General features: G+C 35.4%; 100 protein-coding genes, 3 rRNA genes, 1 CRISPR repeat array and 1 other annotated feature (2 of these 105 running past the window's edge). Of the genes, 82 read left to right on the forward strand and 21 right to left on the reverse strand.

Annotated features, from left to right (window positions below; translation table 11 throughout):
- Positions 1-181: a CRISPR direct-repeat array (repeat unit 36 nt; unit sequence GTTTCCTTATACCAAAAGATGTGAGGGTATCAAAAT); it begins 2690 nt to the left of the window's first position.
- Positions 182-191: 10 nt separating this feature from the next.
- The 4 genes from BLT48_RS11810 to cas9 form a co-directional block, all read right to left on the reverse strand.
- Positions 192-1154 carry a hypothetical protein gene (locus BLT48_RS11810; RefSeq protein WP_089978178.1) on the reverse strand — a complete coding sequence of 321 codons (963 nt, stop codon included), beginning with the start codon at positions 1152-1154 and terminating at the stop codon, positions 192-194.
- Positions 1151-1480, reverse strand: a complete 330-nt coding sequence (gene cas2 / locus BLT48_RS11815; RefSeq protein WP_218123374.1) for a CRISPR-associated endonuclease Cas2 — start codon at positions 1478-1480, stop codon at positions 1151-1153. The genes BLT48_RS11810 and cas2 overlap by 4 nt, the downstream gene beginning before the upstream one ends.
- Positions 1464-2366 (reverse strand): type II CRISPR-associated endonuclease Cas1, encoded by a 903-nt coding sequence (gene cas1 / locus BLT48_RS11820; protein WP_176944125.1) that lies wholly within the window; start codon positions 2364-2366, stop codon positions 1464-1466. Before cas1 ends, cas2 begins: the two co-directional genes overlap by 17 nt.
- A 145-nt stretch (positions 2367-2511) precedes the next feature.
- Entirely contained in the window at positions 2512-5802 is a 3291-nt protein-coding gene (cas9, locus tag BLT48_RS11825; RefSeq protein WP_089978185.1) for a type II CRISPR RNA-guided endonuclease Cas9, read from the reverse strand.
- Positions 5803-6176: 374 nt separating this feature from the next.
- On the opposite strand from cas9, the gene BLT48_RS11830 reads away from it, so the two are divergent.
- The 3 genes from BLT48_RS11830 to BLT48_RS11840 all read left to right on the forward strand — a co-directional run bounded on the left by BLT48_RS11830 (position 6177) and on the right by BLT48_RS11840 (position 9066).
- A complete protein-coding gene (locus tag BLT48_RS11830) occupies positions 6177-7508 on the forward strand; it encodes a murein hydrolase activator EnvC family protein (protein WP_226776711.1) in 1332 nt (443 codons plus the stop codon).
- Between the two features lie 129 nt (positions 7509-7637).
- Complete coding sequence (locus BLT48_RS11835) at positions 7638-8405, forward strand: TrmH family RNA methyltransferase (protein ID WP_035021713.1); 768 nt, start codon at positions 7638-7640, stop codon at positions 8403-8405.
- Between the two features lie 145 nt (positions 8406-8550).
- A complete protein-coding gene (locus BLT48_RS11840) occupies positions 8551-9066 on the forward strand; it encodes an HD domain-containing protein (protein WP_035021719.1) in 516 nt (171 codons plus the stop codon).
- A 71-nt stretch (positions 9067-9137) separates the two neighbouring features.
- On the opposite strand, the gene BLT48_RS11845 is transcribed toward BLT48_RS11840, so the two are convergent.
- On the reverse strand, positions 9138-10130 hold the full coding sequence (locus tag BLT48_RS11845; RefSeq protein ID WP_089978188.1) for a hypothetical protein: 993 nt from the start codon (positions 10128-10130) through the stop codon (positions 9138-9140).
- A 325-nt stretch (positions 10131-10455) separates the two neighbouring features.
- Here BLT48_RS11845 and BLT48_RS11850 point away from each other — a divergent pair, with 325 nt between their 5' ends.
- From BLT48_RS11850 to rrf, 4 genes are all read left to right on the forward strand, one after another.
- Positions 10456-10980 (forward strand): GNAT family N-acetyltransferase, encoded by a 525-nt coding sequence (locus BLT48_RS11850; protein ID WP_089978192.1) that lies wholly within the window; start codon positions 10456-10458, stop codon positions 10978-10980.
- A 527-nt stretch (positions 10981-11507) separates the two neighbouring features.
- A 16S ribosomal RNA gene (locus BLT48_RS11855) occupies positions 11508-13069 on the forward strand.
- A gap of 235 nt (positions 13070-13304) precedes the next feature.
- A 23S ribosomal RNA gene (locus BLT48_RS11860) occupies positions 13305-16225 on the forward strand.
- Between the two features lie 90 nt (positions 16226-16315).
- Positions 16316-16431 (forward strand): 5S ribosomal RNA (gene rrf, locus BLT48_RS11865).
- Together the 16S, 23S and 5S rRNA genes form the textbook arrangement of a ribosomal RNA operon.
- Positions 16432-16803: 372 nt before the next feature.
- Here rrf and BLT48_RS11870 read toward each other — a convergent pair.
- Positions 16804-17976 (reverse strand): alpha-hydroxy-acid oxidizing protein, encoded by a 1173-nt coding sequence (locus BLT48_RS11870; protein WP_244885824.1) that lies wholly within the window; start codon positions 17974-17976, stop codon positions 16804-16806.
- A gap of 320 nt (positions 17977-18296) precedes the next feature.
- Here BLT48_RS11870 and BLT48_RS11875 point away from each other — a divergent pair, with 320 nt between their 5' ends.
- From BLT48_RS11875 to BLT48_RS11890, 4 genes are all read left to right on the forward strand, one after another.
- Complete coding sequence (locus BLT48_RS11875) at positions 18297-18656, forward strand: winged helix-turn-helix transcriptional regulator (protein ID WP_035021722.1); 360 nt, start codon at positions 18297-18299, stop codon at positions 18654-18656.
- Positions 18657-18733: 77 nt separating this feature from the next.
- Positions 18734-18980, forward strand: a binding site (T-box leader).
- A gap of 89 nt (positions 18981-19069) precedes the next feature.
- Positions 19070-20116: a phenylalanine--tRNA ligase subunit alpha gene (gene pheS, locus BLT48_RS11880; protein ID WP_089978195.1), complete on the forward strand. Its 1047-nt coding sequence runs from the start codon at positions 19070-19072 to the stop codon at positions 20114-20116.
- A 4-nt stretch (positions 20117-20120) separates the two neighbouring features.
- Positions 20121-22538 carry a phenylalanine--tRNA ligase subunit beta gene (pheT, locus tag BLT48_RS11885; protein ID WP_089978198.1) on the forward strand — a complete coding sequence of 806 codons (2418 nt, stop codon included), beginning with the start codon at positions 20121-20123 and terminating at the stop codon, positions 22536-22538.
- Between the two features lie 188 nt (positions 22539-22726).
- Positions 22727-24058, forward strand: coding sequence for an APC family permease (locus BLT48_RS11890; RefSeq protein ID WP_089978202.1), 1332 nt, complete (start codon positions 22727-22729; stop codon positions 24056-24058).
- 61 nt (positions 24059-24119) lie between these two features.
- Here BLT48_RS11890 and rnhC read toward each other — a convergent pair whose 3' ends face one another.
- Entirely contained in the window at positions 24120-25058 is a 939-nt protein-coding gene (gene rnhC / locus BLT48_RS11895; protein WP_089978205.1) for a ribonuclease HIII, read from the reverse strand.
- A 158-nt stretch (positions 25059-25216) separates the two neighbouring features.
- Here rnhC and BLT48_RS11900 point away from each other — a divergent pair, with 158 nt between their 5' ends.
- From BLT48_RS11900 to trxA, 4 genes are all read left to right on the forward strand, one after another.
- Positions 25217-25513, forward strand: a complete 297-nt coding sequence (locus tag BLT48_RS11900) for a cell division protein ZapA (RefSeq protein WP_035021728.1) — start codon at positions 25217-25219, stop codon at positions 25511-25513.
- Between the two features lie 29 nt (positions 25514-25542).
- Positions 25543-26088 carry a CvpA family protein gene (locus BLT48_RS11905; protein ID WP_226776709.1) on the forward strand — a complete coding sequence of 182 codons (546 nt, stop codon included), beginning with the start codon at positions 25543-25545 and terminating at the stop codon, positions 26086-26088.
- A 317-nt stretch (positions 26089-26405) separates the two neighbouring features.
- Positions 26406-28772, forward strand: a complete 2367-nt coding sequence (locus BLT48_RS11915) for an endonuclease MutS2 (protein WP_089978213.1) — start codon at positions 26406-26408, stop codon at positions 28770-28772.
- 97 nt (positions 28773-28869) lie between these two features.
- A complete protein-coding gene (trxA, locus tag BLT48_RS11920; protein WP_089978218.1) occupies positions 28870-29181 on the forward strand; it encodes a thioredoxin in 312 nt (103 codons plus the stop codon).
- A gap of 327 nt (positions 29182-29508) precedes the next feature.
- Here the strand turns inward: trxA and BLT48_RS11925 are convergent, their stop codons facing one another.
- A complete protein-coding gene (locus tag BLT48_RS11925; protein WP_089978222.1) occupies positions 29509-30417 on the reverse strand; it encodes a helix-turn-helix domain-containing protein in 909 nt (302 codons plus the stop codon).
- A gap of 312 nt (positions 30418-30729) precedes the next feature.
- On the opposite strand from BLT48_RS11925, the gene BLT48_RS11930 reads away from it, so the two are divergent.
- The 8 genes from BLT48_RS11930 (at position 30730) to BLT48_RS11965 (ending at position 37704) form a co-directional block, all read left to right on the forward strand.
- Complete coding sequence (locus BLT48_RS11930) at positions 30730-30996, forward strand: hypothetical protein (RefSeq protein WP_035021736.1); 267 nt, start codon at positions 30730-30732, stop codon at positions 30994-30996.
- A gap of 100 nt (positions 30997-31096) precedes the next feature.
- Positions 31097-31870: an alpha/beta fold hydrolase gene (locus tag BLT48_RS11935; RefSeq protein WP_244885825.1), complete on the forward strand. Its 774-nt coding sequence runs from the start codon at positions 31097-31099 to the stop codon at positions 31868-31870.
- Between the two features lie 286 nt (positions 31871-32156).
- Entirely contained in the window at positions 32157-32804 is a 648-nt protein-coding gene (trhA, locus tag BLT48_RS11940; protein WP_035021738.1) for a PAQR family membrane homeostasis protein TrhA, read from the forward strand.
- A gap of 112 nt (positions 32805-32916) precedes the next feature.
- Positions 32917-34176 (forward strand): UV DNA damage repair endonuclease UvsE, encoded by a 1260-nt coding sequence (uvsE, locus tag BLT48_RS11945; RefSeq protein ID WP_089978226.1) that lies wholly within the window; start codon positions 32917-32919, stop codon positions 34174-34176.
- 106 nt (positions 34177-34282) lie between these two features.
- Entirely contained in the window at positions 34283-34444 is a 162-nt protein-coding gene (locus BLT48_RS11950) for a UV damage endonuclease UvsE (RefSeq protein WP_035021740.1), read from the forward strand.
- A 343-nt stretch (positions 34445-34787) separates the two neighbouring features.
- A complete protein-coding gene (locus tag BLT48_RS11955) occupies positions 34788-35372 on the forward strand; it encodes a general stress protein (protein ID WP_176944126.1) in 585 nt (194 codons plus the stop codon).
- Between the two features lie 174 nt (positions 35373-35546).
- On the forward strand, positions 35547-36446 hold the full coding sequence (locus BLT48_RS11960) for an ABC transporter ATP-binding protein (protein ID WP_089978233.1): 900 nt from the start codon (positions 35547-35549) through the stop codon (positions 36444-36446).
- Positions 36439-37704, forward strand: coding sequence for an ABC transporter permease (locus tag BLT48_RS11965; RefSeq protein WP_089978236.1), 1266 nt, complete (start codon positions 36439-36441; stop codon positions 37702-37704). The genes BLT48_RS11960 and BLT48_RS11965 overlap by 8 nt, the downstream gene beginning before the upstream one ends.
- A 58-nt stretch (positions 37705-37762) precedes the next feature.
- Here the strand turns inward: BLT48_RS11965 and BLT48_RS11970 are convergent, their stop codons facing one another.
- Positions 37763-38341 (reverse strand): YslB family protein, encoded by a 579-nt coding sequence (locus BLT48_RS11970; protein WP_226776706.1) that lies wholly within the window; start codon positions 38339-38341, stop codon positions 37763-37765.
- A gap of 219 nt (positions 38342-38560) precedes the next feature.
- Between BLT48_RS11970 and racE the strand changes: the two genes are divergently transcribed.
- The 6 genes from racE to BLT48_RS12000 all read left to right on the forward strand — a co-directional run bounded on the left by racE (position 38561) and on the right by BLT48_RS12000 (position 43905).
- On the forward strand, positions 38561-39379 hold the full coding sequence (gene racE / locus BLT48_RS11975; protein ID WP_035021745.1) for a glutamate racemase: 819 nt from the start codon (positions 38561-38563) through the stop codon (positions 39377-39379).
- A gap of 41 nt (positions 39380-39420) precedes the next feature.
- Positions 39421-40785, forward strand: a complete 1365-nt coding sequence (gene rph / locus BLT48_RS11980; RefSeq protein WP_035021747.1) for a ribonuclease PH — start codon at positions 39421-39423, stop codon at positions 40783-40785.
- A gap of 29 nt (positions 40786-40814) precedes the next feature.
- Positions 40815-41339 (forward strand): metallophosphoesterase, encoded by a 525-nt coding sequence (locus BLT48_RS11985; protein WP_035021749.1) that lies wholly within the window; start codon positions 40815-40817, stop codon positions 41337-41339.
- Positions 41340-41469: 130 nt separating this feature from the next.
- Positions 41470-41949, forward strand: coding sequence for a cyclic-di-AMP-binding protein CbpB (cbpB, locus tag BLT48_RS11990; protein ID WP_035021751.1), 480 nt, complete (start codon positions 41470-41472; stop codon positions 41947-41949).
- Between the two features lie 28 nt (positions 41950-41977).
- Complete coding sequence (gene dapD, locus BLT48_RS11995) at positions 41978-42679, forward strand: 2,3,4,5-tetrahydropyridine-2,6-dicarboxylate N-acetyltransferase (RefSeq protein ID WP_035021756.1); 702 nt, start codon at positions 41978-41980, stop codon at positions 42677-42679.
- Positions 42680-42765: 86 nt separating this feature from the next.
- Positions 42766-43905, forward strand: a complete 1140-nt coding sequence (locus BLT48_RS12000) for an N-acetyldiaminopimelate deacetylase (RefSeq protein WP_089978242.1) — start codon at positions 42766-42768, stop codon at positions 43903-43905.
- 48 nt (positions 43906-43953) lie between these two features.
- Here BLT48_RS12000 and BLT48_RS12005 read toward each other — a convergent pair whose 3' ends face one another.
- Genes BLT48_RS12005 through BLT48_RS12015 form a run of 3 tightly spaced genes read right to left on the reverse strand, consistent with a single transcriptional unit; the run spans position 43954 to position 47185 of the window.
- A complete protein-coding gene (locus BLT48_RS12005) occupies positions 43954-45102 on the reverse strand; it encodes an MFS transporter (protein WP_244885826.1) in 1149 nt (382 codons plus the stop codon).
- Complete coding sequence (locus tag BLT48_RS12010) at positions 45077-46237, reverse strand: MGDG synthase family glycosyltransferase (RefSeq protein WP_089978245.1); 1161 nt, start codon at positions 46235-46237, stop codon at positions 45077-45079. Before BLT48_RS12010 ends, BLT48_RS12005 begins: the two co-directional genes overlap by 26 nt.
- Before the next feature lie 30 nt (positions 46238-46267).
- Positions 46268-47185, reverse strand: a complete 918-nt coding sequence (locus BLT48_RS12015; protein WP_226776705.1) for a mechanosensitive ion channel family protein — start codon at positions 47183-47185, stop codon at positions 46268-46270.
- 364 nt (positions 47186-47549) lie between these two features.
- Here BLT48_RS12015 and BLT48_RS12020 point away from each other — a divergent pair, with 364 nt between their 5' ends.
- The gene (locus tag BLT48_RS12020; RefSeq protein WP_035021761.1) at positions 47550-47981 is read left to right on the forward strand and encodes a DUF948 domain-containing protein; all 432 of its coding nucleotides are present in this window, start codon (positions 47550-47552) and stop codon (positions 47979-47981) included.
- A gap of 57 nt (positions 47982-48038) precedes the next feature.
- A complete protein-coding gene (locus BLT48_RS12025; RefSeq protein WP_089978248.1) occupies positions 48039-48710 on the forward strand; it encodes a YtxH domain-containing protein in 672 nt (223 codons plus the stop codon).
- Between the two features lie 90 nt (positions 48711-48800).
- Here the strand turns inward: BLT48_RS12025 and BLT48_RS12030 are convergent, their stop codons facing one another.
- Positions 48801-49895: a M24 family metallopeptidase gene (locus BLT48_RS12030; protein ID WP_035021766.1), complete on the reverse strand. Its 1095-nt coding sequence runs from the start codon at positions 49893-49895 to the stop codon at positions 48801-48803.
- 228 nt (positions 49896-50123) lie between these two features.
- On the opposite strand from BLT48_RS12030, the gene ccpA reads away from it, so the two are divergent.
- The gene (gene ccpA / locus BLT48_RS12035) at positions 50124-51134 is read left to right on the forward strand and encodes a catabolite control protein A (RefSeq protein WP_035021769.1); all 1011 of its coding nucleotides are present in this window, start codon (positions 50124-50126) and stop codon (positions 51132-51134) included.
- Here ccpA and BLT48_RS12040 read toward each other — a convergent pair.
- On the reverse strand, positions 51090-54041 hold the full coding sequence (locus BLT48_RS12040; RefSeq protein ID WP_244885827.1) for a transglycosylase domain-containing protein: 2952 nt from the start codon (positions 54039-54041) through the stop codon (positions 51090-51092). The genes ccpA and BLT48_RS12040 overlap by 45 nt on opposite strands.
- A 576-nt stretch (positions 54042-54617) precedes the next feature.
- On the opposite strand from BLT48_RS12040, the gene BLT48_RS12045 reads away from it, so the two are divergent.
- The 3 genes from BLT48_RS12045 to BLT48_RS12055 are packed head-to-tail and all read left to right on the forward strand — an operon-like array spanning position 54618 to position 57324.
- Positions 54618-55598: an ABC transporter substrate-binding protein gene (locus BLT48_RS12045; RefSeq protein ID WP_089978251.1), complete on the forward strand. Its 981-nt coding sequence runs from the start codon at positions 54618-54620 to the stop codon at positions 55596-55598.
- A gap of 26 nt (positions 55599-55624) precedes the next feature.
- Positions 55625-56524 (forward strand): ABC transporter permease, encoded by a 900-nt coding sequence (locus BLT48_RS12050; protein WP_089978253.1) that lies wholly within the window; start codon positions 55625-55627, stop codon positions 56522-56524.
- Complete coding sequence (locus tag BLT48_RS12055; RefSeq protein WP_035021778.1) at positions 56521-57324, forward strand: ABC transporter ATP-binding protein; 804 nt, start codon at positions 56521-56523, stop codon at positions 57322-57324. The genes BLT48_RS12050 and BLT48_RS12055 overlap by 4 nt, the downstream gene beginning before the upstream one ends.
- A 45-nt stretch (positions 57325-57369) precedes the next feature.
- On the opposite strand, the gene trhO is transcribed toward BLT48_RS12055, so the two are convergent.
- Entirely contained in the window at positions 57370-58335 is a 966-nt protein-coding gene (gene trhO, locus BLT48_RS12060; RefSeq protein ID WP_035021780.1) for an oxygen-dependent tRNA uridine(34) hydroxylase TrhO, read from the reverse strand.
- Positions 58336-58959: 624 nt separating this feature from the next.
- On the opposite strand from trhO, the gene BLT48_RS12065 reads away from it, so the two are divergent.
- From BLT48_RS12065 to BLT48_RS12080, 4 genes are all read left to right on the forward strand, one after another.
- Positions 58960-59505, forward strand: a complete 546-nt coding sequence (locus BLT48_RS12065; protein ID WP_035021783.1) for a DNA-3-methyladenine glycosylase I — start codon at positions 58960-58962, stop codon at positions 59503-59505.
- Between the two features lie 135 nt (positions 59506-59640).
- Positions 59641-61083, forward strand: coding sequence for a C40 family peptidase (locus BLT48_RS12070; protein WP_089978256.1), 1443 nt, complete (start codon positions 59641-59643; stop codon positions 61081-61083).
- A gap of 208 nt (positions 61084-61291) precedes the next feature.
- A complete protein-coding gene (locus BLT48_RS12075) occupies positions 61292-62170 on the forward strand; it encodes a glucose 1-dehydrogenase (RefSeq protein ID WP_089978259.1) in 879 nt (292 codons plus the stop codon).
- A 222-nt stretch (positions 62171-62392) separates the two neighbouring features.
- Positions 62393-63301: a diacylglycerol/lipid kinase family protein gene (locus BLT48_RS12080; protein ID WP_035021790.1), complete on the forward strand. Its 909-nt coding sequence runs from the start codon at positions 62393-62395 to the stop codon at positions 63299-63301.
- A gap of 46 nt (positions 63302-63347) precedes the next feature.
- On the opposite strand, the gene BLT48_RS12085 is transcribed toward BLT48_RS12080, so the two are convergent.
- Complete coding sequence (locus BLT48_RS12085) at positions 63348-65159, reverse strand: M3 family oligoendopeptidase (RefSeq protein WP_089978262.1); 1812 nt, start codon at positions 65157-65159, stop codon at positions 63348-63350.
- Between the two features lie 203 nt (positions 65160-65362).
- On the opposite strand from BLT48_RS12085, the gene BLT48_RS12090 reads away from it, so the two are divergent.
- The 20 genes from BLT48_RS12090 to recN all read left to right on the forward strand — a co-directional run bounded on the left by BLT48_RS12090 (position 65363) and on the right by recN (position 80527).
- Positions 65363-65893 carry a VanZ family protein gene (locus tag BLT48_RS12090; protein WP_035021794.1) on the forward strand — a complete coding sequence of 177 codons (531 nt, stop codon included), beginning with the start codon at positions 65363-65365 and terminating at the stop codon, positions 65891-65893.
- A gap of 103 nt (positions 65894-65996) precedes the next feature.
- Positions 65997-66722, forward strand: coding sequence for a YebC/PmpR family DNA-binding transcriptional regulator (locus BLT48_RS12095; protein ID WP_035021796.1), 726 nt, complete (start codon positions 65997-65999; stop codon positions 66720-66722).
- Positions 66723-66938: 216 nt separating this feature from the next.
- The gene (comGA, locus tag BLT48_RS12100) at positions 66939-68006 is read left to right on the forward strand and encodes a competence type IV pilus ATPase ComGA (RefSeq protein WP_035021834.1); all 1068 of its coding nucleotides are present in this window, start codon (positions 66939-66941) and stop codon (positions 68004-68006) included.
- Positions 67960-69018: a competence type IV pilus assembly protein ComGB gene (gene comGB, locus BLT48_RS12105; protein WP_176944127.1), complete on the forward strand. Its 1059-nt coding sequence runs from the start codon at positions 67960-67962 to the stop codon at positions 69016-69018. The genes comGA and comGB overlap by 47 nt, the downstream gene beginning before the upstream one ends.
- Positions 69015-69338 (forward strand): competence type IV pilus major pilin ComGC, encoded by a 324-nt coding sequence (gene comGC / locus BLT48_RS12110; RefSeq protein WP_035021840.1) that lies wholly within the window; start codon positions 69015-69017, stop codon positions 69336-69338. Before comGB ends, comGC begins: the two co-directional genes overlap by 4 nt.
- Positions 69335-69772 carry a competence type IV pilus minor pilin ComGD gene (comGD, locus tag BLT48_RS12115; protein ID WP_035021843.1) on the forward strand — a complete coding sequence of 146 codons (438 nt, stop codon included), beginning with the start codon at positions 69335-69337 and terminating at the stop codon, positions 69770-69772. Before comGC ends, comGD begins: the two co-directional genes overlap by 4 nt.
- Positions 69750-70100: a hypothetical protein gene (locus BLT48_RS12120; RefSeq protein WP_035021845.1), complete on the forward strand. Its 351-nt coding sequence runs from the start codon at positions 69750-69752 to the stop codon at positions 70098-70100. Before comGD ends, BLT48_RS12120 begins: the two co-directional genes overlap by 23 nt.
- On the forward strand, positions 70045-70551 hold the full coding sequence (comGF, locus tag BLT48_RS12125; RefSeq protein ID WP_176944128.1) for a competence type IV pilus minor pilin ComGF: 507 nt from the start codon (positions 70045-70047) through the stop codon (positions 70549-70551). The genes BLT48_RS12120 and comGF overlap by 56 nt, the downstream gene beginning before the upstream one ends.
- Positions 70544-70936: a hypothetical protein gene (locus BLT48_RS12130; RefSeq protein ID WP_089978264.1), complete on the forward strand. Its 393-nt coding sequence runs from the start codon at positions 70544-70546 to the stop codon at positions 70934-70936. Before comGF ends, BLT48_RS12130 begins: the two co-directional genes overlap by 8 nt.
- A 139-nt stretch (positions 70937-71075) precedes the next feature.
- Complete coding sequence (locus tag BLT48_RS12135; RefSeq protein ID WP_035021851.1) at positions 71076-72137, forward strand: M24 family metallopeptidase; 1062 nt, start codon at positions 71076-71078, stop codon at positions 72135-72137.
- Positions 72138-72229: 92 nt separating this feature from the next.
- Positions 72230-72787 (forward strand): elongation factor P, encoded by a 558-nt coding sequence (gene efp / locus BLT48_RS12140; RefSeq protein ID WP_035021853.1) that lies wholly within the window; start codon positions 72230-72232, stop codon positions 72785-72787.
- Positions 72788-72833: 46 nt separating this feature from the next.
- Complete coding sequence (locus tag BLT48_RS12145) at positions 72834-73259, forward strand: Asp23/Gls24 family envelope stress response protein (RefSeq protein ID WP_035021856.1); 426 nt, start codon at positions 72834-72836, stop codon at positions 73257-73259.
- Positions 73259-73702 carry a transcription antitermination factor NusB gene (gene nusB / locus BLT48_RS12150; protein WP_089978267.1) on the forward strand — a complete coding sequence of 148 codons (444 nt, stop codon included), beginning with the start codon at positions 73259-73261 and terminating at the stop codon, positions 73700-73702. The genes BLT48_RS12145 and nusB overlap by 1 nt, the downstream gene beginning before the upstream one ends.
- A 140-nt stretch (positions 73703-73842) precedes the next feature.
- Positions 73843-74709: a bifunctional methylenetetrahydrofolate dehydrogenase/methenyltetrahydrofolate cyclohydrolase FolD gene (gene folD / locus BLT48_RS12155; RefSeq protein ID WP_035021862.1), complete on the forward strand. Its 867-nt coding sequence runs from the start codon at positions 73843-73845 to the stop codon at positions 74707-74709.
- A gap of 118 nt (positions 74710-74827) precedes the next feature.
- The gene (xseA, locus tag BLT48_RS12160; protein WP_089978270.1) at positions 74828-76168 is read left to right on the forward strand and encodes an exodeoxyribonuclease VII large subunit; all 1341 of its coding nucleotides are present in this window, start codon (positions 74828-74830) and stop codon (positions 76166-76168) included.
- Entirely contained in the window at positions 76165-76401 is a 237-nt protein-coding gene (locus BLT48_RS12165) for an exodeoxyribonuclease VII small subunit (protein WP_035021867.1), read from the forward strand. Before xseA ends, BLT48_RS12165 begins: the two co-directional genes overlap by 4 nt.
- 15 nt (positions 76402-76416) lie before the next feature.
- Positions 76417-77316: a polyprenyl synthetase family protein gene (locus BLT48_RS12170; RefSeq protein ID WP_035021870.1), complete on the forward strand. Its 900-nt coding sequence runs from the start codon at positions 76417-76419 to the stop codon at positions 77314-77316.
- 18 nt (positions 77317-77334) lie between these two features.
- The gene (locus BLT48_RS12175; protein WP_035021872.1) at positions 77335-78162 is read left to right on the forward strand and encodes a TlyA family RNA methyltransferase; all 828 of its coding nucleotides are present in this window, start codon (positions 77335-77337) and stop codon (positions 78160-78162) included.
- 162 nt (positions 78163-78324) lie between these two features.
- Positions 78325-78774, forward strand: a complete 450-nt coding sequence (gene argR / locus BLT48_RS12180; protein WP_035021874.1) for an arginine repressor — start codon at positions 78325-78327, stop codon at positions 78772-78774.
- Positions 78775-78808: 34 nt separating this feature from the next.
- The gene (recN, locus tag BLT48_RS12185) at positions 78809-80527 is read left to right on the forward strand and encodes a DNA repair protein RecN (RefSeq protein WP_089978273.1); all 1719 of its coding nucleotides are present in this window, start codon (positions 78809-78811) and stop codon (positions 80525-80527) included.
- 316 nt (positions 80528-80843) lie between these two features.
- On the opposite strand, the gene msrA is transcribed toward recN, so the two are convergent.
- The 3 genes from msrA to BLT48_RS12200 all read right to left on the reverse strand — a co-directional run bounded on the left by msrA (position 80844) and on the right by BLT48_RS12200 (position 82729).
- Complete coding sequence (gene msrA, locus BLT48_RS12190) at positions 80844-81494, reverse strand: peptide-methionine (S)-S-oxide reductase MsrA (RefSeq protein ID WP_035021878.1); 651 nt, start codon at positions 81492-81494, stop codon at positions 80844-80846.
- Positions 81495-81567: 73 nt separating this feature from the next.
- Complete coding sequence (locus BLT48_RS12195; RefSeq protein WP_081896484.1) at positions 81568-81699, reverse strand: DUF4044 domain-containing protein; 132 nt, start codon at positions 81697-81699, stop codon at positions 81568-81570.
- Positions 81700-81772: 73 nt separating this feature from the next.
- Positions 81773-82729: a magnesium transporter CorA family protein gene (locus tag BLT48_RS12200; RefSeq protein ID WP_035021880.1), complete on the reverse strand. Its 957-nt coding sequence runs from the start codon at positions 82727-82729 to the stop codon at positions 81773-81775.
- Between the two features lie 336 nt (positions 82730-83065).
- Here BLT48_RS12200 and gnd point away from each other — a divergent pair, with 336 nt between their 5' ends.
- The 3 genes from gnd to BLT48_RS12215 all read left to right on the forward strand — a co-directional run bounded on the left by gnd (position 83066) and on the right by BLT48_RS12215 (position 87019).
- The gene (gnd, locus tag BLT48_RS12205) at positions 83066-84499 is read left to right on the forward strand and encodes an NADP-dependent phosphogluconate dehydrogenase (protein ID WP_035021882.1); all 1434 of its coding nucleotides are present in this window, start codon (positions 83066-83068) and stop codon (positions 84497-84499) included.
- A gap of 283 nt (positions 84500-84782) precedes the next feature.
- A complete protein-coding gene (locus BLT48_RS12210) occupies positions 84783-85475 on the forward strand; it encodes a response regulator transcription factor (RefSeq protein ID WP_089978276.1) in 693 nt (230 codons plus the stop codon).
- Positions 85476-85621: 146 nt separating this feature from the next.
- A complete protein-coding gene (locus tag BLT48_RS12215) occupies positions 85622-87019 on the forward strand; it encodes a sensor histidine kinase (RefSeq protein ID WP_051923428.1) in 1398 nt (465 codons plus the stop codon).
- A gap of 36 nt (positions 87020-87055) precedes the next feature.
- On the opposite strand, the gene yidC is transcribed toward BLT48_RS12215, so the two are convergent.
- Together yidC and BLT48_RS12225 are read right to left on the reverse strand one after the other, a co-directional pair.
- Positions 87056-87979, reverse strand: a complete 924-nt coding sequence (yidC, locus tag BLT48_RS12220; RefSeq protein ID WP_089978279.1) for a membrane protein insertase YidC — start codon at positions 87977-87979, stop codon at positions 87056-87058.
- Positions 87980-88044: 65 nt separating this feature from the next.
- Positions 88045-88320 (reverse strand): acylphosphatase, encoded by a 276-nt coding sequence (locus BLT48_RS12225; RefSeq protein ID WP_089978802.1) that lies wholly within the window; start codon positions 88318-88320, stop codon positions 88045-88047.
- A gap of 302 nt (positions 88321-88622) precedes the next feature.
- Between BLT48_RS12225 and BLT48_RS12230 the strand changes: the two genes are divergently transcribed.
- The 20 genes from BLT48_RS12230 to ruvB form a co-directional block, all read left to right on the forward strand.
- Positions 88623-90701 (forward strand): DNA topoisomerase 3, encoded by a 2079-nt coding sequence (locus BLT48_RS12230; RefSeq protein ID WP_089978284.1) that lies wholly within the window; start codon positions 88623-88625, stop codon positions 90699-90701.
- Positions 90702-90822: 121 nt separating this feature from the next.
- Positions 90823-93153 (forward strand): DNA translocase FtsK, encoded by a 2331-nt coding sequence (locus BLT48_RS12235; protein ID WP_089978287.1) that lies wholly within the window; start codon positions 90823-90825, stop codon positions 93151-93153.
- A 261-nt stretch (positions 93154-93414) separates the two neighbouring features.
- On the forward strand, positions 93415-94464 hold the full coding sequence (locus tag BLT48_RS12240; protein ID WP_089978290.1) for a BMP family lipoprotein: 1050 nt from the start codon (positions 93415-93417) through the stop codon (positions 94462-94464).
- Positions 94465-94705: 241 nt separating this feature from the next.
- Complete coding sequence (locus BLT48_RS12245) at positions 94706-96256, forward strand: ABC transporter ATP-binding protein (RefSeq protein ID WP_411155659.1); 1551 nt, start codon at positions 94706-94708, stop codon at positions 96254-96256.
- A complete protein-coding gene (locus BLT48_RS12250) occupies positions 96246-97313 on the forward strand; it encodes an ABC transporter permease (protein WP_176944129.1) in 1068 nt (355 codons plus the stop codon). The genes BLT48_RS12245 and BLT48_RS12250 overlap by 11 nt, the downstream gene beginning before the upstream one ends.
- A gap of 1 nt (position 97314) precedes the next feature.
- Positions 97315-98274 carry an ABC transporter permease gene (locus BLT48_RS12255; RefSeq protein WP_089978296.1) on the forward strand — a complete coding sequence of 320 codons (960 nt, stop codon included), beginning with the start codon at positions 97315-97317 and terminating at the stop codon, positions 98272-98274.
- A gap of 108 nt (positions 98275-98382) precedes the next feature.
- On the forward strand, positions 98383-99645 hold the full coding sequence (yfmF, locus tag BLT48_RS12260) for an EF-P 5-aminopentanol modification-associated protein YfmF (RefSeq protein WP_035021901.1): 1263 nt from the start codon (positions 98383-98385) through the stop codon (positions 99643-99645).
- On the forward strand, positions 99645-100946 hold the full coding sequence (yfmH, locus tag BLT48_RS12265) for an EF-P 5-aminopentanol modification-associated protein YfmH (RefSeq protein ID WP_089978299.1): 1302 nt from the start codon (positions 99645-99647) through the stop codon (positions 100944-100946). Before yfmF ends, yfmH begins: the two co-directional genes overlap by 1 nt.
- Complete coding sequence (gene ymfI, locus BLT48_RS12270; RefSeq protein ID WP_089978302.1) at positions 100943-101668, forward strand: elongation factor P 5-aminopentanone reductase; 726 nt, start codon at positions 100943-100945, stop codon at positions 101666-101668. The genes yfmH and ymfI overlap by 4 nt, the downstream gene beginning before the upstream one ends.
- 115 nt (positions 101669-101783) lie before the next feature.
- Entirely contained in the window at positions 101784-102647 is an 864-nt protein-coding gene (locus BLT48_RS12275) for a helix-turn-helix domain-containing protein (protein ID WP_411155651.1), read from the forward strand.
- A gap of 85 nt (positions 102648-102732) precedes the next feature.
- Positions 102733-103314: a CDP-diacylglycerol--glycerol-3-phosphate 3-phosphatidyltransferase gene (gene pgsA / locus BLT48_RS12280; protein ID WP_089978308.1), complete on the forward strand. Its 582-nt coding sequence runs from the start codon at positions 102733-102735 to the stop codon at positions 103312-103314.
- A gap of 184 nt (positions 103315-103498) precedes the next feature.
- Positions 103499-104761 (forward strand): competence/damage-inducible protein A, encoded by a 1263-nt coding sequence (locus tag BLT48_RS12285; protein ID WP_089978311.1) that lies wholly within the window; start codon positions 103499-103501, stop codon positions 104759-104761.
- A gap of 161 nt (positions 104762-104922) precedes the next feature.
- Positions 104923-105960 (forward strand): recombinase RecA, encoded by a 1038-nt coding sequence (recA, locus tag BLT48_RS12290; RefSeq protein WP_035021910.1) that lies wholly within the window; start codon positions 104923-104925, stop codon positions 105958-105960.
- Positions 105961-106266: 306 nt separating this feature from the next.
- Complete coding sequence (gene rny, locus BLT48_RS12295; RefSeq protein ID WP_089978313.1) at positions 106267-107826, forward strand: ribonuclease Y; 1560 nt, start codon at positions 106267-106269, stop codon at positions 107824-107826.
- A 183-nt stretch (positions 107827-108009) separates the two neighbouring features.
- Positions 108010-108816 carry a TIGR00282 family metallophosphoesterase gene (locus tag BLT48_RS12300; RefSeq protein ID WP_013710323.1) on the forward strand — a complete coding sequence of 269 codons (807 nt, stop codon included), beginning with the start codon at positions 108010-108012 and terminating at the stop codon, positions 108814-108816.
- 25 nt (positions 108817-108841) lie between these two features.
- The gene (gene mutS / locus BLT48_RS12305) at positions 108842-111466 is read left to right on the forward strand and encodes a DNA mismatch repair protein MutS (RefSeq protein WP_089978316.1); all 2625 of its coding nucleotides are present in this window, start codon (positions 108842-108844) and stop codon (positions 111464-111466) included.
- A 28-nt stretch (positions 111467-111494) separates the two neighbouring features.
- On the forward strand, positions 111495-113468 hold the full coding sequence (mutL, locus tag BLT48_RS12310) for a DNA mismatch repair endonuclease MutL (RefSeq protein ID WP_089978320.1): 1974 nt from the start codon (positions 111495-111497) through the stop codon (positions 113466-113468).
- A gap of 81 nt (positions 113469-113549) precedes the next feature.
- Positions 113550-113987: a peptide-methionine (R)-S-oxide reductase MsrB gene (msrB, locus tag BLT48_RS12315; RefSeq protein ID WP_035021923.1), complete on the forward strand. Its 438-nt coding sequence runs from the start codon at positions 113550-113552 to the stop codon at positions 113985-113987.
- A 188-nt stretch (positions 113988-114175) separates the two neighbouring features.
- Positions 114176-114790: a Holliday junction branch migration protein RuvA gene (ruvA, locus tag BLT48_RS12320; RefSeq protein ID WP_089978323.1), complete on the forward strand. Its 615-nt coding sequence runs from the start codon at positions 114176-114178 to the stop codon at positions 114788-114790.
- A 34-nt stretch (positions 114791-114824) separates the two neighbouring features.
- Positions 114825-115343 carry the 5' portion of a Holliday junction branch migration DNA helicase RuvB gene (gene ruvB / locus BLT48_RS12325; RefSeq protein ID WP_035021929.1) on the forward strand. 495 nt of this gene lie beyond the right edge of the window, so 519 of the gene's 1014 nt are visible here — the first part of the coding sequence; its start codon is at positions 114825-114827; the stop codon falls past the right edge of the window.

Raw genomic sequence — 115343 nt, forward strand, 5'->3', positions numbered from 1 at the left:
TAAAGTATCTATCGTTTCCTTATACCAAAAGATGTGAGGGTATCAAAATCTCCTTAAAAGTGTTATCTGATTACTTAATGTTTCCTTATACCAAAAGATGTGAGGGTATCAAAATCGACCAACAAGAAGATTATACAGAATTATTGTTTCCTTATACCAAAAGATGTGAGGGTATCAAAATGTCATTTTCATTATACCTTACTTTGAATGATATTATCAAAATAAGATGCTAAGTTTAGTGGAATACCTGTTAAATCAACGATCAAAGTAGTATCTGTTAAGATAAAAAGAGAATAAAGATAAGTAAACGCTTCTAAGTTATCCACAGTTTTCAAGTTTAAAAGAACCGTTTTAGTTTGATAGTTATCCACAAGCTTCATATACCAATTGCAAGCAGCCAAAAACTGTTCATCAGACCATGAAAAAGGTAAACCAGAAGCTAATTTTTCTTTAACTTTGTAACAATCCAATACATTTCGAATAGTTCCTTTGTATAGAACATTTATAGAACCATTAAAATGTTGTTCAGTTATAACAAGGTATTTTATTCCATTCTTTATCTCACTAAGATAGGAATCCAATTTTTCTAATTCATAACTCAATAAAAAATTTTCAGGAGAGATAATACAGATAATACGTTGTTTACTAGCAAGATCTGATTCTAAAAGATTTAATTGAAAAATTAGCTTATCAAAGTTAGAAAGTTTTAAATAGTTATTTTTTGAAAAGGTTAACTCATTACTGATCCATTTTTTATCAAAAGGCTCCAATTTAAAACTAATGATTTTAGATGAATTCTGTTGGTTTAAAAAATCAACTTCATCCACTAACTCATCCCAACTGTCAACTAACCCTTTATAAAATGGGGAAAATTCAAGTTGATTCAAGAAAGTTTTTTTAAGCTGAGCTACGACCTTATCTAAAGCTGCAGAATCAAAATGTTTATTTGGAGAAAAAATAATAAACTCAAAATCATTACGAGGTAAAAGTGTTTGATCTTGATATATTTTAAGTGCAGTACCTTTATGGCTAAAATAATTTTGAAAAGAATCAATCAATTGCTGCCAAAGTAACTGATTTCCCTTTAAAATGGTTACATCATCTATTAAAATAGTAGAAGTTTGAGTGGTTTCTTGAATATGCCATTCTTTCATAGAATCACCATTGGATCATCAGTTAATGCTTGTTCAGTTATCGTCTTGTCACCTACAAGCATAAACATATTGGTGTATTGTTTTTCAGTTACCGCCATGGCACGAATGGAGCCATTTTTTGGAAGATTATTTCTTAGACCCATCATATAGGTATCCAGACTTGAACGATTTGGAAATATCTTTGCATAAACGGAGAATTGGACCATTGTAAAGCCATTATTAATCAAGTATTTTCTAAATCTAGAATAAGTCTTACGTTCACTTTTTGTGTTCATTGGCAAATCAAAAAATAAAATCAACCGCATAAATCTATAAGGAGATGCCATTGGCAGGGTAGACCAATAGATCTGGGTTATTTTCGTTCATCCCTTTAATGAATGATTGAATAAGTATTTCTATTGCATTTAGAATAGTTTGTTTTTGATTGCCAATCAATATTTTGTTATTGCTAATTAAATGAACGATTTTTTGTTTTGTTTTTAGATCCAGATAAGTATCCTCGTTGCACATAACACTCACCCATAGATCAATAATTGGACGGAAAGGTTCAATCAAATCATCGGCTAAATTAAAAGCATTGTATTGATTATGATGACCGATTCCAAATGAAGGCTGAAGGCCATAAGCAACGATCGTTCTGGCAACTGTTGAACGCAAAACGATATAGCCGTAGTTTAAACCAGAATTGATTCCATCAAAACTATCTCGGTCACGAATAAATGAACTGCCAAATAATGTTTTAAAATAAAGCTTAGCTGCATGACCCTCACGATTTGTTTCATCTGAGAAGCCAACTTCTTGTGATAGGTACTGGAGCATTTGAATAGAATCAGGTTCCTTCTTTAAATGTTCAAGAACAGAGGCTTGATTATTGATTTTTATCTGGATAATTTTTTGCCACATAGTTCCTTTTGTTTGTTCATTCCACTGAACTTGTCTTTCTAAAACTCTTGATGATTGGTGATGGCTATGAGGAGAGAGGGCATAGATATTTGGTAAATGTTTTTCATCACAAAAAATTAATAAAATATGATATTCGGCTAATTTATTCAACAATCTTGCCGTTACAACTGTTTGTTGATTATCAACAATAATAGTATGTATATCAGAAAGCGGTATTAAAATTTCAGTTTCTTCTCGAACGACTTTTAAATTATCTAAATACAATTTTAAATAGTCGGATTTTTCAATGTAAACAACACGCCAACTCATTTGTTCACCCCATATGATTAGATTTAGATACAAAAAAAGCCCCATAAATGGGGCGATTTCGGCATAAAGCCTTATTTTGATAGGTCCTCACGACCCTTTAGTATAAGGAAGTCTTCCGTCGAAGACACTATCATTATAACAAGACTTATATATTTTGTAAACCCTTTATTGAGGAGTTTTTGGTAATAGATTGTTCATTAAGAAAAGGAGTGAAAACTTCTTTTTTAACTGGATACTGATTGCCAAGAACATCCACATGTACCTTAGTTAAGTTAGCTAGAGGTCCAAGAGTTGGTAGCTGTCTTTTTATAGTTTTAAGTTCAAGATCTTCAACTTCAATCATATTTTGTCTAGGATTATTATCTCCTCTAAACAATTTATCATATTTTACTAATTTATTATTACTTTTTTCAGTAACAGAATCTTTAATCTTTTCAACTTTATCATAAGAAATCATATCATTCTTGTACAAACTAAACTGAAACTCATAGCTCTCATCAATTTGCTTATAGGGAGCGTTTCTTCCATCTTTTCCATTATACAGACTCATGTCCAATGTATAAACTCCATCAACTTTTCTAAACCAATTATATGGAACACCAAGATACTTATATTTACCTCCATCATTCATATAAATATCTACACGAATACTTTTTCTGCTCAATAGAACGACATTATTTTTCTTGCTATTGTACTTGTCTGTAATATCTACATGAATCCCTAGTTTGCTATCTAAAAATTTCAAACTCTTTACTGGAACTTTACCATCTTTAAGAATGTATCCGTGCTCTTTATAAAAATCTTGGAAAGGATTGTCTGCATGGCTATGAGCATTCATAACATTCAACAGCAGACTCCATGTTTTGGGATCATGCTGAGCCATTAAGAAATTGTCAGGATTGGCATCAATTTTTTTCTTTAATCCGTCGAATCCCTTTTTATCCAATTGATAAATGTTTTTGACTTTCCCCACTACATACTTCTCGTTATCTTTCTCACGGGTAGAGTAGAGTGTCTGATTTGACATCGTCCGGTTTGGTTTACGGTCGACTTTATGTGAGTACTTGATTCTGTCTTCGTAGTTTCTTAATTGGCTGATAAACTTCAATGATTTATTATCAAATAATTGACCTTCTTCTAAAATTTCACCTGTATCTGTGTCGACTGCAAGACCCTCTGTGCTAAAAGAAGTGTTTTTCAATTGCTTAAACAATGGCATCCGACCAATAGCAGCAACAATCAAAGCATCGATAGCATGATGATGGTGTCCGTCATCTCTAACTTTTCTTAGTTTTGTGCGTCTGCGCAATGCTGCTGTAAAACTGCCACGAATAGACAATACTTGTGTAGGAATAGCATTGTTTTGGTAAAAAGTACGAAGCGAACTGGAGAAGCTTCTCATTGCATACTGTGTATCAACCAAGTTTCGGTTAATAAAGTCTTTTTGAATCTCTTCATCATGTTGGACATCCCGTTGTTCTAGAAGGTAACCCAATTTTTTATTACTGATTCTACGAGATTTAAATAAATTCAGACAATCCAATTTGTATTCTTCAAACGAGCGGCTTGCTTTCCCACTTTGGAAATATTGCCATGGAGTCAATTGTCCTTTAAGTTGATTTTCTTTATGGTAAACCAGTACTTTGTTTTGTTGGCTGTCATCAAAAGAATAGGAAAGAGGAATAATATGATCAATTTCGAATTTTGTAAAATCATAAACAATATCAGATATTGCGATGTGTTTTCCAGAATAAGCACATTTTCCATCTTGGGCATCCCATAATTTAAGAGCCATGTGTTTGTTCCCATTCAAACGTAGATCCTTTAAGTTTTTAACTTCTAACAAATCACATATTTTCTTTTCAAATTTCCCTTGATTTCTTTGAGCATCATTATATTTTGTTCTTTCATCTTCACTGTTCTTTTCCCGTGCCATTTCAACTACAACATAATCCAGTTCACCATATTGTTTACGGACAGCATTTGTTACTTTTATCGCTTCACGATGGGCACGTTTAGCAACAGTGCTTAAAATCGCTTCATCGTCAAATTGGATTTTAGTTCCAGACTGCAATTTTTCCATGCGGCTTTTACCTAAGCCGTGTTCAGTAAATAATTGCATTTGATTTTTGCTCGTTTCCCATAGTTCTGGCAAAATCAATTGAATCGCTTTTTTGGATAAAGCGTGGTATTCCTTGAAAGCAGTATCATTTAATAATGCCTCTGTAATTTCTTTTAGGTCATCTTGATAAGCAGTGTTGAAAACGTCGGTGAGCTGTTCTTTACGGCGAATTAAGCTTTTTTCTGCTGTCAATATTTCAGCGATGTCATCCAGTACATCAGTGTTGTCAAAGAATCCTTCAGGAACGGAAACAGATTCTAGTAATTTTAATAATTTTTTAAATCCAATAAAATCAGTAAAAATGGGTTTGTTTGTTTTTAAATCAATTCGAGCACCTTTAATGTCATCTGGGTTAGACACGTCAAGATACTTAGCAATAATATTTAAAGTGACTCTTTTTCCTTTTTTAATAAAATTATTGATTAGGTACTGTTTATCTTTCATTGAAAGGTGATCCATTTTTCCGGTCTCTGAACTTGGGTATTGGATATTGTTTAAATCATTTAATACATTATATAAATCGGCAGTATAAGACATCTTAGCAATTCTTGGTTCATCTGGAAGATACGTGCAACGGCCACGCATTTTATTGATCATGGTTTCGTGTTTTAATGTCCCGTCGGCTCCTATAAAATATTGTCCAAATGGAGTAGGGGATTTTTTAGATCCTGGTCCATCATAATACATCCGGCGACTAGTGATTAAACTTAAATAGCATTCTTTAAATTTTTCAGTGATCTCAGGATAGACTTCTTGTTGTTTCTCTAGGATAACAGTAGCTTCTTTTACATAGTCGGATGTTTTAAAACGATTGGTGTGATCACGAATGACTTCACCATTATGTAATTTTTCTAATTGAATTTCACAAATAAATTTATCTTTTAATTTTTCACCATTTCTCTTCAATTGTTCTTTGGTAGATAATTCATTGCCGCTTGTCTTTTCCTCTTCCAAAGGTGTATCTAAAGTTGTCCCTCTGCGTTTCACCAAGTGATATAAAGCTGCAGCCAATTCTTCTTTAGAAACAGACTCATAAATTGCATTATAACGAGCTTCATACGGATTAATAGGTTGGATATCGATAGTTGAAAATCCACTTTCTTCCAATAAATCCTTTGTTCGATCCAAACGATGCTTGCGTCTTCTTTTTAATCGTCGTGAACTTCTAAATGAGCGTCTGTCCTCATTAGCGTTTCTAGTGGCTTCTTCAAATAAACGGACACCAGCATCTTTAATATCACCAGTTTCTTCATCAATGATTCCCCAACCGACACTAGAAATACCAATATCCAAACCTAAAATTAACTTTGTCATAAAAATCCTCCTTCTACTATTTATTTATGATGTTATTATACCATCGAAAGATCAAACTAAACCATTTTTTTTGAACCGGTTACAATTTTTAAAAATGAGTCAGCTTTACATGCTTGCCAATATATTTAAATAGAAAATTAAAGACATATACGTAGAACTAGTTAAATATCCTACTAAATATGAACAAAATATGGCTAAATATGCAAAACGCGCGTTTCTTAAATGAAAAACAATATGTAATCGATTGCAGAAATGAAAATGTAATAATACCGATGAGTTTGTTAAAGAATTAACATCATATTTTTGTGATTACTATGCTATACTAATCTGCGTGAGAGAAATAAAAGGGTATAAAAAACCACGGAGGGTATGCTTTGAATAAGAAATTGATAACTGGGATGATTGCAGCATTGTTATTTGCAACTCCAATTATAATGCCGACCGCGACAGAAGCAGCGAGCATTTCAGAACTTGAAAATCAAAAAGCAGAATTAGAAAACAAATCAGCTGACTTAAACTCAAAAATCCAATCTCAAGAAGAAACCTTAAATAACCTAGAATCTGAAAAAGCAAATCTTGAATCAGAAGTTGAAAAATTACAAACGAATATCGATACTGTGGTACTAGAACTGAAAGTACAAGAGCAAAAATTAGCTGACTCAAAAGCTAAGATTGAAAAATTAAAAGCAGAGATTGAAAAATTAAAAGATCTTATCGCTAGACGTGAAGAGAAATTAGAACATCAAGCTAGAAATGTACAAACAGATGGCAGTACTTCTAATATGGTTGATTTAGTATTATCTGCAGAAAGTTTGTCAGATTTAATCGGGCGTGTAGGTGTAGTAAACCAATTAGTTTCTGCAAACAAAGATATTGTTACTCAACAAGAGAATGATAAAAAAGAAGTAGAAAAGAATGAAAAAGCAGCACAAGATGAAAAAGTTGCAATTGAATCATTAAAAGCTGAAATTGAAGTAAATAAAAATAACTTGGTTGCTCAAAAAGCAGAATTAGATGACAAGATTGTTCAAGTAGCAACTAAATACGATATGACAGAATCTGAAAAAAATGAATTTGTTAAAGAACAAGCGGTTATTGCGACTCAGACAAGTGTCTTGTCTAGCGAATTACAAGAAGAACGTCAACGCATTATAGCTGAAGAAGAAAAAGCACAAGCAGCTGCTAAAAAAGCAGAAGCTGAGGCAGAAGCTAAAGCAGCACAAGCAGAGGCTAAAGCAGCGGAAACTAAACAAACAACAAGTTCTTCAAGTCAAGCTCAATCAAGCAATAAAACACAAGCAAGCACTCAATCATCTTCAAACAGTTCAGGGTTTATTAATCCAAGTGGAGGTTATACTACTTCTTCTTATGGCTACCGTATTCACCCGATTACTGGCGTAAATAAATTACATGGTGGTATTGACTTTGGTGGCGGCGGTCCAATCGTAGCAGCACAAAGCGGTACAGTTGTTTTTGCTGGGTACCATAGTGACTGGGGTTATTATGTGAAAATTGATCATGGAAATGGCGTACAAACATTATACGCTCACATGGTATCCGGAAGTTTATTGGTAACAGCCGGACAACAAGTATCACAAGGACAACAAATTGGAACAATGGGTACGACTGGTTCTTCTACAGGAGTTCACTTACACTTTGAAGTCTATGTAAATGGTTCTCGTGTTGACCCAGCAGGTTATCTATAAAAAGGTAGTTTTCAAAATAATGGCGTATAAATTAAATACTTAAATCAGATAGCTTTAGTCCTCTCTTTCAAAGAGAGGACTTTTTTAGTAGAATGAATAAATAATAGATGAAATGGGCGGGGATTACAAATGGAACTAATTTTATCCACAAAAAACGAACGCGTAAAAAATTGGAAAAAACTTCAATCAAGAAGAGGGCGTCAAAAATCTGGTGCCTATTTAATTGAAGGTTTCCATTTAATAGAAGAAGCTTTAAAAAACCATGCAATAATTTTAGAAATAATGATAAGTGAAGAAGTAGCTGTGGGAGATATTCCTGAATTTAATGAAGCAAAACAAGTTGAAATTTCTGCAGAAATCGCAAAAATCTTAAGTGAGACTGAAACTTCTCAAGGTATTTTTGCGGTTGTAAAAAAAGTAGATCAATTAGATAAGCCTATTCTTACGAAGCCTTTTTTATTTTTAGACAATGTTCAAGACCCGGGAAATGTTGGAACAATGGTTCGCACAGCAGATGCTGCTGGTTTTGGGGGAGTCGTATTAGGAAAGGGGTCCGTTGATCTTTACAATAGTAAAGTGTTGCGCTCTATGCAAGGAAGTCATTTTCATTTGCCGGTATACCAAGGAGATTTAAATGAATGGTTTGATTTATTTTTTGAACATGAGTTTCCAGTTTTTGGTACTGAGTTAAATGAAGAGGCTGTTTCCTATCGAGAAATTACCCCTCAAGTTGTGTATGGGTTAGTTATGGGAAATGAAGGCAATGGAATGTCGGATGAATTATTAAAACGTACTACAAAGAATCTCTATATTCCAATTGTAGGACAAGCTGAGTCTCTAAATGTTGCAGTAGCTGCTGGGATAGTCATGTTTTCATTAACAAAGATTGAAAGTTGAGTGTTGCGAAACTATGTCAAAAAAATGAACATTCCTAATATTTCTTTAAAATTTAAGTGTTCTGCTTTAAAAGTCGAAGTATACATTGTATGATGGGAACCAGTTAGCAAATCATTATAGATTATTACGAAAAGGAAGTTGTTTAATGACCGAACCAAAATGGAAGCAAGATTTAGAATACGTTGCACTTATCGAGGATTTATTGGAATGTGAAGAAGTAAAGAAACTTAATGACTATACTCAACATCATTTTACTACAAGACTAGATCATTCAATTAGCGTATCTTATATCAGTTATTGTATTGCTAAAAAACATAATTTGGATGCTAGAGCTACAGCTCGTGCAGGTTTGCTTCATGATTTGTTTTATTATGATTGGAGAACAACGAAATTTGATGAGGGAACTCATGCATATGTACACCCTCGCATGGCTTGCGAAAACGCAAAAAAATTAACAGAACTAAGTGATTTAGAGTGCGACATTATTATTAAACACATGTGGCTAGCTACTGTAGCTCTTCCAAAGTATAAAGAAAGTTACATTGTAACGTTTGTTGATAAATATTGTGCAGTAAAAGAAGTCGCTGTTCCATTGACTGGAAAAATGAGAAGCTCTGTAAAGAACGCTTGGGCTCGTTTGAAACCAGCTGCAGTACAATAAAAATATAAATATAAATAAGTTGTAATAGACGTTTTTAACTGAATCTTAAAAGACTAAACCTTAAATAAGGCTTAGTCTTTTTTTGCTTCAGTTAGAAGGTTTTTTAGAATTTCAGTTCGTGTTTCAACCAATTCTGGGAATTGATAAAAAAAGTTTTGTTTTTTTTGAGCAACGGTATCATTGCTTTGTTTAGGAGAGAGAATAAAAAATGTCCATGATTCAGCAATATCTTCTTCAGGATGGGTAACAGCATAGCTTGTCAAAAAGTCATCAGCATGTTCAAGATAAAATGCTTGTTGAGCTTTTGAATCTGACTGAACATTGAGATGTTGCCACTCTTTATAATAATAAATCCAAAATTCTTGGTAATATACATTCATATACGAATCAGGAGTGCTTTCTCCATAGAAAGAAGAGTAAGTAGTTTCTTTTTGATCAAAAGTTTTCCAATCGTAATTGCTGACCAATTGTTTGTTGTTTAAAGTCAAAAGGTGACCGTATTCATGAATTAAAGTGTAATAAAAATTTTTTTTATCAATACTATCGATAAAATCCACTCCAAGTTGCCAAGTATCTCCATTGTAGTCTAAGGGTTCAACGTAACCTAAAAGATTGCTAATACCATCTGAAAAAACAGAGAAAGAATAAACGTTTGTCCGTAAGTCTGCTGGTATAATTGTTTTAAAAGTGTCCCATAATCGATGATGGTCATTTGTATCTCTAGCATACTCAGTCTGATTAGTATTAGCTGTATTGATAATTCCATTGGAAAGCACATCATTAGTAACTTGATAGGTTACAATAGTTGATTTTTGGATTAAGGCACTTTGACTTTGTTCTATATTAGTACCAGCTTTTGTAGGAGCTCCAGATTTGAAGTCTAAAGGATCACCAATAAGTTCTTTTATCTCATCAAGATAACCGTCCCCCTCTTCAATGGTGCCCTCACTACTAGATTTTTCAACAGTATCGTCAATGAATCCCGGCATTGTGATAATCTCATAAGAAAAATAGCTTAGAAACAATAATGAGCTAGTGAAAATCAAAAATAAGATTCGCTGCATCTTTCTTTCACCTCCAAAAATCCCATTAGTTAGATACTGTAAGTTTAGTGAACGCAAATAAAATTGTAAAGCAAAGATACCTTTTTACCCGTAAAGAAACGCATTCGTTAAAGGGATAGAAAGATTTCTTTTAAGACACAAAAATAATACATGAAATTTTCAAAAAAAAGATTGTCGAAGTATAACTCAGAGTATATAATAATGCTTGCCGTATAAAATTAAAAAGACAAAATGGGTCTTCTTAATCCAGTGAAATAGGGAATGCAAGCGGTTCAATGAATGCTACAATAAAATGAATTTTCAGATAGGATTGGAGGAAGCTTAAATGATAGAGGTAACGTTTACCAAACAAAAAGCACTTATTAGAAAAGCTAGTTCAGAAGATTTGCCAGAAATGGTAGATATCTATAATAAGGCCATACTTACAGGAGGCATCACCTGTGATCTTGATCCATTTACAGTAGAAGAAAGAAAATCATGGTTTGAGTCTCATCAAATAGAAAAATACCCACTGTTCGTTTATGAAGTTGATGGAAAGGTTGCCGGATATAGTCATTTAAGTGGATACCGAGTAGGAAGAAGAGCGGTAGAACAGGTAGCTGAAATTAGTTATTATGTAAATAGTGATTATCGAAAGCGTGGAATTGGATCAAAGTTAGTTGATTATGCGCTACAACAAGCTAAAGAGATTGGTTACTTAAATGTTATTGCGATGATCGTAGAAGGTAATGGAGCAAGTGAATACATTCTTGGGAAATTTGGTTTTCAACAATGGGGAAGAATGCCAAAGATAGCTGATTTTAACGGAGCGTTACATGATCATTTGTATTATGGATTGAAAATCAATTAAAAAACTAAAAAAAGTAGAATTGGATAGCCTTAAAAAGGGATTTGATGCTACTTTTTTTAAAATTCGACTTTAAACGATGAATAGATTTTTATTTAGTTGAATAAATATTCTTTTGACCTGACGGATAATTCAGTGGGAAAACATCTAATAAGTTCGTGTTTATTTAAAAAAAGAGCTGATAGTTTAATAATAATGAAAAAAAGTTTGTGGTTATTGAAAATGTAGTTTTTTTTATAAAAAAACATTGACGATACTCTAAATTCCTGTTATGTTAATACATGTCGCTGAGACAGGTTGAAACAAACCGACACAGCAAAAAAAGAAAAATCAAAAAGTTGTTGACAGACGATCCGCTAGATGTTAGTATTAGTGAGTTGTCACAAACGAAACAACATGCTTTAGACCTTTGAAAACTAAACAAAGTAAGACGAACCAAATGTGAGGGTGACTTAGCAGTGCTAAGTCAACAGTAACAAAAATAGTGAATAATTATTCGCTAGCAATCAATATGAGCTTCAAGCATCATTTTATATGAGAGTTTGATCCTGGCTCAGGACGAACGCTGGCGGCATGCCTAATACATGCAAGTCGAACGCTTTGATTTCACCGGGTGCTTGCACCCACCGAAGTCAAAGAGTGGCGGACGGGTGAGTAACACGTGGGTAACCTGCCCATAAGAGGGGGATAACATTCGGAAACGGATGCTAATACCGCATACTTCTAATCGCCTCCTGGCGAATGGAAAAAAGGTGGCTTCGGCTACCGCTTATGGATGGACCCGCGGCGTATTAGCTAGTTGGTGAGGTAATGGCTCACCAAGGCGATGATACGTAGCCGACCTGAGAGGGTGATCGGCCACACTGGGACTGAGACACGGCCCAGACTCCTACGGGAGGCAGCAGTAGGGAATCTTCCGCAATGGACGAAAGTCTGACGGAGCAATGCCGCGTGAGTGAAGAAGGTTTTCGGATCGTAAAACTCTGTTGTTAGAGAAGAACAAGGATGAGAGTAACTGCTCATCCCCTGACGGTATCTAACCAGAAAGCCACGGCTAACTACGTGCCAGCAGCCGCGGTAATACGTAGGTGGCAAGCGTTGTCCGGATTTATTGGGCGTAAAGCGAGCGCAGGCGGTTCTTTAAGTCTGATGTGAAAGCCCCCGGCTCAACCGGGGAGGGTCATTGGAAACTGGAGAACTTGAGTGCAGAAGAGGAGAGTGGAATTCCACGTGTAGCGGTGAAATGCGTAGATATGTGGAGGAACACCAGTGGCGAAGGCGACTCTCTGGTCTGTAACTGACGCTGAGGCTCGAAAGCGTGGGGAGCAAACAGGATTAGATACCCTGGTAGTCCACGCCGTAAACGATGAGTGCTAAGTGTTGGAGGGTTTCCGCCCTTCAGTGCTGCAGCTAACGCATTAAGCACTCCGCCTGGGGAGTACGACCGCAAGGTTGAAACTCAAAGGAATTGACGGGGACCCGCACAAGCGGTGGAGCATGTGGTTTAATTCGAAGCAACGCGAAGAACCTTACCAGGTCTTGACATCCTTTGACCACTCTAGAGATAGAGCTTTCCCTTCGGGGACAAAGTGACAGGTGGTGCATGGTTGTCGTCAGCTCGTGTCGTGAGATGTTGGGTTAAGTCCCGCAACGAGCGCAACCCCTATTATTAGTTGCCAGCATTCAGTTGGGCACTCTAGTGAGACTGCCGGTGATAAACCGGAGGAAGGTGGGGATGACGTCAAATCATCATGCCCCTTATGACCTGGGCTACACACGTGCTACAATGGATGGTACAACGAGTCGCAAGGTCGCGAGGCCAAGCTAATCTCTTAAAGCCATTCTCAGTTCGGATTGTAGGCTGCAACTCGCCTACATGAAGCCGGAATCGCTAGTAATCGCGGATCAGCACGCCGCGGTGAATACGTTCCCGGGTCTTGTACACACCGCCCGTCACACCACGAGAGTTTGTAACACCCGAAGTCGGTGAGGTAACCCTTTTGGGAGCCAGCCGCCTAAGGTGGGACAGATAATTGGGGTGAAGTCGTAACAAGGTAGCCGTATCGGAAGGTGCGGCTGGATCACCTCCTTTCTAAGGAATATAACGGAAACCCACACATTCGTCTTTACTTTGTTTAGTTTTGAGAGGTCTAATCTTCTCAAAAACGCAACTTTGGTTGCGGCAAGACGTTGTTCTTTGAAAACTGGATAAAGTTAAAAAGTGTAATTCAAGTAACAAACCAGAAACACACCGAAAAGTTTTAAAAAATGAGTTTTTTTAAGGTTCTCATCGAAAGATGAGGTTTAAAAATTAACTGTTAACCATAGGTTAAGTTAATAAGGGCGCACGGTGAATGCCTTGGCACTAGGAGCCGATGAAGGACGGGACTAACGCCGATATGCTTTGGGGAGCTGTAAGTGAGCTTTGATCCAAAGATTTCCGAATGGGGGAACCCAGCATCTTTGATAGGATGTTACTGCTGACTGAATACATAGGTCAGTAGAGGTAGACGCAGAGAACTGAAACATCTAAGTACCTGCAGGAAGAGAAAGAAAAATCGATTCCCTGAGTAGCGGCGAGCGAAACGGGAATAGCCCAAACCAGAAAGCTTGCTTTCTGGGGTTGTAGGACTGAACACATAGAGTCATAAATGAAGTAGGTAGAAGAAGCGACCTGGAAAGGTCTGCCGAAGAAGGTAAAAGCCCTGTAATCGAAACCTATTTCACTCTGATCAGTATCCTGAGTACGGCGGAACACGAGAAATTCCGTCGGAATCCGGGAGGACCATCTCCCAAGGCTAAATACTCCCTAGTGACCGATAGTGAACCAGTACCGTGAGGGAAAGGTGAAAAGAACCTCGGAAGAGGAGTGAAATAGCCCCTGAAACCGTGTGCCTACAAATAGTTAAAGCCCGTTAATGGGTGATAGCGTGCCTTTTGTAGAATGAACCGGCGAGTTACGATCCCATGCGAGGTTAAGTTGATGAGACGGAGCCGCAGCGAAAGCGAGTCTGAATAGGGCGAATGAGTATGTGGTCGTAGACCCGAAACCAAGTGATCTACCCATGTCCAGGTTGAAGGTGCGGTAATACGCACTGGAGGACCGAACCCACGTATGTTGAAAAATGCGGGGATGAGGTGTGGGTAGCGGAGAAATTCCAATCGAACTTGGAGATAGCTGGTTCTCTCCGAAATAGCTTTAGGGCTAGCCTCGGAATTAGAATCATGGAGGTAGAGCAACTGTTTGGACTAGGGGCCCTTCTCGGGTTACCGAATTCAGATAAACTCCGAATGCCATTGATTTATATCCGGGAGTCAGACTGCGAGTGATAAGATCCGTAGTCGAAAGGGAAACAGCCCAGACCACCAGCTAAGGTCCCAAAGTTTATGTTAAGTGGAAAAGGATGTGGAGTTGCTTAGACAACTAGGATGTTGGCTCAGAAGCAGCCATCATTTAAAGAGTGCGTAATAGCTCACTAGTCGAGTGACCCTGCGCCGAAAATTTACCGGGGCTAAACATAACACCGAAGCTGTGGATAGAACCATTGGTTCTATGGTAGGAGAGCGTTCTAAGGGCGTTGAAGCTAGATCGTGAGGACTAGTGGAGCGCTTAGAAGTGAGAATGCCGGTATGAGTAGCGAAAGACGGGTGAGAATCCCGTCCACCGAATGACTAAGGTTTCCTGGGGAAGGCTCGTCCTCCCAGGGTTAGTCGGGACCTAAGTCGAGGCCGAATGGCGTAGACGATGGACAACAGGTTGAGATTCCTGTACCAGTTGGTTTTGTTTGAACAATGGAGGGACACAGTAGGCTAAGGAATACGCGCTGTTGGATATGCGCGTCCAAGCAACAAGTTTTGAAGTGAGTCAAATGCTTGCTTCTTTAAGAACAAGTTGTGATGGGGAGGGAAATTAAGTACCGAAGTTCCCGATGTCACACTGTCAAGAAAAGCTTCTAGTTAGAAACCAACTGCCCGTACCGCAAACCGACACAGGTAGTCGAGGAGAGAATCCTAAGGTGTGCGAGAGAACTCTCGTTAAGGAACTCGGCAAAATGACCCCGTAACTTCGGGAGAAGGGGTGCTGACCAATTGGTCAGCCGCAGTGAATAGGCCCAGGCGACTGTTTATCAAAAACACAGGTCTCTGCAAAATCGTAAGATGACGTATAGGGGCTGACGCCTGCCCGGTGCTGGAAGGTTAAGAGGATGGGTTAGCTCTCGGGCGAAGCTCAGAATTGAAGCCCCAGTAAACGGCGGCCGTAACTATAACGGTCCTAAGGTAGCGAAATTCCTTGTCGGGTAAGTTCCGACCCGCACGAAAGGCGTAACGATCTGGGCACTGTCTCAACGAGAGACTCGGTGAAATTATAGTACCTGTGAAGATGCAGGTTACCCGCGACAGGACGGAAAGACCCCATGGAGCTTTACTGCAGTTTGATATTGAGTGTTTGTACAGCTTGTACAGGATAGGTAGGAGCCATTGAAGCCAGGACGCCAGTCTTGGTGGAGGCGTTGGTGGGATACTACCCTTGCTGTATGACCACTCTAACCCACAGCCCTTATCGGGCTGGGAGACAGTGTCTGACGGGCAGTTTGACTGGGGCGGTCGCCTCCTAAAGTGTAACGGAGGCGCCCAAAGGTTCCCTCAGAATGGTTGGAAATCATTCGCAGAGTGTAAAGGCATAAGGGAGCTTGACTGCGAGACCTACAAGTCGAGCAGGGACGAAAGTCGGGCTTAGTGATCCGGTGGTTCCGCATGGAAGGGCCATCGCTCAACGGATAAAAGCTACCCTGGGGATAACAGGCTTATCTCCCCCAAGAGTCCACATCGACGGGGAGGTTTGGCACCTCGATGTCGGCTCATCGCATCCTGGGGCTGTAGTCGGTCCCAAGGGTTGGGCTGTTCGCCCATTAAAGCGGTACGCGAGCTGGGTTCAGAACGTCGTGAGACAGTTCGGTCCCTATCCGTCGCGGGCGTAGGAAATTTGAGAGGAGCTGTCCTTAGTACGAGAGGACCGGGATGGACACACCTCTGGTGTACCAGTTGTTCTGCCAAGGGCATTGCTGGGTAGCTATGTGTGGACGGGATAAACGCTGAAAGCATCTAAGCGTGAAGCCCCCCTCAAGATGAGATTTCCCATCACGTAAGTGAGTAAGACCCCTGAGAGATGATCAGGTAGATAGGTTGGAAGTGGAAGTATAGCGATATACGGAGCGGACCAATACTAATCGGTCGAGGACTTAACCAAAGCAAGACCCGGTGTACGAAGGTAAGCAAACGAAACACACTTTAGACTTTATCCAGTTTTGAGAGTCCAACGGACTTTCGATTGACATTGTGTGGTGATGAAGGCAAGAAGGTCACACCTGTTCCCATGCCGAACACAGAAGTTAAGCTTCTTAGCGCCGATGGTAGTGAAGGGATTCCCTTTGTGAGAGTAGGACGTTGCCACACAAATTAGAAAAAAGACATCATCCTCGGATGGTGTCTTTTTTTAGTTGGAATTTTTCTAATGCTTTACGGTTGTATGATAAATGGTATGGCTGCTTCAAAAAAATTTCCTTCTGGAATGGACGGGTTTCTTTGTGGAGGATGGACCGCTTGAAAATCTAGATTTTTACAGGATTCAGGATTCAAAGAAATCGTAATCGCTGAAACGTTAATAATTTCAAATTCTCATTGAAATCTATACAGGACTACAAATAACTCTATTCTTTTTAGAAATTAGAAATTTTAAGCACAGACAATTTTATTCAACCAAAAGACACCCTTGGGTATTGAATAGTTCATTGTCCAAGGATATCTTTGTACGTTATGTTTAAATTTTTATGAGCGAGGATTGTCTAGTAAAACAGTGTTCTTAATATCTTCAACTGTCTTGGTCCCAGCAAGCTGCATAACAATCTCAAGTTCATGTTTAAAATGATCAAAAACTGATTTTACACCTTGAGAACCACCTAAAGCTAAGCCATAAATGGCTGGACGACCAATTGCAACTAAATCAGCACCACTAGCTAAAGCTTTAAAGACATGTTGGCCTCTACGTACGCCACTATCAAAAACAACAGGTACTTTTTTATCAACAGCTTCAGCAACACTTTGTAATGAGTCAAATGCAGCAGGACCGCCATCTAACTGACGTCCACCATGATTAGTTACCCAAATACCACCGGCACCAGAGGCAAGAGAAATTAAAGCGTCTTCAGCTGATTGTACGCCCTTAACAAAGACAGGCAAGCCAGAGTAAGATGCAATAAATTCAACATCTTTAGGGCTAAGCACTTGTTTAGAAGAGCCATAAACAGAATCCATGGAGTGTCCAACACCTGATTGATAAGCTTGAACGATTGGCATACCTAGAGGAAAAACAAAACCATTTCGTTTGTCAGCTTCACGATTTCCTCCAACAGTTGCATCTGCTGTTAATACGATCGCTTTTACCCCATTAGCTTTGGTTTCATCCAAAATATCTCGGTTAATGCCATCGTCTTTACTCATATAAAATTGGAACCATTGTGGAGCACCAGCACCAGCTTCTGAAATTTCTTTGAATGGTTTATTGGCGTATGAGCTGATAGTCATGATGGATCCAGATTCAGCCACAGCTTTTGCAGTAGCAGGTTCAGCTGCTGCGTTAGCAAGACCATGTGCAGCGACCGGAGCCATAATGATAGGTGTAGCTAAATCGCACCCAAAAATAGATGTATGTTGATTAGGGTGCTCAATATTTTTTAATACACGAGGAACAATTAGTTTATGATTAAAAGAGTCAATATTTTGTTTGATTGTCCACAAGTCTCCAGCCCCACTTGAAATGTAACCATAACCGCCTTTTGGAATGACTTTTTCAGCTTCTAACTCGAGATCAAAAACATTTATGATATCTAATGGTTTTTCTGCTTCACTCGCTTTATAAGGAACTTGGTTGGCGTAGGCTGATTCTTCTTTTATATTATCTGAGGAATGAGTTATTTGTACATCTTTTTCAACTTCTGTCATGGTATTCCCTCCAAAAAGTTATAGTTGATGTTAGGGCTAAGTTTACCACTCTAGAAGAAAAATTCAATTTTTAAGAGTAAATTATGATTAGTTTAATGAGAATTTGTTTATTGTATTGAACTAATGATTTGCTGAAGCTAAAATTAAAATGATTAAAAGTGTTGTAAATAATTCAGTAGTTTCAAAGAACTATTATTCTACTTTTGACAAAAGTTTGTCTCATTAGGACGATGGATAAAAAAAAGGTTGACAAATGGTGATAGATTACTTACTATTTATAACCAATAATGTTATAATATTATGAAAGAGGTGAAGAAGATATGATAACCATTAAAGATGAAGAAAAGAGTGTCTATTGTGAATCTAAGCAAAAAAAGATTTGCCCTAAATTTGAACATACATTTGCCATTTTAGGTAAAAAATGGATGGGACTTATCATTGAAGTGTTATTAGAAGGTCCTCAACGCTTTAAAGATATAGCAGCTACTATTCCAAACGTAAGCGATCGTGTGTTGGTCGAACGTCTAAAAGAGCTTGAACAAGAAGGTCTTGTAGCTCGTACGGTTGATCCAGATGCGACGATGAGAGTGGCGTATAGTTTAACTGAAAAAGGCCAGGCTTTAAAAGTAGTGATGGCTGATGTTCAAACTTGGGCTGACGAATGGATTTGTGAGAAATAAACACAATCTTATTGGAAAGTACTTGACCTTTAAGTCAAGACTACGTTAAACTAAACCAGTATGTAAAAAATGAATAATTAAAAACTGTGATGGAAAAGAGTAATTTGGATAATCTGAATCAGAGAGCAAGTGTCATTGGCTGAAAACACTTGAATAGAAAACCAAATGAACGTTCACTTCCTGAGTTGACTTTGGGAATTACACTAAGCTAGCTAAATGTAATGAATAAAGTTCCGGTATACGCCGTTATGTAAATGAAGTGTGGATGTTGCGTATGCATCATTCAAACAAGGGTGGTACCGCGAACGTAGCCTCGTCCCTTTTTAGGGATGAGGCTTTTTGTGTGCTTTAAAATAACTTAGTGTACATGCAGTGAGAGTTGTAACGATAAACTTATTTAAAGGGGAATTAGAATGGACTTAAAAGACAATTTACAATTGTTAAGTAAAGAAGCTGTAGAAAAAATTGAAGCAGCTTCAGATTTAAAAGAACTTGGTCAAGTACGTGTAGCTTACTTAGGGAAAAAAGGACCAATTACTGAAATATCTAAAGGAATGAAGACTGTTTCTTCTGAAGAACGTCCTATCTTAGGTGCACTTGTAAATGAAGTCAGAAATGAAATTACTTCAAATTTAGAAACAAAAAAAGCACGATTAGAGATGGAAAAAATTAACCGTGATTTAGAAAGTGAAGCCATTGACGTAACCTTGCCTGGCAGCTCGGTAGCGGTTGGTCAATCACATGTATTGACTCAGATCATGGAAGAGATTGAAGATCTATTTATTGGAATGGGCTATCAAATTATAGAAGGGCCAGAAGTTGAAGAAGATAGTTACAACTTCGAACGAATGAATTTGCCTAAAGATCATCCTGCTCGGGATATGCAAGATACGTTTTATATTACAAATGAGATTCTATTGCGTACGCATACTTCACCTGTTCAAGCTCGTACTATGGATAAACATGATTTTTCAAAAGGTCCACTAAAAATGATCAGTCCTGGGAAGGTTTATCGCCGAGATAGCGATGACGCAACTCATTCTCATCAGTTCCATCAAATGGAAGGTCTGGTGATTGCTAAAGATATTACAATGGGAGATCTAAAAGGAACGTTAGAAGTGTTTGCTAAAAAATTATTTGGTGCGGAGCGTGAAATACGTTTGCGTCCTAGTTACTTCCCGTTTACTGAACCTTCTGTAGAAGTAGATGTTAGTTGTTTCAAATGCAGTGGAAAAGGTTGTAATGTATGTAAACATACTGGTTGGATTGAAATTCTGGGTGCGGGTATGGTTCATCCAAACGTACTTGAAATGTCTGGAATCGATGCAACGATTTATAGTGGTTATGCATTTGGCTTAGGTCCGGATCGTGTAGCCATGTTAAAATACGGAATTGATGATATTCGTCATTTTTATCAAAATGATGTTCGTTTCTTAAATCAATTCAAGGTAAAGGAGTAAGACTATGAATGTATCTTATCAATGGTTAAAAGAATATTTAGATTTATCAAAAGTAACACCTGATGCACTAGCAGATAAAATGTCACGTACTGGAATTGAGATTGAAGATGTCGCTATTCCAGAAACAGGATTGAAAAAAATAGTTGTTGGTCATGCGGTAGTAGTAGTGGACCATCCAGATTCTGATCATCTACACGTTTGCCAAGTAGATATCGGAGAAGAAGAATTGTCTCAAATCGTTTGTGGTGCACCTAATATTGCTGCTGGTCAAAAAATTATTGTGGCATTACCTGGATCTCGAATTACAGGAAATGCAAAAATCAAAAAAGGGAAGATGCGTGGTCAAGTATCGAATGGAATGGTCTGCTCATTAGCTGAATTAGGTTTCTCTGAAAAAGTGATTCCAAAAAAATATGCAGATGGTATTTATATCTTGCCAGAAGATGCAGTAGCAGGAAAGCCTGTGTTTCCTTATCTTGCAATGGATGATGCGATTCTAGAATTATCAATTACACCTAACCGTGCAGATGCACTAAGCATGCGTGGAGTTGCTCATGAAGTTGGAGCAATTTACGATCAACAACCTAAATTTCCATCTTTTGAATTAACAGAAGATGAATCAGATTCAGTTGAAAACTATCTTAAAGTGGTTGTAGAAAATAGTCAAGATACGCCAAGCTATACTATTCGCATTGTCAAAGATGTTAAAGTTGCTGAAAGTCCAATGTGGCTGCAAACAAAATTAATGAATGCAGGTATTCGTCCGTTGAATAATGTAGTAGACATTACCAATTATATTCTATTAGAATATGGACAACCATTGCATGCATTTGATTACGATCAATTGCAATCAAAAGAAATCGTCGTTCGCAAAGCTGATGATGGAGAAGCTTTAACAACTTTAGATGGAGAAGAACATTCCTTAACTTCTGAAGATATTGTAATCACAAACGGCTCTGTTCCAGTAGCGTTGGCAGGAATAATGGGTGGGCTGGATTCAGAAATTGAAGACACCACTGTAACAGTCGCTATTGAAGCAGCTGTCTTTAACCCAATTTCCGTTCGTAAAACAGCAAAACGATACAATTTAAGAAGTGAATCAAGTTCGCGTTTTGAAAAAGGGATCAATCTTTCTACGATTACAACTGCTGGAGATCATGCTGCAGCGTTAATAGCTGAATTAGCTGGTGGAACAGTAGTAGCTGGAACGTCTTCTCAATCTGTTTTGGAGATCCAGGACAAAGTTGTCTCTATTACATTAAATAGAATCAACCGTTCATTAGGAACGACTATTACCATTGAAGAAGTGAAAGCTATTTTCGACCGTCTAGGATTTAGCGTTGTAGAAAAAGAGGGTTTGTTTGAAGTAGCTATTCCACCACGTCGTTGGGATATTGAAATTGAAGCAGATTTAGTGGAAGAAGTGGCTCGTATTTTTGGTTACGATAATTTACCTTCGACTTTACCAATAAGTCCAGCTCAGCCTGCAGCTTTAGATAATAAACAACGTCTTGTGCGTCATACGCGCCGTTTCTTAGAAGGAGCAGGATTATCACAAGCCATCAGTTACGTATTAACAACTCCAGAAAAAGCAACACAATATATGATGCGTGAGAGTAAAACAACACAATTAGAAATGCCTATGAGTGAAGATCGCAGTACATTACGAATGAATTTATTAAGTGGTCTATTAGATAATGTTAGTTACAATAAAGCACGTAAAAATAAAAATGTCGCTCTATATGAAATTGGCCGTGTGTTCTATAAAGAAGAAAGCCAAGTATTGCCAATTGAAGAAGAACATTTGGCAGGTGTATTGACTGGATCTTTACTAGAAAAAGATTGGAAAGGTCAACCAAAAAAAGTTGATTTCTTTGTTCTGAAAGGTATTTTAGAAGGGTTAACAGCTTCATATGGCTTAACTGAGAAGATTACTTTTGTTGTAGACAAACAGCGTGACGGCATGCACCCAGGACGTACTGCTGCTGTTTACCTAGGAGAAAAGGAAATCGGGTTTGTTGGTCAAATTCATCCTTTGGCAGCAAAAGCGTATGAATTAGATGAAACGTACGGTTTTGAATTGAATCTACAGGCTATTGTAGAAGCTGAAAAAGAATCGACTGTTTATGAAGCTATTCCGAAATTCCCAGGAATGACGAGGGATATTGCTTTATTAGTAGATAAAACTATTACAAATCAACAATTAGTAGATTTAATTTATAAAAAAGGCGGCAAATATTTAGCTAACGTACGGTTGTTTGATATTTATCAAGGCGAGAATATTGAAGAGGGCAAGAAATCAATGGCTTATACACTGTCCTACTTAAATCCTACTGCAACAATGGTGGAAGAAGAAGTGTCAAAAGCTTACGATAAAGTAACAAGTGCGTTAATAGAAGAATACCAAGTCGTTGTACGTTAAGTTTCATTAGAATGATAAAATCATTCCAATGAGCTGAGTGTATCAATGTTAAACAATTTTTTTGAAAAATAACGAAAAGAGTCTTGCTAACAGCAAGGCTTTTTTGTTATGCTAACAAGCACGAAACAAAAAGATTAGTTTATTTTTTGTGAGCTATCTAGAAATATAGGCAATTCAGGAGGAACTGTATGAAAAAGAACGAATTGAAAAAAGAAGTAAGTGGAATCACAGCGTTGACCGTTTTAGTAGGAACAGTTATAGGGGCTGGTATATTTTTTAAACCAACAGCTGTTTACGGCGCATCTGGTGCTCCTGGATTAGGCTTATTGGCTTGGTTTGTAGCTGGTATCATCACAATGGCTGGCGGACTAACAGTTGCCGAAATTGGAACGATTTATCCTCAAACAGGTGGAATGATGATTTATTTAGAAAAAGTATATGGAAGATGGCTGGGATTTCTAGTTGGGTGGGCTCAAATGATCATCTATTATCCAGCGAACGTAGCCGCACTAACTATTATTTTTGCTACTCAATTTGTTAATTTATTTGCATTATCCGATAATATAATTGTACCGATAGCTATTATAACTGCTATTCTTTTAATGGGTATAAATTTTTTAGGAACCAAATATAGTGGGCGGATCCAAACAGCCGCAACTATTTTGAAGTTGATTCCCATTTTAGTTATTATTGTAGCAGGGCTGCTTTATCCTGGCGGAGGTGTAGTAAGACTAATCCCACTTTCAGTAGAAAGTCATCCAGTTTTGACTAGTTTTGGTTCTGCTCTTGTTGCAACTTTATTCGCCTATGATGGATGGATCAATGTAGGGACGCTTGCTGGAGAAATGAAGAGTCCTGGTAAAATGCTGCCAAAAGTGATTATTGGTGGATTATTAATTGTTATGACTGTTTACGTATTGATAAATATTGCCTATTTATTTGTCTTGGATAGTACTCAGCTAGCTGGAACGGATACACCTGCAGCTCTAGTGGCTTCATATCTTTTTGATGGAATCGGCAGCAAATTAGTAACGATAGGAATATTGATCTCTGTATTCGGAGGAATAAATGGGTATATCATTTCTGGACTACGAGTTCCTTATGCTTTAGCAACTCAAAAAATGCTGCCATTTAGTAATTGGTTTGCTAAAGTCAACGCTAAAACCAATTTACCAATTAATGGAGGACTAGTTATCTTAGGAATTGCCATCTTAATGATTTTAACAGGGCAGTTCAATCAACTAACAGATTTAATTGTTTTTGTCATTTGGATTTTTATAACGTTAACGTTCATTGCGGTTATCATCTTAAGAAAAACTCAGCCAAACATTGAACGACCATACAAGGTTCCTTTATACCCAATCATTCCATTAGTTGCTATAATTGGAGGATTATATATTGTTATTAATACTTTAATCGTACAGCCAGAAAATGCCTTTATTGGGATTTTTCTAACACTTATTGGGATACCTGTTTATCTCTATTGCAAAAAGAAATATGGAATACCTGAAAAAGAATAAATGACCTAAAAAACCTCTACTCACTGAAGAACAGTGAATAGAGGTTTTTTAGGATGTGTGATCAGCGCAAGCCACTGATTTTTTTTGCTTTTTCTGTATTCGCAAAATGTAACTTAGCATACTTTCTAAGCAGCGGGATTCCGCCTTGTTTTAAAAGTTTTGCAGCAACTAAATCGCTATTGCTGCCAGCACCAGATGGAATTTTGAAACCTGCTTTTGCGCTCAATTCATCAAGACCTTTTAAAAAGGCATAACGAGCAATAATAGAAGCCGCCGCTACAGCTAAATGATGGCCTTCACCTTTAGTTTGAAAGTAAACAGACTCTTTTATTTGATTTGGCTGATCGCTGATGTGTTTAAAATAAGTTGCAGGGTGCTCAAATTGATCGATTAAAATGCCATTTGGTTTTTGAGGGTTGATTTTTTTGAGGACATTTCCTAATGCCTGATTATGTAAAACAGCCTTCATTTTACCTTGTGTCATCGTGGGCTGAATAGTATTGTATTTTTCAGGCATAACATTTAATAAGCTGTGTGGTAAGAAAGTAACCAAGTCTTTTGCTACACGAATAATTTCAGTATCCTTCATATCCTTCGAATCGCGTACGCCTAATTCCTTTAACAAAGCAAGTTGAGCATGGTCGGCATAAGCTGCAACAACCGTTAATGGTCCAAAATAACTTCCGGTTCCGACTTCATCACTCCCAATAACTGACCAACGACTAAAATCTTTTGGTAAAGGGGTATTCAAAGATGAAGCGGACGATTCTTTTTTTTTTGGTGGGACGATTGATGCTTTAGATTTCCAAATAGCAGCTTCTTTTTCAAAACCTGCTCCTTGAAATAAGACTTTACCCGAGTTATATCCCGTTACATTTACAGCTCCTTTTTTAGCAGCAAAAAAAGCACCAGGAGGAGTAGAGGATTTCAAGCAAGTAGTGTAATACTGTTTCATATCTGTTAAGGTTTCTTTGGAAACCAAGAGTACTTCATTAGACATTCTGTCACTCATTTCTTCATTAATTAATCATCTAACTTGTAGTTTACCATATAATTTCATTTGAAATGGGCAAGATATTAAAATGAAATGAAAAAATGTGCAACTATTAGGTGATTCATGGTAAAATAAGGGAAATGTAATTTTTAGGAGGGACTGCCATGTTAAAAGGGAAAATTCGATATAAAACTACAATAGCAGGAAGACCCTATACGATTATCGGAGCTAGACCCGAAGAACACATGCGGTCAGTATCTAAAATGGTAAATGAGCAAATGCAACAAATTGAATCATTATCAAAAGGTTTAGACCCCGAACGTAGAGCAGTTTTAGTAGCGGTTAATGCTGTATCGGATCAAATTGAACTACAAATAAAACTAGATGCTATGCAAAAAGAACTAGCGGAATTAGAAAAGAAATTACAGAAAGATCAGGAATCTAAAATAAACGAAGAATAAATTCCTGAATAAAGGTGATCAGTATGTTAATGACAGTCCTTATAGTGTTAATTTTGGCCATGGGAGCTTACAGTGGTGCTAGGAGAGGGTTAGTCCTTCAATTCGTTTTTACAATCGGTTACTTTGTTTCATACTTATTGGCAAGAAATTATTATCAACTGTTAGGATCGCATTTAGAATTAATCGTTCCTTATCCATCAGCTACCGAAAGTAGTCAATTTGTTTTTTATGACCAAGCCCTAGGATTTAATCTAGATGGTGCTTTTTATAACGGTGTCGCATTTATCACCATCTTATTTGTAGGTTGGTTGATTACTCGATTTGTAGGTGGCCTATTGAATGCTGTGACGCTTATTCCTGTTATCAAGCAACTAAATACTCTAGGTGGAGCATTATTAAATGTTATTGTTTCTTACATCGCTATCTTTATCGTTTTGTTTTTATTAACAATGGTTCCGGTAGATGCTATTCAAGAATCATTTAATAATAGCTGGTTAGCGCGTACAATAGTAGAAGATACACCAGTCATCTCAGCACAACTGTATAATTGGTGGATAGAATCGTCATTGAAGTAAGAAATATAGATAAATAGGTAAACGAAAGACTTCTCGTCAAATGGTGTGGATAGGAGAAAATAACATTTCTTCTGGAATAGAGGGATTTGCTTGTGGAGAGCCACGGGTTCCAATGCAAGCTACAAGCAAACCCTATACCTCCAGAATTTTCGTGCCATTAATTTAACTAAGCTAGCAACACTAAAAAGTATAGAGCCAAAAAAAATCGTTTCTCTTAAACTAGGGGGACGATTTCTTAATGTGAACGATATGAGAGCTTTACTTTGCAATGAATTAAAACTTGTAATAAAAGTATAATGAAGTGAGAGGTGAAATGCATGAACAAAAAAATTCTTCAAACATTAGAATTCAGTAAAATTATCCAAGCAGTTGCTAATCTTGCTGCTTCTGATTTAGGGAAAGAACAAGTTTTAACGTTAGCCCCCTCAATTGATAAAGAAGAAGTTGAATTATGGCAAGATGAAACCGAAGATGGCACAAAAATTATAAAATTAAGAGGCAGTATGCCTATTCCAAAGTTACAAAACGTTCGTCCACATTTAAAACGGTTGGATATCGGTGCTAGCTTAAATGGATTAGAAATTGCTCAAATCGGAAAAATCTTGCGTACGACTACTGAATTAAACCGCTTTTTTGAGAATTTAAAAGAATCAGGTATTGAGATGAATCGTTTATATGATTTGGCTGATAACTTTGTTACAACGCCAACTTTGAATCAGTTGATTCGTGAAACGGTAGATGAAGATGGCCATATTTTAGATGATGCAAGTCCTGCTTTAAAAGGGATTCGCACTGGCATCAAAAGAGGAGAAAATAATGTTCGTGAAAAGCTAGATGGAATTGTTCGCGGAAAAAGTGCTCAATATTTGAGCGATGCCATTATTACTATTCGTAATGATCGTTATGTTATCCCCGTTAAACAAGAATACCGTAGTCATTTTGGTGGTGTAGTCCACGATCAAAGTTCAACGGGCCAAACATTATTTGTTGAACCACAAAGCGTAGTTGAGTTGAATAATCGCTTGCGCCAACTTCAAATTGAGGAACGACGTGAAGTGGATCGTATCTTAGCTGAAATTTCGAATGAAATCGCTCCGTATAGCAAAGATATTTTAAATAACATGTTTTTATTAGGTAAGCTGGATTTTATTGGTGCAAAAGCAAGTTATGCAAAAAACGTGGCCGCGAATAGACCACTAATCCATGAAGATAACGAAGTGAAGCTATTAAGTGCAAGGCATCCTTTATTGGATCCAGAGACTGTAGTTGCAAACGATATTTTAATTGGCGGAGAAAATCAAGCCGTTATTATTACAGGACCAAATACCGGTGGGAAAACGATTATTTTGAAAACATTAGGGTTGCTTCAATTAATGGGACAAGCTGGGTTACAAATACCCGCTTCTTCGGAGAGTCAAATTGGATTGTTTACTGAAATATTTGCTGATATTGGAGATGAACAATCTATTGAACAGAGTTTAAGTACCTTTTCTTCTCACATGACAAATATCGTTTCTATACTAGACCGCATGGATAACAAAAGTTTGATTATCTTTGATGAATTGGGAGCAGGGACAGACCCTCAAGAAGGTGCTGCACTTGCTATAGCTATTCTAGACAAGGTCGGTGCTGTGGGTAGTTATGTCATGGTGACGTCTCATTATCCTGAATTAAAAGCATATGGCTATAACCGTCCACAAACAATTAATGCGAGTATGGAATTCGATGTTAACACTTTGAGCCCAACTTATCGACTATTGATAGGTGTTCCAGGTCGAAGTAATGCTTTTGAGATCTCTAAGCGATTAGGTTTGAGTGAAGAGGTTATTGATACTGCTCGCCAACTGATTGATGGAGAAAGTCAAAATTTAAATGAAATGATCTCTGATCTAGAAAATAGACGCAAAATGGCAGAAACAGAGTATCTTGAAGTGCGTCATTATGTTGATGAAGCAGAGCAATTGCATATGGATCTGCAAACAGCAGTACAGCAGTTTTATGCTGAACGTGAAGAATTGATGAAAAAAGCACGCGAAAAAGCCAATAGTCTCGTAGAAGAAACAGAAGAGACAGCTGATCAGATTATTAAAGATTTACGCAAAAAACAAATTCAAGGGCATGTTGAAAATGTGAAAGAGCATGAACTAATTGATGCAAAAACACAGCTATCTGGATTAAGACAAGAAGAAGCATTAGCGAAAAATAAGGTGTTAAAAAAAGCTAAAGCGAAACAAGTGATGAAACCTGGTGATGATGTGATGGTTCAATCATTTGGCCAAAAAGGTGTATTAATGGAACGAGCAGATAAAAACCATTGGGTCGTTCAAATGGGAATGTTGAAAATGAAACTTAAAGAAAGTGATCTAATATTAACGGAACCAGAAAAAGAACCGAATCGTAAAATGATTGCATCTGTACGCTCAGAGTCAAACAGTCATGTTTCGCCTCAGCTAGATTTAAGAGGTGAGAGGTATGAAAATGCCTTAGCTGAGCTGGATCGTTATCTTGACGCCGCTCTTTTAGCCAACTACCCTCTAGTTACTATTGTACATGGAAAGGGAACTGGAGCTATCCGACAAGGTGTAACAGATGCGTTGAAAAGACATCCTTCGATAAAAGAATTCCATTATGCTCCACCTAACCAAGGAGGAAATGGTGCTACAATCGTAGAATTTAAATCTTAAGCATTTGGGTAGATATAAAAAGTTATTTTTGATATAATAATCAAACAATATAACTTACTATTAATAAGTTGTAAAAATGTAATTAGGAGGAATAGTAATGGTACAAGCAGTAACTGACGCAACTTTTGAAACAGAAACTAAAGATGGTTTAACGATTACAGATTTTTGGGCAACATGGTGTGGACCTTGTCGCATGCAGTCGCCAGTATTAGAAGAACTTGATGAAGAAATTGGGGATCAAGTAAAAATTGTCAAAATGGATGTTGATGCTAATCCAGAAGTTCCCAGTTCATTTGGAATTATGAGCATTCCTACTCTATTAGTAAAAAAAGATGGAGAAGTTGTTGAAAAATTAATTGGTTACCACAATAAAGAACAAATAGAAGATGTCATCGCTAAATACAAATAAGCAACGAAAAAAGGGATTGAAACAAAATGTTTCAATCCCTTTTTTGGCTCTATATTTTTTAGTGTTGATAGCTTAGTTAAATTGGTTACAAGATATTTCTGGAGGAATAGGGTTTGCTTGTAGCCATGCACTGGATTCAATGCGAATTATAAAGCGTTAGAGCTTCAGCGATTACGCTTTATTTGAGGCTTGAAAGCTCTGAAGACTACAGGCTTCAGACGTTCCCATGGCTCTCCACAAGCAAACCCGTCTATTCCAGAAGAAATTTTGATTTGTTCTATCAGCACCATTTAATGAAGAGTCCTTCTTTGTTGCTTCTGTTAAAAGTTAGGTACTTTTAATGATTAAATCTTTTGTATGAGCATTCATATAATAAAGAACTTCTTTTTTTAGCTCTTCTATTAATGAAAGATCTTCGATTGCTTCTAATAAATTAAAGCCTTTTTGTATCCATCCTTCTGTTTCAGTAGTAGACTTTTTCAATTTAGTTAGTATAATCCCTTTTCGTACGTATACAACGCCGAGTATCCGGTACCTTCCTTTTTCCTTGCTTAATCTGATCAAAGAATCTGATTTTTCCAGCGCTTGTTGGTAATTATGATTTTCCATTAGTAAATAAATGAGGTTCATAGAGTAAGCTAATTTTAATTCTATTGCCTCATGAAAATGTTTGTAATGCTCTAATTCAATCAATGCGCGTTTTGAAATGAAATGGGAAGTATCAAAATTAAAGAAAAAAAGAATATTGTTCAACAAACGTAATTCAATTAAGTACCATTTATCAAGCTGAGCAATACGATGCCAAACTTTTTCGGCATAGGGTGCTGCTTGTGATAAATCATTGGTTTTTGAAAGGGTGATAAGTGCATCACAAATATAAAAAATATCTTGTACAACGTTATCTTCATGTTCATTTAAATAATTCTTTGTTGTTTCTCTAATGTTCATTAAGGTATTTAAATCGTTATTTACAGCCATTGTTTTAAATTGATATAAAATAGCATCCTTTCCTTTTAATTGATAGTGGTTATGAATGTAATTAAATTCTTCATGAGTCATATCTAAATTATTCAAAATTTGAAAATATTTAGTAATAGTTGGAACAATACTATCCGATTCAAATTTTGTATATGTTGAACGTGCCATAGCTTCTTTCGCCACATATTGTTGAGTGTAACCTTTATTTTCTCTTATTTTTTTAAATTCTTTGCCAAAACTTTGACGAATATGTGTCATAAATTAAATCATCTCCTAATAAAAAAATGTGATTATATGAACATTATATAAGATAGTATAAATCATTTGCTATAATTAAGTCAAAGTTAGGAGGGATTGCATGAAAAAGATATTAAAAAAATTAGTATTATTTTTGCCGGTAATCTGGTTCATGGGCGGTGGGGGCTAGTAGCAGTTTAAACTAGTTACTCTGGCATTTCCTTAATTCTTAGTCAGTTTGTAGAATTAGTAAGGGTCAGTTTATTTAACGTACTCTTACTAATTCATTGGATAACAAATGGATCTTTCAGTATTAAGTTAAGGAGGTACGCTATGGAAGCAAATAAAGTAAAAGTAAGAAATAGTTATGCTTATATTCTTGAAGGAAAAAATAGTTGCGATACTTTACTGGTAGACGAGGAAGACTTGATTGAAAATGCTGATGGAATCCTTGATTGCCCTCTTGATAGTGTGCTAAGAAAAAACAAATTATCTTTAAGTGATTTAAATGATATGAAAACTACAAGGTTGTTATTTGTAAAATTAGATGAGAATAAAACTATCATACTGAATACTATCAGTCTCAATATAAATATTTAAAAGAGGTAAAATTAAATAAGTGGTTTTTAAAGCGTTGATACAAATTTAACGCTTTTTTGCTGTTTAAAAAAAGCTATTCTTGCTACACTTATGTAGACTAGTGGATATTGAGATTAATAATAAAAATAGTAAGGATGATGATTTATTGAAAGGTATATCGATTAAGACAGAGGATGGCAATCTTTATTGCAAGGTAAGCGGGATGGGCGACCCTTTGCTTTTACTGCACGGCAATAGAGAAAATCACCAAATATTTGAACACCAATTCTCTTATTTCAGTAAACATTTTCAAGTTATTGCATTAGATACAAGAGGACATGGACGTTCAGATCATGGAAAAGGACTATTAACGTTTCAAAAAATTGCTCAAGATATTTTAGCTGTATTACGATACTTTAATCTATCGACAGTGAATATCATAGGTTTTAGTGATGGTGGAAATATAGCATTGTATTTTGGTAGCCACTATCCTGAAAACGTGACTAAACTTATTGTGATCGGTGCTAACTATAAAGTGAATGGCTTGAAAAAAAATTCTTTAGCTGAAGTAAAAAGAGATTATGTGTTGTTCACCGTTTTAGGCCGCTTTTATATGAAAGCGGCAAGAAAGAGACAAATCATTGATCTCATGTGGCATCAATTAGATTTAAATTCTGCTGTTTTAACGGCTATAGAAGCTCCTACACTAATAGTAGCAGGTGAGAATGATGTTATTAAAGAAAGTCATACTAGGAAAATCCATGAACTGATTGCCAATAGTGAATTAGTGATTGTGCCAAAAGCAAGCCATTTTCTAATGGTTGAAAGGTATGAAGAGTTTAATCAATTTGCAACGGCATTTTTGCTGAATGAAAAACGTTTCAATAAAAATTAAAGCTAGAAAAATAGATAATCTAGTTTCGAGATAATTTCTTGGAAAATTTTAGCTTTTTAAATTATACTAATGAAGAAAAGTTAGGTTAAAAGAGTGAAGCAAAAGAATAATTCAAGTGATTTATTTTTATTATTTCATCTAGTTTAGATAACTAGGTTGAATAGTAATCGGAACTGTGTTATCCTGTTGTTAAATATAGATTAACTTACGATCAAAAAGAAAAAATAACTGACAAAGTTCTTTTGGGACCCTACTAATTGCTAGATTTTTTCAAGGAGGAAATAGAATGAACGAAGAAGCAGTGTATACAAAAAAATATTTAATCACCAACGAGGTACTCAATGCAGTAACTCATGGTATAGGAGCTCTCTTGAGTATTGTTGGAATGATTCTATTAATCATGAAGGCAGTCAATACAGGGACTACTTTAGAATTAGTTTCTTATTGTATTTACGGAACATCACAATTTCTCCTTTATTTATGTTCAACTCTTTATCATAGTTTGATTTTTACTCGTGCAAGAAAACTGTTCAAGATTTTCGATCATTGTAGTATTTTCTTACTAATTGCTGGTTCTTATACTCCTATTTCACTTATCACAATTGGTGGGAAAACGGGTTGGGCATTGTTTGGAGTTGTATGGGCAATTGCTATATTTGGAATTGTTTACAAATGTCTTTGGATTGAGAAATTCAAAAAAATGTCGACACTGCTATATATTGGTATGGGATGGCTAAGCATGTTTGCAATCAAGCCTATGTATATTGGACTAGGATTTAATGGCTTCGCTCTACTATTAGCTGGTGGACTTTCATTTACCATAGGAACTATTTTTTACAGTATGAGAAATGTTAAGTACATGCATGTCTTGTGGCATTTATTTGTTTTAGCAGGTACTGCGTTCATTTACTTTTCCATCTTACTCTATGCTTAAAAAAGAAACTTAAAGAAAATAGACTATTTTCTTTAAGTTTCTTTTTTTATGTTTATTTACAAAAGAGTTGTATAATAAGACAGCTGAATAAAAATATACAAGGAGGAATGACATGAGTATCGGTTATGCTTGTTTAACTGTAGGCGTTCCAAATACAGGCTTTAAAACTTGTCGTAAAGCAAATGCCACTGAAGAAAAGCTAAAAGAATTAATAGATTTTAACTTAACTTCACTAGAAAGATTGATTGATTACAATATAAAAAGTAATATCAAATTATTTCGTATTAGTTCAGATATCATTCCTTTTGGATCTAGTCCAGTAAATACACTAGCTTGGTGGGAACTGTTTAAACCACAATTTGAAAAAATCGGGAGTAAAATCAAATCTAGCGGTATGCGAGTTTCTATGCATCCTGGTCAGTATACAGTACTGAATTCACCGGATAAAGATGTTGTATCACGAGCGGTTGAAGATTTGAACTACCATACAAGATTTTTAGACAGTCTTGGAGTAGGATCTGCGCATAAAATCATTTTGCATATTGGTGGGGTTTATCAAGAAAAAGAAAAAGCTATGGAACGATTTGTTGAAAATTATCAGACGTTATTGTCAGATGCAGTAAAGAAACGCTTAGTTATTGAGAATGATGATCGGTCCTATACGGTTTCTGAAGTCTTGACGATTAGTCAAGTTACAGGTGCTCCTGTTATTTATGATAATCTTCATAATGCGATTAATACAAGCGATGTTACAAAAGATGATGCTTATTGGATTGAACTAACTCGAAAAACATGGAAATCTGAAGACGGACGTCAAAAAATTCATTATTCTCAGCAAAGTCCAATGAATCGAATAGGGGCGCATACTCAGACAATTGCAATTGAGCCATTTTTAAATTTTTACTATCAAGTATCAAGAGAAGATTTGGATATTATGTTAGAAGTAAAAGATAAAAATCTTTCTGCTGTAAAATGTATTACTGCGACAACAGAGCAACCACATATTAACTTGCTTGAAAAAGAATGGAGCTTGTATAAATACAGTGTTTTAGAAAGATCACCGAAATTATATGATGACATCAGACAGTTGTTAAAAGATAAAAGTAGTTTTCCTGTACTTGATTTTTATCAGTTACTAGACCAAGCAATAGCCACGGAAGTCACGACAGGAACAGCTGTAAATGCTGCCAGCCATGTGTATGGCTATTTTAAAAAAGAAGCAACAGAAAAAGAAAAAGCAGCTTTTTTAAAGCAGCTTGAAAAAGTTGAACAATCAAAGGGCTCTATAAAAGCACTAAAAAAAATATTGTGGAACTTAGCTGTACTTTACAATCAGCCTTACTTACTTCAGTCCTACTATTTTGTATTTTAAAAATGAAAATTGGTGTGAAGGCTTGATGATGGAAATGAAATGCAGTATACTAATTTATTGTATCGAGCATTGGCTTGAATAGTTCACATATGAAAGAGGAAAAAATATGAATATACAAAAAATTATTGCCTTAGTTATTTTACTTTCTGGAATTATTTTACTTTTTTATGGGTTTATAGAAAGCAATCAAATTTCGTTAATTACCGGAATTGCTTTAATCGTAATTACAATCTTAGATTATATGAAATTAAAAAACAGGAAAAAATAGCTCCTAAACTATCTACTTCTAAATGATCTTTTGTAATAAAAAGAAAGTATAAAATAGTTAGTGTGTTTCAGAATTAAGTGTGGTATACTAATAGATGTAGATGTACGTGGTGTTTCACTTTTTAGAGGTCAAACGATTGTTTTTTCTTGTGTTTAAATAAGGTATAGGTTCGAATCCTATCTTCTACATTTTCAACTACCTTTGTGTAAAGGTAGTTTTTTTTTGTTTTAAAAAGCCGTTTAAGATTGGGTTCACTAAATTGCTAAACGGATTGTTTGGGTACCCCTTCTTTATTTGGTATGATTATAGTGTGCAATTAACTATGATAGGAGGACGAATACGTATGGTAAAAAATTTCAAAGGTGCTTACCAATCTGTTGAGGAAGCAGCTGCTCAAGTTGAACATTTAATTACAGAAGGCTATCAACCTGAGGATATTACTGTGGTCACTCATAAAGAAAATAAAGGTACGATTGAAAGTTTAACTATTGCCGAAGTGGATCCTATTCTTAATAAACAAAATAAATCAGTATGGGATCGAGTTAGAGATACCTTTAATGAGGCAGAGGATACTAATCCCCTTAAAAAATATAAGTTAGACCCTGCTATTACTCAAAGGTACAATACAGCAATAAGAAATGGCGGTTATGTTATTATCACTGAAGAATCAGAGACGAACAAAACCAATCAAAATCTGACACGTAATCCAGTCAAGGAAAAAAAAGATCCTACTATATCAACAATTGGTGAAGTTTCAGTATCAGTAAAAGGTAAGATTCCAGAGGGGGGCACTAAAATTCCTACAGTAGATGGGATTCCCTTGAAGGAAACAGATGGAACATTTGGTGGAAATCATCCAACTGATAATCCAAGTATGCCTTCTACTCCTGGAACAGATCAACAAAGAGATAGTCGAGTAGATCAATAAATTAGAAAAAAAAGCAAATTGAGACAACAGTCTCAAATTGCTTTTTTTAGTTTGACTTAAAAGTTAAGCAAGAATACACAGAAATTTTATAGGTAATAATGGTTTAACTATAAAAATTCTGTTAGACTTACTATCTAATTACATAGTTCAGATTATGAGAGTGGAGGAAAATATATGTTAGAAGTAAAAGAACTAAAAAAGACTTTCGGAACGTTAACTGCAGTAGATAACGTTAGTTTTACGATTCCTGATGGTCAGATTTTAGGAATGATCGGACAGAATGGCGCAGGGAAAACAACAACTTTTCGCTTGATATTAAATTTCTTAACAGCTGATTCTGGAGAAGTATTATGGAATGGCAAACCGTTGAAAAAAACGGATTATGATATCATTGGTTATTTACCAGAAGAACGTGGGTTGTATCCTAAGGTTTCAATTGAAGATCAAATTATTTATTTTGCACAGTTACGAGGAAAATCAAAAAAGGAGATCAAACCTCAAATTGATAAATGGATGGAGAAATTCCAAGTTAAAGGAAAAAAGACAGATAAAATTAAATCCTTATCTAAAGGAAATCAACAAAAAGTGCAATTAATTGCTACATTGATTCATCAACCTAAGTTGGTTATTTTAGATGAACCGTTTAGTGGTCTGGATCCAGTTAATGCTGGATTATTAGAAATTGGAATCAAAGAACTGAAAAAACAGGGGGCTTCAGTCATCTTTTCAAGTCATAACATGAATAATGTTGAGGACATCTGTGACAAGTTGATTATGTTGAGAAATGGTCAAATGGTTTTAGATGGAACAGTCCGTGAAATTAGAGAACAATTTGGTCGAAAAAAATTATTTTTAGAAACCCCCATTTCTATTGAGGAATTGAAATTAATGCATGGCGTTGTAAAAGCAGTAGAAACTAATGACGGAGTGAAAGTTCTAGATTTAGAACAACCTGAAGATGGAAGAGCTATTTTTGAAAAAGTAACACAAGGCGGATACATTACTACTTTTAGCCAGCAGCCGCCTACGATAGAGGAAATATTTAAAATGAAAGCAGGTGAGTTCCATGAATAAATTTTGGGTAATTGTGACGGATGTCTACAAAAAAAATATTAAATCATTTGGTTTTTTAACAATGGTGCTATCACCTATCGTAATGTTGCTAATTATTGGTGGAATTATTTATTTTATTAGTCAATCGGAAAATGATATTCCTGAAATTGCTGTTTTAACATCTGATCAAGAGATCCAAACAATTTTAGCAACTCAAGAAAAGCAATTTACGATTAATTCTGAAATTACGACGAAAGAGACAGCGGAGAAAGCTATGGAGCAAGAAGAGCTAGACGGTTATCTTGAAGTTAACTCTGATAACCAACTTGTTTCGGCAAACTATGTGGATACTTCAGGGAGCGATACTTTAGATACGACTGTTTTAACAGGCTTATTGACCAGCATCCAATTAAATCGAAAAGCAACGCAATATGGATTAACACAACAAGAAGCAATGGAATTGATGAGTTCTGCAAACCTAACTACAGAAACGGTTCGTTTTGAAGATGGTGGAATCACTAACCAAGATAGTACAGCAGAGACCATTAAAATGTGGAGTTCTTATGTTGTCGGTATTGCTATTTTCATTTTTATTATGAACTATGCGAGTATTATTGGGACTGAGATTGCATCTGAAAAAGGAACAAGAATTATGGAAATTATTTTATCAAGTGTTTCTTCTACAATCCATTTCTTCGGGAAATTAGTTGGGATATTATTGGTTTGTCTGACACAAATCATTATCTATGTTGTATTAGCCTTGGTAACGTACCCTTTTATAAAAAATATGGCGTTTGTTCAAGAATTTTTTGAAGGAATCAATATGGGAGATTTATTAAGTAATTTATTAGGTACAACACTTATTTACTTTGTATTAGGGATTATTTTATATGCTGGTTTAGCAGCGTTCTTTGGTTCGTTAGTAACGAAAATTGAAGATGTCAGCAAAGCCGTTACACCTTTGGTTTTCTTGGCGCTAATTGGGTTTTATGGTGGCTTGTTTGCATTTGCCAGTCCAAATCAACTCATTGTTAAAATTGGTTCTCAAATACCATTATTCACTCCGTTTATTATGCCCTTTAGAGTAGCGAGTGAAACAGTATCCACTACTGGGATAGTCATTTCAATCATTGTGATGGTCCTATTTACTATCCTATGTACATTATTATCGCTGGTTATGTACCGTTCAAATGTTTTAGTTTATTCCGATGCCGGAATGATGAAAACGATGAAAACATCTTTTAGTATTTTAAAAAATGAACGAAAGAAACCAGAATAAAAAAAGCCACAAAAGAGAGCTAGGTTAATGCTAACCTAGCTCTCTTTTGTGACTTCTTTTATAGTTCATGCCTCGAAGATCTTGAGGCTAGAACTGATTCATCTTGCTCAGGAACGTCACTGTTCATAATGCTTTTTTCTTTATTTTCATCGTCACTCATAACAAAATGAGTAAAAGGTTCTTCAATTGATAATCGGTCTTTTGTGTCCGATTGTACGATGAATGTAACAACCTTTGTTTTCATGTTTACTTCAGTCAGCGCTTCAGTATATAAATGGTCTAGTGTTTGAATTTGTTCAGCTAAAAAACCAGCTTCTAAATTGAAACTAGGTTGTGTATGTTTTAAACGAGCTTGTACAACTTTGCCAGATAAAGTATAAACCTGTTTATTGCGTTGTTCTTTATTCAATTCTATTAAGCCAAAACCCGCTTTATCAAAAAAGCGAACAATGTCTTGCCTATTTGCAAGTGGATATTGTCTGGCCAACTCTTTGCCAGCCCAATACAAAATTTCATGTGTTTCTGCTCCTAATAAATTGGGTATTAGAACATCTCTAATCAGTTCATATCCAAATAAAGAAGTTGTTTCGTTAAATTTCTCTAAATCTACTTTTTGTTCGTTCTTTTTTCTACTCACTTGTTCATTCACCTCTTTTGTCATTCACAATTTATTATAACGTGATTTGAAACAGAAACCTATCTTTTTTAAAAAAATGCTATTTAGTTCCTTAAAAAAAGAAAAAACAAGTTATTTAAGCGATTAACTAAGTTAATTTGCCTAATCCCTTGAATTTCATTCTAAAAAAAGGGAAAATAGACAGAGTATACAAATGAAATTAAACAGAGGTTGTTAAAGATGAAAAAACAAGCGATAGGTTTTATAGATTCTGGAGTTGGCGGTTTAACAGTTGTAAAAGAAGCTATGCGACAATTACCAAATGAATCGATTTATTATGTAGGAGATACTGCACGTTGTCCTTATGGTCCAAGACCGGAAGAGCAGATTCTACAATTTACTTGGGAGATGACCCATTTTTTATTAAACAAAGATATTAAAATGCTCGTAATTGCGTGTAATACAGCAACTGCAGTAGCTTTAGAAGACTTAAAAAAGAAATTAGCTATACCAATCATTGGTGTTATTTTACCTGGAAGCCGTGCAGCAATCAAAGCAACAAAAAATAATCGCATTGGCATTATTGGGACTGAAGGAACGGTAAAAAGTGATAAATATAGGAAAATGATTCGATCAAAAGACACTTTAGCATCAGTAGAAAGTTTGGCATGTCCCAAATTCGTTCCTTTGGTTGAAAGTAATGAATATGATAGTGCTATTGCTAAAAAAATTGTTACAGAAACTTTGAAACCTATTAAAAATAAAAATGTTGACACATTAGTTTTAGGTTGTACCCATTATCCGTTATTACGTCCAATCATTCAGAATTTTATGGGTGATTCAGTGACGTTGATTGATTCAGGTGCAGAGACTATTAGTGAAGTAAGTACTATTTTGGATTACTTTAACCTTGCAGAATTAAGCAAAAATAAAGAAGTTTCTGAACGGAAATTTTACACAACTGGATCTACTCATATGTTTAATGATATTGCCTCTCAATGGTTGGGAAATGAAACATTAGATATTGAACATATTAAGTTAGGAACAGAGAAATTTTAAACAAGAGCTAAAAGCTCAACTAAAAAAAGTGAGGTTCAAGTATGCGTGCTGATGGTAGAAAAAATGATGAAAACAGATTGGTGACAATAGAAACGAATTATTTGAAACACCCCGAAGGATCGGTTTTGATCTCTTTTGGAGATACGAAAGTAATTTGCAATGCAACAATTGAAGCAAGGGTCCCGCGTTTCTTAAAAGGAATGGGAAGTGGATGGGTTCATGCTGAATACAGCATGCTGCCAAGAGCTACAAACACACGAAATATTCGTGAGGCAGCTAAAGGAAAATTAAGCGGACGTACAATGGAAATTCAACGATTGATTGCACGTTCACTACGCTCAAGCATTGACTTAGAAGCTTTAGGAGAACGTTCAATTACGGTAGACTGTGATGTGATCCAAGCGGATGGTGGAACACGTACTGCAAGCATTACAGGCGCATTCGTGGCTTTGAAATTAGCGATTCAAACTTTATTGGACAGCGGTGAATTAACAGAAAGTCCAATTAAAGAGAATGTAGCAGCCATCAGTGTAGGAATTTTAAAAGATGGAGAAGCAGTATTAGATTTAAATTACTTGGAAGATAGTTCTGCAGAAGTGGATATGAATTTAGTCATGACTTCTCGGGGACAATTTGTTGAAATCCAAGGAACAGGTGAAGAATCTACCTTCTCATCAGAACAGCTTTCGGTAATGTTAGAATTTGGTAAAAAAGGAATCAACGAATTGATTCAAGTACAAGATGAAGCTTTTCAACAAGCACTTTCTTTAAAAAATAACGGGATAAAACCGTACCCACTAATTCCAAAGGATGAAATTTTAATAGCTACAGCAAATGCTGGAAAAGCTAGAGAATTTGAAGCTTTATTTGCAAAAAAAGGGTTTAAAGTAAAAACGTTACATGATTTCTCTGAAATTCCTGAAGTTGAAGAAACGGGAACAACTTTTGAAGAAAATGCTTTACTAAAAGCAGAAACGATTGCTCGCACATTAAATATGTTAGTACTAGCAGATGATTCAGGATTGAAAGTTGATGCACTAGATGGTGCTCCAGGCGTTTTTTCTGCTCGATATGCAGGAGAATTTAAAAGCGATGCTGCGAACAATGCCAAACTATTGCATGAATTAACAGGAGTAGCTGAAGGAGACCGCACAGCACAATTTCATTGTACTCTTGCACTGGCTTTACCTGGAAAAACAAGCTTAGTTGTTGAGGGCGAAGTAGAGGGGCTGATTTTAACCATACCTAAAGGCGAGAATGGTTTTGGTTATGATCCTTTATTCTTTGTTGAAAGTAAAGGAAAAACGATGGCAGAGTTGACTCAAGATGAAAAAAATGAAATCAGTCATCGTGCACTAGCATTGGAAAATTTAGATCAAGTTTGGGATGATTGGATAAACGGTTAGTCTATTGTTACCAAAACGGAGGGAAAAACATGAAAGTACTAGTTGTAAGCGATAGTCATGGAGATCGGGAAATTTTAATAGAACTAATTGAACGATATAAGGATAAAGTAGAGCAGATCTTTCATTGTGGAGATTCTGAATTGGAAGCAACCGATTCCGTTTGGGATTCTATGTTGACTGTCAGAGGAAACATGGATTTTGATGATGAGTTTTCGATGACACAAACGGTTGAAGTACAAAACCAACGAATATTTATGGCTCATGGGCATCGCTTAGATGTAAACTATACTATGCAAGAATTAGTCTTTGCAGCAAAAGAAGAACATGCAAACTATGCATTTTTTGGACATACTCACCAAGCTAGAGTGGAACAAATAAATAATATAGTGGTTTTAAATCCTGGCAGCATTTCAGAACCTAGAGGCAGTTATCCATTTCCTACCTATGCAATTATTGAGAATGACGACTCTCAAGTCGGTGTAACGTATTACAATCGCGCTCATGAAGCCATTGAACAGTTATCTAGTAACTTTTCTAAAACGAAGAAACAGTAAGATGCTTAAAGTATCTCTTTTAGGTTGATTATTATTTTTTTCTTAATTCTATTGTTTTACTACTCTTTCAGAACAATTTCACGTAAAATAGTAGGTGGATTTAGTTATCTCAAGGAAGGAAATGAAGATAATGATAGGAAAAGAAATTGGTGAAATGTTATTAGAAAACAAAGAACATTTTTTGATTCCAGCGGATCGAGTTGCTCATGTTCAGTTAAATAACCGTTTGAACCATGCTTTATTGGTTCTTACAAAAATAGGGTATTCCGTTATCCCTGTTTTAGATTATGACTATAAAATCAGAGGATTGATTTCGATGCCGCTGATTATTGAAGCTATTACAGGCTTAGAAGATATTGACTTTGATAAATTAGGAGATATATTGGTTTCAGATGTCATGACGACTGACTTTGCTGTAATCAATGATCCTTATGATTTGGAAGAGGTACTTCATCTTTTAGTTAATAATGCCTTTATCTGTGTAGCAAGCGAGGATGGTAGTTTTACTGGTATTATAACTAGAAGTGAAATTTTAAAAGGTACCAATCGAATTGCTCATGAATTTGAAAATAAGTATGATGTTACTCGTAAAACGGAACGCTTGCATTAAAATTTAATGAACAGTAAGGAATGATCAAATGAATGCTAATGAAATTATTGAATTTATAGCGAAAAGCGAAAAGAAAACGCCTGTAAAGGTTTACTTAAAAGGTGAGTTAAAGCATTTGAACTTTCCTGAAACGATTAAAAATTTTACTACTGATGAAGTAGGTACTATTTTTGGTGAATGGAGTGTTGTTGAACCTTTTTTAGAAGCAAATAAACAATGGATTGACGACCAAGTTATTGAAAATGACCGTCGTAATTCTGCGATTCCGTTAATAGATTTGAAGAAGTTTAAAGCTAGAATTGAACCAGGAGCATTTATACGCGACCAAGTCGAAATTGGAGACTCAGCTATCATTATGATGGGAGCGATTATTAATATTGGCGCGGTTATCGGTGAAGGTACAATGATCGATATGGGCGCTGTGTTAGGTGGACGAGCAATTGTAGGGAAAAACTGTCATATTGGTGCAGGTACTGTTTTAGCAGGTGTCGTCGAACCAGCAAGTGCTCAACCTGTAATTGTAGAAGATAATGTTTTAATTGGAGCGAATGCTGTTGTATTAGAAGGTATTCGAATTGGAAAAGGTTCAGTTGTTGCTGCAGGTGCTATAGTAATCCAAGATGTTGCGCCTTATACTGTTGTAGCAGGAACTCCGGCTAGAAAAATAAAAGATATAGATGAAAAAACAAAAGGTAAAACAGGTTTAATTGATGCCTTACGCGAATTATAGAAAAAAACAATAAAATCAAAAGGGTGTGAAACAGAAAGAGAAATGACTTTCTGCTTCATCTCTTTTTTTAGAAGAGGGTAGTGAAAATGCCAAAAGAAAATCCGTTCATCCAAATGCGTAGAGAATTGCATTTAATTCCTGAAATTGGTTTAGAAGAGTATGAAACGCATCGCTATTTAATGTCCAAAATCAAAGAATTGCCACAAGAGAATCTAGATATAAAAACTTGGGAAACTGCCATTATCGTTCGAGTCAAAGGAAGTATTGGTCAAAAAACGATTGGTTGGAGGACCGATATAGACGGTTTACCAGTAGTTGAAGAAACTGATTTACCCTATCAATCGATTCACAAAGGAAGAATGCATGCGTGTGGTCATGATGTGCATATGTCAATTGCTTTAGGATTGCTGACTCATTTTAGCACACACCAAACTATTGATGATCTGGTTTTTATATTCCAACCAGCTGAAGAGAATGTAAGTGGAGCAAAAATTATTTATGATAGTGGGTTCTTAAATGATTTTATGCCAGATGAAATTTATGCACTACATGTAAAACCTGATTTACCAGTAGGGACTTTAGGAACAAAAGTAGGAACGTTATTTGCTGGAACGTGCGCGATCGATGTCGAATTTCGTGGTGTAGATGGGCATGCTGCATATCCACATGAATCCAATGACATGATAGTAGCGGCGAGTCAATTTATTAATCAAATCCAAACGATTGTCAGTCGTAGCGTTAATCCTATGGAGGGCGCAGTGATTACTTTAGGAACGATGCATGCGGGAACAGCTGGAAATATCATTAGCGGGTATGCAAGTCTTACTGGAACTATACGGACATTAACACCTGAAATGAGCGAATTAACTCAAAAAAGAGTAAAAGAAATCGTTAAAGGGATAGAACTTTCGTATAATTGTAAAATTTATTTAGATCTAGACCAAGGCGGATATTACCCTGTTATTAATAGTGAAACAGAAACACTCACATTTATTGATTATATGACAAAAAACCAAGATGTAAATTATACGAAAATTGAAACAGCGATGACTGGCGAAGACTTTGGTTATTATTTAGACAAAATTCCAGGAACAATGTTTTGGCTAGGTGTAGATAGCCCTTACGGCTTACATCATCCCAAAATGATGCCAAAAGAAGAGGCTATCCCGTTTGCAATCGAACATGTAGGAGATTTTTTAGAAAAAAAAGCTAATAGACAGTTATAGGCAAAAAAACTTCTCTTTTGAACCAGCAATGGTCAAAAGAGAAGTTTTTTATTTAACGATCAGATAAAGCATACCCATTAAAATGAACAGTGAAGCACTAATGATAACCGTAATGCTTGCATTAAAAGATGCAAGCAAACTCCCTACAATGGGTCCTAACATGGTTCCTACACCTTGGAAAGACGAGATGATTCCCCAACTAACATTTTGGTCTTCTTTAGTGATTTTTGTAGCCACAAAAGAATTCCAAGCCGGTAAAAAAAACGTATAGGCAATTGCCATTGACACTACTAGAATATAAATGACCACAATAGAAGTACTAAAAGCTGTGGAAATCAGTGTAAATCCGAACCACATAAAGCCAGCAATAAATAAAAGCCGAGGGCTAAAGTGGTCAATCAATCTGCCAACAGGCATCATAAGGAGACCTGCTGTTAAACCAGCAATGATCAGTAGAAGAGTATACTGATTGTAAGAAAGTTTTAGGTGCTGTAAGACAAAGGTTGGTAAAATAGGAATTAACATACCAAGGGAAATGCTTTGCATTAAAGTACCAGGTAATATGATGCGACTTTTTTTCAAAATTGAAAGAGTTTTTTTGAACATCTCTTTAAAGGGTTGCTTAGTATTTTCTAATGCTTGATGATCGCCTGATAAACGAAAACTAAAAAAAGCAAGTACTACGAATACTGGTAAAAGCCAATAGGAGACAGACAAATTTATATTCATTAAGTAATTCATTACGATGACACCACTGGCCATGCCTAACAACCAATAAAAATAAATCAATCCCATATTTGTTCCTCTTGATCCTGAACTAGCCTTAGCCAAAAGTACGATCCAAATGGGACATGCCCCAAAACCTAATAAAATTGAAGCAAGAATAATAACGAAACCGTTGAATTGAAATAATGGAACAACAATTAAAGAAAGAAAGATTAAAGTAAAAGAAACAGAGATGATTTTTTTGATACCAAAACGATTCATTAAAAATCCTGCTTGGAAATTTGAAAAAGCATCGCTAATATAATGTAGACTGATAGCCAATCCTACCAAAGCAAGATTAAACTGAGTACCTACTGCAGCTTGAACGGGCAAGTAACTAATAATAAAAGCAGCACGAACATATTCAACGAGCATTAATGAAATAAGTAAAAAAAAGAATTTCTTATCAATTTTTAATCTCTTTTGAGTCATGTCTTGGCTCCTTTTGGATATAAGGCTTTTCTATCAAAGTTAAGACTTTATCAACTATAAGTGCAGCTGAATTTGGATGGAAATGTGTTTCCATTTGTTTTGAGATACTTCTCGCTAAAAGAGGCTGTTTCAATAAGGATAAAACTGCTGGAGCGATTTCCTCTTCAGATTTTGTTACAATAGCCATTCCTTCTTTTTCAAAAAAGTTAGCATTATCTTTTTCTTGTCCAGGAACAGCAGGTGTTAAAACTAAAGGAATTTGGATTGCTAAAGCTTCTGAAAGAGAAATTCCTCCTGCTTTCGTTACCATAATGTCAGATTGAGTCATTAAATTAGCCATATTCGAAACATAACCAAGAATGGTTATGTTCGTATCATTTTGGTATTCATGCTTGAGTTCTTTAAAAAGTAATTGATTTGAACCGCAAACAACTGTAATATGCAGATCTTCCTTAATTTTTAATTCATCAAGAATATGAGCCAAATCTTTTAGCACACCATAGGCACCAGCAGAAATCAATAATTTTTTTATTTTATTAGAAGAAAAATCTCCATGCGAAGAATCAAGAGTATTTTGATAAAATTCTTCTTTTATTGGAATTCCTGAAATTGTGATTTTATTTCCATTGATTCCTGTATCCATTAATTCTTTTTTTAAACTGTTGCATGCAACAAAAAAATAATCGATCCCATCTGAAATCCAACGGGTATGCAAACAAAAGTCAGTTAAAACATTAATAAAAGGAATTCCGGGTTTTGTACGTTGTTTATAAATAGGTAAAGCCTGCATTGGGAAAGTATTAATAACTACATCAAAGTCATTTTCTTTCATTAATTGACTAATACGCATGTAACCATATCGATCGATCATTCTATCAATTCTAAAATCAGTTAGTCTATAATCAGATTTATAATAAAGGAAACCATAAATATTTTGACCTTTAGAAAAACTTTTGATGTACAATTTTCTAGTAACGTTAGTCAAAATAGGATGAGCTTCATAAAATAAATCTGATGTGACAATATTTGTGATACCACGTTTGTTTAATTCTGTTATTAGTGAGCGGGTCACTTCTAGGTGACCGTTTCCATAACTTCCAGTTAAAATTAGTATTTTAGGCGATACTGGTACCATAGTGAACCTCCTTTAGTTATTATAAAATGGCTATTGTATAATGTTAAGTGGATTTACAGGGATTTCAATCCCATTTTTTGTCAAGGCGGTAACATACGCTTGAGAAAAAGCGTTTTGGATTTCAAATTCATGTCCATGTAAAGCGAATATCACAATTCGTATCCCATAATGACCATTTCCTAAGTTAATTAAACCTAAATTATCTGGAGGTTCAGTAATATCTGGGTACTGTGGCACAAGAGTATCATTTACCTCAGCTATTATCGTATTTACTTTATTTATATCGGTATCCGGTGAAAGTCGAATATCAATTTGAGCACGCATATCTTCGCGTGATTTATTGCTTACAATCGTGATATAACGATTAGGTACAAAATTCATAGTACCATCAAAGCTTTTGACCTTAGTTGTTTTTAGATTTACATCAACCACTGTACCAGAAACGGTTTCTAAGTCTACGACATCGCCAACATCAATTTGCTTCTCTAATAGAAGAAAGAAGCCATTTACAATATCACTGACAAAACCTTGTGCTCCTAGAGACAACGCTAAACCGATGACTCCAGCACCTGCCAATAGCGTACCAACAGGAATACCAATAGCTGAAAGAATGGCGTAGAATAAGAAAAAGCCTACAAAAGATTGAAATAAATTTTTTGACAAGTTATAGAGTGTGTTTAAACGATTTGTTGAGATATCCTTTTTCTTACGGTAATTATCAAATGTTCGTTCAATAAAAAAGTTTCCGATTATTTTTATAAGATAAAAGAAAATAGTAAAAAAAACAATTTGAATGGCACCCGCTGTTACCATAGAAATAATTTTGGCCCAATCGATTGAAGTCCAAAATTCTGAAAAAATATTGGTTTGTTCTGTAATAGTATCCACTACGTCAACTGCGATTGAACTATCTAGCTGACTGCTACTATCCATAATACTGCTATCCATAAACTAAATACTCCTTTAAATAAACTTATTTCTGTTAAAATGCTTCTTACCTATAGTAACAAATAAAAGGATAAAATTATAGTCACATCTCTATTAAGAAAACTCTAAAATTTTTTTAAGGGCTTTTAAAATTAAAAGACGAAGAATTTTTGAAAAGTTAATTAGGAGAGAGAAAATAATAAAAGTATTCGGTTTCATATTGTTTGATGTAAAAAATAAATAGTGGTATTCTATACTTGTATAAAATATTTTATTTAAAGATGAAATATTTGTTGGTAAACTAGCTCTTTTTAATTGAAGTAGTTTGTAAAACAAATCTATTTTATCTAAAAAATAAGAAAATAGAAGGAAGTGAGGAGTTCATATGACAGGTGGAGAAATTGCAGCTCTAATAGCTGCTGTAGCATTTGCAGCATTAGTCGTGTTTTTAATTATCGTATTGTTAAAAGTTTCTAAGGTAATTGGAGAAGTCCAAAAAACGGTTAATGAAGCGAATAAAACCATAGGAGTTCTTACGAAAGATGCGGATAGTCTTCTGATTGAAGTTGAAGGATTATTAAATAAATCCAATACTACGTTAGATGATGTCAATGGAAAGTTAAATAAAACAGATCCATTGTTCAGAGCTATTGGTGATTTAGGAACGACTGTTTCAAGTTTAAATGATTCTACTCGTAACTTAACTAGCCATGTTGCAGGAGCTACAAAGAAAACAGCTCAAACAGGCATTGTAACTAAAGTCGGTAAAACGGCAGTAAATATGAATAAAAAACGCAAAGATAAAAAAGATAAATGAATAAGCACTAATCAAAGGTAAAAGTTATAGTGAATAGAGAAAAGGAGAGAAGTATATATGTCTAAAAAAGGTGGATTTCTTTTAGGAGCAATCGTAGGAGCTGCAGCTGCAGGAATTACAGCATTATTGTATGCCCCTAAATCAGGTAAAGAATTACGTGAAGACTTAAATCAACAAACGACTAATGCTAAAGGATCAGCAAAAGAATATGTTGATATCGCAAAAGAAAAAGGTAAAGAAATGAAAACTGTTGCGAAAGATGCTTCAGAAGATATTAAAATTAGCTTGAAGGAGTCAGCTTCTCAATTGAAAGAACAATTAAGTCGCGCTTCAAAAGATGTAGGTGACGGCTTAAGCGATCTTAAAGAATCTGCAACAGATGTAGCGAAAGATGCTAAATCAACAGTAGCAAATGTAACACAAGAGGCTAAAGATACTGTTACTGAAACAGCAGAAGACGTGAAAACAAAAGCAAAAGATACAACAGCAGAAGTTAAATCATCTACAAAAGATGGTGAAAAAGAAGTAGCAGATGTTTCAACTAATCTAAAATATGATAGTGAATCATTGAAAGAAGAAGTTGAAAGAAACACAATGGACTATGCTTATGATCAAGAAAAAGCTGCAGAAGGACCTGACTATTCAACTTCAAACATTAGTACAGAACAGACAAAAGAAAATGGAAAAAAAGATGAACACAAAACAACCAATACAAATGTGGGCATCTAATTCTATTAAGAAAAAGCAGTGAAGCGATAAACTTCACTGCTTTTTTTTGTTTGTATTTTTAGTAGTAGCAGTAGTAAGTTAACAAATTTGTTAGAGTGAAGTGTACGTTTTTGGAGTATGAGTGAACACTTCGCAACCGTTTTTCGTAACTACTACACAATCTTCAATGCGAACTCCTGCTATGCCAGGTACATAAATACCAGGTTCTATTGAGAAACACATACCTTCTTGAATTACAAAATCACTATCTTGCATAATAGAAGGAAACTCATGAACTGAACTTCCTAATCCATGACCCAATCGATGTGTGAAATAAGATCCATAACCTGCATCTGTAATAATATCCCGAGCAATTTTATCTAATTCTCCAGCCGTTATGCCAGGTTTTACTGCATTTAAAGCAGCGTTACAAGCTTGTAAAACAACCGCATAAATTTCTTTTGCTTTTTTTGAGGGTTCTCCAAAAGCGATAGTTCGCGTAACATCACTAGTGTATCCGTTGTATACAACACCTAAATCAAATAAAATAAACTCATTTAATTGGACGTGTCTTTTCCCAGGAATACCATGTGGGCTTGCAGCGTTATCCCCAGTCAAGACCATTGTCTCAAAACTCATTTCTTTGATACCTTCTTTTTTTAATTGGTATTCGATTTCTGCAACAATTTCTTCTTCAGATATACCTTCTTTTATTGTGTTGAAACCAATTTCTAATGCTCTGTCCGCCCATTTACCGGCTTCCATCATTTTTTTAATTTCATCAGGTGTTTTAATCAACTTCATTGCCTGTATTTTTGGTGTAATATCTAAGAAAGAAGCAGTTTGAAAAAAGGAGTGTAATTTTTCAAAGCGTCCAACTGTTAAAAAATCTTTTTCTATAGCTATCTTGCTAAGGTTGTTGTTGTGAGAACGCAAGTGTTTAGCTATCAATGCCCATGGATCTTCATTGTCTAAATAACTATAAACATTATGTGTCCAGTCACTTTTTAGAGCATCCTCTTTTTCGAGTTCGGGTGTGAAGAGAAAAGGTTCACCCTTAGCAAAAACTGCCAAAGCTAAAATACGTTCATGTGGCTCACTTTCGTATCCACTTAAATAAGCTATTGTATTCGGTTCATTAATAAACGCACCATCTATATTTTGGTTGGCTAACCAGAGTTGTAACGCATTAAGTTGTTTATTCATATTTTTATCCTCACTTTCAACTATCTGAATAGTTATAATTGTAGCACTATTGATCTTAATTTTCTTAAAAAAAGGCGGAAAATAAAAAATCAGCTAAATTTATTTAATGAAAGAAAAAATGAAATTTTCATGAAAACGAAATTGAAACGCTTGCATTCGTTCTGTAAATTTGCTAAATTGGTAGTATGTAAAAAGTAAGCGAATCTAACTACTCGAAGGAGATTGATTATGGAAAAACAAACCATCACAATTTATGATGTTGCAAGAGAAGCGAATGTTTCTATGGCAACTGTTTCACGTGTTGTAAATGGCAACCCAAATGTAAAACCAACTACTCGAAAAAAAGTATTAGAAGTTATTGATCGTCTAGACTATCGTCCAAATGCTGTTGCACGTGGATTGGCAAGTAAAAAGACAACAACTGTGGGAGTAATTATTCCCGATGTTACAAATTTATACTTTTCTTCTTTAGCTAGAGGAATTGACGACATAGCAACAATGTATAAATATAACATTATCTTAGCTAATTCTGATCAAAATGATATAAAGGAAGTCCAAGTATTAAATACACTTTTAGCTAAACAAGTGGATGGGATTATTTATATGGGCCATAAAATTTCTGATGAATTAAGAGCAGAATTTTCACGTTCGAAAACACCTGTCGTTTTGGCAGGAACAGTAGATCCTGATGAACAAATGGGAAGCGTAAATATTGATTATGTAGCTGCAACAGAACAAACAATTGCCCAATTGATTGCTAGCGGACACGAGCGTATTGCTTTTGTATCAGGATCAATAACACAAGAACCAATTAATGGGGTTTATCGCTTAAAAGGATATAAAACAGCGTTAGAGAATGCTGGTATTGCTTATGATGAAGGTTTAGTTTTTGAAACAGCCTACACATTTACGGCTGGAGAAGAAGTATACAGTAAATTAGCTGAAGCAGGTGCTACCGCAGTATTTGCTGGTGATGATGAAATTGCTGTAGGGATTATGAATGGGGCTTTAGATCATTCTGTCAAGATACCAGAAGAATTCGAAGTAGTTACTGCAAATAATTCTAAATTATCTGAAATGGTAAGACCGAAATTGAGCACGATTACTCAACCTTTATATGATATTGGTGCTGTAGCAATGCGTCTTTTAACTAAGTTGATGAACAAAGAAGATGTAGACGAAAAAACAATTATTTTACCACATCATATTGCAAATAGAGGAACAACTAAAGAAGAATAAAGAAAAGGCATCGGAAACCGATGCCTTTTCTTTATTCATTCTTTTTTTCTTCTTCTGCTTTTTTCTTCTTCTGCTTTTTTCTTCTTCTGCTTTTTTCTTAGCAGCTTCTTGTAATTTTTTTTCATTTTCTATTTTTGCTTTAGCTTTCTCTTCTTCAGCTTTTGCAGCATCAGCCTTTTTATTATCTGCTTCAGTTTTTGCTTTTTTCGCTTCTTCATTCTTTTTATCTGCTTCAGCTTTAGCTTTCTTAGCAGCTTCTTCACTTGCTGATTTGGAAGCTTTGTTCCAATAATCTCCTAATTCTTTTTCAGAAGCAGCAAGTGCAAAGTCGTAAGTGGTTGTTTTTGGAAGGAACTTTTTATTAAAGAGTTCTGTTTTTGTAGCACCAGAAACCGTCACTTCTTTTCCATCCGTTAATTTTACTTTTCCTGGCATCATTCCTGTAGAAGCTAAAACTTTGGCTTCTACAACACCATCTGGTTTCTGGAAAGCTTGATCCGTACCCAAAACAGTAGGATTAGCACTATAAATCGCATTCATCAATCGAGCCCAATGTCTTTTGTTTCTTAAACTTGGACTTTCTGAACCTGAATTAGATAAATCATTAATAGGTGTATCCACAGCATTGTCATATCCAATCCAAGAACTCAGAGTAACTTGAGGAGTGTAGCCAATAAACCAAATATCTTTTTGGCCATCTGACGTTCCTGTTTTACCTGCAATATCAGCTTGGAAGTTCAATTGGCCTTTTACGTCTTTAGCTGTGCCGGTATCCAATACGTCACGTAAAATATCAGTTGTTAGATAAGCTGTTTCAGCGCTGAATACTTCAACAGGTTTCACTTCATGCTGATAGACAACCTCTCCAGCAGCATCCTCAATTTTATCGATGACATAACCTTCAGTGTAGTTCCCTTTATTTGCCAAAGTAGAGAAGCCATCAGTTTGATCTAAGACGGTTGTTCCTTTAGATATTCCACCAATAGGAAGAGCATAATAAACTCCTTGATATTCTTCTGTCGAAATAACATCAGATCCAAGTCCCATCTTGTGCATATAAGATTCAAGCTTTTCTTCCAAGTTATAAGTGTCTTTCATTTGTTGATAGATTTTAGTTGTTACAATATTGCTTGATTGTGAAAGACCTGAGCGCACGTCAGTCCATTTATTTGGAGTAACATTTCCAACGTTGGTAATTTCGTACACACCCAAAGCTCCATTTTCCCAGCTTGGTACTTTAGCAGAGCTTTCAAAAATCATAGAAGCCGGGGTAATAATTCCTTCTTCTAATGCTGGAGCAAAAGTTAATAAAGGCTTAATTGTCGAACCAGGAGAACGAGGAGATTGATAAGCATGATTGACTTGAGTAAACTCATAATCAACCCCGCCAATGAAGGAGATAATTCGTCCAGTAGCATTATCTCTTAAAACTGCTCCATTTTGTACAGGCTCAACTAACGTCTTTGTCTCACCGGTTTCTTCATCAACGTAATCAACAACTTTTACATTTCCCAAATCACTGGTATTGCTTATGATTGGATTATTATTTTCATCATAAGAGATCTCAGGAGTTGCATACTGTGCAACGACATCATTCATAGCTTCGTAAACACCTTTGTCAATTGTTGATGAAATAGTGTAACCTTTTGTGCGCAAATTAAGATCTGCTTGATTGTAATAAGAGTCTTTTAATTCTTGATCATTAGAAACGTCTTCAGCTGAATAACCATCAACTGTGTATAATTGTTCCATTAAAATTTGTCTTGCTTGTTGTTCTACAAAGTTGTAAACATAATCAGTACTATCATTAACGTCTGATTCCTGAGGTAAGAAGTCTTGTGTTAAATCATAGGTTAAAGCAGTATCATATTCTTCTTTAGTAATGTAATTTTCACGGTACATTCTAAATAAAACTTCATCTTTGCGGCTTATACCTGCAGATAAATCTTCTTTAAGAGCACCTATTTGAGAATACGGACTATAAACAATTGGATTTTGTGGAAGACCGGCAAGAAAAGCTGCTTGCGGCAAAGTCAAATCGATAGGATTTACTCCAAATATTCCGATTGAAGCTTCATCCAAACCAGCGATGTTTTGTCCTTTATTATTTCTACCAAAAGGAGAGACATTTAGATAGTTCTCTAAAATTTCTTCTTTTGAAAAGAAGTTTTCAATACGGAAAGCTAATAAAATTTCATTTGCTTTTCGTTTAAAAGAGACCTCATTTGTTAAAATCTGCTGTTTTACCAGCTGTTGTGTGAGTGTTGATCCCCCAGAAGTTGTACTGGTGCCTGTTACTTCTTGTGCCAATGCTCGAACGACTGCTTTTGGAACCACACCAGAGTGTTTATAAAAATATTCGTCTTCGGTAGCAATAATAGCTTCTTGGACTAAAGGTGACATTTCGCTTAATGGAATTTCAGATCGTTTTAAATCTGTTTTTAAATCACTAATTTTTTCTCCAGTAGCATAATACATTGAAGAGGTTGCTGATACATTTTCAATGTCAGCTTTCATTTCTTCGTATGTGGGGATTTGTTCACCGGAAACAAGGTAGGCAAAATATCCTGCTCCAGCCCCACCTATAAGAGCACCGCCAATCAATAAAACAATGACCAACGTAATCATTAAATTTTTAATGACACTGTAGCCTACATTGAATCCAAATAGAAATTTAGCTAAAGTAAATTTTTGATCTTCTTTTTTAGCTTGATTTCTTTTGGGAGCATCCGTTAACTTTGTTTCTTTAGAAGTTGATTTTGATAAGGAAGCTGAGTGAGTTTGTCGATTAAAATATGTCTTTTTGAAAGAGATCCATTGTTTCTTTATGAATTGCACCAAATTTAGTATAAATGCTTTAATTTTCTCTAAAAATGATGATTCATTAGTATTTTGTGGACTACTCAAATTTAGTTCACCTCGTAAAATTATATTTTCGTTCTCTAATTACTTGGCTTATTATAACAAAAAGAAAGGAGAAAGAGCAATTTTTGAAAAAATATTGTAGAAATTTAATCAATTCTAAAAAAAGTATGTTTTAAAAGCGAAAAAAGAGTGAATAACAGATTGAAGTAAGAGTAAGATGATTTTTCGATGAATGAAATCTAATTTAGATGTTGACTTTTCTCATTGTATTTTTTATACTTGTAAAAACAAATCTAACTATTGTGAGGGATTAGTATGCACAATCATTTAATCATCCAAACACAATTGAATATCTATTACTTTAGCTATTTTAGAAGCTGTTTGTAGACATAATTCGTTATGGGTGCAAACAGGAAACAGAAATGTTTGTATCTATGATGGCTAAGGCAATTTGATTTGCTAAGTATTTGCCACGTAGAGTTTATCTAAGTGGTGGATTAAATAACTTACCGTTTATTTTTACATAAAATAAGCACCCACTTGGATAAGGCTATCTCTAAGTGGGTGTTTTTTGTTTTATGTAATCATAGAGCTTTAAAAAATAAGGGGGATATAAAGATGGGAACAGTTGGAATGAAGAAAAAGATGATTTTAGGCTTAGCAACGGTTACTGCAGGTTTAGCATTAGGCGCATGTGGAAATACAAGTGACAGTGCAGGTTCTGAAATGATAAATGTAGGGATTTTGCAGTATATGGAACATGATTCTTTAACGCAAGCAAGAAAAGGATTTGTCAGTGAGTTAGAAGAAGCAGGATACGTCGAAGGAGAAAATTTGACGTTAAACTATCAGAATGCTCAAGGAGACCAAGCAAATTTACAAAGTATGAGTGAAAGCTTAGTTGGAGACAATGAAGTTATCTTATCTATCGCAACACCTGCTGCACAGTCACTTGCAACGATTACCCAAGAAGACCCGATTTTATTCACTGCAGTTACAGATCCGGTAGATGCGGGATTAGTTGCTGATAATGAAGCACCAGGCGGAAACGTAACCGGAACAAGCGATATGGTTCCAATTGAAGAACAAATTTCGTTACTGTTGTCATTAGCACAAGATGCTGAGACAATCGGAATTATCTACAATTCCAGCGAAGCAAATTCAAAAATCCAATCTGATCTGGCACAAGAGGCACTTGAGGCAGAAGGAATAGAAGTGAAAGTATTGACAGTTACAACTACAAATGATGTACAACAAGTTATGACAACGTTGGCTCAAGAAGTTGATGCTGTATATATTCCAACGGATAACACACTAGCCAGTACAATGCCAACAGTTGGTGAAATTGCTTTAGAGTATAAATTACCTGTTATTCCAGGATCTGCGGAAATGGTAGAAGCTGGAGGATTAGCAACTTATGGAATCAATTATGAAGAACTTGGACGTCAAACAGCAAAAATGTCTCTTCAAATTATTGAAGACGGTGCTGATCCAGCAGAAATGGCAGTGGAAACATCTACAAATTTGGAATTGGTTATTAATGAAGAAGTGGCAAAATCATTAGGTATTGATCCTGAAAGTATCGTACTACCTGATTAAAAGGTAAAATATAGAGGAGCATGAGCATGGACATTATATTATCAAGTATTTCGCAAGGAATTTTATGGTCGATTATGGCGATTGGGGTTTATCTTACATTTAGAATTTTAGACATTGCGGACTTAACTGCAGAGGGAAGTTTTCCCTTGGGTGCTGCAATTTGTTCAGTATCCATTGTTTCAGGAATTACACCGTTGTTAGCTAGTCTGTTGGCATTGATAGGGGGAATGCTGGCAGGAATCGTATCGGGTTTACTGCATACGAAACTTAAAATTCCTGCGTTACTGACCGGAATTTTAACGATGACTGCTTTATACTCTATTAATTTAAGAATATTAGGCAAAGCGAATGTTACCTTGTTAGGCCAAGATACATTGATGCGCACGCTACAATCATTTGGCTTAGAAAATCGAATGGCCGTTTTAGTCGTTGGTGGAGTGGCGATTGTTTTAGTTATTTTAGTTCTGTATTTATTTTTCAGTACTGAAATAGGATTGGCATTGCGTTCTACTGGAGATAATGAGGCTATGAGTGAAGCAAACGGGATTCATACAGATACGATGAAAATTGTAGGGTACATGTTATGTAACGGATTGATTGCTCTATCAGGTGCTTTGATTGCCCAAAACAACGGCTATGCAGATATCAGCATGGGAATTGGGACGATTGTCATTGGATTAGCATCTATTATCATCGGTGAAGTGATTTTCCACCGGTTGTCTTTTGCCAAACGATTGATCACTATTGTGATTGGTGCAGTTGTTTATCGCCTAATTATTGATTTCGTATTGCAATTAGGAGTACAACCGCAAGACATCAAATTGTTCTCAGCTGTTGTATTAACAATTGCTCTTTCTACCCCTTTGTTGAAAAAGAAATCAAGAAGGACTAAAAGAGTTGGTAAGAGGGGAGCAGAATTAGTATGACTGCAATTTTAGAATTAAGAAATATTCATAAAAGTTTTGAAGTGGGAACGGTCAATGAGAACCATGTATTAAAAGGAATAGATTTGACCATCGAGAAAGAAGAATTTGTTACGATTATTGGAGGAAATGGTGCTGGAAAGTCAACATTATTAAATAGTGTAGCTGGAACTTATGTAGTAGATGAAGGTGCTGTTTTATTGAACGGAAAAGATGCTACCAACAAAAAAACCAATGGAAGAGCAAAAAATATTGGGCGAGTTTTTCAAGACACAAAGATGGGAACAGCAACACGACTCACGATTGAAGAAAATTTAGCGGTAGCTTTTAAAAGAGGAAAAAAAAGAGGCTTAACACTTGGCGTAAAAGATAAGCAACGTGAAATTTTCAAGGAGCAATTAAAATTTTTAGAATTAGGATTAGAAGACAGGTTGAAAATGGAAGTCGGATTATTATCTGGTGGACAAAGACAAGCTTTGACATTGCTGATGGCGACAATTGTTCCCCCTAAATTACTTTTATTGGATGAACATACGGCAGCACTTGACCCTAAGACTAGTAAAATGGTGTTGAACTTAACGGATAAAATCGTTCATGAAAAAAAATTGACTGCGATGATGATCACTCATAATATGGAAGATGCGATTGCTCATGGAACAAGATTGATCATGCTTCATAATGGGAAGATAGTAGTAGATGTTTCGGGAGAAGAAAAGAGTCGTTTAACTGTACCAGATTTATTGGCGCTGTTTCAAAAGAACAGTGGCGACACAGTTACAGAAGATGCATTAATACTAGGGTAGCAAAAAAGAACGGAAACTATTTAGTTTCCGTTCTTTTTTAGTTTGTTATACTGATGCTGGAAGTCTTTCTCCAATTATAGCTAAGCGTTCAGCAACCTCTTCTTGACTTAAACTGTTGCGTTTTACATACAAGTTTGCAGGTGCAACACGACATTCGTGGCAGCAACCACGCAGATATTTATGTTCATTCTCTACTGAAGATAAAATTTGACGGTTACAAGCTGGATTTGCACAGTTCACGTAACGTTCACATGGAGTACCATCAAACCAGTCACGACCAACAACTACATGTTCTTTTTGGTTAACGGGGACACTGATGCGTTCATCAAATACATACATTTGACCATCCCACAAATCACCTTGAACTTCTGGATCTTTTCCATAAGTAGCAATTCCTCCATGTAATTGACCAACATCTTTAAAGCCTTCTTTAACTAACCAACCAGAGAATTTTTCACAACGAATTCCACCAGTACAGTATGTTACTACCCTTTTATCCATGAATTGTTCTTTATTATCTCGGATCCATTGAGGAAGTTCTCTAAATGTTCTGATTTCTGGACGAACGGCTCCTCTAAAATGCCCCAAATCGTACTCATAATCATTACGAGCATCGATGACGATAGTATTTTCATCAAGAATAGCTTCGCGGAATTCTTCAGGGTCTAGGTATTCGCCTGTTACTTCATTAGGATCGATGTCATCTTCTAAGTTTAGAGATACTAATTCAGGGCGTAGACGTACAAACATTTTTTTGAAAGGAGCACGTTCTTCTTCATCTACCTTAAAAACTAGGTCTGAAAAACGAGAATCAGAATGCATTTCATCAATGTATTGTTGTGTTTGATCATAAGTACCTGCAATAGTACCGTTTATACCTTCTTCAGCAATTAGAATTCTTCCTTTTAAACCAACTTCTTTACAAAATGCTAAATGTTTTGTGGTATATTCTTCTGGATTTTTGATATGAACATATTTATAGTAAAGTAAAACACGGTAATCTTTAGACATAGTAAATCCTCCTAATTCGATTCATAACACTAGGTAGACGGACTACCTGAAAGTTAATCTATACTAACAATACATTATACACTAATAAAATAATAGAAATCAATACCTCAAAAAAACAATAAGTTTTGTTATCGATTCCTTTCCCAAAAAATATCTTCGCATATAGCAAGATAAGGTTTCGTTTGATCATGCCCATTAGATAAGAGTTGAGTATGGAATAAGATGAGTATGCAAAGATGCAATGTGATACGATAAGTGGGTGGTTGAAATGAAGCATACGGTCCTTAACCAAGCAATGCGTACCATAAGTGGGTGGCTGCAATGAAGCATATGGTCCTTAACCAAGCAATGCGTACCATAAGCGGGTGGCTGCAATGAAGCATATGGTCCTTAACCAAGCGATGCGTACCATAAGCGGGTGGCTGCAATGAAGCATATGGTCCTTAACCAAGCAATGCGTACCATAAGTACCATAAGCAAAGGCTAAAATGAAACATATGGTCCTTAACCAAGCGATGCGTACCATAAGTACGAAGCAGAAACTCTTTATATGCTGTAGTTCCCTCAACTCTTGTAGTTATTAGAAGTGTTCAAAAAAAATAAGATAAAAAAGGATGTGTATTAATGGAAAGATGCAGTTGGGCAACATCAGATTTAATGAAGAAATATCATGATGAAGAATGGGGGAAACCTTTGCACGATGATCAAGCTTTATTTGAACTGCTGATTCTAGAAACAATGCAAGCAGGATTAAGTTGGTCTACTATTTTAGACAAAAGAGAAAATTACCGTGAAGCATTAGATGGATTTGAACCAGAAAAAATTAGTCATTATGACCAAAAGAAAATAGAAGAATTGCTTTCCAACTCTGGTATCATCAGAAATAAATTAAAAATAGCTTCTATCATTAAAAATGCAGTAGCTTTTTTAAAGGTAAAACAAGAATTCAGCTCATTTAATCAATACATTTGGTCCTTTGTAGAAGGAGAGCCAATCGTTAATCATTTTAATAACTTTGAAAAACCGCCAGTTAAGACTGAGCTATCCAGTAATTTATCTAAAGATATGAAAAAAAGAGGATTTTCATTTGTTGGACCAATAACGTGTTACGCGTTTATGGAAGCAGCAGGTTTGGTAAATGATCATAGTGATAACTGTTCCTTTAAATGAAAGTCGTTTTATTTGACACACAGTTGTAATATAAACGATATGATTCTATCACATACATTATGCTATACTAAAGTCCGTTAAGAAATTGGTTAAAATAGACTTTTAATCAAATCGTAATTTGGAGGGGTAAAACACGTGAATAAAAAATTAGTAACTATAGCAATCTTAGGATCCATGACTTTTAGTTCTCTTATATTACCAACTGCCGTTAGCGCTGAAACTAATACAGATAAACTTACTGAATCTGAACAACAAGTAACCCAAACACAAGAAGCAATTGAAGCAGCTCAACAAAAAGTTGATGCTCTACAAACTCAATCAAGCCAAACAGAAGCAGAATTAGCAGCTATTACAAGTTCAATCGATTCTAATAAAGGTAAAACTGATACATTATTAGCGGATATTGAAGCATCTCAACAAGAAAAAACAACACTTGAAAATGAAATTAAAGCTCTTGAAGAAAAAATTGCACAACGTAGTGAACAACTTGAAGATCAAGCTCGTACAGTACAAGTAAATGGAGACACAAAAAACTACATAGAATTTGTTATTGAAGCTGATTCTTTGTCTGATGTAATTGGACGAGTAGATGTAGTCACTGATTTAGTAAAAGCAAACAAAGATCTTGTTCAAGCACAAGCAGATGATAAAGAATCAGTAGTAGAAAAGAAAGAAAAAACAGAACAATCAATTGTTCAACAAAATGCCCTTGCAGCGCAACTTGAAAATGCAAAAGCTGAAATGGAACAACAATTATTAGAAAAAGAAGTTGTGGTTTCTCAATTAGCAATTGAAACAGCGAGTGCACAATCAGATAAAGATAAATACATCGCTCAAAAAGCAGAAGCTGAAAGTCAAGTAGCAGAATATACTGCTGCCCAAGAAGCAGCAGAGTTAGCTGTATTGGCAAGTTATGAAGCAGAAGAAGCAAAAGAAGAAGAAGAAACAGAAGAACCAATTGTAGAAGAAGCTTCTACAAATGAAGAAGTAGTGGTTGCGGAATCAAGTGAGTCTGTTGAAGAACCTCAAGTAGTAGAAGAAAGTGAAGTGACAGCTTCTACTCCAACAGAGACTACTAAGAAAACTGAGAATGTATCTACTTCAACAAAAGAAACAGTAAAAACAGAAACAAAAGCACCAGCAAAAACAGAGACTAAGGCACCAGCAAAAACACCTGAGGCTCCTAAAACAACAACAACAACAGCACCGTCTACAAGTGGCGGTACATCTTGGTCGAAGTTGCAACCACACGCAACTAGTGTGATGGGCACACCTTACTTATGGGGTGGAACAACACCAAGTGGTTTTGACTGTTCCGGATTTACTTCTTATGTTTTTGCAAAAATTGGAATTACTTTGCCACGTACGGCAGCAGCACAATATGCATCTTCTACTAAGGTTTCAAATCCTCAACCTGGAGATTTAGTTTTCTTCAAAGACGGAGGATCAATTACTCATGTAGGAATTTATGTTGGAAATGGTCAATTTATTGGATCACAAAGTAGTACAGGCGTTGCTTACACTTCAGTTAGCTCTTCTTATTGGGGACCTAAACTTGTAGGATACGGACGTTACTAAAAAGATAAAAAAGAACAACCTTGTCAATTTGACAAGGTTGTTCTTTTTTTTGCAACTGGATAATTTAATTTCTAAAAACAACGGACCCAAATGGTGCTAAATGAAGCATAACCAAATGAGAATATAAGGAGTGCATTATATTCGATTAGAAGACAAATTATTGTTAAACTAAATATGGATAAAATTTTATTAAGGATGGTGAGCGTCAATGATTGAAAGAGAAAAAGATATCATCGAAACTCAAGCTCCAAAAGAAGATTATCGACAAAAAGATGAAAATAAAGAAATGAATCCGATTCCAAAAACTGAGTCGCCAGATTACAAACCTGCTGGTAAATTGGAAGGAAAGGTAGCTATTGTAACAGGAGCAGACAGCGGGATTGGAGCAGCTGTTGCCATTGCATTTGCCAAAGAAGGGGCAGATGTTGTTGTAACAGATTACGAAAATAAAGAAGATGCTAAGAATTTAAGAAAACGGATTGAAGAAATCCGGGGTAAAGTTCTTTGGTTCACAGGTGACGTAGGGGATGAATCATTTGCACAAGAAGTAATTAAAAAAACGGTAGCGGAATATGGCAGTATAGATATTTTGGTGAATAACGCTGCGGAACAACATACGCGTAAATCGATTACCGAAATTACTGCTGCACAGTTGGATCGTACTTTCCGTACCAACATTTTTTCAATGTTTTATTTTGTAAAAGCAGCATTGCCTCATATGAATGAAAATGGAAAAGTTATTAATACGACTTCTGTAACCGCCTATCAAGGTTCACCAGGTTTGTTAGATTATTCTTCAACTAAAGGTGCTATAGTAGCGTTTACTCGTTCGCTTTCACAAAACCAAGAAATTATTGATAAGAAAATCCGAGTTAATGCAGTAGCTCCAGGACCAATTTGGACTCCTTTAATTCCGGCAACTACACCAAACGATGATAAAGAAGAGTTTGGAGCATCCGTTCCAATGAAACGAGCAGGTGAAGCATATGAACTTGCACCTACCTATGTTTACTTAGCGAGTGAAGACTCTAGCTATGTTAGCGGACAAGTTCTACACGTAAATGGAGGAACCGTTGTGAATGGTTAAAATTATCATACGGTAAAGGTAAGAGTTAGAATAGGATTAACAAATAGAATGATTATCCTATAGTTAAACAAAAAAAGCAGAACACAAGGTATTTTTATCCTTGTATGCTGCTTTTTTTGTTAACTAAGAAATGACTTTTTATAGCAATAGTGGAGAGCTTAAGTTAAACTAACTATATAAAAAAAACAAGTTTTATTTAGGAATGGGAAAGGTTGATGGAAAATGAAAAAAGCTGTATTGATCGTAAATCCTTCTTCTGGGGGAGAAAAAGGGAAGGAATATTCTAAGCTCGCTTTAGAAACCTTAGAACCTTTATATGATGAAGTTGTACTTAAAGAAACAGAAAAAGGCGGCGATGCCGAAGCATTTGCTAAATCTGCTGCTAAAGAAAGAGTAGAAGCAGTTTTTGTAATGGGTGGTGATGGAACAGTCAATGAAACGATAAGTGGGTTAGCTGAAGAGGAGTACCGTCCAAAGCTTGGAATTGTCCCTTTAGGCACAGTTAACGATTTAGGACGTGCATTGGGTATTCCGCTTAATCCATCCACAGCCATTCGGATGCTGCCAGATGCAATCACAAAAGAACTAGATATTGGTAAAGTAAATGATTCTTATTTTATTGATGTCATTGCCATTGGTAAAATCCCTGAAGCTGTTAAAAACGTAGGTGCGGAACAAAAAACAAGATTAGGTTCATTAGCCTATTTTATTGAAGGAGCCAAGGCATTAAGCGATGGCCAAAGTTACACATTTAAATTAGAATTAGATGGCGAGGTTTATGAACAAGAATCTAGTTTAGTGCTTATCGCATTGACGAATTCTGTTGGAGGATTTGAAAAAATGTTGCCCCATGCAAAAATTGATGATGGCTACTTGCATTTAATAGTATTAAAAGGCAAAACGTTAATAGATAAATTGAAATTAGTTCCCAAAGTTATCTCAGGAAATGCGATTGATGCAAATGAAACACTATATAAAAAATTTAAATCAGGAAAGCTATCAGTTCCCGAAGAAGACAATCAAGTGATAAGTAATATTGATGGAGATGAAGGGGATAAGCTCCCCCTTCATATTCAAGTTTTGCCTCGTCACATTACTATTTTTGTTCCAAAAGATACAAAAGAAGCATAAAAAGAACTACGACAGTCATTTAAATGATTGTCGTAGTTCTTTCCTTTTATTTAATGTATTCTTGTGTTAATTCCATAAAAGTAGAAACATCAGTTTTCATGATAGCAATACCAGCTTCCCAGAAATCAGATTTTGTTAGGTCTGCAGCTAAATGTTTCATAGCTAGGTCCTCAGTAGACATAGAAGCTGTATCTCTTAATAAATCAATGTATTTATCTTCAAAATCAGCTCCTTCTTCTAATGAACGAGCGTAGATTCCTAAACTAAATAAGTAACCAAATGTATATGGAAAATTATAAAAAGGAACATCAGCAATGAAAAAATGAAGTTTACTAGCCCAAAAGTGAGGATGGTAGTCACTTAATGAGTCTTGGTAAGCCTCTTTTTGCGCTTCTTCCATCAATTCGCTAAGTCGTTCATCTGTAACGACTCCACTTTGACGTTCATTATAAAAGCTGGTTTCAAATAAGAAGCGAGCATGGATGTTTAAAAACATGGCTAAGGCGTTCTGAATTTTAGTATCTAACAAAGTGATTTTTTCTTCTTTTGAAGCAGCTTCTTTAACGGTGGCATCAGCTACAATCATTTCTGCAAAGGTACTCGCTGTCTCAGCAACATTCATGGCATATTGCTGGTTAAGTGTTGGCAAATCAGTCATCACGTGGCTATGAAAAGCATGTCCCAATTCGTGTGCTAAAGTAGAGACTTCACTAGGCGATTCAGCATAGGTCATGAATATACGAGATTCTTTACTTTCCGGCAGTTCTGAACAGTAACCACCAGGTCTTTTTCCGCTACGATCTTCGGCTTCAATCCAATTGTGATCAAAAGCATACTGAGCAAAGTCAGCCATTTTCCCACTGAATTTCCGGAAATTTTCAACGATAAAATCAGCCCCATCATCATATGGGTAAACTTTAGCTGTTGCGTCTCCAATGATTACGGGTGCTTCCGTATCTTGCCAAGACAACTTATCTTTTCCAAGTAATTGAGCTTTTCGATTTAAATAATCAATAAAGGGTTGCTTTTGCTCGCTAACTGCTTTCCACATCGTATCTAACGTTTCTTGCTTCATTCGATTGTATTCTAATGGACGTTTCAAGAAATCTTTCACACCATGAGCTTTATAATCAGCTAAGCGAAATCCTGCTAAATGATTTAATGTATCGCTAAATAAAGGAGCCATATTTTTCCATGTTTCTTCCCATTTTTTGAATAGTTGTTCACGAACACCATTGTCAGGATCGGTATTCATTTTATTATAAGCTTGTCCGGCAGATAAAAGGTGAACTTGTCCTTCGCTGTCCTCAAAAGGAATTTCAATTGTTGCGACTAATGAGTCGTAGTGGTCGCTCCATCCTTGAAAACCATCAATAGACAGCGTATTAATCAAAGCTTCTTCAGCTTCGCTTAGCAATTCTTTGCCTTGTGTACGTGTTTCGTTTAGACTAAAGTCTATTGCTTTAAAAGCAGGCAATTCAATCAATTCATTCCATTTATCATCCGGCATAGCAACCATTTTTTTCGTCAAAATGGTTTGAAGAGTACTAAAAGTACTATTTAGTTCAAAGATTTGTCCTGAAATAGTACCTGCTTGTTTATCCGATACATCTGCAGATTGTATCGCTTCTATAAAGGTGAAAACTTGCGAAAGTCCCTTTGACAGTTCTTCTTGAACTAGTAAGATATCAGCCAAATTTTTAAATGTTGGGCTGTCTTTTTCTGCATCCCAGTTGGTAACCAGTCGAGTTAACTTATCTAACTGACCTCGAATGGCATCTAACTTTTCTTTTAATTGAGGTGAATTGCTGCCGCCTGGGAAAATAGATTCAAGATCCCATTTCATACTATATTTCATATCGTAACATCCTTTCGAATTCTGAATATAGTTATTATACTCTAGTTTACAGTAGTTTTAAAACCAACAATAAATTAAAGTAGCCAATTTTTATAAAGTGTCTTGAAAATAACTACCAAAATCGATTTCAGTTCATGTAAAATAGAAACAGCTAACATGATGATGGATGAAAAAATTAAAAATTAGAAAGAAGGAAAATAAGGATGCGATTTACTTTAAAAGACAATCTTTTTATTGCACTTGCATTGATAATTATGGCTGGATTATTTTATAGTTCTTCTCAGCCATACGGAGAACAATCGTTAACAGGTGTATTGGATACCTTATTAGCTAAAGAACCATTGAAAGATGTATTAAGTCATATTCATTTTAATTATGCAGGTGGTGAAGTGAGTATTGCCGCACAAGGATACAGTTCATTTGTAGAATTTTTTATTCGAAAACTAGCTCATTTTGGAATTTATTTTTTATTAGGATTATGCTGGTTTTTAGGATTAAAAAATAAAATGACGAGCATTGGCTTAGCAGCTTTTGTAGCATGGTTATTAGCATCTGGTTATGCCGCATTTGATGAATTCCATCAAAGCATTACGCCAGATCGAACACCATTGATGGAAGATGTTATTTTAGACGCAACAGGTGCTCTTACAAGTATTCTTTTAGCCTTGGTATTTTTTTTGTTTATTTTTAAAAAGAAACAGACTAAACAATCATTTAAAAAATCCAAGTGGTAACGAATACATACGAATAGTTGCTCTATAACAGGATTTTTGATAAAATAAGTAAGGCTATTTATTCTAGCTTAATACACTTATACTATGAAATGGGGAGTTTGGAGTGTCAGGACATTCAAAATGGAGTAATATCCAGGGGCGTAAAAATGCTCAAGATGCAAAACGTGGAAAAATATTCCAAAAAATATCAAGAGAAATATACATGGCTGTAAAAAGTGGTGGGCCTGATCCAAACACAAACCCTTCATTACGTATGGTGATGGACAAGGCTAAGTCTAATAATATGCCAAATGATAATGTTGAACGTGCCATAAAAAAAGGTAGCGCAACGGGAGAAAATGAAAACTATGATGAAGTTATCTATGAAGGTTATGGACCAAAAGGGACTGCTGTTCTGGTACATACGTTGACAGATAATTTAAACCGTACTGGAACAAATATTCGTGTAGCTTTTAATAAAAATGGTGGTTCATTAGGCGAAAAAGGGTCTGTTAGTTATATGTTCGATCGAAAAGGATATATCGCAATTGAACGTGAAGGATTAGATGTAGATGAAGATACGATGCTAATGAGCGTTTTAGAGGCTGGCGGAGATGAAATGGAAACGTCAGATGAAGTATTTGAAATTTACACTGATCCCTCTGATTTACCAGATGTGCGAGACGCTTTAGAAAAAGAAGGTTACACATTAGCGCAAGCTGAAGTAACCATGATTCCGCAAACAACGGTTCAGTTGCCAGAAGATAAAAAAGCTTTATTTAATCAAATGATCGATAAACTTGAAGAAGATGACGACGTATCAGAGGTTTTTCACAACGCTGAATTATAAACGACTAATTAAAAATAGTTCTGATTAAAATAAAAAATTAGTAATGTAAATCCCTTTTGTGGACTTACATTGCTAATTTTTTTATTTATTTTACCAAGCTCACATTAATAATACAAAATGTTTTTGAAATAGCTGAAAAAATAACGAAATCCATTAGTATTTACATACATTTAAACTAAGATCATTAAAAGAAATAAAGAGAGAGGAGGACCAAAAATGGAAATTGAAGAGTTTGCTCAATATAGTATTGTAAAAGCTCAAGAAGTAGGAACTAGCGATATTCATATTTTACCTGAGGAAAATCATTACAGTTTGTATTTTCGAATTGGCGGGAAAATGAGTTTTTGGAATAGTGTACCCGAAGAAAATGGAAAACGAGTTATCTCATATTTTAAATATTTATCCAATATGGATGTAGGAGAGCGAAGAAAACCTCAAAGTGGAGCTTCACAACTGCTAATAAATGGAAAGGCTATAGCCTTACGATTTTCAACGATCACTAATTTCCGAGCTCAAGAATCGATGGTAATCAGAATTTTAAATTCAGCTGCTCATTTATCGTTATTGAAAACAACTTACTTTAAAAAAGAAGTACAGATGATTGAGCAATTGGCTCAGTTTAATAGTGGATTGCTGATTTTTTCCGGACCGGTTGGATCGGGAAAAACAACAACGATGTATCAACTTGTTCGTGAAAGCTATTTGGTAAGTAAACAACAAGTCATTACGGTCGAGGATCCAGTAGAAATTGAAGAACCGTTATTTTTACAAACACAAGTGAATGAAAAAGCTGGAATTACTTATGAGACCCTTTTAAAGTCTAGTTTACGCCACCATCCGGATACCATTATTATAGGTGAAATAAGAGATGAAGAAACAGCGAAAATGGTGATTAGAGGAGCTCTAACCGGACATCTGATAATCGCAAGTGTTCATGCTAAGAATACTGTAGGGGTTGTTTCTCGTCTGCTAGAACTAGGTGTAACACAAGAACAATTAAAACAAACATTGCTTGGTGTAGTATTTCAAAAGTTAATCCCAAAATATTGCCCATTTTGTAAGGGAGACTGTGACCCTGCATGTGCGCACAATAATTTATATGAAAAAAGAGCCATTTTATATGATGTTTTATCGAGAAAAGAACTCAAGCAATTTCTCTCTCAAACACACTCAGAAGAAGAGATTCAAGAAAAACTTACAAGGTCGTTTAACTTATTGCTAAGAAAGGCGTACGCATATGGCTATATCAGCGAAAAAAATTATATTCAATTCCAGATTCCTTAAAAGAAAATCTTTAGCTGTACAGGCAGCATTTTTAAATAAACTTTCTACACTGATGACTCAAGGATTCTCTTTAAAAGAGGCTCTGTTATTTTTAAAAATGATTTTACCACAAGAAGACCAATGGATTCAATCGATTCTTGAAGAATTAGAAAATGGAGAACGGTTTGATAATAGTTTAAAAAAACACGGATTTTCTGAACGCATCTCTTCTCAGATTTATTTATCTTTTATCCATGGAAATCTGACAGAAGCATTGGCAGCCAGTGGAAACTACTTAGAAGAAAAAGAGAAGCAGCGAAGTCAATTAACTAAATTGTTACAGTATCCTATTTTTTTATTGCTGTTTATGATTGGTATTTTAATGGCTATTCGTTTTATGATCTTACCTAATTATGAACAAATGAACGGGAGTCAGGAATCTATTATTAATACATTTTCAATAAAATTTATTTATTATTTCCCAACCTTTTTGGGTGTTTTTTCAGTGGTGGTTTGTCTAATGATTTTAGTGATTCGTCATCAATTGGGAAAACAAACTGCCCTTCAGCGTACTGTTTTTTTTATGAAAATTCCGATTCTTTCAACACTATTAAGACTATACTACACAAATTTATTTAGTTATGAATGGAGCCAATTATTAAAAAGCGGCCATCAAATGAATAAAATCATTGAATTAATGCAGACGAAGGAAACAACTCAACTGATGCAAGAAGTAGCTTGCAAGATGGAAGAGGAGCTGAGAACGGGTCAAGATTTCAAAGAATCGATGAGCAGCTTTAATTTTTTTAATCGTGAATTAGGGTTTATCATCATACATGGCGAAGCGACCAGCCGATTAGGAATTGAATTAGCTGTGTATGCCCAAGATTGTCAATTAAGATTAACAGTGCAAATCCAAAAGTTGCTTGGTTACATCCAACCGATTATCTTTTTAATTATTGCGTTTTTTATTATGTGTGTTTATTTAGCTTTATTATTGCCAACGTTTTCTATGATGGAGGGAATCTTATGAAGAAGAAAAAAATGCTGAATCAAAAAGGATTTACACTTATTGAAATGGTAATGGTTTTATTTATTATTTCAGTATTGATGCTCCTTATTGTTCCAAATATAGTGAAACAAAAAGACTCTATTGATGTTCAAGGAACAGAAGCCTTGGTGACTGTTATCCAAACACAAGTAGAACTTTATGAATTAGATGGTCAACAAGAGGCTGTTTCCTTAGATTCATTACAGCAGCAAGGCTATTTATCTGCTAAACAAGTGAAACAAGCTACCGCAAAATCTATTACTATTACAAATGGTATCGTAAGCTCAAGCAAAAGAGAATGAAACCTCTAAATGAAAAAGGGATGATGCTTTTTGAGATGCTTCTTGTTTTATTCATTGCGACAGTTTTAGTCTTGATTCCAACTATTTATACCAAACAAACTAAAAACCAATTAGAAAATCAGCTTTTTATTGAAGAATTTCAAAGTCATATGACAGCTATTCAAAATTATGCTGTTTTATCTGGACAAGTAACCATGATGACTGTGTCTTCTCAATATAAGACAGTTCAATTTAAAGTTATTGGAGATGAGAAGAACGCATTAAATCAGCTGATTTATTTACCAGAAACGATCACGACCCCTACGTATAAAACGTATTATTTTAATGGCTATACTGGGAACTTAAGAAATTTTGATACATTGGTTTTTTTTATTAACCAACAAAGACACACAATGACTTTTCAGTTAGGGAGTGGACGATATAAGTGGCAGTAAGAAACTAAACCAAAAAGGGTATTTGTTGATTGAAAGTTTAGTAGCTTTTTCTTTAGTGAGTTTGTGCATCGCTAGTTATATTCCGTTCATTGTAGGCATGCTAAAAAAAATAGACACAGAAAAAACGACCGTTGAAATGCACCGTATACAGTATGAACAAATCCAAAAAATTGAACAGCATCAAGCAGTAGATTCTACTTGGAAAACAGGAGGAAAGATTTATACCATTAATCCTCTAATAGATAATAGTCGAAAAGGGGTACGGATAACTTATGAAAACGAAGAAATTTTCATTGAAGTCCGCTCGTTTCAAACGTCCATCCCTTGATCAAAAAGGATTTACATTGATAGAAGCATTAGTAGCACTATTTATTTTGGTCCTTTGTATTGTTCTATTAAATGTTGTTACAACTCAATATAAAACTATTCGTAAACAAACTTTCGAAGATCGACAGCTAGAATGGCATATGTTCTTAAATCAATTTGAGTATAGTTTAGAAGGACTTGTTTTGGTCAACACAAAACCTAATGAATTGCAGTTTAAGTTACTGGATGATAAAGGCCAATTTAAAGAGATGATTTATTATGAAAAGTATGAGAATCTAGTTAGACGTCGAACGGGGGCGGGAGGTCATCAACCTATGTTGATGAAAGTCAAATCAATTAACTTTGTTGAAAAAAAATCATTTTTAGAGATAACTGTAACTTTTTCAAATCAAGAGACCTATCATGCGCAATTAGGTATTGAACATAATGCAGCGGGTATTCAAGATGAATGAAAAAGGTGCTGTATTGCCATCTGTAATGGTATTTCTTTTATTAATGAGTATCATGATTTTAGGTACGAATAGAGTGTTTGAGAATCAAATGAATCAGTTAAGAATGACGAAACACTATTATGAAGTAGAAAGTATGCTGATTTTAGCTAAGATGGAACTCAATAGTCAATATGAATTAGACAAAGAAATTCAAAAAGGAATCGTTACATTTCCTAATGGAATAGTGACTATTCAACGAAAAGAAGCAAATGTGTTTATCTTAACTGGAACGCTTAAAGATGTATTTTCAAAGCAGCTAGAAGTCGAATTAACTCCAAGGATAACGGAAGAACTAAAAATCAAACAAGATAAAGAAGCAACTCCCACTTTACCTAATAAAAAGTAACTTACAGAAGAAGGCGAAGTAACCTCATTGCAAGCTTAGATGAGGTTATTTCTTTTTGTGGTCGTATTTGATATACTATTTGAATAGAAGTGGCTAATTCAACCAATCAATTAGATATAGATAAAAGGAGTGAGAAATAATGACTAAATTAATTAAATTACGTGAAGGAATGAAAAAAAACGGAATTGATGCATTATTAGTAACTAGTCCTTATAATTTGCGTTATGTTTCCAACTTTACAGGCACAACAGGTTTAAGCTTGATTACACTGGATAAAGCTTTTTTTGTAACGGATTTTAGATATACTGAACAAGTAGCAACTCAAGCAGTAGGATTTGAAATTGTTACTAACGTGGGCCCAATTTTTAATGAGGTAGCAAGATTAGTAGACGAAAATAAGATTGAAAAGTTAGGGTTTGAACAGGATTTTATTACGTTTAGTACATTTGAATTACTAGAACAAATTATTTCAAGTGAATTGATCCCAGTAAAAGGATTGATTGAAGAGCTTAGAGAAGTTAAAAGTGAAACGGAAATTGAAACTATTAAAAAAGCTTGTTCTATTTCTGACGCAGCATTCAAGTTTATTTTGGGAGAAATCAAACCTGGAATGACCGAAATTGAAGTAGCTAATTTATTAGATTTTCATATGCGAGGTCTAGGCGCAACGGGGGTTTCATTTGAAACGATTGTTGCTAGTGGCATTCGTTCAGCCATGCCTCATGGGGTAGCAAGTCACAAGAAGATTGAAACAGGCGATTTTGTAACAATGGATTTTGGTTGTTACTATGAAGGATATGTTTCAGATATGACAAGAACAATTGCAGTAGGTGAACCAAGCGAAAAGTTAAAAGAGATTTATGCTATTACGTTAGAAGCTCAACTGAAAGTTATTGATGCAGCTAAACCGGGAATGACTGGTGTTCAATTAGATGCTGTTGCCCGCGATCATATTGCTAAATATGGTTATGGAGAGGCTTTTGGCCATTCAACAGGACATGGTATTGGATTAGAAATTCATGAAGGACCAAACGTTTCTAAGTTAGCAGAAAAAAGGTTTGTACCTAGGAATGTCATTACCAATGAACCCGGAATTTATTTGCCAGGCTTTGGTGGGGTAAGAATTGAAGATGATTTAGTAATTACTAAAAATGGAAATGAGGTCATCACTCACTCTCCAAAAGAACTTATCATATTATAACGTGATTAAAATTGACAATTTATTAGGCAGAACACTGAAAAAATGATACACTTATACAGAAAAATAGGAACGGACTCATAGGAGGAAATTAAATGATTTCAGTAAATGATTTTAAAACAGGATTAACGATAGAAGTTGACGGTTCAATTTGGCGTGTTGTGGATTTTCAACATGTAAAACCAGGTAAAGGTGCTGCTTTTGTACGTTCAAAACTTAAAAATTTACGTTCTGGTGCAGTACAAGAAAAAACTTTCCGTGCAGGAGAAAAAGTAGCAAAAGCTCAAATCGATAATAAAAAAATGCAATATTTATATGAAAGTGCTGGCGCATATGTATTTATGGATAATGAGTCATATGAACAAATAGAAATACCAGGTGATTCTATTGTTGAAGAATTAAAATATTTGAAAGAAAATATGGAAGTTCACATTTTAATGTATGATACAGAAGTATTAGGTGTTGAATTGCCAAATACAGTTCAATTGCGTGTAGCTGAAACTGAACCTGGTATTCGTGGGGATACTTCTTCAGGTGGAACAAAACCAGCAATTTTAGAAACAGGAACATCAGTAAATGTCCCTTTCTTTATCAATGTGGATGATGTGTTGATTGTTAATACTCAAGATGGTTCTTACGTTTCTCGTGCATAATCAGTTGAAATTAAAATGAAATTAGTAAATATAGGAGGTTTGCCAAATGGCTGAAGAATCGACAGTTGCAATAAATGATACTAAAGGTACACTTGGAGAAATTGAAGTAGCTCCTGAGGTAATTGAAGTGATTTCTGGTATTGCTGCAAGCAAGGTAGATGGAGTCTATGCAATGCAAGGAAAACTTGCTTCTGGTGTTTCTGAATTATTTGGTCGAGTAGACCACAAAAAAGGTGTCCATTTAACATCCGATGAAGAAGGCTTGAAGGTAGATATTTATTGCTACTTTATTTATGGTGTATCGGTACCAAAAGTTGCTTTAGAAATTCAAGAAAAAGTAAGAGAACAATTGTTGCAGATGACAGATATAACATTAGCTGAAGTAAATGTTCATATTGTAGGAATTATTCCAGAAAAAACAGAATTACAAGAATTATTAGATCTTGATCAAGAAGAAGATGGTGACGAATAGTGAGTTTAACACGACGTGATATTAGAGAAAAAGCCTTACAATCACTTTTTCAACTTTCTGCTAATGAAGATTTATCGAAAGAAGAAGCTATGCAACAAGCATTAACTAGTGAAGATGAGTTAGCTGATGAAGTTGAAACAGTTCTGGTACCAAGTTATTTAGACTTACTTGTATCAGGTGTAATGGAAAAACAAGATGAAATCGATAAAAGAATTAAAGCTCACTTAGAGAATTGGTCCCTAAATCGTCTTGCTAAAACAGATTTAATGATTATTCGAATCGCAATCTTTGAGATGATGTATGTTTCAGATGTGCCAGACAGAGTTGCATTGAATGAAGCACTAGAAATTACCAAAAAGTACAGTGATGAAAAATCTAGAAAATTTGTTAATGGTGTTTTAGCAAACATAGTAAATGAGAACAGTGAAGATGAAGCTGAATAAGCTTTGTTTTCATTGTTTTTTTGCTTAAGTTACAGTTTGTAAAAGTTTCACGAGACTGATTTGAGGGTGTAATTGAGCTAATTCTTATGATAAGATAGACAGGGTAAAGTTTAATTGAGAAGAAAAGGATGGGATTCTTTATGAGCGCAATAATCATGAGTGGTAAAACATTGGCCGATGAAATGACGATTGAAATGCAAAATGATGTCAATCAACTTAAGAAAAAGGGAGTTACTCCTGGTTTAGTTGTATTATTAGTTGGTGAAGATTCTGCAAGTCAAACGTATGTAAAAAATAAAGAAAAACGTGCAAAAGCATTAGGCTTTCATTCGCTCATTAGGCACTATCCAGTAGATATAACTGAAGAAGAATTATTAAATGAAGTCAATCACTATAATGAAGATCCAGCCTTTCATGGCATATTAGTGCAATTGCCATTACCAAAACAGATTGATTCAGATAAAGTAGTAAATGCAATTGACTCGGTAAAAGATGTGGATGGTTTCCATCCTATAAATATGGGGAAATTACTAATAGGGCAACCAGATAAGATACCGTGTACACCCTATGGCATTATAAAACTATTGGAACGTTATCAGGTAGATATTGATGGCAAAACTGCGGTGATGATAGGACGCAGCAATATTGTTGGAAAACCGATGGCTCAATTATTAATGATGAAGAATGCAACCGTAACTATTGCTCATTCTAGAACAAAAGATTTAGCTGCACTAGCCCGTACAGCTGATATTTTAGTTGTAGCAATCGGTAGAGGACATTTTGTAACAAAAGAGTTTATCAAGCCAGGTGCTGCAGTAATAGATGTAGGAATGAACCGTGATAAAAATGGGAAATTAATCGGTGATGTTAAAAGTGACGAGGTAGCTGAGGTTGCAGGTTATTTAACTCCTGTTCCTAAAGGTGTAGGACCCATGACTATCACTATGTTGCTTTATCAAACGATTGAAAGTGCAAAAAAGATTAGTGCATTATCAAAAAAAATGTAAGGCATAAAAATTGTTCTTGAAAAAAGATGAGAATAAGCCAGAGTTAACGATAAAAATAAAAATAACAAATAAAGAGCTGTTTTCAATTTATGCAATGCTGCTAAAAGGAGAGAATACATTGTCAAATGATTACTTGACGGTCACTGCATTGACTAAATACATTAAACGAAAATTTGAACGAGATCCTTATTTAGAACGAATTTATTTGACAGGAGAAATTTCTAACTTTCGAAATAGGGCAAATGCCCATCAATATTTTAGTTTAAAAGATGATCATGCCAAGATTTCTGCAATTATGTTTAAAGCAGCTTTCCAAAAGCTCAAATTCACTCCTGAAGAAGGAATGAAAGTATTAGTTATTGGACGGATTTCGTTATATGAAGCAAGCGGAAATTATCAAATAACGATTGAACATATGGAGCCAGATGGAGTGGGTGCTCTCTACCAAGCTTTAGAAGAAATGAAGAAAAAATTAAAAAACGAAGGAATTTTTGATGCACCAAAACAATTGATTCCTACGTTTCCTAAACGAATTGCAGTAGTAACGAGCCCAAGCGGTGCAGTTATAAGAGATATTATGACTACGATAAAGAGACGATTTCCCATTGTTCAATTGGTTATTTATCCTACTCTTGTACAAGGAAATAAAGCGGCAGATGCAATTGTATCAAGTATCCGCATGATAGAGGAAAAAGGTGATTTTGACACAATGATCCTGGCACGTGGTGGAGGCTCGATTGAAGATCTGTGGCCTTTCAATGAGGAAAAAGTTGCACGTGCGATATTTGAAGCACAAACACCGATCATTTCTTCTGTAGGGCATGAAACAGATACGACCATTGCTGATTTAGTGGCAGATGTACGTGCTGCAACTCCAACGGCAGCAGCAGAGATTTCTGTTCCTTTATTGTCGGATGAATTGATCAAAATTGAACAATTAAAATTGCGGCTTGTTCAAAGCTATGCGCGAAAAGTGGAAATATTAAATCAACGGTTAACGAGCCAGTTAAATTCTTATATTTTTAATCAACCGCAGCGGTTATATGAAGGGTATGCTCAAAAGTTAGATTTGCTGACTGAAAGGCTTATTCGAGCAATGGAAGAAAAAAATCAACAATTAAAAAACGATCTTAATGTTCATCTGCTTCAGTTAAACGCTCAAAATCCGACACAGTTAGTTAAACAAAAGCGTAGTGATTTAAGTGTTATGAATAGGCAATTGACGACTCAAATGGAATGGTATATGGAAAATCAGACTAAACGTTTTCAATATGCTGTTCAATCGCTGGATTATTTAAGCCCTTTAAAAATTATGAATCGTGGCTATAGTTATGCAACAAAAGATGGAAAAGTTATTAAAGATAGTAAGCAAGTTGAAGCAGAAGACAAGATTCACATTCATTTGCACAAAGGAAGTTTTGAGGCAAAAGTCATAAAGAAAGAAGAGGAATCTAAATGAGTACAGCAAAGAATTTGAAATTTGAAGAAGCTATGCAGCAATTAGAAGAAATCGTAACAAACTTGGAACGTGGAGATGTTCCATTAGAAGAAGCGTTGGATCAATTTCAAAAAGGCGTTAGTTTAAGTAAATTTTGTAAGGAAGCCTTACAAAATGCAGAACAAACTTTAACGAAAATAGTCGATGAAAACGGTAAAGAAAAATTATTTGAAGATGAAAGTGAAAGTAATTAAGAAAAGAGGGTCGATATGAATTTAAAGTCATTTAAAGATAATGTGATTCCATCATTTGAAGAGGAGATGCTTGGATACATTAGGGAGAATGGTACTGAAAAGGAATCATTACATGAAGCCATGGTTTATTCTTTAGAAGCTGGCGGAAAAAGAATTCGACCTTTGCTTCTTTTAGCAACGATTCAATCGTTGGGAGGCGATAGTAGAAAAGGGTATGCCGTAAGTGCTGCTTTAGAGTTTATCCATACGTATTCCTTAATTCATGATGATTTACCAGCTATGGATAATGATGATTTGCGTAGAGGAAAACCGACGAGTCATATTGTTTATGGTGAAGATACAGCAATTTTAGCCGGTGATGCTTTGTTAACACAAGCTTTTGAAATTATTGCTGCATCAGATGCTTCACCAGAAAAAAAAGTGAAATTAATTCTAGCATTAGCAAAATCTGCAGGCCCAGAAGGTATGATCTTGGGGCAAATGGCGGATATCCAAGGTGAAACGAAAGACTTAAGTTTGGAAGAATTGCAATTTATTCATCGGAACAAGACCGGTGAATTGTTAAAATTTCCTATTTACGCCGCATGTGTGATTGTTGACGCAGCAAAAGAAGTTGAAGAACAATTGATGGGGTATGCTGAGCATATCGGATTAGCTTATCAAATTCGCGATGACATTTTAGATGTGATCGGAAATGTAGAAGAAATCGGCAAAAACACTGGAATGGATGCAGCTCACAATAAGAGCACTTATCCAGGTTTGTTAACACTTGAAGGAGCTAAAAAAGCTTTGAACCAAGAGCTAACAACTGCAAAATTAAACTTACTGACTGTGGAACAAATTAGTCGAGATTCAGCTAGACCGGTTCAAATTAATTTATTGGTAGAAATTATTGATCTTTTGGTGATCGATTAAAAAGGTGGGAACCGTCACATGAAAAAAGAACGAGTAGATATCCTCTTAGTCGAACAAGGCCTAGTAGAGTCTATTGAAAAAGCTAAAAGTATCATTATGGCTGGTCAAGTATATACAGAAAAAGAAGAGCGGATCGATACTGCTGGAGAAAAAATTCCTTCTGAGACGAAACTTCATTTAAAAGGAAAACACTCTCGTTATGTCAGTCGAGGTGGGTTTAAATTAGAAAAGGCGATGAATGTTTTTGATGTGACGATTAAAGACAAAATTATGCTAGATATCGGTTCTTCTACTGGAGGATTTACCGATGCTGCTTTACAAAACGGAGCTAAATTGAGTTATGCATTAGATGTAGGGACGAACCAACTAGCCTGGAAACTACGCCAAGATCCAAGAGTCGTAGTGATGGAACAAACGAACTTTAGGTATTGCAAGCCAGAAGATTTTTCAAATGGGAGACCCAATTTGTCTTCTATTGATGTTTCATTTATTTCTTTACGCGTAATTCTCCCCGTGCTAAAGAACATTATTGCTTCTGGTGGAGATGTATTGGCTTTGATTAAACCTCAATTTGAGGCACATCGTGAAGATGTTGGTGAAAAAGGTATCGTCAGTGATAAACAAGTTCATGAGCAAGTTTTGACAGACATGCTTTCATTTGCAACAAACATTGGATACGATGTATTAAACTTAACATTTTCTCCTATTACAGGTGGAGAAGGCAACATTGAATTTTTAGCTCATTTAAAGTGGAATGACAAAACAAAAGGTGACCTAGCTGATTCTGTCGAGATAGAATCTGTTTTAAAAGAAGCATATGCTACACTAAAAAATGAAAAAAAATAAGATAACGGATGTATCATCTAAAATTGGTACATTCGTATTTTATTTTTAATTTTTAGGGTTTTTTGTTTTGATTTCTCATATTTTTTCTTTTCTATCTGAATTAAGTGCGCTATGATAGGAGTATTAAATGAATAATAGTGGTTATGAAAATGAGGTGGAAACATGAAAAAAAGAGAACGTCATCGTTTGCTACAAGAGTTGATTAAAGAAAATATTATTGAAAAACAAGAAGACTTTGTACGTATATTAGAAGAAAAGGGTATAGAAGTAACACAAGCAACTATTTCGCGTGATATTAAAGAACTTCAATTAGTTAAAGTTCCCTCTCAAATAGGAGGATATCAATATAGTTTACCGCCTGATATTCAATATGATACATCGAAAAAGTTGGAACGTTTATTTAAAGATGCTTTTGTTTCTATGGATACGCAAGATTGTTTTCTGCTCGTTCGAACCATTCCTGGAAATGCTTTTGCTCTAGGTAGTTTAATTGATAATTCAAATTTTGACAGTGTTTTTGGAGCTATTTCAGGAGATGATACAGTACTGATTATTTGTCGTTCAAATGAAGAAGCACTCCATTTAAAAAATCATTTTATACAATTAATTTAAGCAATCAAGAAAGAAGTATTGGAGGTGTTAAACAGTGCTTCAGGAATTAACCATTAAGGATTTTGCAATCATACAAGATTTGAATCTTAGTTTTAATCGTGGTATGACTGTTTTAACCGGAGAAACAGGAGCAGGGAAATCGATTATTATTGACGCAGTTGGGCTGCTTGCAGGTGGAAGAGGATCCAGTGAATTTATTCGTCATGGTGCAACTAAATGTGTTTTGGAAGCGTTGTTTTCATTAGAAGGAAATTCCACTACTTATAAATTACTAAAAGACTATGATATTGACAGTGAAGAAGATAGTGTGATTATTCAGCGTGACATTCATCGTAGTGGTAAAAATGTTTGTCGAATCAACGGTCGTTTAGTAACGATTGCTACCTTGCGTCTAATTGGAGAATCCATCATTGATATTCACGGACAAAATGAACATCAAGAATTAATGAATCCAGAACGTCATTTAAATATGTTAGATCATTTTGGTGATCAGAAATTAATACAGTTAAAAAAGAATTATCAAGAAACTTATGCAGACTATAAAAAAGTTAAAAAAGCCTATGATAAATGGCAAAATGGAGAACAAGCATTAGCACAACGATTAGATATGCTTCAGTACCAAACAAATGAAATTGAAATAGCTGAACTTCTTGATGGTGAGGAAGAAGAGCTGCTAGAAGAAAAAAATTTATTAGCTAATTATCAAAAAATTATGTCTGCACTATCCATTAGCTATGATACTTTGCAAGGAGATGAAGTCAATGGGATTGACTTGATTGGAAATGCAATGACTGAAATGAGTTCTTTAGAAGAAATAGATGAAAAATACAAAGTCTTGTCAGAAGCGATTTCAAGCAGTTATTTTCAACTTCAAGAAGCTGCTAGCGATATTTTAAGAGAAATGGATCAAACGGCCTATGATGAGGATCGCCTTAATGAAATTGAAAAAAGATTAGAGAGCATCAAACAATTAAAACGTAAATATGGTGATTCTATTACAGAAATCAAAGCATATTATGAAAAAATTGCGGCAGAATTAAATCAAATTATGAATCGTGAAAATCACCTGACGAATATGACAAAAGAGTTATCCCATTTATCGAAAGAATTGATTAAGCGAGGTAGCGAACTTTCTGAAAAGCGTAGAGTGGTAGCCAAAAAAATTGAACAAGCCATTCATGAACAATTAAAAGAATTGTATATGGAGAAAGTGGTATTCGAAGTTCAATTTTTCAAACCGATTCAAGATTTTGCGAGTGAAAATGCACACGAGTCTGGCTTTGATGATGTAGAGTTCTATATTGCTACAAATATGGGTGAACCGTTAAAACCTTTGGCTAGGGTAGCCTCTGGAGGAGAATTATCGCGCATGATGCTAGCTATGAAAACCATTTTTTCTAAATCTCAAGGCATTACTAGTATTATATTTGATGAGGTAGATACCGGTGTTAGCGGTCGAGTCGCTCAAGCGATTGCAAACAAAATTTATATGGTAGCTGTTCATTCTCAAGTCCTCTGCATTACACATCTGCCTCAAGTAGCTGCGATGGCTGATAACCATTTATATATTTCAAAAAGTGTAGAAAATGATCGTACAAAAACGCATGTCAATTCTTTGGTATCTTTAGAAAAAATTGAAGAAATTGCGCGTATGTTAGCAGGTACTGAAATCACAAAACTGACTTTAGAACATGCTAAAGAATTAACTGTTTTAGCGGAAACAGAAAAACAAAGACAAAAGCAATTGAGTTAAGAATAAATAATTCTGTAAACCAATGGACTAAAAGTTCGTTGGTCTACAGGATTATTTTGGCTCTATACTTTTTAGTGTTGATAGCTTAGTTAAATTAAGGACACGAAAATTCTGGAGGAATAGGGTTTGCTTGTAGCCATGCATTGAATTCAATGTGAATTATATAGCGTTAATGCTTTAGCAGTTACGCTATATTTGAGGCTTGAAAGCTCTGAAGACTACAGGCTTCAGGCGATTCCATGGCTCTCCACAAGCAAATCCGTCTATTCCAGAGGAATTTTTTTTATCAACACCATTTCCTAGGTGTAGAAGCAGTTTACCATCGAATACTGGCAAGGAGTTTTTCTAAAATTTTTTTTTCATTGTCACTCAATCCCCAAAATTCAAGTTCCTTTTTGATATCTGTTAAAAGTCCGTATTCTCGAACAAAACCGTTCAAACGTGCAGCAATAGTTGAATTAATATAGTCAGTATACGTTGGAAAAAGATTGCTTACTTCCTCAAGAGCTTTAGGATAACGTTTCATAAAATATTTTTGATGGTGATCTTCTGCTCGGTAAAAATGAGTGTATGGGAGAATTTCAGTCTGTATTTGCTTATTGTATTTCTTTTCCCACTTACTTTTGACCTGATCAGCAATTTTTTGTTGTTCGGAATTATGATAAAACAAAAGTGAAAGATACTGGCGCCCCTTATAGTTGCGGTCTTTAACAGCATCATGACTGTCCCAAAATAAAGTTAAAATATCTGAGTAACAAATAACCTCAGGATCAAAATCAATTTCTAGCGTCTCAGAATGATCTCCAATGGATCTATAAGTAGGATTAGGTAAAGTACCGCCAGCATAACCAACGCGTGTTCGAATGACACCAGGGAGATGACCAAAACGACTATCGGGTCCCCAGAAGCAGCCCATACTAAAGGTAGCAGTTTGAGTGTTATTCGCTTGTCTATCAAAAGTTGTCATATTGTAAACCTCCAAATATAAAAATAAAAACCACCTGAAACGATTTTAGAAAAATCATTTCAGATGGTGAGCTCTAACTCATAGTAATTAGTTTAGCTAAAACAGGTATAAATCCTGCAGCTAACATTGCGATCAGCATGATCCAGACAAAAACTTTAGTGAAGCGTTGAGTTTTTGAGACTGATTTTTTGTTTTTTGTAGCCACGAGGTAATCCCCCACTTTCGTATGGATATTTCCTACAGTTTACATCAAATAAGCAGAAGGAATCAATAGGCTATTAAAAATAATCTTTTTTTCTTAGTATCCAAACGGTTAATCCACATATTGCAAGACTGATGAAGCAAAGTATCCAAAAAGCACCTGGAGTGTCTTCAAATGGGAGTGTCACGTTCATTCCCCAAAGTGCTCCGATAATATTTGGGATGGTCAAAACAATGGTGATGGACGTTAATACTTTCATAATATTATTTAAATTATTTGAAATAACAGAAGAAAAGATAGCACTGATCTGTTCTAACATTTTATTTGATTGGCGAATCATTGCTTCGGCTTGTTGATTTTCAATGACCACATCATGTAAAAAGGAAAGAATACTTTTATCTGTATTGAAACGCTCAATAGCTTTTAAACGTTTAAAAATCGGATGATTGCTTTCAATGGCAGTACTAAAATAAACTAAACTTTTTTGAAGAGACATTAAAACAAATAGTTGACGGTTTTTAGAAGTCTTTGTAATGGTGTCTTCTAATGTTTCGATTTTAGCATTAATTTCTTTTAAATAAGTAATGTAATCAGAAGAAATGTGCCAAGCAATATCAAGTAAAAATCGTTCTTGATTTGCACTTGATATTGGAAAATTAGGCTTATTATCAATCATACTTGAAATAAAACCAGGTGTATGAACAGCAGCCGTAATAACGGTTTTAGCTGTCATAATAACTGCTAAAGGTCTGGTAACATATTCAGTATCGCTTGAGTTACTGGTTACTTTTAATGGATAAAGAAACAGTGCTAATGAAGAACTCTCGCTTTCATCTAATTCTAAATTTTCATGTCTTGAAACCTCATCTGGATCTAATACACTAGAAAGGTAATCTTTTGGGAACCCAAAATGTTTAACCACTCGATTGATTTCATCAGATGTCGGATTAGATAGGTGTAGCCATTCCACATGAGTAAACTCAGTGTCATGGACAACTTTACCGTTAGTTGTTGTATAATAAGAATGAATCATAGCAAACGCTCCTTGAAATAAGATTAATAGAAGATACGATTAAGAAATAAACTTTACTCTACTTAGTTTACACTAAGCAAGGTAAAAAAAGGTGAAAAGTATGTTTTGTTAAAAGGAAAATTGCACTATCACTCAGAAAACACAAAAACTTTTGAATAAAAATGGTTAAATCGTATTTTTAACTTGAAAATGGTTGTAACATGAGTCAAAAATAAATTAACTTAACAGAATATATGAAACAACTTTTCATTTCTCTCTTTTTTTGCTAGGATAGTAAGGGACAAAGAAATAATAATCAATTAAATAGAGGTTGAAGAGAAGGGAGTTCAAATAAACATGAGTAAGCAACAAATTGGTGTAGTTGGAATGGCTGTTATGGGGAAAAACTTGGCTTTAAATATTGAAAGCAGAGGATATTCCGTATCAGTTTACAACCGTACGACTTCTAAAACAGAAGCGGTTATTGCAGAAAATCCAGATAAGAAATTAGTATTGACTCGCACAGTTGAAGAATTTGTGGATTCTCTTGAAAAACCAAGACGTATTTTGTTAATGGTACAAGCAGGTAAAGGAACGGATGCAACCATCCAATCTTTATTGCCACATCTAGATGAAGGAGATGTATTGATTGACGGAGGAAACACCTTCTTTAAAGATACGATTCGACGCAGTGAGGAACTAGCAGAATCTGGTGTGAACTTTATTGGAACAGGTGTTTCTGGTGGAGAAGAAGGCGCACTTAAAGGGCCAGCTATCATGCCTGGTGGACAAAAAGAAGCTTACGATCTTGTTGCACCTATCCTTGAACAAATTGCTGCTGTAGCTGAAGATGGTGAAGCTTGTGTTACGTACATCGGACCAAATGGAGCAGGTCATTACGTTAAAATGGTCCACAATGGTATCGAATATGGTGATATGCAATTGATTGCTGAATCTTATCACTTGTTACGTAACGTCGCAGGTTTATCCGTTGAAGAAATAGCTGAAGTATTTGCTGAATGGAACAAAGGCGAATTAGATAGTTTCTTAATTGAAATCACAGCAACAGCTTTAACTAAAAAAGATCCTGAAACTGGAAAACCAATGGTCGATATCATTTTAGACCGTGCTGGTAATAAGGGTACAGGTAAATGGACATCACAAAGTGCATTAGACTTAGGTGTTCCGCTTCCTTTAATTACAGAATCTGTTTTTGCACGTTACATTTCGGCTTTAAAAGAAGAACGTGTTGAAGCAAGTAAAGTGTTACCAAAACCTGCTCGTTATTCATTTGAAGGAGACAAAGCTGAATTAGTTGAAAAAATTAGACAAGCTTTATACTTCAGTAAAATCATGAGTTACGCTCAAGGATTTGCACAAATGCGTACAGCTAGTGAAGAGTATGATTGGAATCTACAATACGGTGAAATAGCTAAAATTTTCCGTGCTGGATGTATTATCCGTGCCCGTTTCTTGCAAAAAATTACAGATGCTTATGATCGCAAAGCAGATCTTAAAAACTTGATGTTGGACGATTACTTCATGGATATCACTAAAAATTACCAAAACGCTGTTCGTGATGTGATTGGTATTGCTGTAAAATCAGGTGTACCTATCCCAACGTTCTCTTCAGCAATTGCTTATTATGATTCTTATCGTACGGCTGATTTGCCTGCAAATATCATTCAAGCGCAACGTGATTATTTCGGAGCACACACATACGAAAGAACAGATAAAGCTGGAACTTTCCACTTCGACTGGTATGGAAATGAAGGAGAAGAACAATTGTAAGACGTTTTTCTAAAATAGAGGATAAAAAAGAGACTGAAATTATATTTTCGGTCTCTTTTTGTATGACAAAAAATAATGGAAATTCTAATCAAATAATAGACAACTGTCGAATTGCTTAAGAAACTCTTAAAGAAGAGTTTTAAGCTTCTCATTTATTTCTAATTTATGGTAAAATGATAACGGACACATTAAAAATTGATTGTGAAAAACTAGTTATCATGGTATCGTAACAAGAGCAAAAGAGACAAAAATAGGGATTTTAGAGGAGCAGGTGTACACTAACATGAACAAAATTTTAATTATTGAAGATGAAAAAAATCTAGCTCGTTTTGTAGAACTAGAACTAAAACATGAAGGCTACGCAACAGAAGTTCGTTACAATGGACGCACGGGATTAGAAGCTGCAGTTGCAGAAGATGCACATTGGGATGTTATTTTATTAGACTTAATGCTACCAGAATTAAATGGAATAGATGTTTGTCGTCGTATTAGACAAGTAAGTAATATGCCTATCATTATGATGACTGCTAGAGACTCAGTTATTGACCGTGTATCTGGTTTAGACCATGGTGCAGATGACTATATTGTTAAACCGTTTGCTATCGAAGAATTATTAGCACGTTTGCGCGCATTATTCCGTCGTATTGAAATTGAAAGTGAACAAAATATCACAAAACAAACAACAGTTACGTATAGAGATTTAACGGTTGAAAAAGAAAACCGTGTCGTACGTCGTGGTGATGAAGTTATTGAATTAACTAAGCGTGAATATGAATTGCTGCTAGAGTTAATGGAAAATGTGAATGTGGTTTTAGCTCGTGACGTATTGTTGAATAAAGTTTGGGGATACGAAACTGAAGTTGAAACAAATGTTGTAGATGTATACATTCGTTACCTAAGAAATAAAATTGACGTTCCAAATGTTGACAGCTACATTCAAACTGTTCGCGGAACAGGTTATGTGATGCGTTCGTGAGATTCTCGTTCTATGACAAAGATAAAAAAAGAAAGAAAAGAAAACGATTATCCTTAAAATGGAAATGGACTGTTGGAGCAACACTTGCAATATTCTTAACGTTTTCGATTTTTTCATTTGCTATTTTTGTAGGATTTAGACAAATTATGTTCACGCAAGAGGAAGAAAATTTTAGAGAAGTTTTGTTTGGAGCAACTAGTCGTCTAGTTGATGAAAATAAAATAACCGATAGTGATTCTACATCTTTATCAAAGGCAACTGTTTACTCTGCTTTTAATCCCTCTTACTTTCCAGATATTATGGAATTGAATGGGGAATATGATCAAAGAAATACAACTTTTGAAGATTCTGGAAATTATGAAGATACTTTATATGCCAAAATGAATGAAGAAGATGTCATCGTAAGAGTCTATACTCCAACACCGCGTTTGCTTTTTGAATCAAAACTAGGCGATTTTTCTTTTGAAGAAAGCTCGGAACCCGTTATCAAGATGATCGATGTAAATGGCGAAGAAGGTTATTATGGAGTTGCACCTGTTATTTCTGACGAGACACAACAAATTATTGGATATGTACAAGTTATCGATGGGATGTCAGATTACCATAATATGATTGAGGTCACACTTATTAGTTTAATAGCTATGAGTTCTGCGGCCCTTATTTTTAGCGGTATATTAGGCTATTTCTTGGCATCTAATTTTTTGAAACCGATAAAAAACATTACAAAAACAATGAATGACCTTCGACAAGATACGCAATCGACTTCTAGAATTGAAGTAGTTGAAGGAAACGATGAATTGGATCACCTCTCCATTGTCTTTAATGATATGTTAGATAAGATGCAAAAGTATATTGAACAACAGAAGCAATTTGTTGAAGATGTTTCTCATGAATTAAGAACACCAGTTGCTGTGATGGAAGGTCATTTGAAGCTATTAGATCGATGGGGCAAAAATGATCCTGAAATCCTAGATGAATCACTTTCTGCCTCACTACAAGAAATTACTCGGATGAAAAGTTTGGTTCAGGAAATGTTAGATTTGTCCAGAGCTGAGCAAGTAGAAATTCATTATAAGAATGAAAAAACATCTATTAAACCGATTATTCAGCAAACTTATAATAATTTTCAAATGATTCATCCGGACTTTGTTTTTAATTTAGATGATGATATCAATGAAGAGGTATATGTTTCTATTTACCGAAATCATATTGAACAAATTTTAATTATTTTACTGGATAATGCAGTTAAATATTCTACTGAACGTAAAGAAGTCCATATCTCAGTTGCAAATGATGATCGAGAAGTCCAGATTGCCATTCAAGACTTTGGTGAAGGGATGACCCCGGAAGACGCTGAAAAGATATTTAATCGTTTTTATCGTATTGACAAAGCTCGTAGCAGACACAAAGGCGGAAACGGGCTTGGTCTAGCGATAGCAAAAGAATTATTAAGTGGATACAACGGCACAATCACTGTAGAAAGTGTTTTAGACTATGGTTCAATATTTAGAATCACCTTGCCTATCTACAAAGATGACATATAAGAAAAACCACTACTCGTTTAAGAGTAGTGGTTTTTTTTAACGATTTTTTTGTTGTTTGCCGGCATTTCTACCGCGGCCATTTGTTTTATTTGATGGTTGATTTAAAACTTTAGATTGTTGTGCAACAGGCTCAGCTTGTTTAATTGTCCGTTTTGGTTTAACAGGACGTTTTTTAGCTTCTGCTTCAACTTGCGCTTTAATTCTAGGTTTAAAAATGAAATTAGTAATCAATGTTTGGAAGACTGCAAAAATTCCTCCAACAAACCAATATAACCCTAATCCAGCAGGTGATGTAAATGAAACCATTAAAATCATAATTGGACTAACATACATCATTGTACGCATTTGTTTCTTTTGTTCCTCAGGAAGTCCAATCATAGAGACATAAGATTGAACAAAATAGACAGCACCGGCTGCGATAGCAAGAGCAATGTTTTGATCTCCTAAACTAAAGCCTAAGAATGTACTATTTCCTATTTCTTTAGACAAATTGATTGCTTGGAACATAGCTGTAAATATCGGCATTTGAATCAGCAATGGCAAACATCCGATACCACCTAACATACTCATGTTGTTATCTTTATAAAGACTCATGAGTTCTTGTTGAGCAGCAGCTTTTTCTTCAGCTGTAACGGCAGATTTTTGTTTCTTCTGGACTTCTTCCATTTCTGGTTTGATTAAGGCCATTTTTTCTTGTTGGATAATAGATTTTTTTGATTGGCTTAAATTTAAAGGTAAAATAATTAAGCGGACGACTAATGTAATGACAATAATAGCTAGTCCATAACTACCTCCTAATAATTCAGCAAGTTGAATGATTACTTGTTGCGTAGGAACCACTAGAAATTCGTAAATAAAACCACTAGGATTTCCATCTGAGTCATGACCCATACAACCAGACAAAAAAACCATAACGCTTAATAGCGTTCCAGATAAAAGTAATTTCTTGAAATTTTTCATTGTTCACAATCCTTCATTTTTAAAGTAAGTAGCATTACTTACTATACAGGATTCAGGAATGGTTTTCAATTGCTTATTGTGAACTTATATCTGACAGGTAAAGAGGAAAGTTCATCTACATCAATAGAATCAACTTGTCCACTGGGTGAAGGGGAATTTCTTATTTTTTCTATAAATTTATCTATTTTTTCTTCATCACCATTAGCTTCTATATATACGCTTCCATCTGATTCGTTACGAACAATGCCGTAAACCCCTATTTGATCAGCTGCTAATTTGGTTGAATAACGAAAGCCAACGCCTTGAACAAGACCTGTTACACGAATCGAAACCTTTTTCATAGAAATCCCTCCATTATCATTGTCTTCTATTGAAGACTCTATTGGTTTAATAACCGGAAAAAGAAACTCTTTAACTGTTGTAAAAAAAGACCTCATTCTCTGCCTCCTTAATGTAATAGTTGTTTATTCAGTAATTGTAACGAGAGATTTAGGTTCGGTCAATTATTCTTCATGCTAATTAGCAAAAAAAAACAAATTTTTGGTCTTATTGCATTGAGTATAGAGATAACTTACAATGGATGCATAATGGACACAGGGAAAAGTAAATGTATCAGCAGTTTTAAGTAAAGAAAGGACTAAACATGAAGACATTAATTATTGCCGAAAAACCAAGTGTAGGGAAAGAAATTGCACGAGTATTAGGTGCAACACAAAAAAGCAAAACACACATTGAAGGAAATGACGTTATTGTAACGTGGGCATTAGGCCATTTATTGGGATTGAAAATGCCCGAAGATTATAAAGTGGAATGGGCTACGTGGGACTTAAACGTCTTACCGCTTATTCCAGAAAAAATGACAACTAAGCCATTAACAAATACTAGAGGTCAATTAAAAGCAATCAAACAATTGGCTAATCGAAAAGACATTGGTTCAGCAGTCATTGCGACGGATGCTGGACGTGAAGGAGAATTGGTTGCGAGATGGATATTAGAGTATGTTCATTTTAATAAACCAGTAAAAAGACTGTGGATCTCATCTCAAACCGATAAAGCTATTAAAGATGGCTTTAATCAATTGCAACCAAGTAAAAAATACGATACATTATACGATTCTGCAGTTGCGCGTTCAGAAGCGGACTGGTTAATTGGTTTAAACGTTACTAGAGCATTGACTGTGAAGTATCAAGATAATTTATCAGCTGGACGGGTACAAACACCTACATTAGCCATGGTACATAAGCAAGAAGCAAAAATACAGTCTTTCGTTCCAGAAACTTTTTATACGGTGCAATTGACAATCGATGGAAAAAAAGCGGTCTTGCAAGAAGGAGCTCCACGTAAGTTTAACGACCGAGAAAAAGCCGAGAAGCTAGTATTATCGTTAAAAGATAAACCGATAACAGTTGTAGATATAAAAGAAAAGCAGGCGGTTCAACAAGCACCAATGCCATATGATTTAACCGAACTTCAACGCGAAGCTAACCAACGTTACCAATTTTCAGCAAAGAAAACACTTAGTTTAATGCAGACCTTATATGAACGTCATAAAGTGCTCTCTTATCCAAGAACAGATTCAAACTATTTGACTCAAGACATGGTAGGAACTATGAAAGAACGGGTTATGGCGATTCAAGGATTTGCTCCTGAAAAAGCTAAAGAGATTTTGAAAAGAGGAGCTCAAGTAACTCAAAAAGGTGTTTTTAATACTGCTAAAGTGACAGATCACCATGGTATTATTCCGACTGAAGAACACCCGCGTCCAGAAAAAATGGAAGCAGATGAGTTGAAAATTTATCGCATGGTTGTGGAACGTTTTATTGGACTATTTTTACCAGCTTATAAAGTCACTAAGACAACGGTTGTTTTTTCAGTAGCAGATATTTTATTTAGTCTGCAACAAGAAATCGTACTTGAAAAAGGCTGGAAAAAGGATGTTCCAAAACAATCAGAAAATGTGTATAAACTAAACGAGCAATTAATGCGTACAGCTTATACCATTCAAAAACAGTTAACTGAAGCACCAGCTCGATTATCTGAAGGTGCCTTGTTACAAAATATGGAAAAAAATAGTTTAGGAACACCTGCAACTCGTGCTGAAATCATTGAAAAATTGATTAGCAGCGAGTTAATGGAACGAAATCAAAACAAGCTAAGCACAACGCCTAAAGGACAACAATTGCTAACATTAGTAAACCCGGCATTGGTGACTCCTGAACTAACAAGTAAATGGGAGAAGTCGTTGGAAGAAATTTCAAATGGTAGTTTAAAAAAAGAGGACTTCTTAAAAAAAATAAAGCAGGAAACGGCTAGATTAGTAACAGAAATCAAAACAAGCACGCAAACGTATAAAGATCATGCATTAACGAACAAAATCTGTCCTGATTGCGGGGAATTGTTGAAAGAACGAAGTGGCCGTGATGGAAAATTACTTATTTGCAGCAGTTCAACTTGTTCGTATAAACGCAGAAAAGATCCGAAAGTATCTAATCACCGTTGTGCACAGTGCCACCGGAAAATGGAAATTCATGAAGGTAAAAATGGGAATTACTTCAAATGCAAATATTGTAACGTTACTGAGAAATTAGAAGGAAAAAATAGTAAGAAACCCAGCAAACATGAAACAAAGAAGTTAATGCAAAAAATAAATAATCAACAAGAAGAAGTAGAAAGTCCGTTGGCACTAGCTATGAAAGCTGCAATGGCAAAAAAGGATAATTAAATTAAAGCTAGAAAAGGATGGAATAGGGCAAAAATGATTGTCTGTTTCATCCTTTTACTGCATTCCGTTTAAGCGTAATTTTGTGTATAATCAAAGAAGAGTATAAGGAGGGAAGAAAATCGTGGCAGTGAAAAAAAAGACTAGCTCAACTAAAAAGAACGCAAATTATCGTTTCTCTTTTGAAATTATTGGCTTGGTATTTATTATTTTAAGTATTTTTTCAGCTTCAAAAACTGGTTTTGCGGGTGTTTTTAGTGCAAATCTATTTCGCTTTTTTGTAGGAAACACTTTTATCGTAGCATCTATTTTAGTAGGGATCTATGGCGTATATCTAGTATTTAAAGGTAAAGAACCTCCTTTTAAAAACAAACGCATTATGGGTTTTTTACTTATTTACAGCAGCCTGCTGCTAGTATTACATGCCCGTTTATTTGCACCTATCGTCCATTCAGATATGAACATCGTTTCTGCTACTTTTCGTTTTTTTATGACAGATATGGCGAATAACGAAATTACCCAATCGCTTGGTGGGGGTATGATTGGAGCAGTTTTTTATGCGATCAGCTATTTCTTGTTTTCTCAATGGGGGACTTATTTTATAGCAACACTTAGTTGCTTTTTTGGACTGTTTTTATTATTCCAACTATCGTTTAAAACTTTTTTGAAAAGAACTGGACAAGTAGTTCTGCTGATCTGGAAGAAATTAAAAGCAGTTTTAGATTATTTTAAAACGGCTATCCATCAAAAAATAAATAGGTTAAAAGAGACTCCCAAGGCTGAAGGGGTAAAAGCTAATAAAAAAAATAACATCAAACCAGCAGCAACTGCAAATGAAATCGATCAATCAGTCACTGCAGGTAAAAATGAGCAATTGCAGCTAGAAATTGACAGCTATCAAAATCGCGTTGGAAAACCAGCTACTAAGGAAACTATAGACGATTCCTTGGAAGAAAATGAGAATGAAACGATTGATTTTGAGATAGGGGCTGAAAGAGAGAATAAAGATTATCAGATGCCACCTTCACATCTGTTGAATGAAATACCGCAAAATGATCAAACAAACGAGTATGCGCTTATCCAAAAAAATGTAAAAAAATTAGAAGAAACATTCCAAAGTTTCGGAGTGGATGCCAAAGTTACTAAAGCAAACTTAGGTCCAGCTGTAACAAAATATGAAGTTCAACCGGCTGTTGGAGTAAAAGTGAGTAAAATAGTCAATCTCAGTGATGACATTGCTCTGTCATTAGCAGCAAAGGATATTCGAATTGAAGCGCCTATTCCAGGAAAATCATTTATTGGAATTGAAGTTCCTAATAGTGAGGTGAGTTTGGTTTCGTTTAGAGATGTTATTGAAGGTCAAGTTCATAATAAAGAAAAAATGCTAGAAGTTCCGCTTGGAAGAGACATATCCGGAAACATCACTATGGCAGATTTATCTAAAATGCCACACTTGCTTGTTGCAGGGTCTACGGGTAGTGGGAAATCTGTTTGTATTAATGGTATCATCACTAGTTTATTGATGAAAGCTAAACCAAATGAAGTGAAATTGATGATGATTGATCCTAAAATGGTAGAGTTAAATGTATACAACGGGATTCCGCATTTGTTGACACCTGTTGTAACAAATCCTAAAAAGGCAGCTCAAGCTTTGCAAAAAGTTGTTACTGAAATGGAAAGAAGATATGAACTGTTTGCGGCCAGTGGAATGCGAAATATTACTGGATACAACCAGTATCTTCAAAGTCATAACGATGAAAATGGCGAAAATTATCCTATACTACCTTTTATCGTAGTCATAGTAGATGAATTAGCCGACTTGATGATGGTAGCTAGTAATGAAGTTGAAGATGCCATCATTCGGTTAGCTCAGATGGCCAGAGCAGCTGGTATTCATATGATTTTAGCAACTCAAAGACCTAGTGTAGATGTTATCACCGGCATCATCAAAGCAAATGTACCTTCACGCATCGCTTTTGCCGTTTCAAGTGGTGTTGATTCCAGAACAATAATCGATGGCAGTGGAGCAGAAAAATTGTTGGGTAGAGGAGATATGCTGTTTTTACCAATGGGTGAAAATAAACCTGTTCGCGTACAAGGGGCCTTTATTTCAGATGAAGAAGTTGAACATATAGTGACTTTTGTAACGAATCAACAAGGTGCAAATTATGTAGAAGAAATGATGCCGACTGAAGAAACTAAGGCTATGGAGAATGAAGTACAAGATGATGTCTATGATGATGCAGTGGCTTTAATTGTTGAAATGCAGACAGCAAGTATTTCATTATTGCAACGTCGTTTTAGGATTGGATATAACCGCGCGGCTCGATTGATTGATGAAATGGAAATGCGAGGCATTGTTGGGCCATCGGAAGGAAGCAAACCTCGTAAGGTAAACATTACAAGGCTTCCTGGCGATGAACGTCTGGCAGAAACAGATACAGAGCATTATTAAAAGATAACACTCGTTGAAAAGCAATTTATTCAACGAGTGTTTTTTTGGAACGTGCACTTTTTGTTAATCATTTGATCCATAGGAAAACGAAATGGGCACTAATACATTAAAAAACGATTAAAAACTGAACAATTTACTGCTAAAACGTTTTCAATAATCATAATTGTTGTTTATTTTTTAAACTAAAAATGGTACTATAAATGCGAGGATGAATTGATGCTAATTTGATTCATACTAAAAAATTATTGGGGGTTTTTTTGAGTGAAGAGTAGAAATTTTAAGAGTTTATTAACTCTAGGTTTATTGTCAAGTTTAACATTGGCAGCATGTGGTGCTGATGAAGGAAGTGATTCTGCTTCATCTTCGGGTTCAGGAGAAGATTTTTCAATTGTCATGGTTACCGATGTAGGTGGAGTTGATGATAAATCATTTAACCAATCTGCTTGGGAAGGTATGGAAGCTTGGGGAAAAGAACAAGGACTTGAAAAAGGACCAGATGGCTACAACTACATTCAATCTGACGAAGATTCTCAATTTGTAACAAATTTAAATACTGCTCTAAATAGTAAATTTGATTTGATTTATGGAATTGGTTTTAAATTAAAACCAGCAATGGCAGACGTTGCTACACAAAACCCTGATCAAAATTTTGTTATTATTGATGAACAGATCGAAGCAGACAATGTTGCTTCTGTATTATTTAAAGATCACGAAGCTGCATTTTTAGCAGGTGTTGCAGCTGCTGAAACAACTGAAACAGACCATGTTGGATTTATTGGTGGACAAGAAAGTGCTGTTATTGACCGTTTTGAAGCTGGTTTTGTTGCAGGTGTAGAAGAGGTTAACCCAGATATTACAATTGATGTTGAATATGCAGGTTCATTCGGAGACGCTGCACTTGGTAAACAATTAGCAGCTGCTATGTACAGTTCAGGAGCAGATGTAATCTATCATGCGTCAGGTGATACAGGTAACGGAGTATTCTCAGAAGCTATTGATCGTATGAATTCTAACCCAGATGAACAATTATGGGTAATCGGAGTTGACCGTGATCAAACTGCTGAAGGTGAGTACGATGGCGGGAACTTAACACTTACTTCAACTCTTAAAGGGGTAGGTCAAGCTGTTCAAGATATCGCAAATGAATCAATGGAAGACAACTTCCCAGGTGGAGAAATCAGCAACTTTGGCTTAGCTGAAGATAGTGTAGGCATTACTGATGGAGCTTTATCTGAAGAAACAATCAAAACTGTTGAAGATTACAAACAACAAATTATCGATGGTGAAATTACAGTCCCAGAAGCACCGTAATTGTGACTTAGACTAAGCACTTCTTAGGGAATAAATAAAGGTAAAGGACCGGTAACTTATACCGGTCTTTTACTCTCTTATGAGGTAGCACTCTTTCCACGATTTGGCAAATAGATATTCTATTAAAATTACAAGAGAAAATTTGATAAATACTTGTCTGTAAAAGAACTATAATGGATAATGGGTTGAGCAATAGAAAAGGAGTGAAACCATCGTGTCAGAATCAGTAAACGTCATTGAAATGAAGGGTATTACGAAACAATTTGGTACTTTCAAAGCGAATGACAATATTAATTTGCAGCTTAAAAAGGGAGAAATCCACGCTCTTTTAGGTGAAAATGGTGCCGGGAAATCCACTTTAATGAATATTCTTTCTGGATTATTAGAACCAACTTCTGGAGAAATTCTGGTTGATGGACAGGTGGTAAATATCAGTTCACCTAGTGCAGCAAACAAATTAGGTATTGGAATGGTTCACCAACATTTTATGTTAGTGAAGAAATTTACCGTGACTGAAAATATCATTTTAGGAATGGAAAAAACTAAGAATGGTTTTCTGGACAGGGACTCGGCTAAAAAAGACATCAAAGAATTGTCTGAGAAATACGGTCTGCTAGTTGATCCTAGTGCAAAAGTCGAATCTATTTCAGTAGGAATGGAGCAACGGGTAGAGATTTTAAAGACCCTTTATCGTGGAGCAGATATTCTGATTTTTGATGAACCAACAGCGGTATTGACCCCTCAAGAAATTGATGAATTGATCAATATAATGAGAGCCCTAACAAAAGAAGGGAAATCTATTATCTTAATCACGCATAAACTTGACGAAATAAAAGCTGTTGCAGATCGCTGTACAGTTATTCGTCGAGGACAAAGTATTGACACGGTAGATGTTTCAACTACTTCTCCACAAGAATTAGCAGACATGATGGTTGGACGTTCGGTTTCCTTTAAAACAGTCAAGAAAGCTTCTCAGCCAAAAGAAACAGTATTGTCGATTGAGAACCTTGTTGTAAAGGAACATCGTGGTTTAGAAGCCGTAAAATCTTTGAGTTTGGAAGTGCGAGCGGGTGAGGTTGTTGGGATAGCAGGTATCGATGGAAACGGACAAAGTGAGTTGATTCATGCAATAACTGGTTTAGCGAAGACTGAAAGTGGGAAAATTACATTAAATGGGCAAGAAGTCCAAAATAAAACTCCACGTAAAATTACAGAAATAGGATTAGGTCATATTCCAGAAGATCGCCATAAATATGGTCTGGTTTTACCAATGTCGCTAGAAGAAAATATTGCATTACAAACCTATTATAAAAAGCCTTTAAGCAATTATGGTATTTTAAATCAAAAAGAAATAAAGAAATTCGCTTTAAAATTAATTGAAGAATTTGATGTACGTACACAAAATGAAACGACTCCTGCTGGCTCGCTATCAGGTGGGAATCAACAAAAAGCGATTATTGCTAGAGAAATTAATCGTAATCCTTCATTGTTGATTGCTGCTCAACCAACACGCGGACTTGATGTTGGAGCAATTGAGTACATCCATTCACGTTTGATTGAACAACGTGACAATGGAAAAGCAGTATTATTAATGAGTTTTGAGTTGGATGAAATTTTAAATGTTTCTGATCGAATCGCTGTTATGTATGAAGGAAACATTGTTGCTATTGTTGATCCAAAAGAAACAACTGAACAAGAACTTGGTTTATTAATGGCTGGTACTTCTCTTGAAAAAGCCCGTTCTTTGATTAAACAAGGAAGTGGGAAGGAAGGTGTTCACATTGACGAATAAAAAAGATACGCTTAATAATTTATTAGTACCAGTATTATCTGTAGTCTTGGGATTTGTTCTTGGAGCTATTATCATGATTATTTTTGGATACAATCCGATTGCTGGCTATGCTGCAATGATCAATGGTGCTTTTGGTTCTTCATTTTATATTGGTGAAACCTTAAGACAAGCTACACCACTTATTCTAACAGCGTTGGGTTTTTCTGTAGCCTATAATGCAGGATTCTTTAATATTGGAGTTGCAGGACAAGCACTATTAGGTTGGTTATGTTCGGTGTGGGTTGCAAATAGTTTTGTAGATTTGCCTAGCATTATTTTACTTCCTTTAAGCATATTGGGTGGAGTTTTAGCTGGTGCAGTTTGGGCAGGAATCGCTGGAGTTTTAAGAGCCTATTTTAATACAAGTGAAGTTATTGTAACCATTATGTTAAATTATACGGCTCTTTATACAACTAATTATTTGATTCGTAACGTTTTGACAGAGTCAGCAGATGCAACACCACGTATTTCAGAAGGTGCTAGTCTGCGAGCTGGATGGATTACTGAATTAACAAGTAATTCTACATTGCATACTGGGATATTCATTTCGTTAGCCATGGCTGTCATTGTGTGGTTCTTAATGAAAAAAACCACTACTGGATTTGAAATTAGAACAGTTGGATTAAACCCAAGTGCTTCTGAATATGCTGGGATGAGTACTAAACGAAATATCATTATTTCAATGTTGATCAGTGGTGGTTTAGCTGGTTTAGGAGGAGTAATGGAAGGTTTAGGGAATTTTCAAAATATTTTCACGCAAGGTGCAATGCCGACGATTGGTTTTGACGGTATGGCGGTTGCCTTGTTAGGATTGAGTAATCCTGTAGGAATCATCTTCTCAGCTATATTGTTTGGTGCATTGAAAATTGGTGGGAACAGTATGCCGATGATTTCAGGTGTACCAACCGAAGTTGTAGATATTGTAATAGCATCTATTATCTTCTTCGTTGGAGCTAATTACTTAATTCGTTACTTTATTGACAAACGAGCTAGAGTGAATAAAGGAGGAGTGAAATAAGATGGATATTACAAACTTACTACAACTTATTATTTCATCATCGCTTGTTTATTCAGCTCCTCTTGTGTTGACTGCCCTAGGCGGAACCTTTTCTGAGCGTAGTGGTATCGTCAACGTAGGACTTGAAGGAATAATGGTTATGGGGGCATTTAGTTCAATTGTTTTTAACTTAACGTTTGCCGGAACTTTTGGTGATTGGACTCCTTGGATTGCTGCTTTAGTTGGTGGACTTGTGGGTACAATTTTTTCAATGATTCACGCAGTAGCAACTGTTAATCTTAGAGCAGATCACATTATTTCTGGTACGGTTATTAACTTAATGGCTCCAGCGTTAGCTATTTTCTTTACACGTGTATTGTATAATGGTGCTGGACAAACGGATCGTATTACTGAAAGTTTTGGTAAAGTAACGATACCTTTGTTAAATCGTATTCCATTTATTGGTGATATTTTCTTTAAAGGAACTTCTGCACCCGCATTTGCAGGTATTTTAATTGCGATTATTTGCTGGGTAGTCGTCTTTAAAACTCGTTTTGGTTTACGTTTGAGGTCTGTTGGAGAGCATCCTCAAGCAGCAGATACATTAGGAATCAATGTTTACTTAATGAAGTATGCTGGAGTTATGCTATCTGGTTTGCTAGGTGGTATGGGTGGAGCAATCCAAGCTCAATCTATTTCGTTGAGTTTCCAAGCTTCAACAATTGCTGGACAAGGGTTTATTGCTATGGCAGCAATGATCTTTGGTAAGTGGAACCCTCTTGGTGCAATGGGGGCAGCTATTTTCTTTGGTTTTGCTCAAAGTTTAGGGGTTATCGGAAACTATATTCCAATTATCCAAGATATTCCAAGTGTATGGTTGCAAGTTGCACCATATGTTATCACTATTATTGTATTGGTCGGAGTAATCGGTAAATCTGAAGGACCAGCAGCTGGTGGTAAAACGTATATTAAATCAAAATAATCATTTTGTTGGCAGTAACGGACATTCATGTCTGTTGCTGCTTTCTTTTTTTCATTATTTATTTTAAGATAGACAATGAACGCTTTTTAAGTTAGAGGAGGAAAAGGTATGTCCATTCAATTAAATGAAGGAGTTCATTTACATGTACTCCCCACTAAAAAATACAAAACCATTCGAATTATGTTGAAATTTCGTGCTCCATTAAATAAGAAAACGATTACTAAACGAGCTATGTTAGCGAATTTATTAGAAACAAATAGTAAAAAATACCCTACACAAACAGCACTAAGAAGTGTTCTATCAAATATGTATGGAGCTAGTTTTGGAACAGGTGTCAGTAAAAAAGGAAATACTCATATTTTTTCTATCAGTTTGAACTTAGTAAATGAAAAGTACCTTTCAAAAGGCGACAATGTATTACAAGAAGGTATCGACTTTTTAAAAGAAATACTATTTCAACCGAATGCAGAGAATGGGCATTTCCATGAACAAACCTTTAAGAGAGAAAAAGAAAATTTAGTAGATTATTACGATTCACTCTTTGATGATAAACAGACTTATGCCAGTCTTGCTTTGCAAGAGCTCTTATTTGAAGATGTTAATCAACAAATCCCTAGTGTGGGTTCAAAAGAAGATTTGGAAGAACTATCTCCTACCTCGTTATATGACTATTATCAAGAGCTGTTAAATCAAGACAAAATTGATATTTATCTAATGGGAGATGTTGATGAGGGTGAAATTCAATCAGCCTTTGAACAATTTAATTTTTCGCCTCGTGAAATCGTACCAACAAGCAGTTTTTACGCTGAAAAGGAACCCAATGAAGTGAAAAATAAAACTGAAGAACAAGACATTATTCAAGCAAAATTTAACCTTGGTTACACAACTTCAGTTTTTTATCACGAACCTTCTTATTATGCTGCACAAGTATTCAATGGCTTGTTTGGTGGATTTCCGCATTCAAAATTATTTATGAACGTTCGTGAAAAGGAAAGCTTAGCTTATTATGCTTCTAGCTCATTGGATACGTTTAGAGGAATGATGACGGTTCAAACAGGAATTGATAAGCAAAAAGTAGATCAGGTTCAAGAAATAATTGCCTTACAATTAAAAGAGATGCAAGCGGGCAATTTTACTGAGGAAGCAGTTTCTCAAACAAAAGAAATGCTGAAGAATCAACTTTTCCAATCAGAGGATAATCCTGGATCCGTTATTGAGCGTATTTATGCGTTACAATTGACCAAAGGGAAAATACTGACCATTGATGAATGGGTAAAAAGAATTGAAAAAGTTACTAAAGAAGAAATAATTGAAGTGGCCAACCAAGTGAAATTAAAGGCAACATTCTTTTTGACAGCGGAGGCGAAATAATGGAGAAAAAAGTTTACGAACAATTGGAAGAAATAAGTTATACCGAAACGTTAGATAACGGATTAAAGGTTACGTTGTTACCTAAAAATGATTTCCATAAAACATATGGATTGTTTTCCACAAACTTTGGTTCAATTGATAATCAATTTGTACCGAATGGCAAAACTGAAATGATTACTGCACCAGATGGAATCGCTCATTTTTTAGAACATAAACTATTTGAAAAAGAAGATGGAGATGTGTTCAACACGTTTGGCCGATTGGGTGCTTCTGCCAATGCGTTTACAAGTTTTACTCGAACAGCGTATCTTTTTTCTAGCACTAGTCATGTTTCGGAAAGTTTAACAACTTTATTAGACTTTGTTCAAGAACCTTATTTTACAGAGGAAACAGTAAACAAAGAAAAAGGGATCATTGCTCAAGAGATTCAAATGTACGAGGATGAACCAGATTGGCGCTTGTTTTTTGGTATTTTAGGAAATATGTATCCTAAACACCCTTTACACATCGATATTGCTGGAACTGTAGATAGCATTATGGAGATCACACCTGAATTATTGTATGAAAATCATGCAACTTTTTATCATCCTAGTAATATGAATTTGTTTGTTGTTGGGAAGTTAGATCCTGAACAAATGATGAAGTTGATTCGAGAGAATCAAGCACAGAAAGAATATGCTCCAGCCGAGGCCATCAAACGAATTTTCCCAGAAGAAACGGTCAAAGACATTAAACCGTATAATTTTATTCATATGACTGTGAATCGACCAAAGAGTATTGTAGGAGTAAAAGGAATAAGAGAAATTCCAAGTGGTATTGAAGCCTTAGAATACAAAACAACAATGGATTTATTGCTAACGCTATTATTTGGCCCTACATCAGCAAATTATTTAAAATTATACGATAAAGGTATCATAGATGATAGTTTTTCATTTGAATTTAACTTAGATCGTACGTTCCATTTTATTGATGTTAGTGGAGATACGAAAGACTCTGCAGTTTTTAGTGCCGAAATCAAAAAATTGTTACTTGGAGCAAAAATGAGTTCAGAATTAACTGATGAGAACTTAGCAATAGTTAAAAAGAAAATGATTGGACAAGAACTACAGTCGTTAAATTCACTAGAATATATTGCCAATCAATATAGTCAACCTATATATGGCGAAGCAACTTTATTTGATGTTGTTCCCATCATAGAAAGTATTACATTAAATGAGATAAAAAAAGCGGCTGAAGAATTTATGATTGAAGATCATATGACTACGTTTCATATTTTACCAAAAGGAGAGAAAGACGCGTGAAATTTGCCTTGATAATGGGAGCAAGTGGCGATATTGGGAAAAAAATTGCACAAGAATTAGCTGAAAAAGGTTGGTCGCTGTATCTGCATTACCATTCAAATATCAAAAGTGCTGAAGAACAATTGCAAGAGTATCAAGAACACTACCCTAAGCAAGATTTTTATGCATTGTCTTTAGATATGACTCAAGAAGAAGGAATTCCTCTTTTCCTGAAATCTATTTTTCAATTAGATGCTGTGATATTTGCAAGCGGCTTTACGACGTATCAATTGTTAACCGAAGTCTCTACTGTGGATATGGATCATATGTGGGCAGTACATGTTAAAACACCAATTGTATTGCTTCAACATTTACAGTCTAAATTAGCTCATTCTAGGAATGGAAGAATCATTTTTATTAGCTCGATTTATGGTGAAACAGGTAGTGCGATGGAAGTTCTTTACAGCACAACAAAGGGTGCTCAATTAGCTTTTGTAAAAGCTTATAGTAAAGAAATAGCTAGTTTGGGGATAACAGTAAATGCGATTTCTCCAGGAGCTATTGCTACGAAAATGAACCAGGATTTTACTTCAACTGAAGTAAAAGAACTAGAAAATGACATTCCTTTAGGGCGTTTAGGTAGTGTATCTGAAATCAGTTTTTGGGTTATGCAACTAGTAGATAAAAGAAGTGCATATATGACTGGTCAATCTATTGTCATCAGCGGTGGTTGGCTAAAATAAGAAAATTTAGTTATGCAGTATAAAGAAAAATTAATGTTTCTAAAGTATCAGGTATGTTATAATTCAAATAATATGAGATTTTCTCTCTAAAAAAGAGAACAGGTAGGTGAGACAATTGAATGAAATTGGTGAAAAATTAAAAGAAGCAAGAAAAGCTAAAGGTTATACTTTAGATGATTTGCAACAAATGACTAAAATTCAAAAACGTTACTTAATTGCTATTGAAGAAGGCAATTATGATGTCATGCCGGGAAAATTTTATGCTCGTGCATTTATCAAACAATATGCGGATACTGTTGGCTTAAATGGAGACCAATTATTAGAAGAATATACAGATGCGGTGCCTCATACCCATGATGAAGAATATGTAGAAAAAGTCTCTACGGATCAAACCCGTGTTGGAAAGAATACAGAAAGTGTGTTTTTAACAAAAGTCCAAGAGTATTTACCTACAATCTTAATTGGCATTATAGCGGTAGCTATTATAGCAGCCATCTATTTTGCAGTAATTAAGACAAATAATCAAGGTGATGAAGAAATGATTACTAAAGATTCTGCAGCAATATCTGTTTCTAGTGCAGATTCTGCAGCAACTGAAGAATCTGAATCTGCAACGGAATCCTCTAAAATAGCTGAATCTGAGGAAAGTGAAGAAAATCAAGGGATAGAAATCATTTCCTCTACTGGATCTGCTACAACTTATTCCGTTACAGGAAGTTCCGAAGGCAATACTTTAACACTAACTGCAACGGGTGGAGAATCTTGGATCAGTGTTGAAGCAGATGGAACAACCATTGATGCTCAATTAATAACGGATGGCTCTAACTTAGAAACAGAGGTTCCAGAAGGTACTTCAACATTAGTGGTTATCATTGGAAATGCTCCTGCAACAGAAGTTAATCTTAATGGTGAAGATATCTCATATGCTCCGGAAGCAGAAAATTCTGTTCGCCAAGAAATTAAATTTCAATTTGAATAACCCTTAAAATGAGAGTTTAAAAAGGCTATTGGGCAAGGATTTTAATAGTAACAGGCATATATTATTGGAGAGAGGAAGCAAAAAATTGAATTTACCGAATAAACTTACAGTATTGAGAATATTTATGATTCCAATATTTGTTATTGTAGTATTGGCACCATTTGATTGGGGCGTTTTTCAACTTTTAGGATCAACAATTGAAGTTACACAGTTGGTAGGGGCAGTTTTATTTGCTTTAGCAAGTTTTACGGATTGGTTAGACGGTAAAATTGCGCGTGATCGAGGATTAGTAACAAATTTTGGTAAATTTGCCGATCCCTTAGCTGACAAAATGTTGGTAATGACAGCTTTAATTATTCTAGTAGGGCAAGACTTAGCTCCTTCGTGGGTCGTATCTATTATTGTTTGTAGAGAGTTAGCAGTTACTGGATTAAGATTGCTATTAGTAGAGCAAGGTGGAACTGTTTTAGCAGCTGATTGGCCAGGAAAGATTAAGACAGCTACTCAAATGGTTGCCATTATTTTATTATTGGTTGATAATTTACCATTTGAAGGTATTGGGTTGCCAATGGCCTCTATTATGTTATATATTTGTTTATTCTTCACCATCTATTCTGGTGTAGACTATTTTGTTAAAAATAGTGCAGTGTTTAAAGGTCCAAAATAAAAAATTATTAAAATAGGAAAGAATAATGTGGAGAAGACTGTTTTTAACAGGTCTTCTTTTTTTTACCTCTTAAAAAGTATGGTAAAATAGGAAGGCAGTAACTAGTCTTTTATGGTTCTTAAGGTAAGTCAAATAAAAGTTGCGGAACAGAATTCGCGTATTATAGAATTAGGAGTGAAGTAAGATGAACGCTGAAATCATAGCAGTTGGAACAGAACTTTTAATGGGACAAGTAGTAAACACCAATGCTTCTTTTCTCTCTCGCGAACTATCATTATTAGGGATAGATGTTTATCACCAAGTAGTGGTTGGAGACAATCCGAAACGATTATTAGAAGTTATAGAAGTAGCAGAAAAAAGAAGTGATTTAGTTATCCTTTCAGGTGGTCTTGGACCTACGAAAGATGACATTACAAAACAAGTATTGGCTGAACATTTAAATAAAAAACTAATTTTAGATACAAGTACTATGGATAAAATAAGTAATTTTTTTGAAAATAGCAAACGAGTAATGACAGAAAACAATCGATTGCAGGCTATGGTGGTTGAGGGATCTACTGTTTTAAAAAATGAAACAGGACTTGCAGCAGGGATGCTTTTAAATCAAGACAAACAAGCCTTTTTATTATTACCAGGTCCACCTAGTGAGTTAGAACCTATGTTTATAAAAGAAGTAAGGCCATTGCTAATGGACGGACGTCCAAATGAAAACCATCTTGTATCAAGAGTTTTACGTTTCTTTGGTATTGGAGAATCTCAAGTAGCTGCTGAATTAGATGATTTGATAGAAGAGCAAAAAAATCCTACTCTTGCTACATATGCTGGGAAGCATGAAGTAACCTTACGTTTAACAGCAAACGGAAGCACTGAGGAAGCATGTCATTTCTTATTGGATAAGGTGGAAGCTATCATCCAACAACGCATAGGAGGCTATTTTTATGGGTATGGAGAGGATAGACGTTTAGTAAATGTAGTGACAGATTTATTAAACGAACAAAATCTGACACTTACAGCTGCTGAGAGCTTGACTGGTGGTTCTTTTCAACACCTTATAACAAGTGTTTCAGGTGCAAGTGACTATTTCAAAGGTGGAATTGTAACTTATAGTAATGATGCAAAAACAACTATTTTAGGCGTTACAAAAAAAACAATTGAAGAGTTTGGTGTAGTCAGTGCTGAGTGTGCGATAGAAATGGCAAAAAAAGCACAAGAGATGTTTGATACAGATTTGGCTATCTCCTTTACAGGAGTTGCAGGCCCAGATAAATTGGAAAATAAAGAAGTAGGAACTGTATGGATTGGTATTGCTACTAAAGAAACAGCATTTGCTAAAGAGTATCACTTTGGTAAAGGGCGTGAAAATAATCGAGAAAAATCGATCATGTCCGGACTAGATTTGATTCGAAGAGTGCTACTAAATTTGCCTATAGAACAAAAAGTTTTGTAAAATGAAAAAGAAATCAAGCGATTAAAAAAGACCGAATGTTTGTTCGCTTTTTTCTTGCTTTTTTTATAAAAAAAAGGTATGATAATGTTTGTAGCAGATGAAAATATGAATGAATAATTGAATAATTAAATAATAAAAGAGACTCGAGGAGGATTTATTTAATGGCAGACGATCGTAAACAAGCATTAGATGCAGCGTTAAAAAAGATTGAAAAGAACTTTGGTAAAGGTTCCGTTATGAAACTTGGAGAAAAAGTTGATACACGTATTTCTACAGTCCCTAGTGGATCATTAGCATTAGATGTAGCATTGGGAGTTGGCGGATTTCCAAGAGGAAGAATTATTGAAGTATATGGTCCTGAAAGTTCAGGTAAAACAACGGTAGCTTTGCATGCTGTTGCTGAAGTTCAAAAACAAGGTGGAATTGCTGCATTTATTGATGCTGAAAATGCATTGGATCCAAAATACGCAGCTGCACTTGGAGTAGATATTGACGAATTGCTGTTATCTCAACCAGATACAGGTGAACAAGGTTTGGAAATTGCAGATGCGTTGGTTTCCAGTGGAGCAGTTGATATTGTTGTCATTGACTCAGTTGCTGCATTAGTACCACGTGCTGAAATTGAAGGAGAAATGGGAGACTCTCATGTAGGATTACAAGCTCGTTTGATGTCTCAGGCTTTACGTAAATTATCCGGTTCAATCAACAAAACAAAAACGATTGCTTTATTTATCAACCAAATTCGTGAAAAAGTTGGTGTTATGTTTGGTAACCCAGAAATTACACCAGGTGGACGTGCTTTGAAATTCTATGCTACGATTCGTTTGGAAGTTAGAAGAGCTGAACAAATTAAACAAGGTACAGATATTATGGGTAATCGTACAAAAATCAAAGTAGTTAAAAATAAAGTTGCTCCACCTTTTAGAGTAGCTGAAGTAGATATCATGTATGGTGAAGGTATTTCTCAAGTAGGAGAACTTGTGGATATGGGATCAGAAAAAGATATCATTGATAAAGCAGGTGCATGGTACTCTTATGGTGGCGAACGAATTGGCCAAGGGCGAGAAAATGCAAAAAAATTCTTCAAAGACAATCCTGAATTAAGAGCTGAAGTAGAACAAAAAGTTCGTGCAGCTTATGGTATTGGAGAAGCTGGTGAAGTAGTAGAAGAGTCTGAAACTGATTTATTAGAAGATTAACTGAACTAGAAGATAGAGAACAGCCAATAAGCGTCTAAGCTTATTGGCTTTTTTTGAAAATAGTTTACTACAAATGGATGAAAAAGGATTCTTAAAAGAAATGGATCAATACTATGAAAGTTTATGAAAGGGCTACAAAACCATTATTTAAGTTGACATGTCTCTTCACTACAATTAAAATTAAGTTATCTATTAATTTAACATTAGATAACGGGTAGGTTTTATTGGTATAAAGCTATTCATGTTCTACCAAATAATGGATAACTATTAAATGACAAATTAAATAAATGATACGGAGGTGGAAGAATGGATTTTAAAAGTGTTGCCTTCGCTATCGTTACTTTAGTTGTCGGTCTTATTGTTGGATATCTCGTCCGCAAAGCAAGCCACGAAAAAGAACTAGCTGGTGCTAGAAACACTGCAACTGGAATATTGGAAGAAGCAAAAAGAGAAGCAGAAACCATGAAAAAGGAAGCGATGTTAGAAGCGAAGGATGAAAGCCACAAATATCGAACTGAAATTGAAGCAGAGCTGAAAGAGAGAAGAAATGAAGTTCTAAGACAAGAAAATCGTTTGTTGCAACGTGAAGATAACATTGATCGCAAAAACGATAGCTTAGAAAAACGTGAACACACACTCGAGGCGAATGAAGAGAGATTAAGTTCTAGACAACTACATGTTAACGATTTAGAGAAGAAAGCTATTGAGTTGGTCGAGCAACAAGAAAATGAATTGGAACGAGTTGCAGCTTTATCACGAGAAGAAGCAAGACAATTGATTTTAAAAGAAACAGAAAATGAATTGTCTCATGAATTAGCCGTAATGGTAAAAGATTCTGAACAAAAAGCAAAAGAAGAAGCAGATCGAAAAGCTAAAAATTTAATTGCGTTAGCCATTCAGCGTTCTGCAGCTGATCAAGTTTCAGAAACGACAGTATCGGTTGTAACGTTGCCTAACGATGAAATGAAAGGCCGTATTATAGGTCGTGAAGGTCGTAATATCAGAGCACTAGAGACCCTAACAGGTATGGATTTAATTATAGATGATACACCAGAAGCAGTTGTACTTAGTGGATTCGATCCAATACGTCGCGAAATTGCTCGAATGACTCTTGAAAAATTGATCCAAGATGGACGAATTCATCCAGCTCGAATTGAAGAAATGGTAGAAAAATCACGTAAGGAAATGGATGAAAGAATCAGAGAAATTGGAGAACAAGCTACTTTTGATGTAGGAGTACATTCTTTACATCCTGATTTAATCAAAATTTTAGGACGTCTGAAATTTAGAACAAGTTATGGTCAAAATGTTTTAAGTCACTCTATTGAAGTGGCTAAACTAGCTGGTGTGATGGCTGCTGAACTAGGAGAAGACGTTACATTAGCTAAGCGAGCAGGTCTACTTCACGATATTGGTAAGGCACTGGATCATGAAGTTGAAGGTTCACATGTTGAGATTGGCGCAGAAATTGGAATGAAGTATAAAGAGAATGAAACAGTTGTTAATGCAATTGCTTCACATCATGGTGACGTAGAAGCGACATCTGTCATTTCTGTTTTAGTTGCTTCAGCCGACGCAATATCTGCAGCGCGTCCTGGTGCAAGAAGCGAATCACTTGAAAATTATATTCACCGACTTGAAAAATTAGAAAGCATTTCTAATGATTTCGAAGGAGTAGAACAAAGTTTTGCAATACAAGCTGGTCGTGAAATCCGCATTATGGTCAAACCTGAAAAACTTGATGATTTAGCTGCAAGTAAGCTAGCGCGTGATGTTAGAAACCGTATTGAAAGTGAACTGGATTACCCAGGACATATTAAGATTACGGTTATTCGCGAAATAAGAACTATAGAATATGCTAAATAAAGAGTAGTATAGAAACCGATATGAGTCGATGATAAATCTGACTTGTATCGGTTTTTTTTGGGACTGTTGTTGAAAATTAGTATTAAAAAAATGAATAAGAAAATAAAATAAAAAGGCCAGCTTTTATTTCGGTGCGTTTATTGTTAAAATATAGAAGATGATAAAGAGAAGAGGAATAATTGAATGAAATTATTATTTATTGGAGATGTTGTAGGTTCGATGGGCCGTGAAATGGTTCATGATTACTTACCTAAATTGAAAAAAATGTATAAACCACAAGTCACTATTTTAAATGGAGAAAATGCAGCAGCGGGTCGAGGCATTACAGAGAAAATTTATAAAGGTTTTTTACAAGATGGTGTGGATATTGTAACAATGGGAAATCATACTTGGGATAACCGTGATATTTTTGAATTTATTGAAGATGCTAAAAAAATGATTCGTCCGGCTAATTATCCAGAAGGAACACCTGGAAAAGGGATCTCTTATATAAAAGTCAATCAACTTGAATTGGCTGTTATTAATTTACATGGCCGAGTGTTCATGACGGATGTCGATGATCCTTTTAGAAAAGCTGATGAACTAGTTGAAGAAGCGTTAAAGCGTACACCATTAATTTTTGTTGATTTTCATGCAGAAACAACTAGTGAAAAGCAGTCAATGGGATGGTATCTAGATGGGAGAGTATCAGCAGTAGTTGGAACACATACTCATGTACAGACGAATGATGCACGTATTTTACCAAATGGAACAGCTTATTTAACAGATGCTGGGATGACTGGACCATATGATGAATCATTAGGTATGGATCGTGATGCTGTTTTAAGAAAATTTTTGACGCAGATGCCAACACGTTTTGAAGTTCCAAAAGAAGGAAGAAAAATTTTGTCGGGCTGTTTTATCGATATTGATGATAGTACAGGTGAAGCTAAAAAAATTGAAAATATTGTGATTAATGAAGATCGTCCGTTTAATGGCGGTTTTGAATAAATAGGATACAAGGGGGCGGGAAAAAGTGCCACAAAAAACTAAACAAACGCCTATGATGGAGCAGTATCTAGGGATAAAGGCAAATTACCCAGATGCTTTTTTGTTTTATCGCTTGGGAGATTTTTATGAACTATTTAATGAAGATGCTATTAAAGCTTCTCAACTTTTAGAAGTTACGTTGACGAGTCGGAACCGTAATGCAGACGAACCGATTCCAATGTGTGGGGTTCCTTATCATGCAGCAAAAGGGTACATTGATAGTTTAATAGAGCGAGGATACAAAGTAGCTATTTGTGAACAAGTAGAAGATCCAAAAACTGCAAAAGGTATGGTGAAGAGAGAAGTCGTTCAGTTGATTACACCTGGAACAGCTATGGATACAAAGTCTATGGATGCTAAAACAAATAATTATTTGGCTGCTTTAACGAGTACCCATACAGGACATTATCACCTAGCATATGCTGATTTAAGTACAGGAGAATTAAAAACAACAACATTAAATTCATTGGAAGCGGTAATGAGTGAACTAATGAGTTTGAAAGCAAAAGAAGTTGTGTTTAAAGAAGCGATGGAAGTAGATGTGCAAGCAGAATTAGAGACAAAATTAGGCATCATGGTATCTACTCAAAAAGAAATGATGGAACGTGCAGAATTTTCGTATCTTACAAGTGAAATAGAGAACAGTGGCTTGATTGACGTTGTAAAATTATTGTTTTCTTATTTATACGTTACTCAAAAACGAAATTTAGGTCACCTACAAAAAGTAGAAGTTTATTCTCCTACTAATTATTTGAAAATGGATCATTATTCTAAGCACAATTTAGAATTGATTTCTTCGATTCGCACAGGACAAAAAAAAGGGACTCTTTTGTGGTTGTTGGATGAAACCAAAACAGCAATGGGAGGAAGACTTTTAAAACAGTGGATTGATCGGCCTCTTATTCAAGAACAACAGATTACGATGAGACAGAACATTGTTGAAAGTTTAATCAACCATTTCTTTGAACGAACAGATTTAAATGAAGCATTGACGAGAGTATATGATTTAGAAAGGTTAGCTGGAAGAGTGGCATTTGGGAATGTTAATGGACGTGACTTGATTCAACTCCAAACTTCTCTACTTCAAATTCCTCAGTTAGTTGAAATTATTCAGTTAATGAATAAAGATGAATGGGATCAATTGATTACCGACTTAGACCAAGTCCCCGAGGTTGTTCAGTTGATTGATCAAGCAATAGATGAAAATGCTCCTCTTTCGATAAAAGATGGTGGAGTCATTAAAGATGGATTCAATGAACAATTGGATCGTTACCGTGATGCTATGCGTAACGGTAAAAAGTGGATTGCTCAGTTAGAAGCTGAAGAAAAAGCAGCAACAGGCATTAAAAACTTAAAAATTGGCTATAACCGTGTTTTTGGTTACTATATTGAGATAACTAAAGTCAATCTTGCTAATTTGCCTGAAGGGCGTTACGAACGAAAACAAACTTTAGCAAACGCTGAACGGTTTATTACTCCAGAATTAAAAGAAAAAGAAATTCTGATTTTAGAAGCTGAAGAAAAATCCATGCTTCTAGAATATACTTTATTTGCTGAAGTTAGAGAAACGATTAAAGACTACATTGAACGATTGCAAAAATTGGCCAAAACAGTAGCCGCTATTGACGTGTTACAGAGTTTTGCAACGATAAGTGAAAAATACCATTATACTCGTCCTTTAATGGCCGCTAATAGCCAAGAAATCAGTTTGATAGAAGGACGACATCCCGTTGTAGAAAAAGTTTTGGGGCAACAAACGTATGTGCCAAATAGTGTTGAAATGGATCGAGATAATGAAATCTTACTTATTACTGGTCCAAATATGTCTGGTAAGAGTACCTATATGAGGCAATTAGCCTTAACCGTTATTATGGCTCAAATGGGCTGTTTTGTTCCTGCTGATAAAGCGATAATGCCGATATTTGATCAGATATTTACTCGTATTGGAGCAGCAGATGATTTAATTGCAGGCCAAAGTACCTTTATGGTCGAAATGATGGAAGCAAATGAAGCTTTGCGTTACGCTTCTAAGAACAGCTTGATTTTATTTGACGAAATTGGACGTGGAACAGCCACATATGATGGTATGGCTTTAGCAGAAGCTATTATTGAATACATTCATGAAAATGTTCATGCAAAAACGTTATTTTCAACCCATTACCATGAGTTAACCGTATTAGATGAACGACTGCCTCGCTTAACAAATGTCCATGTAGGTGCAGTAGAAGAAGAGGGAGAATTAGTCTTTTTACACAAAATGCTTCCTGGTCCTGCAGATAAGAGTTATGGGATTCAAGTAGCTAAACTTGCTGGACTTCCTAATGATTTGCTTTCACGTGCAGCTGTTATTTTAGAACAACTGGAGCAAAAAGAAGAAATCGTGTTGAATCGCTCTACTCAAATAGATTCATCTAACGAAACGTCAATTTCAAGTAAGCCTTCTCAAAAAGGAAAAGTTGAAGAGAAGGATGAAGGACAACTTTCTTTATTCGGTTTACTTGAAGATTCAGAGACTGAAGTCGTTAAAGCTGTTCGAAAGATGAATTTATTAACAATGACTCCTTTAGAAGCATTGAATTGCATTAGTGATTGGCAACAGAAATTGAACTGATTATAGTTAGTAGGAAGGAATGGAAAAGATGGCAAAAATTCAAGAACTCTCAGATGTATTAGCTAATCAAATCGCTGCTGGCGAAGTAATTGAGCGACCTGCTTCAGTAGTGAAAGAATTGATTGAAAATGCAATTGATGCAGAAAGCAGCCAGATTGACATTCTTATCGAAGAAGCTGGATTGAAAAAAATACAGATTATTGATAATGGACTAGGTATCGAACCAGAAGAAGTTCAAAATGCATTCAAGCGACATGCAACAAGTAAAATCTATTCTCGTGATGATCTTTTCCGAATTCGTACACTTGGATTTCGTGGTGAGGCTTTGCCTAGTATTGCTTCTGTTTCAGAGGTTACGCTAGAAACATCGATTGGTGGGGAACGTGGCACGTACCTTTCTTTAAAAGGCGGTAAAATTATTGAGGAAAAAGCGAATGAAGCAAGAAAAGGAAGCAAAATCACAATAGAAAACCTTTTTTTCAACACACCTGCTCGATTAAAATACGTAAAGAGTTTACAAACAGAACTGTCGAATGTGTCAGATATTGTCAATCGATTGGCTATCAGTCACCCGAATATTGCTTTTCGCTTGATTCACGATGGCAATCAGTTGTTGCGAACAGCAGGGAATGGCGATCTGAAACAAACTCTAGCAGGTATTTATGGAGTTGCTACAGCAAAAAAAATGAGAGAAATAAAGAAAGAAGATTTGGACTTTAGAGTGTCGGGTTTTATTTCATTACCTGAACTTACGAGGGCAAGTCGAAATTACATCTCTATTATTATAAATGGGCGCTACATTAAGAATTATTTATTAAATAAAGCTATTATTTCAGGATATCGGTCTAAACTTATGGTTGGACGCTATCCGGTTGCTGCTATTGAAATTAAGATGGATCCTTTGTTGGTAGATGTAAATGTGCATCCGACAAAGCAAGAAGTTCGCATTAGTAAAGAAAAAGAATTGATGCAATTGATAGAGTCCGCTATTCATGAGAGTCTAAGCAGAGAGCAACTTATCCCTGATGCTTTAGAGAATTTATCTTTTAAAAAGAAAACAGACTTGCCAATGGTAGGAACTGAACAGACAACGTTTGAGTTTCATCAAGAAAGAAACTCAAAAGAAAAAAATGAAAACAATAAAGAGTCCGAAAATAATTATTCATCTTCAACTTCTCATCATGAGTCTAATTTTTTTGAAAAGGCTAGTGTAGAAGAGACTGAAGAAGATCCGTTTTTCTTGCAAGAAAATACTCAAGAGTCTCGATTTGAATATGTTCCGCAAGAAAGTCATGGTGAAGAAATTCCAAATGAACAAGTCAGTGAATTAGTTAATTATCACCAAGAATCGCCATTAAAAACAGCCAGTAAATTAATGGATAAAAAAAAGGTCTCTACTGAATTCGTTGACCAATTTCCAACGCTAGAATATGTTGGTCAAATGCATGGAACATACTTATTTGCGCAAAATGAAAAAGGGTTGTATATTTTGGATCAGCATGCTGCTCAAGAGAGAATAAAATACGAGTACTTCCGAAAAAAAATTGGCGAAGTCAGTAATAATCTGCAAGATTTATTGGTACCTATAATGCTGGATTACCCAAATAGCGATGCAATCAAGATCAAAGAAAATAATGATGCATTGGAGACTGTGGGTATTTTCTTAGAACCATTTGGCCAGAATAGTTTTCTATTAAGAAGTCATCCTGTATGGTTCAACCAAGGTGAAGAAGAGAGTATCGTAAGAGAAATGATTGATCTGTTGTTGGAACAAGGCAGTATAAGTGTTGCTAAGTTTAGAGAAGCTACAGCCATCATGATGAGTTGTAAAGGTTCAATCAAAGCAAACCATTATTTAAGTGATGCGGAAGCTAGAGCGTTATTAAAAGACTTAAAGAAGACAGAAAATCCATATAATTGCCCGCATGGAAGACCGGTGTTGATTCATTTTACCAATAAAGATATGGAAAAAATGTTTAAACGTATCCAAGACCCTCATTAATTCTAATGAATTAAATTCAATGAATTGAAGCAACTCTTTAAAAAGTGTAGAATGAAAGTAGAATAAAAAAGGAGGATTTTCATGAACAGCTACGATAAAAACGAATTAAAGAATAAGTTAACCGATATTCAATATGAAGTAACTCAAAATGAAGCTACTGAACGTCCATTTACAGGTGAATACGATGATTTTTATAAAGACGGTATTTTTGTGGACGTTGTCAGTGGAAAACCATTATTTTCTTCAAATGATAAATATGATGCAGGATGCGGTTGGCCATCATTTACAAAACCAATTGAAGAAAAAGAAGTTATTGAAAAAATGGATGTAAAATTTGGTATGCAACGCACGGAAGTGAGAAGTTCAGATGCAAACTCTCATTTAGGACATGTCTTTCCGGATGGTCCTCAAGATAAGGGTGGTTTACGCTACTGTATCAATTCAGCAGCTCTAAGATTTGTACCAGTGGATAAATTAGAAGAAGAAGGGTACGACAGTTACCGCAAATTATTTGCTTAATGTAGTAAGTTAAATAGAAAAAGCATTCTCTAACTGTTCATGCGGTTTAGAGGGTGCTTTTTTATTTTGTCTAGGATTATTTAGGTAGCAGCTCCTTTTATGGATGCAAATGTGGTAAAATAAATAGCGAACAGGTGTGCCTTTTTGCATCTAGTACAACGATAGAATGAGTGAATGGAGAAAATAATATGTATGAATACATTAAAGGGATAGTGACATTTGTTAGTCCTGCGTACATTGTCCTTGAAACAAACGGGATAGGGTATCAATTGTTTATAGCTAACCCGTTTCGCTTTTCAAGTAAATTAAATGAGGAAGCAACAATTTATGTTCACCAAGCTGTTCGAGAAGACGCCATTACGTTATATGGTTTTAAAGATTATACTGAAAAACAATTGTATCTAAAATTGCTTAGCGTCTCAGGTATTGGACCCAAAAGTGGATTAGCTATTTTAGCTAATGATAATCATCAAGGTCTTGTACAAGCAATTGAAAATGAAGATGCCGCTTATTTAACAAAATTTCCAGGAGTGGGTAAAAAAACGGCGTCACAAATTGTTTTAGATCTAAAAGGAAAATTAGCTGACTTGACAGTTACACCAGTAGAAAATACAGTTGATTATCAACAGGAATTAGTGTTGTCCAATAATTACAATCATGTTACTGAAGCAGTAGAAGCTCTAGAAGCGCTAGGATACAGTGTGAAAGAGATCAAAAAAGTTGAACCGCAAATTCGTAAATTAAATAAAGAATCGACAGATGCTTATTTACGAGAAGCTTTGCGATTATTGATGAAGAAGTAAGCCAAGTGTATAAAAAGAAAAGTGGTGAAAAACAATGAATCCAGAAGAACGCATCATTTCCGGTGATAGCAGTACAACAGAAGAAATTTCGTTAGAAAAATCATTACGTCCACATTATTTAGCGGAATATATCGGCCAAGAAAAAGTAAAAAGAGAATTGTCGATTTATATAGAAGCAGCCAAGAATCGTGAAGAAGCACTAGATCACGTCTTACTTTATGGTCCACCTGGATTAGGGAAAACAACGATGGCAATGGTGATCTCAAATGAAATGGACGTAGCCATACGAACAACAAGTGGTCCTGCAATCGAGAAGGCAGGAGATTTAGTTGCTCTTTTGAATGAATTAGAAGCTGGAGATGTTCTATTTATAGATGAAATTCATCGTATGCCTAGACTCGTTGAAGAGATGTTGTATTCTGCTATGGAAGATTACTTTGTAGATATCATTGTAGGACAAGGACCAACTGCACACCCTGTTCACTTCCCGTTGCCGCCTTTTACTCTTGTAGGTGCAACAACAAGAGCAGGATTGTTATCAGCTCCTTTAAGA

The sequence above is a fragment of the Carnobacterium viridans genome (genome assembly GCF_900102725.1).
Lineage (GTDB): Bacteria > Bacillota > Bacilli > Lactobacillales > Carnobacteriaceae > Carnobacterium_B > Carnobacterium_B viridans.

Coding starts and splice junctions, on each gene's coding strand:
- BLT48_RS11810 (WP_089978178.1), bottom strand. CDS start 1,154: ATGAAAGAATGGCATATTCAAGAAACCACTCAAACTTCTACTATTTTA.
- cas2 (WP_218123374.1), bottom strand. CDS start 1,480: ATGGCATCTCCTTATAGATTTATGCGGTTGATTTTATTTTTTGATTTG.
- cas1 (WP_176944125.1), bottom strand. CDS start 2,366: ATGAGTTGGCGTGTTGTTTACATTGAAAAATCCGACTATTTAAAATTG.
- cas9 (WP_089978185.1), bottom strand. CDS start 5,802: ATGACAAAGTTAATTTTAGGTTTGGATATTGGTATTTCTAGTGTCGGT.
- BLT48_RS11835 (WP_035021713.1), top strand. CDS start 7,638: ATGGAACTAATTTTATCCACAAAAAACGAACGCGTAAAAAATTGGAAA.
- BLT48_RS11840 (WP_035021719.1), top strand. CDS start 8,551: ATGACCGAACCAAAATGGAAGCAAGATTTAGAATACGTTGCACTTATC.
- BLT48_RS11845 (WP_089978188.1), bottom strand. CDS start 10,130: ATGCAGCGAATCTTATTTTTGATTTTCACTAGCTCATTATTGTTTCTA.
- BLT48_RS11850 (WP_089978192.1), top strand. CDS start 10,456: ATGATAGAGGTAACGTTTACCAAACAAAAAGCACTTATTAGAAAAGCT.
- BLT48_RS11870 (WP_244885824.1), bottom strand. CDS start 17,976: ATGACAGAAGTTGAAAAAGATGTACAAATAACTCATTCCTCAGATAAT.
- BLT48_RS11875 (WP_035021722.1), top strand. CDS start 18,297: ATGATAACCATTAAAGATGAAGAAAAGAGTGTCTATTGTGAATCTAAG.
- pheS (WP_089978195.1), top strand. CDS start 19,070: ATGGACTTAAAAGACAATTTACAATTGTTAAGTAAAGAAGCTGTAGAA.
- pheT (WP_089978198.1), top strand. CDS start 20,121: ATGAATGTATCTTATCAATGGTTAAAAGAATATTTAGATTTATCAAAA.
- BLT48_RS11890 (WP_089978202.1), top strand. CDS start 22,727: ATGAAAAAGAACGAATTGAAAAAAGAAGTAAGTGGAATCACAGCGTTG.
- rnhC (WP_089978205.1), bottom strand. CDS start 25,058: ATGTCTAATGAAGTACTCTTGGTTTCCAAAGAAACCTTAACAGATATG.
- BLT48_RS11900 (WP_035021728.1), top strand. CDS start 25,217: ATGTTAAAAGGGAAAATTCGATATAAAACTACAATAGCAGGAAGACCC.
- BLT48_RS11905 (WP_226776709.1), top strand. CDS start 25,543: ATGACAGTCCTTATAGTGTTAATTTTGGCCATGGGAGCTTACAGTGGT.
- BLT48_RS11915 (WP_089978213.1), top strand. CDS start 26,406: ATGAACAAAAAAATTCTTCAAACATTAGAATTCAGTAAAATTATCCAA.
- trxA (WP_089978218.1), top strand. CDS start 28,870: ATGGTACAAGCAGTAACTGACGCAACTTTTGAAACAGAAACTAAAGAT.
- BLT48_RS11925 (WP_089978222.1), bottom strand. CDS start 30,417: ATGACACATATTCGTCAAAGTTTTGGCAAAGAATTTAAAAAAATAAGA.
- BLT48_RS11930 (WP_035021736.1), top strand. CDS start 30,730: ATGGAAGCAAATAAAGTAAAAGTAAGAAATAGTTATGCTTATATTCTT.
- trhA (WP_035021738.1), top strand. CDS start 32,157: ATGAACGAAGAAGCAGTGTATACAAAAAAATATTTAATCACCAACGAG.
- uvsE (WP_089978226.1), top strand. CDS start 32,917: ATGAGTATCGGTTATGCTTGTTTAACTGTAGGCGTTCCAAATACAGGC.
- BLT48_RS11950 (WP_035021740.1), top strand. CDS start 34,283: ATGAATATACAAAAAATTATTGCCTTAGTTATTTTACTTTCTGGAATT.
- BLT48_RS11955 (WP_176944126.1), top strand. CDS start 34,788: ATGGTAAAAAATTTCAAAGGTGCTTACCAATCTGTTGAGGAAGCAGCT.
- BLT48_RS11960 (WP_089978233.1), top strand. CDS start 35,547: ATGTTAGAAGTAAAAGAACTAAAAAAGACTTTCGGAACGTTAACTGCA.
- BLT48_RS11965 (WP_089978236.1), top strand. CDS start 36,439: ATGAATAAATTTTGGGTAATTGTGACGGATGTCTACAAAAAAAATATT.
- racE (WP_035021745.1), top strand. CDS start 38,561: ATGAAAAAACAAGCGATAGGTTTTATAGATTCTGGAGTTGGCGGTTTA.
- rph (WP_035021747.1), top strand. CDS start 39,421: ATGCGTGCTGATGGTAGAAAAAATGATGAAAACAGATTGGTGACAATA.
- BLT48_RS11985 (WP_035021749.1), top strand. CDS start 40,815: ATGAAAGTACTAGTTGTAAGCGATAGTCATGGAGATCGGGAAATTTTA.
- cbpB (WP_035021751.1), top strand. CDS start 41,470: ATGATAGGAAAAGAAATTGGTGAAATGTTATTAGAAAACAAAGAACAT.
- dapD (WP_035021756.1), top strand. CDS start 41,978: ATGAATGCTAATGAAATTATTGAATTTATAGCGAAAAGCGAAAAGAAA.
- BLT48_RS12000 (WP_089978242.1), top strand. CDS start 42,766: ATGCCAAAAGAAAATCCGTTCATCCAAATGCGTAGAGAATTGCATTTA.
- BLT48_RS12005 (WP_244885826.1), bottom strand. CDS start 45,102: ATGACTCAAAAGAGATTAAAAATTGATAAGAAATTCTTTTTTTTACTT.
- BLT48_RS12010 (WP_089978245.1), bottom strand. CDS start 46,237: ATGGTACCAGTATCGCCTAAAATACTAATTTTAACTGGAAGTTATGGA.
- BLT48_RS12015 (WP_226776705.1), bottom strand. CDS start 47,185: ATGGATAGCAGTATTATGGATAGTAGCAGTCAGCTAGATAGTTCAATC.
- BLT48_RS12020 (WP_035021761.1), top strand. CDS start 47,550: ATGACAGGTGGAGAAATTGCAGCTCTAATAGCTGCTGTAGCATTTGCA.
- BLT48_RS12025 (WP_089978248.1), top strand. CDS start 48,039: ATGTCTAAAAAAGGTGGATTTCTTTTAGGAGCAATCGTAGGAGCTGCA.
- BLT48_RS12030 (WP_035021766.1), bottom strand. CDS start 49,895: ATGAATAAACAACTTAATGCGTTACAACTCTGGTTAGCCAACCAAAAT.
- ccpA (WP_035021769.1), top strand. CDS start 50,124: ATGGAAAAACAAACCATCACAATTTATGATGTTGCAAGAGAAGCGAAT.
- BLT48_RS12045 (WP_089978251.1), top strand. CDS start 54,618: ATGGGAACAGTTGGAATGAAGAAAAAGATGATTTTAGGCTTAGCAACG.
- BLT48_RS12050 (WP_089978253.1), top strand. CDS start 55,625: ATGGACATTATATTATCAAGTATTTCGCAAGGAATTTTATGGTCGATT.
- BLT48_RS12055 (WP_035021778.1), top strand. CDS start 56,521: ATGACTGCAATTTTAGAATTAAGAAATATTCATAAAAGTTTTGAAGTG.
- trhO (WP_035021780.1), bottom strand. CDS start 58,335: ATGTCTAAAGATTACCGTGTTTTACTTTACTATAAATATGTTCATATC.
- BLT48_RS12065 (WP_035021783.1), top strand. CDS start 58,960: ATGGAAAGATGCAGTTGGGCAACATCAGATTTAATGAAGAAATATCAT.
- BLT48_RS12075 (WP_089978259.1), top strand. CDS start 61,292: ATGATTGAAAGAGAAAAAGATATCATCGAAACTCAAGCTCCAAAAGAA.
- BLT48_RS12080 (WP_035021790.1), top strand. CDS start 62,393: ATGAAAAAAGCTGTATTGATCGTAAATCCTTCTTCTGGGGGAGAAAAA.
- BLT48_RS12085 (WP_089978262.1), bottom strand. CDS start 65,159: ATGAAATATAGTATGAAATGGGATCTTGAATCTATTTTCCCAGGCGGC.
- BLT48_RS12090 (WP_035021794.1), top strand. CDS start 65,363: ATGCGATTTACTTTAAAAGACAATCTTTTTATTGCACTTGCATTGATA.
- comGA (WP_035021834.1), top strand. CDS start 66,939: ATGGAAATTGAAGAGTTTGCTCAATATAGTATTGTAAAAGCTCAAGAA.
- comGB (WP_176944127.1), top strand. CDS start 67,960: ATGGCTATATCAGCGAAAAAAATTATATTCAATTCCAGATTCCTTAAA.
- comGC (WP_035021840.1), top strand. CDS start 69,015: ATGAAGAAGAAAAAAATGCTGAATCAAAAAGGATTTACACTTATTGAA.
- comGD (WP_035021843.1), top strand. CDS start 69,335: ATGAAACCTCTAAATGAAAAAGGGATGATGCTTTTTGAGATGCTTCTT.
- comGF (WP_176944128.1), top strand. CDS start 70,045: ATGAAAACGAAGAAATTTTCATTGAAGTCCGCTCGTTTCAAACGTCCA.
- BLT48_RS12130 (WP_089978264.1), top strand. CDS start 70,544: ATGAATGAAAAAGGTGCTGTATTGCCATCTGTAATGGTATTTCTTTTA.
- BLT48_RS12135 (WP_035021851.1), top strand. CDS start 71,076: ATGACTAAATTAATTAAATTACGTGAAGGAATGAAAAAAAACGGAATT.
- efp (WP_035021853.1), top strand. CDS start 72,230: ATGATTTCAGTAAATGATTTTAAAACAGGATTAACGATAGAAGTTGAC.
- BLT48_RS12145 (WP_035021856.1), top strand. CDS start 72,834: ATGGCTGAAGAATCGACAGTTGCAATAAATGATACTAAAGGTACACTT.
- folD (WP_035021862.1), top strand. CDS start 73,843: ATGAGCGCAATAATCATGAGTGGTAAAACATTGGCCGATGAAATGACG.
- BLT48_RS12165 (WP_035021867.1), top strand. CDS start 76,165: ATGAGTACAGCAAAGAATTTGAAATTTGAAGAAGCTATGCAGCAATTA.
- BLT48_RS12170 (WP_035021870.1), top strand. CDS start 76,417: ATGAATTTAAAGTCATTTAAAGATAATGTGATTCCATCATTTGAAGAG.
- BLT48_RS12175 (WP_035021872.1), top strand. CDS start 77,335: ATGAAAAAAGAACGAGTAGATATCCTCTTAGTCGAACAAGGCCTAGTA.
- argR (WP_035021874.1), top strand. CDS start 78,325: ATGAAAAAAAGAGAACGTCATCGTTTGCTACAAGAGTTGATTAAAGAA.
- msrA (WP_035021878.1), bottom strand. CDS start 81,494: ATGACAACTTTTGATAGACAAGCGAATAACACTCAAACTGCTACCTTT.
- BLT48_RS12200 (WP_035021880.1), bottom strand. CDS start 82,729: ATGATTCATTCTTATTATACAACAACTAACGGTAAAGTTGTCCATGAC.
- gnd (WP_035021882.1), top strand. CDS start 83,066: ATGAGTAAGCAACAAATTGGTGTAGTTGGAATGGCTGTTATGGGGAAA.
- BLT48_RS12210 (WP_089978276.1), top strand. CDS start 84,783: ATGAACAAAATTTTAATTATTGAAGATGAAAAAAATCTAGCTCGTTTT.
- BLT48_RS12215 (WP_051923428.1), top strand. CDS start 85,622: ATGTTCACGCAAGAGGAAGAAAATTTTAGAGAAGTTTTGTTTGGAGCA.
- yidC (WP_089978279.1), bottom strand. CDS start 87,979: ATGAAAAATTTCAAGAAATTACTTTTATCTGGAACGCTATTAAGCGTT.
- BLT48_RS12225 (WP_089978802.1), bottom strand. CDS start 88,320: ATGAAAAAGGTTTCGATTCGTGTAACAGGTCTTGTTCAAGGCGTTGGC.
- BLT48_RS12230 (WP_089978284.1), top strand. CDS start 88,623: ATGAAGACATTAATTATTGCCGAAAAACCAAGTGTAGGGAAAGAAATT.
- BLT48_RS12245 (WP_411155659.1), top strand. CDS start 94,706: ATGAAGGGTATTACGAAACAATTTGGTACTTTCAAAGCGAATGACAAT.
- BLT48_RS12255 (WP_089978296.1), top strand. CDS start 97,315: ATGGATATTACAAACTTACTACAACTTATTATTTCATCATCGCTTGTT.
- yfmF (WP_035021901.1), top strand. CDS start 98,383: ATGTCCATTCAATTAAATGAAGGAGTTCATTTACATGTACTCCCCACT.
- yfmH (WP_089978299.1), top strand. CDS start 99,645: ATGGAGAAAAAAGTTTACGAACAATTGGAAGAAATAAGTTATACCGAA.
- BLT48_RS12285 (WP_089978311.1), top strand. CDS start 103,499: ATGAACGCTGAAATCATAGCAGTTGGAACAGAACTTTTAATGGGACAA.
- recA (WP_035021910.1), top strand. CDS start 104,923: ATGGCAGACGATCGTAAACAAGCATTAGATGCAGCGTTAAAAAAGATT.
- rny (WP_089978313.1), top strand. CDS start 106,267: ATGGATTTTAAAAGTGTTGCCTTCGCTATCGTTACTTTAGTTGTCGGT.
- BLT48_RS12300 (WP_013710323.1), top strand. CDS start 108,010: ATGAAATTATTATTTATTGGAGATGTTGTAGGTTCGATGGGCCGTGAA.
- mutL (WP_089978320.1), top strand. CDS start 111,495: ATGGCAAAAATTCAAGAACTCTCAGATGTATTAGCTAATCAAATCGCT.
- msrB (WP_035021923.1), top strand. CDS start 113,550: ATGAACAGCTACGATAAAAACGAATTAAAGAATAAGTTAACCGATATT.
- ruvA (WP_089978323.1), top strand. CDS start 114,176: ATGTATGAATACATTAAAGGGATAGTGACATTTGTTAGTCCTGCGTAC.